The following is a 115,343-nucleotide window of genomic DNA, read 5'->3' as shown; positions in this document are numbered from 1 at the left end:
AACCATTCTTGTTGCTGACGACGATTCTGCGATCCGTACCGTTCTCAATCAGGCTCTGTCCCGTGCAGGGTATACTGTTCGGCTGACGTCCAACGCCACCACGTTGTGGCGCTGGGTGAGTTCGGGCGAAGGGGATCTGGTGATCTCCGATGTGGTGATGCCGGATGAGAACGCGTTTGATGTGCTGCCGCGCATCCGCAAGCTGCGTCCGGAATTGCCTGTGATCATCATGAGTGCGCAAAACACCTTCATGACGGCGATTAAGGCCTCTGAGCAAGGGGCCTATGAGTATCTGCCCAAGCCGTTTGATCTGAAAGAGCTGACGGGTATTGTGGGCCGTGCGCTCGCTGAGCCTAAAGGCCGGCAGTTTGATATGAGCGGCGAGGGGAATGACAATATTCCACTTGTGGGTCGTTCTCCTGCCATGCAGGAAATCTACCGCGTGCTTGCCCGCTTGATGCAGACTGATCTGACCGTGATGATCAACGGTGAAAGTGGCACTGGTAAAGAGGTTGTTGCGCGGGCGCTGCATGATTATGGCAAACGCCGGAATGGTCCGTTTGTTGCGGTCAACATGGCGGCGATCCCAAAGGATTTGATTGAATCTGAGCTGTTTGGGCATGAGAAGGGCTCGTTTACTGGCGCTCAGGCGCGTTCTTCTGGTCGGTTTGAGCAGGCTGATGGTGGTACGCTGCTGCTGGATGAAATCGGTGATATGCCGATGGAAGCGCAGACCCGTTTGCTGCGTGTGTTACAGCAGGGCGAGTATACATCTGTAGGTGGTCGTACGCCGATCCAGACAGATGTGCGGATTATTGCGGCGACGAACAAAGACCTGCGTCAGCTGATCAATCAGGGGCTGTTCCGTGAAGATTTGTATTTCCGTCTGAATGTTGTGCCAATTCGCCTTCCGCCTTTGCGGGAACGGACTGAGGATATTCCTGATCTTGTGCGCCACTTCTTCTCTATTGCAGAGAGCGAAGGTTTGCCTGCCAAGCAGATTGAGGTGGCAGCGCTTGATAAGCTGCGCCGTTATCGCTGGCCGGGCAACGTACGTGAGTTGGAAAACCTTGTGCGCCGTCTGGCCGCGCTCTATCCGCAGGATGACATAACCGCCAGTTTGATCGATCTGGAACTTTCTCAGCCTTCTACGGCTGTGAATGACATGGATGCGCCGTCTGTTCAGGATCTGGGTGGGTCTGTGGAGCGGTATCTGGGCGATTACTTCGGCGGGTTTGGTGAAGACCTACCGCCTCCGGGCCTTTATCACCGTATCCTGCGTGAGGTGGAGTATCCTTTGATCAGCGCAGTGCTGGCGGCCACCCGTGGCAACCAGATCAAGGCTGCTGAACTTTTAGGTGTGAACCGCAACACCTTGCGCAAGAAAATCCGCGATCTGGACGTTCAGGTAATCCGCAGCTCCAGATAATCGATTTTTATCGAGTGAAGCTTTCAAAATGGCGCGATCTCTTGCGCCATTTTGCGTTTAATGGGGTGAAGGTGCGTTTGAGTTGTGCACTGCATGCTTATTTTGACCTGTGGACTTTTCGGTTTTCCCCATCAAGAGTGTGACTAATAAAACCCATTGTCGCATTTTGGCAACAATTCGTGCTAATAGTCTGTTTCCAATATTAATAAAGTTATCGCAGGTGCGCAGGTTCGCGTTTCATGATTTTCAAATCAAAAGCAGAAGAACATACTCCAAAGCTTGATGCGAAAGGCCGCAAGTCTCGCATGTTTGGCCTTTCCGTGGTGTTGCTGGCGCTGTGTTCCATCGGGGTTTCCTTTCTGGTGCTGATGGGCGTGACGCCTATCGTTCCTTCTGAAACGGTTGTTTACATTGCGCTTGGCTTTAACGGCGCACTGGTGTTCCTGCTTATCGGCTTGATCATCTTTGAGCTTGTGAAACTGTTGCAGGCGCGGCGCCGTGGGCGTGCAGCGGCCCGGCTGCATGTGCGCATTGTGACTATGTTCTCGCTGGTGGCTGCACTGCCTGCGTTTATTGTTGCTGTGGTGGCAACGATTACGCTGGATCAGGGGCTTGATCGCTGGTTTGAGACAAGAACGCGCAATATCATCACCAACGCCCAGTCGGTTGCGGCCGCTTATGTTCAGGAGCACGGAAACTCGCTGCGGTCCACGCTGATTGGCATGGCCAGTGATGTGGATCTGAACCGTAACTCTTATTTTTATGACCCCACTCGGTTTGACCGCTTTTTTGAGACCCAGACCTGGGTTCGCGGATTGCTGGGGGCATATGTTCTGAAAAATGATGGCACCGTCGTGATGCGTGTGTTGCGCGACCCTAAGGTGGAGCCTTTGCTGCCGCCGCAAGTGGCGATGAACCAGGCTAAGGATGGGGCTCCGGTTTTGATTGCACCGGGCGTTTCCAACCTTGTGGGCGGCGTGATTAAGCTGTCCGCTTTTGATGATCTTTATCTTTATGTGACCCGTGCGCTTGATCCTCGGGTGGTTGAATATCAGCGTCTGGCGGAAGCTGGTGTCAATGAATATGCGGAGCTGGAACAGCGACGCTTTGGTGTTCAACTGGCGTTTGCCCTTGTTTACGTGGGTGTGGCGCTTGTACTGCTGCTCTCCTCCATCTGGGTGGGCTTTGGGTTTGCCAACCAGCTTGTGTTGCCGATCCGTAACCTTATTGGCGCTGCAGATCAGGTTTCCAAAGGCAATTATTATGTTGAGGTTGAAGCTGCGAAGGCGAGCGGTGACCTTGAGAGCCTTGGGCGGACCTTCAACAATATGACGGGTCAGTTGCGTGGGCAAAGGGATGCGCTGCTGGCTGCAAATGACCAGATTGACCGCCGCCGCGGCTTCAGTGAAGCCGTGCTATCTGGGGTGTCCTCTGGCGTAATCGGGATTGATGATGAGGGTGATGTGACCATGGTCAATCGCTCAGCAACACGTCTTCTCAGTCAGGATGAAAACGAGCTTCTGGAAAAACCGATCTACGACAATCTTCCAGAGGTGCAAGAGGTTGTGTCTAAGGCGCTTGAAGAAAGCTCCAGTGGCTCGCAGGTGGCACAGGTTGCCATTATGCGTAAGGGGCGTGAGCGCACTGTGAATGTGCGTGTGACGACTGAGGAAGCGACCCGTTCTGAGCATGGTTTTGTGGTGACGCTGGACGACATCACGGACCTTGTTGCAGCTCAACGTAACTCGGCCTGGGCGGATGTTGCCCGCCGTATTGCGCATGAGATTAAGAACCCGCTGACACCGATCCAGCTTTCTGCTGAGCGTATCCGTCGCCGCTATGGCAAGCGTATTGAAGATGATGACCGTAAGGTGTTTGACCAGTGCGTGGATACGATCATTCGTCAGGTGGGGGATATTGGCCGTATGGTTGATGAATTCTCCTCGTTTGCGCGTATGCCAAAACCAAAGATGGAAGAGGCCGATCTGCGCTCCGTGGTGCGCGAGTCCACCTTTATGGTGTCTGTTGCCAATTCTCAGGTTCATTTTGAAACCGATGTGCCGGATGAGGCTGTACGGGCAACATTTGACAGTCGTCTGGTTGGGCAGGCTGTTGGTAATGTGATCAAGAATGCGTCGGAAGCTGTTGAGGCTTATCTGGCGAGCGAAGAAAATCCGGAGCAAGGCAATGTTCTGGTGAAACTTTATAGGGAAGGTCCGGTTCTCACAATTGATGTGATTGATAACGGGATTGGCCTTCCAACTGAGCACCGCACGCGGCTTTTGGAGCCGTATATGACGACCCGTGAAAAGGGCACCGGCCTTGGGCTCGCGATTGTGCGGAAAATTATGGAAGATCATGGGGGTGGAATTGAACTGCTCGATGCGCCATCTGTTGCCGAGGGTGGACATGGCGCCATGGTTCGGCTGACTTTACGAAGTTTTGATGTTCCTTCCTTCACTGAAAATGTAACGTAAGAATGGTGGTGATAAGCCGTGGCAAGTGACATTCTGATTGTTGATGATGAAGCAGATATTCGTGAGCTGATCGCCGGAATTTTGGAGGATGACGGCTACAATACCCGTACCGCTGGCAACAGTGATGCGGCGTTGGCTGCGATTGCGGACCGTCGTCCGTCTCTGATTATTCTTGATATCTGGCTCATGGGCAGCAAGCTTGACGGGCTTGAGGTGCTTGAGGTGATCAAGAAAGAAAACCCTGACCTGCCTGTTGTGATTATTTCTGGTCACGGCAACGTAGAGACAGCGGTTTCTGCGATCAAAAAAGGCGCCTACGATTACATTGAGAAGCCGTTTAAGGCAGACAAGCTGGTTCTGATCACCGAGCGTGCGCTGGAAGCTTCTTCCATGAAGCGCGAGATCAAGGAACTGAAGCAGCGTGCTGGCGACGTTTCCAATCTGGTGGGCAGTTCGTCCTCCATTAACAACCTGCGCATGACGATTGAGCGTATTTGTCTGACCAACAGCCGTGTGATGATCACCGGGCCGTCTGGTTCTGGCAAGGAGACCGTTGCGCGGACGATCCACGAGGCTTCTCCACGCTCCAAATCGCCGTTTGTGGTGCTTTCTGCGGCGAACATTACACCGGAGCGGATGGAAGAGGAGCTCTTCGGCATTGAAGAGACTGACTCCACACCGCGCAAGGTGGGCGCGCTTGAAGAGGCGCATGGCGGGACCATCTATCTGGATGAGATTGCCGATATGCCGCTGGAGACGCAGAATAAAATTCTGCGTGTGTTGGTGGATCAGACCTTTACCCGTCTGGGTGGCCACAACAAAGTGAAGGTGGATGTGCGTCTCTTGTCTTCCAGTGGCTACAATCTGGAAAACCGGATTGCGGAAGGTTTGTTCCGTGAGGACCTTTATCACCGTCTGGCTGTTGTGCCGCTGCGTGTGCCTGCGCTTGAAGAGCGGCGTGAGGATATTCCTCAGCTGATCCATTTCTTCATGAAGCAGATTTCCAACTCCACCGGCCTGCCAATGCGCCGGATTGGTGAGGATGCGATGGCCGTGCTGCAAACGCATGACTGGCCGGGGAACCTGCGCCAGCTGCGCAACAATGTTGAACGTTTGATGATCCTGACACGGGCTGATTCAGAAGCTGTGATTACAGCGGATCTTCTGCCTGCTGAGGTGGCGTCGACTGTGCCGAGCATGCCGGGGTCTTCTGGTGGTGAAGAGTTGATGTCCTTGCCACTTCGTGAAGCGCGGGAACAGTTTGAACGTGAATATCTGCAAGCACAGGTTAAGCGTTTTGGCGGTAATATCTCGCGTACCTCTGAATATATTGGTATGGAACGGTCAGCATTGCACCGAAAGCTCAAGTCTCTTGGTCTCACCTGATCGGTGAGCTTTGAGGTGGAGCAAAGGACTGAATTATGAAGGTTGTAATTTGTGGCGCCGGACAGGTTGGGTACGGCATTGCCGAAAAACTTGCAGCGGAGCAGAACGACGTTTCTGTGATTGATACCAGCCCGCAGCTGGTTCATGCCATTCGTGATACACTGGATGTGCGCGGCTTTATTGGCCATGGCGCTCATCCGGATGTGCTGGCGCAGGCTGGTGCTGATCAGGCTGACATGATTATTGCCGTGACCTTGTATGATGAGATCAACATGGTTGCGTGTCAGGTCGCGCACTCTTTGTTTAACGTGCCGATCAAGGTTTCGCGTGTGCGTGCGCAAAGCTATTTGCAATCCCATTACCGCAATCTGTTTTCGCGCGATAACATGCCGATCGACGTGATCATTTCTCCTGAAATCGAAGTGGGTGAGATGATCCTGCGGCGCTTGTCGCTGCCAGGTGCCATGGAAACGGTGCGTTTTGCAGATGATAATATGATCATTGTCGGGATCGACTGTGGTGGTGATTGTCCGGTGCTGGATACGCCACTGCGCCAGTTGACCGAGTTGTTCCCGGATCTGTCAGCCGTGGTTGTTGGTATCGCGCGTGAAGGCAAGGTCTTTGTTCCGCACAGCTCTGATATGATGCGGGAAGGGGATTTGGTTTATGTGTGCTGTGAGCGCGGTCAGGTGCGTCGTACACTGAGTATCTTCGGTCATGAAGAACCTGAGGCCAAGCGTGTTCTTATCGCTGGTGGTGGTAATATTGGTGCTTACGTTGCTCGCCGTCTTGAGGAAAAGCAAAGCAGAACCAAAGTAAAAATTATCGAGCATTCGCGTGATCGCGCTATTCGCATTGCAGATGAACTGCGCAGAACTGTGGTGTTGCATGGTAGTGCGCTGGATCAGGTGATGTTGCAGGAAGCAGATGTCGAAGATTCCGACATGATGGTGGCGCTGACCAATGAGGATGAGGTGAACATCCTGTCCTGCGTCATGGCTAAGAAAATGGGCTGTGAGCGGAACCTTTCCCTGCTGAACAACACCAGTTATCCAGCTTTTGCGCATGCTTTGGGCATTGATGCCTTTGTGAACCCGCGTCAGGTGACGATTTCCAAGATTTTGCAGCATGTGCGCCGTGGCCGTATTCGGGCAGTTCATGCGCTGCAAAACGGTGCTGCTGAGGTGATTGAAGCTGAGGCGCTGGATACTTCGCCGCTCGTTGGTCGTCCCCTACGTGAAGTTGAGCTTGCTGAAGGCATTCGCATCGGTGGAATCTTGCGTGATGGCAAGGTGGTGACACCGTGCGGCGATGAGCGTATCCAGGCCCATGACCGCGTTGTGATTTTTGCTATTGCAGACAAGGTGCGTCAGGTGGAGCAGATGTTCCGCGTGTCACTGGAGTTCTTCTAGAGCCAGTTTTGCTACATGGTTCCGGCGCTCTTGTATGAAAGTGCCGGAACATCAATCCGTTAAGCCTGAAACGCGAGTGTTCGCGACTGGCCAGCAGAGGTGTCGTGGCCTTTGTTCATTTCTTCCCGTCTATAAACCTGTGATTTTAAGTATTTCTGGCTTAAACGCCCGGATAGCAGGTTGGTTTTATCTTCCCAAAACGGAAGCTCAGGTTTTCTCAGTGATCCCACCCGGAAATATCTAGTTTTATCTGCTGTTAGCCACTTGATAGTATTCAGTAAATGCCCTTAGATGTAACCTGTTGAATGTTCCTGAACAGGAGAGGCTGATGAGCCGTGTTGCCTACGTAAATGGACAATATGTGCCACATTCTCATGCAGCCGTGCATGTGGAAGACCGGGGTTACCAGTTCTCTGATGGCGTTTATGAGGTGTGTGAGGTCTGGAGAGGCCAGATTGTGGACATGAGCGCCCATCTGGACCGGCTGGATCGGTCGCTGAGTGAGTTGCAGATTTCCGCCCCTATGTCACGTGGGGCCTTGACGCGGGTGATGAAGGAAGTGATTTCGCTCAACCGGGTGAAGAACGGCTTGATCTACATGCAGGTTACGCGCGGCGTGGCTCCGCGCGACCATTATTTCCCGCCAGCTAACACTCCACCGTCTATTGTGATGACTGCAAAATCGGTGCCGTCACACAAAATGGACCAAATTGCGACCAAGGGTGTTGGGGTTATTACGGTAGAAGAGAATCGTTGGGATCGGGTCGATATCAAGACTGTTGGTCTTTTGCCTAATGTCCTTGCTAAACAAAAGGCTAAGGAGTCTGGTGCCCGCGAAGCATGGTTTGTGGATAAAAAAGGCCTGATAACTGAAGGCGGTTCAACCAATGCTTGGATAATTCTAAAGAACGGCACTTTGGTGACGCGACCTGCTACCCACGGAATCTTAAAAGGAATTACCAGAGCGGGCGTTCTAAAACTGGCGGAAATGAAAGGCTTTTCCGTAGAAGAACGCGGTTTCTCTCTGGAAGAGGCAAAAAGTGCGCAAGAGGCATTTTTAACAAGTGCATCGGGGCTTGTCATGCCTGTCGTGAAAGTAAATGGAACAATTTTGGGTGATGGTAAGCCCGGTCCAATCGTTCAAGACTTAAGAAAATCATTCCATGAAGCGTCAGAGTTGATTAAACTGACGGTTGCCGGGGGTTAAGTGCCTCCGGTGTTTGCTGAAGGGAACTTAGGAAAGACGGCGCACCTTATTAGTGTTGGGGCATCTCTCTTGTGTTTGTGAGTGTCACTTGGCCGTTTCGAGGATGGGAACAGTAAATGGTGGATGCCGCGGCCGTGTCCACTGAGAACAGGAAAAAAATAGTTATGGCTGACCGCGCTCAAAATCTTCAAGATACATTTTTAAATCATGTCAGGAAGCAGAAGACGCCACTGACAATCTTTTTGATCAATGGTGTAAAACTGCAGGGTGTAGTTACTTGGTTCGATAATTTCTGCGTATTATTGCGTCGTGACGGGCACTCCCAGCTCGTTTACAAGCACGCTATCTCAACAATCATGCCAAATAGCCCTATACAGCTGTTCGAACCAGCTGAAGAAGAAGGCGAAAAAGCAGGAGGCTGATGAAGCCCCAATCTAAAAAAGAGGCCGGTCTGAACCGCAAGCAACGCGATGCGAATGTTGAGGCCGGCGAAGACGAAGTGACCCGGGGAACCCGGTCACTCGTCATCGTACCGATTATTCAAAGTAGAGCTCTGGCGAGAGGGAAAGGTGCTCCTGAGCGCCCCTTTGGTGCCGAGCGCAGCCCACAAGCCAGACTGGAAGAAGCTGTTGGACTAGCAGCTGCAATCGAGTTGGAGATTGTCTCCTCAAGTCTGGTTCGATTGGCAAATGTAAAACCGGGAAGTCTGTTCGGCTCAGGCAAGGTGGAAGAGATCCGCTTGCGAATTGATGTCGAAGAGATTGAGCTGGTTGTTGTTGATCATCCGCTCACCCCAATCCAGCAAAGAAATCTGGAACGAGACTGGAACACCAAGGTTATTGACCGGACAGGTCTTATTCTGGAGATTTTTGGTGAACGTGCGCAGACCAAGGAAGGTCGCCTGCAGGTCGAGCTTGCTCACCTGAGTTGGCAGAAATCCCGTCTGGTGCGGTCCTGGACTCACCTTGAGCGTCAGCGCGGCGGTCTTGGTTTTGTTGGTGGCCCGGGTGAGACCCAGATTGAGGCCGACAGGCGTATCATTCAGGATCGTATCACGCTGCTGAAAGGGCATCTGGAGCAGGTTCAGCGCACCCGTAAGCTTCACCGCAAAGCACGTAAGAAAGTGCCGCATCCGGTCATCGCTTTTGTTGGCTACACCAATGCGGGCAAATCTACGCTGTTTAACCGCATGACCAATGCGGAGGTGTTTGCCAAGGATCTGCTGTTTGCGACGCTTGATCCTACGCTTCGCCGTTTGAAGCTGCCGCATGGCCGTGAGGTCATTCTGTCAGACACGGTTGGCTTCATTTCCGAGTTGCCGCACAATCTGGTGGCTGCTTTCAGGGCGACGCTGGAAGAGGTTATTCAGGCTGATATTGTGCTTCATGTGCGCGATATTGCTCATGAAGACACCAAGGCGCAGTCTCAGGATGTGAATGAAACGCTTGAGATGCTTGGTCTTAAAGTGTCTGAGAGTGATCGTGTCATTGAGGTCTATAACAAGATCGACATGCTGGACGAGGCACATCGCGCCAAGTTGCTGGAAAGTAACTCGGTTGATGAGGGGCCGGTTGCGGTTTCTGCTCTGAGTGGTGATGGGATCGAAGATCTGATTGCCCGCATCGAGACGCGTCTGGCTGAGCAGCTGGATACCGTGACGATGGTTCTGCCGCACAGCGATGGGCAGGGGCATGCATAACCGTATCAGAACTGCGAGATCCTTTCGCGCGACGATACAGAGGACGGCATTCGCTTGTCTGTTCGCGTCCCTGATGCGCATCGATCTCGCGTCCGGGAGCGTTTCGCGAAATACTTCGTGACCGGGCTGGAGCTGGCTGAAGAGCCGACTTCAGAAGATGGTGATGAGGATGACGACAGTGGTTACTCACCAATCTGATTGCCTCTGAGAGACGAATGAAAACAAGAAAGCCCTGCTCATGCGAGTGGGGCTTTTTTGTTGGTGGGCTGGGATATGCCGTAGGCATCCGCGTTATGCGCGGTCTTCCAGCCTTTCTGCTTGTGAGGGATTTGAAGGAGTATTGTTTGGTGTAGCGTTGCTGGTTGTTGTTTTGGCCGTTAGTCTGGTTATGTCATGACCTGCGCAGCCAATTCACATTTAAAGCTTACACCTCAACTGATCGCTGAGATTGATCGGTATTTGCTTGTCAGAACCGAGATCCGAAAGGCTGATCTGTGTTTGCTGTTTGGGTCTCACAGAAGTGCTGAGGCGCGGGTTCAGGTCACGGTGCAATTGTGGTGTGATGGGCTTGTTGGGCGAGTTCTGATTACTGGTGGTGAGTACACAGCGTCAGGGCAACTTGAGGCGCATGAGATGTGTGAGGCACTTGTCGCTGACGGTGTGCCAAGGCACCACATGATTTTGGAGGCCAGCGCGACGAATACGGGTGAGAATGTAGCGTTCTCAATTGAGCGTTTGAAGGAGCTTGGGCTTTTTGAGGCCATTGGCTCCGTGATTGCCGTTGGTAGTGTGAGCGCGTCCCGTCGCTATTTGATGACGTTGGAGCGGCATTGGCCGGGGGTAATCAAGATGATTGCGCCTGCAAACAAGTATCCGGTGGACGTGGCTGACTGGTCTGCTCATCCAGAGTTTGTGGCTGAGGTTTTGGAGGAGTGGGGCAAGATACAGCCGTATCTTAAGGTTGGATACCTGTGCGAGCTGAATCCAGAGACATGCCCTTTGATTGAATGAATGGACTGAGTTTCAGGCGAACATGGTGTCTGCTCGCCCGATGATATTCTTCAGCTTGCCGGATCAAACTTCTTGGCTGCTTGCCAATGGGCTTCCATCTCGTCGAGGGAGAGGTCTTTGAGCGGGCGTTGTTCGGCTGTTGCTGCGTCTTCTATGTGGGCGAAGCGGCGGCGGAACTTGGCATTGGTGCGTTTGAGGGCGGCTTCTGGCTGGATTTCCAGATGACGAGCGAGGTTGGCGATGGCGAACAGCACGTCGCCGAGTTCGTCTTCGATTTTTCTGCGGTCTGGCGTGTTGGCTGTGACTTCAATGGTGAGTTCTTCCACTTCCTCTTTGATCTTGTCGAGGACGGGCTCTGCTGCGCCCCAGTCAAACCCAACTTTTGAGGCGCGGTGCTGGAGTTTTTCGGCTTCTGTCAGAGCTGGGAATGCGGATGGCACTTCATCCAGAAAGCGTGGCATCTGATCAATGAGGCCCATTGCGGCGCGTTGTTGTTTGCGCTCCTGCTTTTCCTCTTCCTTGATGCGGTCCCATGTGCCTTTCGGGAAGCCCGCTGCTTTTTGCTCGTCATCTCCGAATACATGCGGGTGGCGGCGGATCATCTTTTTGGTGATGGCTTCAACCACGTCGCCAAAGGCGAAGGCGTCTTCTTCTTCGGCCATGCGAGAATGGTAAATGACCTGAAGAAGCAGGTCTCCAAGTTCTTCTTTCAGGTCACTCAGGTCTTCACGCTCGATTGCATCGGCAACTTCATAAGCCTCTTCGATGGTGTAGGGCGAAATGGTTTTGAAGTTCTGCTCCAGATCCCAAGGGCAGCCGGTCTCAGGTGTTCTGAGGGCTTTCATGATTTCGATGAGGCGGGAAATGTCGCGGGAAGGTAGCATGGGAGTCCTGATGCATGAGAGCTTTTGTAATTCGGGCGGCACATTATCAGCCTCGTGGTTTCATGGCGAGGGGCTTTGTTGTGCATGCTGGGATATGTGGTGAATTGCCGTTCAGGAACTGGTTAAAGTTAATAAGGGTTAACTTTAGAGTGCGCGTGTAAGTTACTTATAACGTTGCGGTATATAAAAAGAGGCGCCGGGGCGCCTCTTTGAAATTCCATGCTGAAACAGGAACTTAATCCAGATTCTTAAGGACGTCGCGTAGTGTGCCAACCAGTACGTCGATCTCGCCTTCTGAGATGACGAGTGGTGGGGACATTGCGATTGTGTCGCCTGTGGTGCGGATGAGAATGTTCTTCTCATAAGCTTTTAGGAAGGCGGTGAATGCACGCTTGGTCGGCTCACCTGCAATCGGCTCCAGCTCGATCGCGCCAATCAGGCCGATGTTGCGAATATCGATCACATTCGGGCAATCACGCAGGGAGTGAAGTGCGTCCTGCCAGTACTGTGCCATCTTGGCGCCGCGTGTGAGCAGCTCCTCTTCAGCGTAGACATCCAGCGTTGCCAGAGCAGCTGCACAGGCAAGTGGATGAGCTGAGTAGGTGTAGCCGTGGAACAGCTCGATCAGATGCTCAGGTCCGGTCATGAATGCGTCATAGACCTTGGAGCTGGCAAACACCGCACCCATTGGCACAACGCCGCTGGTGAGGCCTTTGGCTGTGGTGACGAGGTCCGGAATGACGTCAAAGTAGTCGACACCGAACGGAGTGCCCAGACGGCCAAAGCCGGTGATGACTTCGTCGAAGATCAGCAGGATGCCATGCTCGTCACAGATGTCGCGCAGGCGCTTCAGGTAGCCTTCTGGTGGAAGTATCACGCCAGCTGAGCCCGCGACTGGTTCCACAATCACTGCTGCAATGGTGGATGGGTCGTGGAGCTGGATGAGACGCATGAGATCTTCAGCGTACTCAATGCCGTTCTTCGGCACGCCCTTGCTGAACTCATTGCCTGCAATGCCATGGGTGTGACGTATATGATCAACACCAGCGAGCATCGCACCAAACTGCTTGCGGTTGGCAACCATGCCGCCAACAGAAATGCCGCCGAAGTTGACACCGTGATAGCCGCGTTCACGCCCAATCAGGCGGGTCCGTGAGCCTTCTCCCTTGGCCTTGTGGTAGGCCAAGGCCATTTTGAGGGCGGTTTCAACGCTCTCAGAACCGGAGTTGGTGTAGAACACGTGGTTCAACGGGTCTGGCATGAGAGCTGCTAGACGGGCCGCGAGCTCGAACGACTTTGGATGTGCCATCTGGAAGGCTGGTGCGTAATCCAGCTCGGCGACCTGCTTCTGCACAGCTTCGACGATCTTCTGGCGTCCGTGGCCAGCGTTGCAGCACCACAAGCCTGCTGTACCGTCCAGAATCTGACGGCCATCGGCGGCGGTGTAATGCATGTCCTTGGCCTTCACGAGAAGGCGTGGATCTTTCTTGAACTGCCGGTTTGCCGTGAATGGCATCCAGTAAGCATCAAGGTTGTTTGTAGTCAGGCCGGTGATCTCTTGGATCTCGTCCCGCGCCAATATGTTAGTCTCTGTCATTTCCCCTCCAGTAACGCTTGAGACGAATATTGTTTGTTCGGCTGAGCGCCTTAATTATTTTACCCTCTGGCAGGATATGGATTCGAGACTAGGTAGAAGAACTGACTAAATCAAGCGATATCAAACATATACGTGCATTATACGTTCGCCTATACCTGCGGTGGAGCGTAGCTTTGTTGCGTAAAACTTTGCAAATCTGAGGGGCTGGTATTATAGCGTGCACTGTTGCTTTATTGGTTGTTTTTTGACCAAAGAGTAAAATTTCTTATTTCAATCAATGCTATGCATGCGTGGTGTAACAGGCGGGCCAGATGAGCGAGCGCAAAAAAATAAAGGTGAATGAGCGCTACTCAATTGAGGAACGCGACATCAAAGAAGACTTCATCAGGGCGTCCGGACCGGGCGGTCAAAACGTGAATAAAGTGTCTTCTGCCGTGCAATTACGATTCAATCTGGATGGAAATGCGACTCTCCCGGATGACTTAAAGACTCGTTTGCGCAAGATCGCGGGCTCACGTTTGACGCTGAAGGGGGAAGTTGTTTTGACAGCTGATCGCTTCCGTACGCAGGAGCGCAACAGAGAAGATGCGTTGGAGCGGTTGCTGGAACTTATTCGCAAGGCGGCTTATGTTCCCAAGACGCGCAAAGCCACACGGCCAACGCTGGCCTCCAAGCGCCGACGAATGGAAGGGAAGAAGCAGCGCGGCAACATCAAGAAGCTGCGTAGTTCTAAGAACTATGACTGATTTGGAGGGTTGGCTCTTTCAACAAGGCCAATCACTCATGGCCTAGGAGCGTGAAGCTGTGCCTGTCATTTCCCATAGGATTCAATCAAGATAACAGTGTCTCCAAACTGCCTGACAAAAATACAAAGCGATATTTATCAAGCACTGTAAGTCTTCATCATGCTTTTTGATTTAGAACTTTTAAGCAAAACAACTTGTTTGCTTTAGGTGGAGGCATGTCACGATGATGAATATTAATTTCAATTCAGACGATGAAGACAATCCAATACATGCTGCGCTCAAAAAGTTCTTGATCGACTGCCAAGTGCAGGATCTTAAAGAGGCAGGCAAGACCGAAGAAGCTGAGCAGCTTGCTTTAAAAAATGTAGAGCAGGATTTAAGTGCTATCGAGCAAGAGCAGTTGGCATCTGGATCAAATGATGAGAATTACACACCCGAAACAGTGCCTGAGCAGTGCGTGAGCAAGACTTTTGACAGTTATGCAGACAACTTTGATCAGCACCTGACTAAACAGCTCAACTATGCGGTTCCTCAGATTATTCAGGAAATGGTTAGCAAGTTCACAGAGGGTAGATTTGATCGCCTTTTGGATTTGGGGTGCGGTACTGGATTATGTGCTGAGGCAATCGGCGATCTTGCGCTGCATAAGACTGGAGTGGACCTCTCTGAAGGTATGCTTGATAAGGCTGATCAGAAAGAGCTTTATGATGATCTTTACCTGAATGACTTAACTGAGTTCCTGCAGAATGACTGGGAAGAATGCTGGGACTTAATCATCTCAGGTGATACGTTTATTTATCTTGGCGCACTGGAGGAAGCTGTTGCTGGCCTTGCGAAGAATGTGGAGCTTAATGGCAAGGTAATCTTCACAACAGAAACAGCCGCAGATGAGGTTTTTTCAGAAAAACCATATGTGATGAACAATCGCGGAAGATTTGCCCATTCAGCTGAGTATCTACGCAAGGTGCTGGCGGACAATGGCTTTACGCTGATTGAACTTGATGAAATCACGCCGCGCTATGAGGATGGAAGCCCCGTTCTGGGGCTTGTGGTTGTTGCGCAGTATAACGGCAAGTGAACTCAGAGAGCGCTTGATCTGAGTTTGCCCGATAAAGCCGCTCAGCTACGGTGGCCTGCTGCAGGCGTTTGATAAGCTCATACGCCAAGTATCTACTTTGCCTAGTCTTCCTCTTCCAGAACGCGTAGGGCGGCGTCTATGGCCAATGTGTAGCCGTGAGCGCCCAGGCCACAGATCATGCCTTTTGCGACCTTGGAGATATAGGAGGTGTGGCGGAACTCTTCTCGCTGATGGATGTTTGAGAGGTGGAGTTCGATCACAGGGCGTTCCACGCTGGCGATTGCATCCATGATAGCAATTGACGTGTGGGTGTATGCGCCTGCATTGAGCACGATTGCGGTCCGTGTCTGACGGGTCTCGTGAATCCAGTCGATCAGCTCGCCTTCATGGTTGGACTGCTTGCATTCTAGGTCTACACCCAGCTGTTTTGCGTGGGCGCGGCACTGATCTTCAATCTCTGCAAGCGTGGTGGAGCCATAAACTTCTGGCTGGCGCATTCCAAGCAGGTTCAGGTTCGGTCCGTTGAGGATGAGGATCTTCTTCATGAAAGCTCTCTGAAGTTGTGCGGTGATCAAGTCTCACCTTAATGGCTTGAAAGCAGCTGATACGCAAGGTCTTTGCTGTTGAGGCCGAGTGTTGACTTCAGTTCGTCCTTAAGGATCTGGACGGCCATGTCTGGTGTCAGATCTGTGTCGGGCAGGTTGGACACGTCATAAAGATTGAAGGCCAGTGACATGAGTTTCCATGCAACAAGTTCAGCGGGCAGGGTAAGGGTGTACTCGCCAGACCGGACACCTTCCTTGAGGTTGTTGCAGATCCATTCATGGCTTTTGTTGGTTTCTTCAGCGTAGACACGCGCAAACTCTGGGTCTCTGTTGGCTTCATCTGCCGCGCTGATCCATATGCTGGTCTCCGCTTTTTCCTGAGGAGTTGCATTGAAGCTGATGAGACGGAGCAGGGCTTGCGTCGGTGGAAGATCTTTTGAGACCGAGATGCAATTGTCGCCGTTTTTTTGAGACAGGTAGCGCAGGGCTTCGCACTTTAAATCTGTGAGTGATTTAAAGTGGTGGTGAAGAATGCCGGTTGCGGCTCCAAGTTGCTTGGCGATTGCCCGGGTGGTGATGCCAGCAAACCCATTTTCCTTCACAACATCCAGTGTTGCCAGAATGATTGCTTTGCGGCGTTCTTCCTTCGCCAGATAGGCCATGTAGCGTTCCAGATTATCTCTTTAAATTGGTCAATCTTGACATAGCACGAAATTGAGCGTATGTCCAAGTTGATCAATCGTTCAAATTCAAATTCTTCTCAATTTTGATCGGAAATGCGGGAGGGCGCTCTCGAAGGCAAAAGGGAAAGCATGTCAGTGGCAATGGCAAACGAGCAGATGACCAAGGGACATCCGGCGAAAGAGTTTTTCCGGTTTGCGGTTCCTGCTGTGCTTGGCATGATTTCCATTGCTTCTGCCAGTATTGTTGATGGCATCTTTGTCGGAAACTTTGTTGGCGCGACGGCTTTGGCTGCGATTAGCCTGATCACGCCTATGTTTGCACTCTACTTTGGCGTGGTGGTGATGCTGACCGTTGGTGCTGCCGTGATGGCTGGCAAGTTCATCGGTGAGAAACGAGAAAGAGATGCCTCCAACATCTTTATGAAGGCGCTGATCAGCGTCTTGGCCTTTTCCGTGGTGTTTGCGGCATTGCTGCTTATCTTTACGCCAACAGCTGCACGGATGCTTGGTGCAAACACGGAGACTGCTGAGATGGTGGAGACGTATATCTTCACCGTTGCCTGGTTCTTTCCCGGTTTGAGCCTTGCGGTCGCACTGTCTCACTTTGTCCGCGTTGACGGACGTCCCAACTTTTCCCTTGCAGGGATGGTGATGATCACCGTGGTCAACATTGTGCTGGATGCCTGGATGATCGGGTATCTGGGATGGGGCGTTTGGGGTGCTGCGTTGGCAACGGGGCTGGCCAGTCAGGCTGGTATGTTGTTTCTGCTTTTGCATTTTGCCAATAAAAGCGCAAAGTTGCGGTTTTTGCGTCCTATTGGGTCTTGGCGGGTAATGTACACGGCTGCCTATAATGGCTTGTCTGAGTTCATCAATGAGAGCTCCGGTGGTATAGTCGTGTTCCTGTTCAACTGGATCCTGATTACTGAAATTGGTGCGCAAGGCGTGGCTGCTTTCACCATTGTGAACTATCTGTTCTTCAGCGGTATCATGGTGTTTTATGGTGTGGGTGAGGGGCTTGGGCCTCTGGTGAGTGTCAATTTTGGTGCACGAAAACCGCGGCGGATTTATCAGTTTTTGTCGCTTGGGGTCGGGACCAATTTTGTTGTTGGCTTGCTGTTGGCGTGCCTTTTGATTTTCCAACCCATGTTGCTGGCAAGTGCCTTTGTTGGAGATGCAGATCAGTCGACAGTAGAGCTGACGATTGAGATCATTGGTGTGATCTGGCCTGTCTTCCTGTTCAACGGGGTTAACATCGCGTTTTCCGGCTATTTTACAGGTATGCATTGTGCGACCCAGTCGGCACTGATTGCTGTGTCCCGGTCACTGGTTATGCCGCTGCTGCTGATCGTTGTCCTGTGGTTTGTGATTGGCCCGATGAGCGTGTTTTATGCTCTGCCTGTGGCTGAAGCGCTGACACTGGTCATGACGCTTTTGATGTTTTCGCAGAAAAAGCCGCACTGGATACTTCGCCAGACACGGCGTACGGCTTCGGGCGTGCTCTAGGTCGTTCAGATTTTACTGAGTGAGTCTTTCGGTGACTAAGTAACTTTCACGTAAGCTGCACGGGGTTTTGCGTAGTTGGGTGTGGCTCCGTCTAATTTTATTGCCGGAATTTGTAGTAAAATATCTCAACTGTCTTTTGTGCGGGTGTCTCCGATCACAATCTGGAGATATTTCATAGTTTTTTATGGACAAGTACTTTGACGTAGGCAATGTGGTGCCTGTGCAAAATGTCACGCGTAGTTTTGCGTGTCTATGGACGGTCAATCGAACAACAGAGCTACAGCCCGGAGGCTGTAAAATGAGCCACATCTTTCCTAGAAATACCCGTGTAACACTACCAACAGCTGCTAAAGGCGACGGGTGCTACCTCATTGATTCCACTGGTAAGAGATACCTTGACGCCTGTGGGGGCGCCGCGGTTTCCTGCCTTGGTCACTCTAATGAACAAGTGATCGACGCGATTAAGGACCAGCTGGATAAGTTTTCCTTCGCTCACACTGGCTTTTTTGGCAGTGAGCCGGCGGAAGAGCTTGCCGATAAACTGGTGGCCCAAGCTCCTGAAGGCATTGACCGTGTCTATCTGGTTTCAGGTGGATCGGAGGCAATGGAGTCTGCTGTTAAACTTGTACGGCAGTACTTTGTTGAAAAGGGAGAAAACCAACGCTCGCATATGATTGCGCGTTGGCAGAGCTATCACGGAAATACGCTGGGAGCGCTTTCTGCTGGTGGCAACAAGTGGCGCCGTGAAATGTTCGGCCCATTATTGATCGAAATGTCTCATATCGATCCTTGTTACGCCTATCGCTATAAGGAAGAGAGTGAAACGCTCGAAGAATACGGGCAGCGTTCCGCCAACCTTCTTGAAGAAGAGATTTTGCGTGTTGGACCGGAGAAGGTCGCTGCGTTCTTTGCTGAGCCTGTTGTTGGTGCAACCATGGGCGCGGTGCCGGCTGTTAAGGGCTACCTGAAACGTATCCGCGAGATCTGTGACAAATACGGCATCCTGCTTGTGCTGGATGAAGTGATGTGTGGCATGGGCCGCACCGGTCATATTTTCGCATGCAACGAAGATGGGGTTCGCCCGGATATTGTTGCTATCGCGAAGGGGATTGGTGCTGGTTATCAGCCACTTGGTGCAATGCTCTGTTCTAAAGAGATCTATGACACCATCGCGACGGGTTCTGGCTTCTTCCAGCATGGTCATACCTACATGGGGCATTCTCTGGCTGCTGCTGCTGGTGCTGCTGTGATGGACCAGTTGACGGCTCCAGGCCGTATGGAGCATGTGCGCACCATGGGTGAGAAGCTTTCTGCTGCGCTGCATGATGAGTTTGGTCAGCACCCATATGTGGCTGACATTCGTGGCCGTGGTCTGTTCCGTGCTCTTGAGCTGGTGAAGGATCGGGATACGAAAGAGCCGCTTGATCCGTCCTTAAAGCTTCATGCGAAAGTGAAGCAGAATGCCATGAAGGCTGGTCTGATGTGTTACCCGATGGGTGGTACGGTTGATGGTAAAACGGGGGATCACATTCTTCTTGCTCCTCCATTCATCATTGATGACAGTCATATCACTGAGATCGTCGAGAAGCTAAGCCTTGCAATGAAAGAGAGTTTCACGCAGGCCGGAGTTTCTATCTGATGACAAAGCGGCTCATCATGAGCGCGCCGAATGGTGCGCGTCGTGGCAAAGCGGATCATCCGCAGCTGCCGGTGACGATTGAAGACGTCGTTGCCTGCGCGGTGAGCGTGGAAGCGGAGGGCGCTGATGCCCTCCATGCCCATGTGCGCGGTGCAGAGGGACAGCATGTTCTGGATGCTGGCCTCTACAAGGAGCTTATCCTTGAAGTGACGGCCAAGTGCCCTGAGCTGGTTGTTCAGATCACCACTGAAGCTGTTGGTCGGTACAGTGCGCAGGAACAGTATGATGTTGTTGCCGCTGTGGAGCCTGAGGCTGTTTCTGTTGCTATGCGTGAAATGGCGCCAGAGGGCGGTGATATGGATCTGGCGCGCCGGTTCTACTTTGAGGCTCAGGAAGCTGGCCGTGCGGTTCAGCATATCCTGTATGCGCCGGAAGATGTTGCTCGTCTTGATCTGCTGATGGGTGAGGGCGTTGTTCCGGCCGGGTATGGCAGCCAGCTTTATGTGCTTGGCCGTTATGCTAAGGATCAGGAGAGCGATCCGCGTGACTTGCTTGGTTTCCTTAGCGCCCGCGATGCTGCAGCTCATATCGCGCAGGACAACCCGTTCATGCTTTGCGCCTTTGGGCGGGCTGAGACGGCGTGTGGTGCTTTGGCGTTTGGTCATGGTGGACATGCGCGGATCGGCTTTGAGAACAGCTTGTGGCACGGTACTGGCAAGCTTGCCAGGGACAATGCGGAGCGTATTCAGGTGGTCTCTCATATCCGCAGTGAAATGGGATATGAAGGTGCTGTTTCCAAGGATGACGTACTGAGAGTGCTTGGAAAACCGCAGTAAAGTGGGATTTCGAGACCAAGAATTCAAAAGGCTGCTATCACACCGATAGCAGCCTTTTTGTTATTTGCAGTCTTTGCTGTGTTCTTCGATCAGGTCTTCGCGGTGGTCTGGGTCGGCTTCCAGAATGGCGGAGATCTTGCCGGAGCCGTAGCCCAGGGCGTAGATGGCTTCCTGCTTCTTCATGCCTTTGGCATAGGCCATGGCTGTGATGACGCCTCTGGCGATGTCCTGCTTGCTGCTCTGGTTCGTCAAGCCGTAGAGGTAGTAGCAGATGATATGTTTTTCGTTTTTCCTGGCGAATTTTTCCGCTCTGCTTTGATTAAAGCCTGCATCTGCAACTGATGCGCTTGCGGTGAGCATAGCCAGCCCACCGAGGATAACTCGTTTTTTCATGAAAAAGCCCCCATGTTTTCGAGGGCTAGTCTGGGAAGGTATTGTGGCGACTTTTTCCTGAAAATCAGGAGAACCTATGTAATCGACAGGTATCTTTGGGGCGCCTGTGGCCTAAGCATGGCAGATGTTCAGTGTACGTCCAATCCGTACTTGCGGAAGGTTTCTTTGGCAGCTTCCGTTTCTTCGGCTGATGGCTCGCGGGTGTCTTTGAGCTGGTAGGATTTGCCCATGGACTGCCATTTGTGTTCGCCCATTTTGTGGAAGGGCAGTACATCAACGCGCTTTACGTTGCCAAGCTCGGAGACGAACTTTGCGACGCCTTCAACGTTTTCAGGGGCGTCTGTGAGGCCGGGTACCAGCACGAAGCGGATCCAGACGTCTTTTTCCATCTTTTCCAGACGCTTTGCGAACTCAAGGGTTGGGCCAACTTCAACACCGGTGACCTTTTTGTAGGTTTCCGGTACCCAGGACTTGATGTCGAGCAGGTAGAGGTCTGCCATGTCGATGGTTTCGTCATCAAGGTTGGCGTGCAAGTAGCCGGATGTATCCACGGTGGTGTGAACGCCCATCTGGTTACAGCCCCAAAGAAGCGTTTTGAGGAACTCTTTTTGTGCCATAGGTTCACCGCCACTCACGGTCAGGCCGCCGCCACCAGTTTCAAAATAGGTGCGGTAGGTGGAGATGTCCTTCAAAAGCTCATAGGCGGAGGATTGTTTGCCGGCTTTCAGCTTTAGAGTGTCCGGGTTGTGGCAGTACAGGCAGCGCAGCGGACAGCCAGAGGTGAACACAATGTAGCGCAGGCCCGGACCGTCTACCGTTCCGCCTGTTTCTACTGAGTGAACATAGCCCATGGTGTCTTGCATGGCTGGCATCCTTTATCATTGTTTGCGAACGGCCTGTTTTTGATAGGGAGTGAGGATTTTTCCTCTAGCCGCTTCTGCTTTTTATAATGCTTTAAAAGTAAGGTCTTTGACCTTGTTTTTAAAGATGAAATCGTGCAACGCAGCCATTCATTTTAGGTGCATGTGCGCTCCTGTCGCATGAGATTGGCTCTTTTGTCGCAATAAACAAGGCGCGGGACTGAGCCCCGCGCCTTGTTTTGGAATTTGAGAGGCCAGCGCTGTTAACGCTGACCGTTGGCCCAGTGCTGTTAGCGCTGACCGTGGAATGTACGGTTGATCACATCCATCTGCTGTTCACGGGTCAGCTTGATGAAGTTCACTGCGTAACCGGAGACACGAACGGTGAGCTGTGGGTACAGTTCAGGATGTTCCATTGCATCTTCCAAGGTCTTGCGATCGAACACGTTCACGTTGATGTGGTGACCCATGTCATGCATGTAACCGTCGAGCAGGTGGGACAGGTTGTCGATCCGTTCAGCTTCATCCTTGCCCAGTGCGCCCGGGATGATGGAGAAGGTGTAAGAGATACCGTCCTGGCTGTCTTCGTAAGGAAGTTTGCAGAGAGACTTCATAGAAGCCACTGCGCCCTTCTGGTCACGGCCATGCATTGGGTTTGCACCCGGTGCAAATGGTTCGCCTGCTTTACGTCCATCCGGAGTAGAGCCAGTCTTCTTACCGTACACCACGTTGGATGTGATGGTCAGAACAGACTGTGTCGGTGTCGCATTGCGGTACATTGGCTGATTGCGGATTTTGCCCATGAATTTCTTCATGATGTCTTCTGCAATCACATCAACGCTGTCTTCGTTGTTACCGAAGCAAGGGAAATCACCCTCAATTTCGTAATCAACTGCGAGACCTTCGTCGTTACGGATGATGTTGACCTTCGCGTTTTTGATTGCGGAGATACTGTCAGCAACAACGGACAGGCCAGCAATACCACATGCCATGGTGCGCAGGATGTCGCGGTCATGCAGCGCCATTTCAACACGCTCGTAGTTGTACTTGTCGTGGCTGAAGTGGATGCAGTTCAATGCCTGAACGTAAACCTTTGCAATCCAGTCGAGCATCTGGTCGTAAAGTGGTTCCAGCTCATCCCATTCCAGCACACCGCCGGTGATTGGGTGTGCTTTTGGACCAACCTGTTTGCCAGTTTTCTCGTCGATGCCGCCGTTGATTGCGTAAAGCATTGCTTTTGCAAGGTTGGCACGGGCGCCGAAGAACTGCATCTGCTTGCCAATGCGCATTGCAGATACACAGCAAGCGATACCGTAGTCATCACCCCAGTAACGACGCATCAGGTCATCATTTTCGTACTGAACAGAAGAAGTCTCGATGGAGATCTTTGAGCAGTAGTCTTTGAAGCCCTTAGGCATATGCTCGGACCACAGAACGGTCAGGTTTGGTTCTGGTGCAGGGCCGAGGTTCACAAGGGTCTGCAGAACACGGAAGGAGCTTTTGGTGACCAGTGTGCGGCCATCGACGCCCATGCCACCGATGGATTCAGTTACCCATACCGGATCGCCAGAGAACAGCGCGTTGTAATCTGGAGTACGCATGAAGCGAACCATACGGAGCTTCATGACGAAGTGATCCATCAGTTCTTGTGCTTCATCTTCCGTGATGATGCCTTTGTCCAGATCGCGCTGGATGTAAACGTCAAGGAAGGTGGTTGTGCGGCCCAGAGACATGGCTGCACCGTTCTGCTCTTTGATCGCAGCAAGGTAGCCGAGGTAAAGCCACTGAATAGCTTCTTGAGCGTTTTCTGCAGGGCGGCTGATGTCGCAGCCGTGTGCAGCGCCCATTTCCTTCAGTTCAGCGAGGGAGCGGTACTGTTCTGAGATTTCTTCACGAAGGCGTAGTGTTTCTTCATTCAGGACGTTGCCGTCCAGGGAAGCATGCTGTGCTTTCTTGTCTTCCATCAGCTTGTCGATGCCGTACAGCGCAACGCGGCGGTAATCGCCGATGATGCGGCCACGGCCATAAGCATCTGGAAGGCCGGTTACGATGCCAGCGGAACGAGCGCGGCGAATTTCCGGAGTGTAGAGATCGAACACACCGTCATTGTGTGTTTTGCGGTGCTTAGAGAAGACCTCAGCGGTTTTTTCTGAGAGTTTGTAACCATTGCTCTCCAGAGCGGCGGCTGCCATTTTCAGGCCGCCGTAAGGCATCAAAGCGCGCTTCAATGGGGCATCGGTCTGCAAACCAACGATCTTTTCGAGATCTTTGTTGATGTAGCCTGGTGCGTGAGAAACGATAGAAGAAACAACTTCAGTGTCAGCGTCGAGAACGCCTTTCTTGTTTTCTTCTTTCATCAACTCAAGAACGTTGTCCCAGAGTTTGGTTGTTGCAGCGGTTGGGCCAGCAAGGAAGTCGTCAGCACCTTCATAAGGGGTGTAGTTGAGCTGAATGAAATTGCGCACGTCAATTTCTTTGTTCCAGTCACCCTTTTTGAAACCTGCGTAAGCCTTGGGTCCGTCGTCTTTCAGAAAAGGAAGAGTGTCGGCGGTAGCTTTATCGATGTTCTGGTGAACGCCCATTTTTAGGTCCTTCATCATTTGAGCAATTTAGCGTGGTGCTACAAGTAAATTCCAAAGGCTTGCAGAGAGTTACGCTTCCTTGCGTCCAGTGCTTGTTGACATTGACTGTACGCTTCAAGTGGGGCTGCATCTTGATTTATGTCAATTCCGAAATGGCTGGCAGACCTGCAAAAAATGCAAGGCAGAATTATACAAATGCATACATTTTGGATATTGGGCAGCCAATTGTGGGTAGTGATATAACTCGCTCAAGTTGTGTGCGTTGCGAAGAGGTCTGGAATGGTTCTAGTCCTATGAATTTACTCAGGAAATTACATGTTTAGAGGCGCGAATTTTGTGCGTTTGCGAAACAGTGCAACAGGGCGCCCGCATTTTCACTTAGTCGCGCTCTAAGTACATTATAGTAAGTATAATGTAGGTAGGTCAATTTTGCATAGCTGATATGCGATGTTTGAAATATTAGTGGTGGGCGTGGAAAATCGACTTTTGCGGTTCATGGCAGCACCTGGAGGTGGCCAAAAAGACTCAATTTCACCACAAATCTTGATTGGTAAACGGTGATATCCACGGGAGATTCAGAGTGCCGCAATTGGAAAAAACTTTTGCCAATCAATTTCCTAGTGCGACAATCTGTAGGGCTCAATGAGAAGTGACCGATATAATTGATGGAACGGGTTGACCTACCACCTGTTACAGCGCGGCCACCACTCTCCTTCATGGTCTCCGTCGATCATATGGTACCCCTCATAGGCGGCGACAGTCATGCAAGAATGGTTGGGCAGAACACGGAGCTGTGATCCCAGAGGGTACAGCTCGAAGGGAAGAGGGCTTCCGTCTCTGGTGGTGATGTAGCCATGCTCCTGGCTGACACCTTGCACGTAGAGCAGCGGGTCGATGTGTCCGTCTGCATCGCTTAGCAGGCCGAAACCGCAGTCATTGCTTTGGTTTGCGCAGGAGCGGTCTTTGGAGAGTGCCAATCCGCCAGCGTCGACGACGATGCGGTTGAGGTGTGGGGCATGGCTGATGATGCTGGTGAGTACAGTTGCGGCCACATCTTCCATCGCGCACATGCCAAGGTTGGCCTGAAACACATCCTGAAACACGTAAACCCCTGCGCGGACATCAGAAACATCGTCAAATGATGTGCCAAAGAGGGCTGTTGGCGTGGAGCCGATGCTGACGTGTGGGCAGGGTAGGCCTGCTTCCAGAATGGCGTCTTTAACGGCAAGTGTTGCTGTGCGCTCCTGTTCCGCAGCGGCTTCCAGTTCCTGCTTGCCGTTTGCTGCATAACTCACACCGCCGCCGTGGGCCATAACGCCGGCGAACTCCACGTTAGATGCGTTTGCAAGTATTCTGGCGACATCTACAGCGCGCTGTTGATCTGCCTGCACGCCGGTGCGATGACCGTCCACATCGACCTCCAGATAGACGCGGAGCTTTGGGCCATCCAGCGTCATGGTAGCAAGGTGTTTTGCCATCTCGGTACTGTCCAGACAGATGGACATTTGAGCGCCTGCGCGGTTGAGGTGCATGATGCGTTCCATCTTCTGCGGGATGATGGAGACAGCATAGAGGATATCTTGAAGGCCAAAGGAGGAAAAGTACTCAGCTTCCTTCAGCGTGGAGACGGTCCAGCGGTCTGCGCCGTGCTCTTGCAGTATCCGGGCGACATCGATGGATTTGGCTGTCTTGAGGTGCGGGCGCAGCGGAACGCTGATCTGTTTGAACCTGTCTGCCATGCCTTTGATGTTTCGGCGCATTGCGGTTTCATCAAGCAAAAGGCAAGGGGTTTGAAGGTCTTCAAGCATTCAGCGGCTCCGCAGTCCAGTGTGTTCCTCGTAAAAATGCCTAGCAGATCTGAGACGGAATAAACAGTAGGTGCTGCCGGTTTTGTATGGGGCCTCTCTTTTCTCACAATTTCAGCTTCTTAGGCGGTCTGTCGAGCCTAAGGTACCGGCTGGGCTGAAGGTGCTGCAAAGCGAGTATTTGCGGCAATCACCTCAACTTCTTGATGATTAACACACTGATTTTCAAGAGGAGGCAGGTAGGCAAGTCTGACTGGCGGTTGTTTATGACTTGAGGAGACTGGCTTATGAATGCGGAGAAAGTCCTGAGTATTTTAAATCCCGAACTGAAGAAGAAGCTTGCTGATAAATATGATGCTGCGGTGCCCGGTATGTCTGAAAGTGTGGTGGACTGGGCCTACGACAAGCATTATGGCCGGGAAGGGGTTGACCTGAAGACCCGGCAGTTGTGCAGCATTGCGGCTTTGACAGCGATGGGTGGGCATACAGGGCCACAACTGGTCATGAATATTGAGCACACACTGAACTCAGGAGCACGCCCCTCCGAGATCCTTGAGATTATCTGGCAAATGGCGGTCTATGCAGGCGTTCCCGCCGCCCTGAACGGCCTGAACACAGCAATCGCGTATTTTGAAGAGAAGGGGCTGGATCCGCGGTCTTGAAGGAATTTCCTCAACCTCTCATCTGGAGTGCGAACCTGACGTCCGCACTCCATTTGTCTTTGTAGGCTTTTACTAGTTCTTCGCGGGGCGGGATGGGCCTTCGCGTTCGGAGGATTGGGCCCAGAGGTTGATGTTGGCTTCTGTGGCGTACTGATCGATGGCGGTCAGTTCTTCCTCTGTGAACTCCAGATTGTTGATGGTGGCTGCGCAGTCGATCACCTGCTCCTTGCGGCTTGCGCCGATCAGAGCTGAGGTGACGCGGCCTTTGCGCAAGACCCAAGCCAGAGCCATCTGGGCCAGTGTCTGCCCACGGTTCTCGGCGATCTCGTTGAGGGAACGAATGTGGGTCAGCGTGGTCTCGTTGAGGAAGCTTTCCTGGAAGGAGCCGACGTGTTTGCCCGCGCGGCTGTCTTGTGGGACGCCGCCCAGGTATTTGTTGGTCAACATGCCTTGCGCCAGAGGGGAAAAGACGATGGAGCCGATGCCTTCTTCTTCCAGCGTGTCGAGCAGGCCGTCCTCTTCCACCCAGCGGTTGAGCATGGAATAGCTTGGCTGGTGGATCAGGCATGGGGTGCCCAGTTCCTTCAGGATCTTCGCTGCTTCCCTGGTGCGCTTGGAGTTGTAAGAGGAGATACCAACATAAAGCGCTTTGCCCTGACGAACGATTTGGTCGAGGGCCATCATGGTCTCTTCCAGTGGTGTGTCCGGATCGAAGCGGTGGGAATAAAAGATGTCGACGTAGTCCAGCCCCATGCGCTTCAAAGACTGATCGCAGCTGGCCATGAGGTACTTGCGGCTGCCCCATTCGCCATAAGGTCCCGGCCACATGTCATAGCCCGCCTTGGAAGAGATGACGAGCTCGTCGCGGTATCCGGCAAAGTCGGTGCGCAGGATCTCACCAAAGGCGGTTTCTGCACTGCCTGGAGGCGGGCCGTAGTTGTTGGCAAGGTCGAAGTGGGTGATGCCCAGATCGAACGCTGTGCGGCACATTTCGCGTTTGGTTTGATGTGGGGTGGTTTCACCGAAGTTGTGCCAGAGACCGAGGGAAATGGCAGGTAGCTTGAGGCCACTCTTCCCGCAGCGGTTGTACTTCATGGTGTCATAGCGATTTTCAGCTGGTTGCCAAGCCATCAGATGTCCTCCCAGACTTCTGTTTATTTGTTTTGGATGGAAAAAATAAGGAGGGCTGGTGGCGCGGTCGCCACCAGAATTTTTGGAGGGTACGCTCAAAACGAGCGTGGTATTTAAGCGGAGAGTTCGACCCAGACCGGGACGTGGTCTGATGGTTTTTCCCAGCCGCGGACGTGTTTGTCGATGCCAACGCCCTGCATGATGCGGGCGGCTTCCGGTGAGAGCAGCAGGTGGTCGATGCGGATGCCGTTGTCGCGTTGCCATGCGCCCGCCTGATAATCCCAGAACGTATAGGTTCCGGCAGTGCTGTTGGTGGCGCGGACGGCTTCGGTGAAGCCGAGGTTGAGCAGGGCGCGGAAACGCTGGCGGCTTTCCGGACGGAAGAGAGCATCACCAACCCAAGCCTCTGGCTTCTTTGCGTCTTCCGGCTCAGGAATGACGTTGTAATCGCCAACCAGCAGGAAGGCTTCTTCCTTTTCCAGCTGCTTAACGGCATGCTTGTGAAGGCGATCCATCCAGCGCAGTTTATACGGGAACTTATCGGTCTCTACCGGGTTGCCGTTTGGCAGGTAGAGGCAGCCCACGCGGATTGGTTCGTTGTCGCCGGCGATAACGGCCTCGATATAACGGGCTTGCTCGTCTTCGTCTTCACCCGGCAGGCGGCGGTTAACCTCCTCAAACGGGCGTTTGGAGAGGATTGCGACGCCGTTGAAGCCTTTTTGGCCGTGGGTTTCCAGATTGTATCCCAGCTCCTCAAACGGAGCGCGTGGGAAATTCTCATCAACCGATTTAATTTCCTGAAAACAAGCGACATCCGGCTGTTCTTCTTCGAGCCATTTGAGAACCGTTTCTAACCGCGCTTTGACGCCATTAATGTTCCAGCTTGCGATTTTCATCGGGTTTCCCTTCGAGAAAGCAGTGAGGTCAGAGCTCTGCGCATCAATGCATTTGCAGCAGTCGCTCTGGCTGCTTGGTCTATATGTGTCTTGATTTGTTCTAGCACGGTGTCTGAGGAGGGCAAGGCAGGCAGGGCAAGTGTGTGTGGATGAGGCCTTGTCGGGCGCTATCGGGTAATCTTGAGGCTGCTTTACTTGGCTTTCTGATCCAAAAGCCTTTTGAGGTACTCAAGGATAAAGGCCAGCGCAATGAGTTGCCCGCCGATTGCAAATGAACTCACAAGGACGGATGCCTGGGTCACAAACTGATCAGCGGTGTAAGCAAAGACGCCAAAATGCCAGTTCGCTATGATTGATGTTGCGATCTGCAGCACGCCAACACTCAGGAGCGCATAAACAACCAATTTGTGAGCGTTTTGAAAGGACAGCATGAGGCTTCTCTGAGGGTGTTTGCGTGGAAGGGAACAAGTTCTACGCGGAACGAGGATAACTTGTTTGCGTTGCTATGTGCGTTGGTTTGAAAGGAATGCGGGAAAACTGCGTTCTTATGGGGCGGGGCTTTGAGGCTTGTAGGGCGTGGTTGCTTTGGGATGCATTCACGCCCGCTTTTTAACTTATTCCCCTGATGTGCGACTGGCTTATCTTAGATGGAGAAGCTTGTGCCGCATCCACAGCCGGCGGCGGCCTGAGGATTTGAGATCTGGAAGGACTGGCCTATGAGATCTGTTACGAAATCAATTTGCGAGCCTGCCATATATTGCAGGGAGATGCTGTCGATGAGAACCGTTGCGCCGAGTTTGGCGAGGACGAGGTCGTCATCTTCCTGTTCTTTTACGATGTCATACTTGTATTGAAAACCGGAGCAGCCGCCACCTTCGACAGAAATGCGGAGCATGCTGCCATTGGTTTCTGTTTCCAGTATCTGGGCTACGCGTTTTGCGGCCTTGTCGGTCAAGCCGACGGTATTTTCAGGGGTCTGGGTCATAAGCTCAGTCTTGTTTCGGCTTGTATGCTTTCTTTGCCTTATAATTTAGGTGGTCTCCATGGTAATTTCCATAGTATTTTATTGCTAAATTACATTTGGCTTGGGAAAGCGGTTGTTTACAGGGCTTTTACATCTGTTATGTCATTGCTGTGATACGAAAATCGCAGGGAATGACCTGGGCATTTTCTGATTGTAAGGGGCGGGGGATAAAGAATGGTCAAGACGTTAGGATACGGTGCTCAGCCGCGGGCGGAGTATGCTGTTGATCCGGAAGTCAGCCGTGGCCGACTTTTTCCAGAACCGGAAAGCCCGACACGCACGCCGTTTCAGCGTGATCGAGATCGTATTATTCATAGTGCTGCCTTCCGCCGCCTTAAGCACAAGACGCAGGTCTTTGTGTACCATGAGGGCGATCACTTCCGCACACGCCTGACGCACACTATTGAGGTCTCCCAGATTGCGCGCTCGCTGGCGCGTGCGCTGCGGCTGGATGAGGATCTGGCCGAGTGTCTGGCGCTGGCGCATGATCTTGGACACACTCCGTTTGGGCATGAGGGCGAGGACGTGATGCATGAATGCATGGCGGACTATGGCGGGTTTGACCACAACGCCCAGTCTCTGCGCATTGTGACGGATCTTGAGCGCCGGTATGCGGAGTTTGATGGCCTCAATCTGGCGTGGGAAACGCTGGAAGGGCTTGTGAAGCACAATGGGCCGCTGACGGATCGATCCGGTGCGCCTTGTGGCAAGCTTGAAGGCAGACATCTGCCGTTTGCTGTGAGCGAATATGCCAAGCATCAGGATTTGCTGCTGTGGTCGTGGCCGAGTGCAGAGGCGCAGGTGGCAGCGATTGCAGATGATATTGCTTATGACGCGCATGATCTGGATGACGGACTGCGGGCCGGGTTGCTTAGCTTTGAGGCCATGAAAGAGGTGCCGTATCTGAAGCGTATTTTAGACGAGGTGGATGGGAAATATCCCGGTCTTGAGGATGCGCGGCGTATTCATGAGATTGGACGTAGATGTATCACCGGCATGGTGGAGGACGTGATTGCGGAGAGTATTTCGCGAATTAATCAGGTTTCTCCCAAGAAATGCGGGGATATTCGTGATGCAAATGGTCCTGTTATTGCCTTTTCAACTGAAATGGCGCGAGAAGAGCGCGAGTTGAAAGAGTTTTTGTTTGCCAATCTGTACCGACACGAAAGTGTTCTGGCGGTTCGCAGGAAGGTTGCCAAAGTGGTGCGGGATTTGTTCCATGCCTACTTTAAGGCACCGGAAAGAATGCCAGAACCATGGGGTACGGGACTGAAAGGCGAGGGTGATGATGTGAAGGCCCGCAGGGTTTGTGACTTCATTGCAGGCATGACGGACCGTTATGCCATAGACGAACACCGACGATTATTTGACGATACCCCGGAACTGGGGTAATGCGCCAATTCAAACACTATTAATTCATGGAGTTTATGTGGGGCTGCGGCTTTGCAAAACCCTGTGAGCTGTCAAACTAGGCTATTAAAAATGAACATCTTTGCAGACTTCGCCGAAAGGGTAAACAGTGTAGTCAAGGGTCTCGACCTTGCTGCTGACGCGCCGGAGCTGGATCTGCGACGAGTGACTGTTGAACCTCCTCGGGATGCTGCTCATGGCGATCTGGCGACCAATGCTGCCATGGTGCTGGCTAAACAGCTGAAGATGAAGCCGCGTGATCTTGCCGAAAAGATTGCAGAAGGCCTGCGCGCCGACAGTGAAGTTGATGCTGTTGATATTGCCGGACCTGGCTTCATCAACATCCGCGTAAACAAAGCTATTTGGGAACGTGTGCTGGCAGATGTTGTTGCCAAGGGCAATGCGTTTGGTAGTGGCAGCCGTGGTGCCGGTTTGAAGGTGAACGTGGAGTATGTATCCGCGAACCCGACCGGACCGATGCATGTGGGCCATACACGCGGTGCTGTTGTGGGTGATGCGCTGGCGAGCCTGTTGCAGTTTGCCGGTTATGATGTGACCCGTGAATACGTGATCAACGATGCTGGCTCCCAGATTGATACGCTGGCGAAGTCCGCCTTTCTGCGTTACCGCGAAGCACTGGGTGAAGACATTGGGCAGATCCCTGAGGGCTATTATCCGGGCGAATACCTTATTCCAGTCGGCAAGGCGCTGGCAGAGGAATATGGTGAGCGCCTGAAGGAGATCGGCGAGGGCGAGCGCCATGCTATGCTCAAGGGCTATGCCGTTGACAAGATGATGGATCTTATCCGTGAAGACCTGAGTGCTTTGAACGTGAAGCACGACGTGTTCTTTTCTGAAAAGACCATGCACGGTCAGGGGAATGCCATTGATCTGACGCTCGATGCACTGCGTCAGCGCGATCTGGTTTACACTGGCACTTTGCCGCCACCAAAAGGCGAAGTGCCTGATGACTGGGAAGACCGTGAGCAGACCCTGTTCCGCTCCTCCAACTACGGTGATGACAGTGACCGTGCGCTGGTGAAATCTGATGGTAGCTACACCTACTTTGCCGCTGACGTTGCTTACATGCGCGACAAAATTGAGCGCGGGTTCAAAGAGATCATCTTTGTGCTTGGTGCGGACCATGGCGGCTATGTGAAGCGTCTGGAAGCGATCGGCAATGCGATCTCCGGCGGTGATGTGGATGTGATTGTGCGTCTGTGTCAGCTCGTGAAGCTGTTTAAGGGCGGCGCTGAGTTCAAAATGTCCAAGCGCTCTGGTAATTTCATCACCCTTCGCGATGTGGTTGATGAAGTGGGCGTAGATGCGGTACGCTTTATGATGCTCTATCGTAAGAACGATGCGCAGCTGGATTTCGATTTTGACAAGGTGAAAGAGCAGTCAAAAGACAATCCAGTGTTTTATGTTCAGTACGGTCACGCTCGGTGTCATTCTGTGCTGCGTCAGGCTGCTGGAGAGCTGGATTGGTTCTCAAATACTGCTGAAGAGTTGCAGTCTGCAGATTTTGCACAACTTGAAGATGAGGGTGAACTTGCACTGATCGCGAAGATGGCTCAATGGCCTCGAATTGTAGACGGAGCCTCAGAAAATCACGAGCCGCATCGCATCGCGTTCTATCTTTATGAGCTGGCCAATGCGCTTCACAGCCACTGGTCTCGAGGCAAGGAAAAGCCGCAATTACGCTTTATTAATGATAAAACGCCAGAATTAACCAAAGCTCGACTCGCGTTAGTTTACGCAGTTTCACAGGTAATAGCTTCTGGCCTCAATGTTTTGGGTGTCACAGCACCAAATGAAATGCGCTAGCGCCTGAGCATAGTTGATAGAGTACTGGAGGTTCGCGGTGGGGATTGCGAGCCTCTTATTTAAGGGAAAACACCGCTGCAATGACCAATCGCTCCAAGTATCCGGGTCCGGGTGAGGTTTCTGCTAGGCAAACGGCAGGCGATGAACCGCAACAGTGGGCAGGCGATCAAGATCCGCTCGTAGAACTTGCCAGAATTGTCGGGGAGAGCGCTGCTCAGTACCGTCCTAGTTCTCGCGTAGAAAGCGAAGTCTCTGACCGTCCGCTGTTTCCAAAGACTGACGAGCGCAGTGTAACTGCCGATCATGCTCCACAGCATGGCTCTCAGGACGCCACGTTGGCCGATGATTATTCAGTGGGTGCAGCTGAAGTGAATGAGCCTGCATCAACTCAAGATTCATTTGCGGCTCTGGATGCTGTTTTTGCATCTCCAAAAACCTCCGCGTCACCTGCACATGCTGATCCGTTTGCGGATTTGAGCGCTGCTGCGTTGTCTGCTGGTGCGCCGAGTGAGGCTGTTGACTATGTCAGCGATCTTCCACCGGTTCCAAAAGCGGCGGCTGTGCCTGAAGCAAAGCCAGTTCCTGCTCCTGCACCTGTGCGCCAGTCTGTGACTGCTGCTGATGTGACTGCAGAGCCGGAAATGGATGATATTCTTTCGCGCGATCTTGAAGAGAGCCTTGTTGCCTCTCTCAATCAGTCTCAGGTGGAGCGTGAGCAGACGTCTCGTCCTCAACGGTCCGTGAGCCGTGCGACACCGACGCTGGATGCTGTTGGCGCACGGGATGTGCGCCCTGAGCAGACTTTGCGTGAGCGCCTTGAACGCCGCACAGTGGATGCTCCACGTGTGGTTGAAACACCGCGCGTTGCTGAGCCTGCTGCGCCTGTACAAAATGTGGCGTCTGCTTCGCCGAGAGCTCTGGATGAGCTTTCCCAGAGTGATTATGACAGCTGGCGCGCCGAGCGTGCTGCTGAGCGTGCAACTGCGGCAGCAGCTGCCAAGCCTGTTCAGCCTGCACCGGCACCAACGCCTGCGATTGAAGAAGCTCCTGCCGCGCCTCAATTGCGTGGCACGCATGATGATGTGGCACCTGCTGCTGACCCTGTTTCATTTGAACCTGATATGACAGCGTTTGCGATGGACACCGGTGCTGAGCTTGAGGGTGAGCACATCAGCGCTCCTGAAGTGTCTGCACAGGAAACTGTTATTCCTGCCAAGCATCTTGAAGAAGCTTTGTTGGCTGAGTTCAGTCTTGACGAGGAAGCGCAGCCAAGCGTTGTTGCTGAACCTGTTGCGCCTCAGCCTGTGCGAAATGTTGCGCAGGAGATTGAGGCGAGCGTTGATGACATCTTTGCAGATGAAATTGCGCAGGAGCCGCAGCCAGAACCAGAGCCGGAGGTTGAAATCGGCCCTGAAGTGGCTGCAGAGCTGAATGAATTTGAGCGCATGAGTGCCGGTTTTGAACAGGTTGCTCAGGAAATCGATCCATTTGCCGTTGAAGGTGATGATGCATGGCAGCTGGACGAAAGCGTTGCCAACGATACGTCTTTGGATGAAATGTCCTGGCCTGCTGCTGCTGAAAAGCTGGCGCAGACAGAAGCTGCTCATCAAGAGGCGATGAATGCAGCGAAAAAGCCTGGTGAAGAGCAGTCTCCTCCTCCTGGTGGATATGATCTTGATGCTGTGGCGCAGGCTATGCGCAAAGAAGACCCGAGCCTTGATGGCGGCGTTCTTCCGCAAGCTGTGCCACGCGTTTCTGTTGATGTTCCGATTGAGGCAGAAGAGAACCGCAGTGGCGGTATGCGCAAAGGCCTGATGGCTGCTTCGCTCATTGGCGGTATTGTTGTGGTTGGCGGTGCCGGTCTGTTCCTGTTCGACTTCGGTGGAACAGGCGGAGATGCAACTCCACCACCGATTATTCGAGCTGATGCCTCTCCAATGAAGGAGGTTCCATCTCCTTCTGCGCAGCCTAAGAACGACACAGCAAAAGTCTTTTCTCCGGAGGAAGCGTCTCAGCCAGTCACTGGCGAGAAGATGATTCAGCGTGAAGATGCAGCTGTTACACCATTGCCGCCAGCATCCAGCGAAACGGATACTGCAAAGTCCAGCGTGTTTGATGTGAACCCGACGAAGAAGGTGCGGACCGTTATTGTTCGTCCTGACGGGACCATCGTTCAGCGGGCTGGTACGGAAGCCAATGTGTCTGCACAGCCTCGTGTTGTCACAAGCAGCACTGTGCGCAACAGCAATTCGCAGAATACGGGTAGCACCACACCAGCGGCAACGTCTGGGCAGTGGGACCCACTTCCGGGTGAAACCCAAAGTGCAAACCAGCAGACTGCTGCTGTACCAACAACCACCAGCTTGCAGGATGCGTTTGCGAATGCTCCGGTGGCAACGCGGACCGAGACGCGTAATACGCTTCTGGGTGTGAGTGTTGTACCGCAGTCCAAGCCGTTTGTTGTGGCGTCTGCCAATACAGGCAGCGGTACTGTTCGCTCCAACACACTGACGCCGCTGCAGCCGCAGCCGACGTCTCGTGCCAGCAACGCACCGCTGAACCTGACTGGCAACCAGAACACGCAAACAGCTGCTGTAAACCCACAGGCAATTGCTCCAACTCCGACACCTACCGAAGGTGTTGTTGGTGAGATTCCAGGTGGGACTTACATTGTGCAGGTGGCTTCTGTGCGCACTGTTGAGGATGCTCGTGGTCAGATCCGCCGCTACAACAGCCGCTATCCAAACCTGATGGCTTTGGTGACACCGGTGATTACGCGTGCTGATCTTGGCGACAAAGGCATTTACTACCGCATTCAGGTGCCGTTTGATGGTCCGACCAGTGCAAACACCTTCTGCGGTGAATTTAAATCTGCTGGTGGCGACTGTTACGTTCGCCGCAACTAAATACGCTTTCCCTTTTCAGGGACTACGCTTTGGAGCTTGACGCCGTACCAGCGTCAAGCTACCAGCTTTACTCATGTTTTTAAAATCGTTCATTTCCGGATGCCTTGGACCTGAGCTCAGCGCTGAGGACAAAGCCTTTTTTCGCGACCAACAGCCGTTTGGTCTGATCCTTTTTGCTAGAAACATGGAAACGCCGGCGCAGATCCGCCGACTTTGCGCTGATTTTCGCGAGGCTGTTGGCCGTGCGGATGCGCCTGTTTTCATTGATCAGGAAGGCGGGCGTGTGCAGCGCTTTGGTGCGCCGCATGTGCCAGTCTATCCAGCGGCAGGGACCATTGGGCGGCTTTATGCGCAGGACGTTGAGGCGGCGAAACGAGCTGCTTATTTGCATGCCTTGCTGATTGGCTTGGATCTGCGTGATCTTGGGTTGAACGCCAACTGTATTCCGTGTCTTGATATGCCCATTGAAGGTGCGAGCAACATTATTGGTCTGCGGGCCTACGGGTCTGATGCGGCGCTTGTGAGTGATCTGGGCCGCGCTGCTATGGATGGCTGTCTTGCTGCTGGTGTGATGCCGGTTATGAAGCATATGCCGGGTCATGGCCGAGCGCTGGTTGATAGTCATCTTTCCTTGCCTGAAGTGACAAGCCCTCTTGAGGAGCTTGAAGCGCGGGACCTTTTGCCGTTCAAATCCTTGCGGGATTGCCCGATGGGGATGACCGCTCACATCGTCTTTAAAGAGATTGATGGAGATCATCCTGTTACGCAATCTTCCTATGCTATTCAGAAGGTTATCCGGGAAGCGATTGGTTTTGATGGCGTCCTGATCAGTGATGACATCTCCATGAAAGCGCTTGGTGATGATCTGAAGAGCCGGGTTGAGAAAATTGTTGCGGCGGGGTGTGATCTTGTTCTGCATTGCAATGGTGAGCTGGATGAGATGAAGGTGGTTGCTTCTGCTGTGCCGGAGATAGATGGAAAACGCGCTGAGCGCATCGAGGCGGCTATGCAGCGAAATACCCAAGTGTTTGATGGGGATGAAACGGCACTGCGCGCGGAGTTTGATGAGCTGTGTGCGAAAGTTTGAGAGGGTGTCTTTTTACCGGAGTGCGAGACATGCTCTTCGGGGATACGCTTTAAAGGGATTGATGTTTGAGCGACGTTGAGGCCACAGAGCAGATAGAGGAAGCGTTGGCAGGCGCGGCGGCTGTGGAGCAGCCCGCGACTGGCGACCCGAACCTGCTTGTGGATGTGGACGGGTTTGAAGGTCCGCTTGATGTCTTGCTCACACTGGCCCGCAGCCAGAAGGTTGATATCACCAAGATCTCCATTCTCGCGCTGACAGAGCCGTATCTTGAGTTTGTAAAGGAAGCGCGCCGGTTGCGGCTGGAGCTGGCTGCAGATTATCTGGTGATGGCGGCGTGGTTGGCTTATCTGAAATCCCGTTTGCTTATTCCGCAGCAAAAAGACAGCGATGAGCCGACGGGTGAAGAGCTGGCAGCGGCGCTGGCGTTTCGTCTGCAACGATTAGAAGCTATGCGGGATGCTTCTGCAAAGCTGATGAACCGGTCGCGTCTGGGACGGGATTTGTTTGCGCGTGGTGCTCCTGAAACGGTGTCGGTGGAACGGCGCAGTGTCTGGACTGCCACGCTTTATGATTTGCTGATGGCGTATGCCTCTCAGCGCCAGCGCCACTCGGTGACGTCCGTGCATGTGAAACGGCGTGAGGTTTGGTCGCTTCAGGATGCGCGCGATATTCTGACCCGTCTTGTGGGGCAGGTCGCAGTATGGACGCCGATTGAGCGATTTTTGACGGCTTATCTGGAAGACCCGCAGGAGCGGGCGACGGCTATGGCTTCTGCGTTTTCGGCCAGTCTGGAGCTGGTGCGTGAAGGCGTGATCGATATTCAGCAGTCCGGGCCCTTCGAGACGATCTATGTGCGTGCCTCACAGCGGACGCCGGAAGAGATTGGTGCGGGTGAGCCTGCTGAAGAGCTTCAGGAAAAAGAGGTTGAGTTGTCATGAGTAAAACGCCAGACCTGCTCGACACAGTCTCACAAGATGAGGCGATTGAAGTTGCGGATGCCGGGGAGCTTTTAGAAACGGAGCGCATGGTTGAAGCTTTGATCTTTGCCAGTGCGGAGCCTCTCAGTTTTACCGAGCTGACAAAGCGTATTCCCGGTGATCGGGATATTCGCGGCGCACTCAATCGCTTACGTGCTCATTATCGCAAGCGTGGCGTGCAGCTGCGGTCTGCCGAGGACCGGTGGTCGTTCCGTACTGCTGAAGATCTGTCGTTTATTTTGCACCGGGAAGCGGTTGAGCAGCGGCGCTTGTCGCGAGCTGCACTGGAAACATTAGCTATTATTGCCTTTCACCAACCTGTGACCCGCGCAGAGATTGAAGATATTCGCGGCGTTTCTACATCTAAGGGCACGCTTGATGTGCTGCTGGAAACGGGTTGGGTGCGCATGCGTGGTCGACGCAGAACACCAGGGCGTCCTGTAACTTATGGAACGAGCTTTGATTTTCTTGATCATTTTGGTCTTGAGAACATCAAGGATTTGCCGGGACTGGAAGAGCTGAAAGGGGCAGGGCTGCTTGATAGTGCGATCCCTGCCAGCTTCCATGTGCCAGCACCGGATGACAGTATTGATCTGACAGAAGATGAAGATCCTCTGGAAGAAAGTGAAATGTTTGCAACTGGCGCACTTGAAGAAGACGCCGGAGAAAAATAAACACATGCAAGGGGCGCGATGTTGTGTTCGCCGCCTTGCAAGTTTTATGAGGGACGAATGGAGCCAGGGAAGGTTGCAGCATCAGAACGGCTGGTGTTTGACAATATCTACCATCATTATGGGGACTTACCTGCGGTTCGCGGTGTTTCGCTTTCATTGAAAAGCGGAGAAGTGCTGTGTTTGCTAGGGCATTCTGGTTGCGGAAAGACAACGGTGCTGCGTATTGCAGCTGGTGTTGTGCGCCAGCAGCAGGGAAGCGTCCGGATCAATGGTTCTGTGGTTGCTGATGAGCGGACTTTTCTGCCGCCGGAAAAGCGCGGTGTGGGGCTTATGTTCCAGGACTATGCGCTGTTTCCGCATCTAACGATTCTTGAGAATGTGAAGTTTGGTCTTTCCGACCTTTCTTCTGAAGTGGCCGAGCGCCGTGCGCGTGATGCGCTGCACATGGTTGGACTTGGTCAGTATCTGGATGATTATCCGCATGGATTGTCTGGAGGTGAGCAGCAACGTGCTGCGCTGGCGCGTGCAATGGCACCGCGGCCTCATACACTGTTGATGGATGAGCCATTTTCAGGACTGGACAGTCGCTTGCGTGATGATGTGCGCACGCAGACGCTGGATATGATCAAAATGCAAGGCGCGACAGCGGTTGTGGTGACCCATGATCCTGAAGAAGCCTTGCGCGTGGGCGACCGGATTGCGCTGATGCGTAATGGGGAGGTGGTACAGCTGGCGACGCCAGAGGATATCTACTTCCGCCCCAATAGTTTGTTTGCCGCTAAATTCTTTTCCGATCTCAATGAGATACCCGGAAAAGTTGTTGGTGGCCGTGTGGTCACGCCTATCGGGAATTTTTCCTCTAATGGCCTTGAAGAAGGGGCTCATGCGACCTTATGTGTAAGACCACATCACTTAAAGGTATGCCATGGTGAGGGACAGTTCAAAGGCAGAGTAATTTCTCGCGCAATGGCAGGTGAGACAGATCTTCTGGACGTACAAGTTGATGGAATTGAGCGTCTTCTACGTATTCGTACGAGGGATGTATTACAATTCTACCCAGAAAATGTCATAGACTTGTGTATAAATGCAGAGAATGTTTTGGTTTTTGGGCGAGAGACGTCAGTAAATCATAGTGGGTAATTCTTCTGGATACTACCTATTAGTATCTGGGGGATGTAGTGTCTCTCAAAACACAGTTCAGGGTTCTTAAGGAGTTTGGTTGATGGGCTCAATTGGTATTTGGCAAATTGTCATCATCGCGGTTGTCGTAGTTCTGCTGTTTGGTCGCGGAAAGATTTCCGAGCTGATGGGCGATGTTGCAAAGGGCATCAACAGCTTCAAAAAGGGGCTGAATGATGATGCTGCGGAAGCAAAAGAAAAAGAAGAAGATCCTAAAGTGATCGACCATGCGCCGGGTGACACCGTGAATGCGCAGGAAAAAACTGAAGACACCGCGAAAAAGGACTAAGTCTCCTTTAAGGTAGTCTGTGTAAATTACCTAGGGAAAGTCGGCGTTTTCTGGCTTAGAGTTTGTGATCTACGCCTTTCCCTAGTGAATGTGCCGTTTGCGGCACGACATGTCTATGATGAGAGCCTGGCAACGGGCTGTCATTGAGACACTAACGAAACGGCTTCTTTATGTTCGATATCGCATGGACAGAGCTGCTGCTTGTTGCTGTGGTTGCCATTTTGGTGGTTGGCCCCAAAGAACTGCCGGGCATGTTGCGCACAATCGGGCGCACAATCGGCAGTGTGCGGCGTATGGCTGGCGAGTTTCAGTCTAGTTTGAATGACGCTGTCAAAGAAGCAGAGAAGCAGACCGGCATTGATGAAATGCGGAAGCAGGCTGATGCCGCACAAAACTTCAATCCACTTGATGACTTGAAAAAGACATTGGCGGACGAGAAGAAAAAGCTTCAGGACAGCATGAAAACTGCGGAGAGCGATGTGAAAAGCTCGCTGAACGGTGAGGGCTCTTCGGAGAGCAAGCCGGACAGTGCGCCAGAAGCTGCGCCTGTGAAAGCAGAGGTTCCGACGCAGAAAGTTGTTTCTTCAGCTGAGCTGGCTTCCACGCAAAAAGCAAAAGAAAGTGCCGCAAGCACTCCTTCCAGCAAAGATGAAAGCTAGGGCGGCTATTTTATGAGTGATAACGAAATTGAAGATTCGCGTGCGCCACTGATTGAGCACCTGATCGAATTGCGTTCCCGCCTGATGAAGTCGGTGATTGCGATCGCTATTGCCTTTGCGGTTTGCTTTTACTTCTCAAATGACATCTTCAACTTCCTGATTGAGCCGTTTTCGGCAGCGGCCGGGGAAAGCATTGAAGTCAAGCTGATCTACACCGCACCGCACGAATGGTTCTTCACCCAGATGAAGCTGGCTTTGTTTGGAGCGCTGTTTATTGCCTTCCCGGTTCTTGCTAGTCAGATCTACATGTTTATGGCGCCCGGGCTTTATAAGCACGAGCGCAGTGCCTTTATTCCGTATCTGGTTGCGACGCCTATTTTGTTCGTGATTGGCGGGTCGCTGGTTTATTACCTTGTGCTGCCAATGGCGATGGGCTTCTTCCTTGCCATGCAGCAGATGGGCATGGACGGGCAAGCGTCCATTGAGATGCTTCCGCGTGTGAGTGAGTACCTGAGCTTCGTGATGGTTCTGATCTTCGCGTTCGGTCTGGTTTTTCAGCTTCCGGTTGTTTTGACGCTTATGGGACGCGCGGGTCTTGTGACCTCTGAGTCTTTGAAGGGTAAGCGGAAATATGCCGTTGTTGCTGCGTTTGCAGCTGCGGCAATTTTAACACCTCCTGATCCGATTTCGCAGATCGGTCTTGCACTTCCTACTCTGCTTCTCTACGAAGTCTCCATCTATTGTGTAAGGCTCGTCGAGAAGAAACGTAAAGAGAAGGAAGCGGAAGAAGAGGCCTAGTCTCACTTCCATCCTGATTTACGAGTTTCCCGGCGGGTTATTTGAAGGCAAACCTGCCGGGGTTACTAAGTTATGCTTGATATCAAGTGGATTCGTGAAAATCAGGAGAGCTTTGATACAGCTCTCGCTAAACGCGGCCAAGAGCCACGTGCTGCACTGCTCGTTGAACTGGACGATGCGCGCCGTTCCCACACCACCAAGCTTCAGGAGGCGCAGCAGCGCCGTAACTCCGCATCCAAAGAAATCGGCATGGCCATGGGCCAGGGCGACAAGGAAAAAGCAGAGGCCCTGAAGGCTGAAGTTGCCGAAATTAAAAGCTTTATCCAGAACGGCGAAGAGGAACAGCGCAAGCTGAACGCTGCGCTTGAGGATGCTTTGGCTGTTATCCCCAATATTCCTCATGAGGATGTTCCGCTTGGCGCGGATGAGGCTGACAACGTTTTGCTGCACACGCATGGCGAAAAGCCGCGTAACAACTTTGAGCAGAAAGAACATTACGAGCTGGGTGAGCAACTTGGCGGCATGGACTTTGAAACCGCTGCTAAAATGTCTGGCTCCCGTTTTGTATTGCTGAAAGGTCAGATTGCGCGTCTGGAGCGTGCGATTGGTCAATTCATGATTGATCTGCACACGCAGGAAAACGGCTACACCGAAGTTTCTCCACCACTGTTGGTGCGTGATAATGCGCTTTACGGTACGAGTCAGCTGCCGAAGTTTGCTGAAGACCTGTTCCGTACGACAAATGATCACTGGCTTATTCCGACAGCAGAAGTTCCGCTGACGAATGTGGTTGCTGGCGAGACGCTTGCTGAGGCAGACCTGCCTCTGCGTATGACTGCTCTGACCTATTGTTTCCGCTCTGAAGCTGGATCTGCTGGTCGTGATACGGCTGGTATGCTGCGTCAGCATCAGTTCCAGAAGTGTGAGCTTGTTTCTATTACGGATGAGAACAGCTCTCTGGAAGAGTTGGAGCGGATGCGTGAGTCTGCTGAAAAGGTTCTGAAGCTGCTTGGCTTGCACTACCGTGTTGTCACACTGTGTGTTGGTGATATGGGCTTTGGTGCTCGTAAAACCTACGATATTGAAGTTTGGCTGCCAGGTCAGGATGCTTACCGCGAGATCTCTTCCTGTTCTGTTTGTGGTGACTTCCAGGGCCGCCGCATGAATGCACGCTACCGCGTGGAAGGCGAGAAGGCTCTGAAATTCGTTCATACTCTGAACGGCTCCGGCCTTGCTGTTGGGCGCTGTCTGATTGCGGTGATGGAAAACTATCAGAATGCAGACGGAACAATTACGGTTCCTGAGGTTCTTCGCCCGTACATGAATGGCCTTGAAGTCATTGGCGCTTAACAATTGATGTAAGCGTATTTTCAGCAGAAGGGCGGTAGCGTTCTTCTGCTGCACTGCGCGACTTATATGAGGAATTGCTGCGATATGCGTATCTTACTAACCAACGATGACGGGATCCACGCTGAGGGTCTTGAGGTTTTGGAGCGCATTGCGCGGCAGATTTCAGATGATGTTTGGGTTGTTGCACCAGAAACTGATCAGAGCGGCGTGGCGCACTCCCTGTCTTTGAATGATCCTTTACGCGTCCGCGAAATTGACAGTCGTCACTTCGCGGTTCGCGGTACTCCAACTGACTGTGTGATCATGGCGGTTCGTTCCATCATGGATACACCACCTGATCTGGTTCTTTCCGGTATCAACCGGGGTGCGAACATTGCAGATGATGTGACGTATTCCGGCACCATTGCTGCGGCTATGGAAGGCACTTTGATGGGCGTTCGTTCCATTGCGCTGTCTCAGGCATATGCTTTTGGGTCTGAGTTCGGTCCGAGCTACGACACGGCTGAAGCGCATGCCGTTGGTGTGATCCGCAGCCTGCTGGAATTCAATCTGCCATCTGACACGCTGCTGAACGTGAACTTCCCGAAAGACGCGCCTGACATGGTTAAAGGTGTTAAGGTTGTGCGTCAGGGCAAGCGCGATGCGGGTTCGCTCTACATTGAAAGCCGCAAGGATGGCCGTGGTAATCCATATCACTGGCTTGCTTTCCAAAATCGTGTACCAAGTGCGCGTGAAGGGACTGACATCAATGCTTTGAAAGAGGGCTATATTTCGGTCACGCCTTTGCATCTGAACCTGACAGCTGATGAGTTGATGGGGCAGTTGGAAAAGACACTCGAAAAGTCCTGATTTGATGTGAGCCTGCCGAGGCCCTTCGGGTTCACGTCAGGTTCTTAGGTTATATGTGCGTTTCCTTCAAAGGGCAGAGGTGGCCTTTGAAGGTGCGCTCTTTTGAACTTGCTGGCCCGCCAGCGGGTTTTGCACTGCAGATAGACGGAGTGTTTTAAAATGGAAGACAGTCTGTTTGCTGATGAAGATGGTCGCTTTGATGAGAACCTTGCCAAGCAAGCGGCATGGGTGATGAAGCTGCGATCTGAGGGCGTGCGGAACCTTGAGGTTCTGGGGGCTCTTGAAGCTATCCCTCGTAGAATATTTCTGTCAGCCAGTCAGCAATTTCTGGCCTTCGAAGATCGTGCATTTCCAATTGATTGCGGGCAGATGAGTACACAGCCATCCTTGATTGGGAAGGTTGCTGATTTTCTGCAAATGAAGCCGGATCATTCCCTGCTGGAGATTGGCAGTGGATCCGGGTATCAGTGCGCGGTTCTTTCTAAAATCTGTGATCGCATCGTCTCGCTGGAGCGCTACCGGACACTGGCTGATCTGGCGCGTGAGCGACTTCGGTCCTGCAAGATCAGCAATGTCGACGTGATTCATGCAGATGGTCTTGTGGCGCCTGTTGATGAAGAGGACGATGGCGGCCCGTTTGATCGCATTATTTTAAATGGTGCGCTGGACCGTGTGCCGGGCTTCTTGTTCGACCGCCTTGCGCCAGGAGGGCGTTTGTTGGCGCCAATCAAGCATGAAAGCGGTATTTGCCGCCTGTTTCAGTATGATAAAGGTGGCCGCGGTCTTGATGAGACTGACCTTGGTGGTTTCCGCTATCTTTCTCTCACACCGGGAATAGCTGCGAAACTGTAGGGGAATGAGGCTTTAATTAAGTCTTTATCAACTCTGTTGTCAGTAAACTTACGCCAGTTAGCCTTTTATTTGTATTGGGTAGGGCGGATATGCAGTTTCATTCCCGTGAGAAAGCCAGATTGCGGCGCGGTGTAGCCTTGTTTTTGCTGTCAGCAGGTCTTGCTGGTTGTAGTGGCAATGTGGACCGGTTTGGCAAGTCTGAATATGTTGATGAACCAACGTCTCCGGCTCGAACTGCCGTTGTGGTGACGCCCGGACTTCCATCATCAAGCACGAAATCTGTTGTTCAGCGCGGTGTCTTGTTGCCTGCGCCAACATCAAGTAATGCTCCTATTGTGACCGGATCTGCGCAATCGCGCGGGTATCCGCAGCAGACATGGCAGCCGACATTTTCTAAACAGCCTGTTGCGGTGAGCCAGCGCACGCGCGCGAGCGCTCGGGTTCCTGCAGCACTTGCCAAAGCGCCGAATGATGGCACGCTTGGGTGGACAGCTGTTGGTGGCCGCGTTGTCACGCTGAAAGCCAACGAGAATGTTGATAGTCTTGCCTGGCAATACCGTGTGCCGGCGAACGAAATTCTTCATGCCAATCGCGTGACTGTGAGTTCTGCGCTGCAGCCAGGTGATTCCGTTGTTATTCCGGTGAAGATGGTTCGTAAACCGAACCGCTTGCCGAAAGCCAGCGCTCGTGTGTTGCCGTCCAATAGCCAGCAGCCTCAGACGACAGCCTCCATTCCTTCGCAGTATGTTGCGCCTTTGAATGCCAATGGCTCTGCTTCCAGGCAGTCTCGTGATGTGTTTGCGACCAAGATTGCGGCTGCGTTGCTTCCTCCGGGCAATGTGGGAGAACGATCGCGTCCTGTTTACAGTGATGCGCCTCCAGCAGCTTATCCGGTGCAAAGGCGTGCACCAGCAGCAGCTGTGCCTGCGTCTTCGCTTCAGCCAATTCAGCAGTCTGCACCTTCTCAGGTCTATCGTGCACAGCAACAGCCAACGACCTATCGCAGTCAGTCTTTGACACCGATTGTTGCTCCGCAGTCTGCGACTGCGCAGCCATCTTACGGTTTGCCTGTTACGGGGCAGGCAGCGCGCAGCGTTGCTCCTCTGCGCGTTTCAGCTGTGCCAAAGAGCAAGCCTAGGGCTTCTGTTGCACAGCGTCCGGCCTCAGTTGCCAGTGTTACAGCGACACAAGCTGTGCCGAAGCCAAAGAGAATCGCTTTGGCAGGGTTGAGCCAGCAACGCGTGACCGCTCCGGTTGCGACACAGCGCACGCTTGCCAATTCTCTTGCACCGACCCCAGTTCACACCGCAAGTGTTCAGAAGCCGCAAAAACCGATTGTTCCGGTTATCTCTGAAGCTGAGACGGATGTTGTCCGCTTGCAGCCGACAGAAGTTTCCAAGCCAGCGCCTGTGCAGCCAGTTGCGACAGCGAAGGCTCCAAAGGTTGCTGTGGCAGATGAAGCGACGTTCCGCTGGCCGGTGCGTGGGCGGATTATCTCTGACTTTGGCGTGAAGCCGGGTGGGTCTAAAAACGACGGCATTAATCTGGCTGTTCCATCAGGGACGGACATTAAAGCTGCGGAAGACGGAACCATCGTTTACGCCGGTAATGAGCTGAAAGGCTTTGGAAATCTGGTGCTGATCCGCCATGATAATGGCTGGGTTTCAGCTTATGCGCACAACAAAGAGCTGAAGGTGCGTCGTGGTGATGCTGTACGCCGTGGTCAGACAATTGCCATGGCTGGTGCTACCGGGTCCGTGACACAGCCTCAGCTGCATTTTGAGCTGCGTAAGGATAACAAGCCGGTAGATCCTATGAACCATCTACCGCGTTCCTAATAAAAAGGGGGAGGGTTCTTCTTGGAACTCTTTTCATAGGTAGAGCACGCCGCGTTGATGACCTTCACGCGGCGTGCTTTTTTATGAGCGCTTTTGCTTGTCAGGACAGCGTTTGGCTGAGGCGGCCTGCCAGATCCTGAATAAATTGCCATGCGACACGACCAGAACGCGCGCCGCGCGTGGTGGACCATTCCAGCGCCTGTGCGCGGAGCTGCTCCTGCTCGACCTTTAAGCCAAAATGCTCTGTGTAGCCGTAGATCATATCCAGATACTCATCCTGAGAGCATTTGTGGAAGCCGATCCAAAGGCCGAATCGATCAGAAAGTGAAACCTTCTCTTCCACCGCTTCGCTTGCATGGATCGCGGTTGACCGCTCGTTCTCCATCATATCGCGCGGCAGAAGGTGTCTGCGGTTGGATGTGGCGTAAAACAGGACATTTGCTGGTCGACCTTCAATACCGCCGTCCAGAGCTGCTTTCAGGCTCTTGTAGCTGGTGTCGTCGCCATCAAAGGAGAGGTCGTCGCAAAAGATGATGAAGTTGTAAGGCTTGCCGCACAGCTCGTTCATCAGCGTGGGGAGGGCTTCGATGTCTTCGCGGTGAATCTCGATGAGAACAAGCTTGCGGATGTCTGAAGAGCCTGTGTGTGCTGCATTGATCGCTGCATGAGCAGATTTCACCAAAGACGACTTGCCCATACCTCTGGCGCCCCACAACAGCACGTTATTGGCCGGAAAACCTTCTGCGAACCTATTTGTATTCTCCATCAGCATTTTCTTGGAGTGATCGACGCCTTTGAGCAGGCTAATATCAACCCGATTGACTTTGGGTACAGGTGCAAGCTCAAACGGGGAAGGGTGGAATACAAAGGCATCGGCTTCGTCGAAATTGACAGTAACCGGAGGCTTGGGAAGGGAGCTGGCCAACAGGGCGACAATCTCGTCCAGCTTGGATGTAAGAAGGGCGACTTCAGAGGTATTTTCTTTAGTTGTCATGTGTATCTACGTGATTAACTCAGGTGCGCTGGCATAGGCTTTACGCATAATGCACTAGGTGAAAAATTGTCTCAGCGGCGGTTCTGCTATTTGATCTGCGGCCAAGTATCCCTATTTACAGCTGTATCATGTCCAATACTCTTGGGGAAAGTCCCAGTTAGCATGTCAATGCCTTGAAAAGGTTGGAGTGGACTGTATAGTCCAGCGCAAAATCCTTGTTCTTTCGGGCCAAGGTCAATTTTGGAGGGGTTTACCTCGCCAATTGTTTAATTATCGCCATCAGGTTCCTCGGGAATTTGTGGTAAGGAGAAACTAATGTTTATTACCCCTGCCTATGCACAGGCCGCAGGCGGCGTGCCAGACGTTGTAATGTCTATTGTGCCGTTCGTCCTGATCTTCGTGATCATGTGGTTCCTGATCATTCGCCCTCAGCGCCAGAAAATGAAATCTCATCAGGAAATGGTGAGCAATCTGCGTCGCGGCGACACCGTTGTGACCTCTGGTGGTCTGATTGGTAAAGTTGCTAAGATCGTTGATGATGCTGAACTGCAGGTGGACATTGCTGAAGGTACGCGTGTGCGTATTGCTCGTGCCATGATCCAGGAAGTTCGCTCCAAAGGTGAACCTGTTAAGGACGGCGAATAATCGCGCCTTGATACCTGTAGTTTCAGACCGCTTTCCTGTTTCGGCAATCGCCGCAGTGAGAGCGGTCTGCCTATTCTAGGACCGGGCATATACTCATGCTTCATTTCGCGCGTTGGAAAATCGCCCTGATTATCGTCGTGGTGCTGGGCGGTATCTTTACAACATTGCCGAACTTCTTCCCGGCAAGTACCGTTCAATCCTGGCCGGATTTTATGCCTAAGCGCCAGATTGTTCTCGGTCTTGACCTTCAGGGCGGTGCTTATCTGCTCTATGAGGTTGATAAGGAAGATTACAAAGAAAAACAGTTCCGTCAGCTGGTTGGAAATATCCGCCGGGCCCTGCGCGAGAACCCACGTATCGGCTACACCGGTCTGGGTATTCAGGGAGACGGCGTTCAGGTTCGTATTCGTGATAATGCACGCTTCGATGAGGCTGAACAGCGCCTTGTAGAACTGGTAAACCCGCTTAACTCCGGCGTTTTCGGTGGTGCAGCGGTTAACGAATTTGTTCTTGAACCTCAAGGTGACGGCCTGTTCCGCATGGCTTTCTCCGAGGAAGGTCTGGACATGCGCCTCGCTTCCGTTGTGAGGCAGTCCATTGAGGTTATCCGTCGCCGTGTTGATGAACTCGGCACGACTGAGCCTTCCATTCAGCGTCAGGGCACTGACCGAATCCTTGTTGAAGCGCCGGGTGAATCCAACCCTCAGCGTCTGAAGGATATCATTGGTGCAACCGCGCAGCTAACGTTCCATCTTGTTAGTCAGGAAATGAGTGCGTCACAGGCACTTCAAGGCCGTCCGCCAGCAGGCACGATGGTTGTTGAGGGTTCTGATGGCCAGCCATACCTGTTGGATGAAAACCCGTTGCTGACGGGTGAAGAGCTGCAGGATGCTTCTGTTGCGTTTGACCAGCAGACAAACGAGCCTGTTGTGAACTTCCGCTTCAACACTGCCGGTGCCCGCGTCTTTGCGGATGTGACCCGCGCAAATGTTGGTCGTCCCTTCGCGATTGTGCTGGATGACGAAGTGATCACCGCTCCGGTTATCCGCCAGCCAATTACAGGTGGTTCTGGTCAGATTTCCGGCAGCTTCACTGTTGATGGTGCGAATGACCTTGCTGTTCTGCTGCGTGCTGGTGCGCTTCCTGCGCGTCTGGATGTGGTTGAAGAGCGTTCAGTTGGTCCGGGCCTTGGTCAGGATTCCATTGATAGCGGTAAAGTTGCTTCCATCGTTGCAGCGGCAGCGGTGGTGATCTTCATGCTGCTGGCTTACGGCCAGTTCGGGATCATCGCGAACCTTGCGCTCGCTTCCAACGTGTTCCTGATCTTTGGTGTGCTCACCACGCTTCAGGCAACGCTGACCCTTCCGGGTATTGCGGGTGTTGTTTTGACAATTGGTATGGCGGTTGATGCCAACGTGCTGATTTATGAGCGCATTCGTGAAGAGGCACGCGCTGGTCGTTCCGCTATTGGTTCGATTGATGCGGGCTTTAAGCGTGCGCTTGGCACCATTTTGGATGCAAACATCACAACGCTGATTGTGGCTGTGATCCTGTTCTTCATCGGTTCCGGTCCTGTTAAAGGGTTCGCCGTAACGCTGATGATCGGGATCTTCACCACAGTGTTCTCTGCGTTTACTATCTCTCGTTTCCTCATCTCTGTATGGGTGAAGCGTAAGCGTCCATCCAAACTGCCAATCTAACTCGGAGCATGACCCTATGAAACTTCTTAGACTTGTTCCGGAGCAGACCAACTTCCGCTTTATGCATTGGCGGGTGTTGAGTTTTCCGTTTTCTGGAATTACGGCAGTTCTTTCCATTGTGCTGTTCCTGACAATCGGCCTGAATTACGGCATCGATTTTAAGGGCGGGACGCTGATCGAGCTGCAGTCCACAAGCGGTCCTGCGAACCTTTCTGAAATTCGCCGGACCCTTGGTGGTCTTGATCTGGGTGATGTGCAGGTGCAGGAGTTCGGTAGTCCTACCGAAGTTCTGATCCGCATTGAATCTCAGGGTGAAGGTGAAAGCGCTCAGCAGGATGTGGTTGAGAGTGTCCGTGGTGCCTTTACCGATGGATATGAATTCCGCAGAACTGAAGTGGTTGGACCTCGAGTCTCCGGTGAGCTTGCTTATGCAGGAACGCTGGCGGTCGGGTCTGCCTTGCTGATGATCATGTTTTACATCTGGTTCCGCTTTGAATGGCAGTTCGCAGTTGGCGCGATCATCACCACCTTCAATGATATCCTGCTGACGGTTGGATTGTTTGCGGTGTTGCAGCTGGACTTTACGCTGTCCAGTATTGCGGCGGTGCTGACGATTATCGGTTACTCACTCAACGATACGGTGGTTGTTTATGACCGTATTCGTGAGAACCTGCGTCGTTACAAGCGTCTTTCTCTGGAAGAGCTGCTTGATAAGTCCATCAACGAGACCCTGTCCCGTACAACAATGACATCCGTGACCACTTTGCTCGCGCTGTTTGCATTGTACTTCCTGGGCGGTGAAGTGATCCAGTCCTTCGTGCTGGCGATGATCTTCGGTATCGTGATCGGGACTTACTCTTCTATCTTCCTTGCCTCTCCGTTGCTGATGCTCATGAAGCTTCGCACCAGCGTGTTTGACAAGAAAGACGATGAAACATCTCCTGCAAAATCTGCTTAACTAGCGGAAACAGCTAATGTTTTAGATGGGGCTGACTACAATTGTGGTCAGCCCCATTTTCTATTGGACATTCTTTCGCGTGTAATTAAACAGAGGCTATCAATTTGCGCGTACACTGGGCGAAAATAGCCATTGGAGGACACTATGGGAAAACGTGGAGAGCCTTTGGAAGTGCGGGATGCGCATTATCCAAGCATGGTTCAAATCGACGCCTACGGAAATGGCGGCTTTCGATTTGCCGATATGTCTCATCGTGGATCGCTGATGTGTGTGCCATCTGGTGTTTATGGTTGGGCGCCAACCAGCTTTGATGAAGTTACGGATGAGGCACTGGCGCAAATCCTTGCAGAGTCTGACGATATTGAAGTGCTGTTGATTGGTGCTGGTGACGAGCTGAAGCCATTTCCGGAGTCTCGTAAGGGGCCGTTTCGTGAGAAGGGCATCATGGTCGATAGCATGTCCACTGGTGCTGCTGTGCGCACATACAATGTGCTTCTTGGTGAAGACCGAGCTGTGGCAGCCGTGTTTATTGCAGTTGAAGACGTTTAAAAGAAGCGTGGAACCCAGCTATGAGCCAGGCCTATGACCACTGTAATGATTTCGTAAAACGCTTCTCCTACGAGCGTTACCTGAGCACATTGTATGCTCCGATCATTGCGCGTCCGAGTTTGATTGCCCTTTACGCCTTTGCCTGTGAGATTGCGCGTATCCGAGAACTGGTCAATGAGCCGATGCCCGGAGAAATTCGCCTGCAATGGTGGCATGATGCGCTGAGTGGAACTGATCATGGCGATGTGATGCACAACCCGGTTGCGCAGGCGATCATTGAGACGATTGAGCATCATAAGCTACCAAGAGAGCCGTTCCTCAACCTGATTTCTGCGCGCCGGTTTGACCTTTATTCCGATCCAATGCCAACCATCAATGATCTGGAGGGGTATTGCGGGGAGACCAGCTCTACAGTGGTTTTGCTGGCCTCTATGATATTGAGCGGAAAACCAGCTGATCGCCAGCTTTCTGATGCCAGTGGGCATGGAGGGGTGGCTTATGCTCTCTCTGGCTTGATGCAGACGCTCGCGTGGCAGGCCTCGCGGCACCAGCAGTTCCTTCCCAAAGATGTGATGGAACGACACGGTGTGGATGCCAATGCCTTGCGAGGGAACCGTTCAAATGATGCTGTCTGGGCGGCTTTTGAAGAAATGGTGGAGCTGAGCAAAAAGCATCTCGATGATTGTGAGAGTGCGTTGGAAGGGATTGATCCGTCAGTGCTGCCAGCGTTCTTGCCTGTGTTTCAGGTGGAGTTGTTTTTCAACGAGGCAGACAAAGACAGTTTTGAGCCGCTGCAGGTTTGCGGTGGGGCGCCGCATATGCGCCGTGTCTGGCATATGTGGCGGACATCTCGTCGCCTCACCAAACTTTCGCGGAAATAGAAAAAGGCCGGAGTTTCCGGCCTTTCCTGTCTCTAATAGCATGCTGCATGCGCGTTAGACGTTCGCGACCCATGCTTTAAAGTCATCCAGACCACGCTTGGCCATAACCTGCTTTTTAAGGCGGGTCTTTTCTTTCCCGCGCAGGCGCTTGCCTTCCGGATGCTTCGGCATTTCGTCCAGGGGAGGCAGGAGGCCGAAGTTGATGTTCATTGGCTGGAAGGAACGCGGGCCGGAGCCATCTTCGCGATCGATGTGACCACCCGTGATATGGTTGACGATTGCACCGCATGCAGTTGTGACTGGCGGAGGTGCGATGTCGGTTCCAAGTGCCTGATGAGCTGCAAACAGACCTGTCAAACATCCAACAGCGGTGGATTCCACATAACCTTCACAGCCGGTGATCTGACCTGCGAAACGCACGTGTGGCAGAGCTTTGAGGCGCATTTGATCATCGAGAAGACGCGGTGAATTGAGGAAGGTGTTGCGATGCAGGCCGCCGAGGCGGGCAAACTGAGCTTCTTCCAGACCCGGGATCATGCGAAGAATTTCTGCCTGAGCGCCGTACTTCAGTTTGGTCTGAAAACCAACCATGTTGTAAAGCGTGCCAAGGGCATTGTCCTGACGCAGCTGCACCACAGCGTAGGCCTTGATGTCTGGCTGATGGGCATTGGTCAGGCCCATTGGTTTCATTGGGCCGTGGCGCAGAGTTTCGCGGCCACGTTCTGCCATCACTTCAATTGGAAGGCAGCCATCAAAGTAAGGCGTGTTTTCTTCCCATTCCTTAAAAGAGGTCTTTTCGCCGCCGATCAGTGCATCGATAAAGGCTTCGTATTGCTCTTTATCCATTGGGCAGTTGATGTAATCTTTACCTGTCCCGCCCGGGCCGACTTTGTCGTAGCGAGACTGAAACCATGCCTTGTCCATATTGATGGATTCAGTGTGGATGATCGGTGCAATCGCATCAAAAAAGGCGAGGGAGTCTTCGCCGGTTGCTTGCAGGATCTGCTCGGAAAGAGCTGGAGATGTGAGCGGGCCGGTTGCAAGAATAAACTGACCGCTTTCTGCTGATGGAATTTCAGTCACTTCTTCGCGGAGGATCTCTACGTTCTCGTGGCCTTCCAGCGCGGCTTGTACAGCTTGGGAAAATCCATCGCGGTCCACGGCCAGTGCGCCGCCAGCAGGCACTTTGTTGGCATCTGCGCATCTCATGATCAGGGAGCCAGCGGCACGCAGCTCAGCATGAAGCAGGCCAACGGCATTGTTTTCAGCATCGTCAGAACGGAATGAGTTGGAGCACACCAGTTCTGCAAGGCCATCTGTTTTGTGTGCATCGGTCTCACGTGTCGGGCGCATTTCGTGCAGAACGACCTTCAGGCCTTTTTCTGCGATCTGCCATGCTGCTTCGGAGCCTGCCAGGCCGCCGCCAACCACGTGTATGGGCTGCTTCGTCATTTCCTATCCAATCGACTGGGCTTCTGTTGCGCCAAAGCGTCTGATGAAGCCTAAGTGTTTATTGCTTGCGAATTGCTTAGCCTCTGAACTTGCTCAGTTCAATCATTTAGGCCATCAATCTTCCATGGTTGTGCAAAGTGATTCACAAAAACACATGTATTTTTCAAATAAGAAACTGAAGAAAATTTCTCAGGCCTTCGTGATTGCAGTTGGCGCAATTGGGCTAACTGCGTGCATGAGTCAAATTAATAGAAAGCCAAGTACCTGGTATACTCAGATGGGTGGCATCGAAAACAAAGGTGACACACTGTACATCTGTCATGGTTTCGGCTGCGAATATCGCACGGCTGTGACGTTTAGCCAGAAAGACAAACAGCGATTACGCACGATTTTGAAGCGAGGGCATCGAAGCCCTGAGGCAGAACGCGCTGCAATTTCCAAAGCGGTGCAGTGGCAAGAAAATCGTGTTGGGCCTGTGGTTGGGTCATCCAATGATATTGGTGGGCTGGATATGGGTAATGGCAACGTTAAAGGGCAGATGGATTGCATTGACGAGGCGACCAACACGACAAGCCTGCTGGTTTATGCGGGTTCTCAGGGTTGGCTCAAATACCACCGTGCGGCGCGGCCTGCCTCTCGTGGTTTCTTCCTTGATGGTAAGTATCCGCATGCTTCAGCTGTTGTGGTGGATACAACGACTGAAATTCCATGGGTGGTAGACAGCTGGCGCCTGAGTAATGGCAAGCCGCCGGATATTCTGCATATGACTAAGTGGCTGAATATGACCAGCGCTGATTTGGAAAACCCATCAGGCAGGTGATCTGGTGATGAGAGTTGCGCAGTGATGTGCGTAAAGCAGTGATGATTTGGAGAGCGTATCAGCGAGGCTGGTGCGCTTTTCTTTTGTGTGATTGCTTTACTGAGGACGATAGGCAGTTTTGAGGAAAATAGGCCCTTAAAACAGCTAACGCCCGTCGATGGGAGGAACGACGGGCGAAGCTAGTAAACAGAGAACTGGGAGGAAATCTCTGTTTAGAACCATCAAGCAGCTTGGGAGGAGGTGCTGCCTGAGGATTGTATGTTAGGCTGCCGAGGTTTAATTGGGAGGAGTTCCTCAGCGGCCTTGAGTTGGTTTATACAAAAGACTTTCCAATTGTGCATCACATCATTTCGCATGTCCGATATGCAAAAAATGCATGGCATTATGGCAAATGATGGCGCTACCATTCTTCAAAACGACATAAATGCTAAAATTAACGATTGTGCAGTGCGGTAATTTTGTGATTTGCGGCACAAATCTGCATACCTGAAGGGCTGGGAGTGCTGTTTTTAGGCAGTTGGTGCTGAAAACTTAATCATATCTCAATGTGTCGCCGGCTTTGGGTGGGGTTTGCAGAGGCTCGGCGCCAGTTGGTATTTTGTGTTGTTTTCGCGGAAAGAGACTGTTGGGGTGGTGGTCTTTGCAAAAAAATGACCGGGACAGAGCCCGGTCATTTGGTTTTTATTCTGCGGCGTCCAGCTTGTTGGCGCTTCGCCTTTCAAACAATTCCTTGAGGAAGTGTCCCGTATAGCTCTCTGGTACCTCTGCCACATCCTCTGGGCGGCCGGTTGCGACGATGGTTCCGCCGCCGTCCCCGCCTTCAGGGCCAAGGTCAAGGATCCAGTCTGCGGTTCTGATCACTTCCAGATTGTGTTCGATCACGAGGACTGTGTTGCCCTGATCGACCAGCTCATGAAGGACATCGAGCAGCTTGGCGACATCGTGGAAATGGAGACCGGTTGTTGGTTCGTCCAGAATATAGAGCGTACGGCCAGTTGAGCGTTTGGAAAGTTCCTTTGCCAGTTTCACACGTTGTGCTTCACCGCCGGACAATGTGGTCGCCTGCTGGCCGACCTTGATGTAGCCGAGGCCCACACGGGCGAGGGTTTCCATTTTGTCGCGGATGGATGGCACGGCAGAGAAGAAGCTTGCTGCTTCTTCAACGGTCATGTCCAGTACATCTGCAATGGATTTGCCCTTGAACTGAACTTCCAGTGTCTCGCGATTGTAGCGCTTGCCCTTACAAACATCACAGGTGACATACACATCAGGTAGGAAGTGCATCTCGATCTTGATAACACCGTCACCCTGACAGGCTTCGCAGCGTCCGCCTTTTACGTTGAAGGAGAAGCGGCCTGGCGCGTAGCCGCGCGTTTTCGCTTCCGGCATGCCTGCAAACCACTCCCGGATTGGAGTGAAGGCGCCTGTGTAGGTTGCCGGGTTGGAACGCGGCGTTCTGCCAATAGGGGACTGATCAATGTCGATGACTTTGTCCAGACGCTCCAGGCCTTCAATCCGGTCATGCGGAGCAGGGTTGTCGCGTGCGCCATTGAGGCGACGAGCGGTTGCCTTGTAGACAGTATCGATCAGGAATGTGGATTTGCCGCCACCAGATACGCCGGTTACGCAGGTAAATGTGCCAAGCGGGATGGTTGCATTCACGTCTTTGAGGTTGTTGCCGCGTGCGCCGAACACCTTGATCTGACGGTTCTTGTCAATCTTGCGCGGCTCATCTGGTTGCGGAATGCTCATTTTGCCGGAAAGATACTTGCCGGTGAGGGAGGCCGGATTGGCCATCACTTCATCTGGAGTGCCTTTGGCAACAACCTGTCCGCCGTGGATGCCTGCGCCCGGACCCACATCTACCACGTAATCCGCGGTGAGGACGGCATCTTCGTCGTGTTCTACCACAATGACTGTGTTGCCCAGGTTGCGCAGGTGTTTCAGGGTTTCCAGAAGGCGGGCATTGTCGCGCTGATGCAGGCCGATTGATGGTTCATCCAGAACGTAAAGCACACCGGTCAGGCCGGAACCGATCTGGGAGGCCAGGCGAATACGTTGGCTCTCACCACCAGACAAGGTTCCGGAAGAGCGGTCCATGGAAAGGTATTCCAGACCAACATCGTTGAGGAACTTCAAGCGCTCACGGATTTCCTTGAGGATGCGATATGCGATTTCGTTTTGTTTATCGGAGAGCTTTTCATCAATGCTGGAGAACCAGTCATGTGCGGTTTTGATGGAAAGGGCTGTGATCTCGCCTATATGGCGATCTGCTATTTTGACGCAAAGAGCCTCAGGCTTGAGGCGGTAGCCTTTACAAGCATCGCAAGCATGGTCGGATTGGTAGCGTGAGAGCTCATCGCGCACCATCTGAGAATCTGTTTCACGCCAGCGCCGCTCGATGTTGCCGACAACGCCTTCGAATGGCTTTTCGGTTTTGTAAGAGCGGGTGCCGTCATCATAAACAAACTGCACTTTTGTGTTGCCGGTTCCGAATAGCACCGCATTGCGGAAGTCTTCCGGAAGGTCTTTCCAGGCTTTGGTCATTGGCTGCTTATGATGCTTGGCCAATGCTTCCAGTGTTTGCGTGTAATAAGGAGAGGTTGAGCCGGTTTTTGACCATGGCAGGATCGCGCCGCCTCGAAGGGACAGGGTTTGGTCCGGTACAACGAGTTCGGCTTCAAACGCCAGTTTTGTGCCGAGACCATCGCAAGTCGGGCATGCGCCAAACGGGTTGTTGAACGAGAACAGACGCGGTTCAATCTCCGGGATGGTGAAGCCGGAGACCGGGCAAGCGAACTTTTCAGAGAAAATGAGCTGCTTTGCTTTGCCTTTTTCATCCTGCTGATCTGCAAACTCAACAGTAGCGAGGCCTTCAGCCAGCTCTAGTGCGGTTTCCAGAGAATCTGCCAGGCGGCCAGCCATATCTTCGCGCACAACGATACGGTCAACAACGACATCAATATCGTGTTTGAACTTCTTATCCAGAGCGGGCGCATCGGCGATTTCATAATACTCGCCGTCAACTTTTACGCGCTGGAAGCCCTTTTTCATGAGCTCAGCGAGTTCTTTTCTATACTCACCTTTGCGGCCACGCACGATTGGTGCCAGCAGGTAAAGGCGGGTTCCTTCTTCTAATGTCAGAATACGGTCTACCATTTGGGAGACGGTCTGACTTTCAATTGGAAGGCCCGTTGCCGGAGAGTATGGAATGCCTACGCGCGCGAACAGAAGGCGCATGTAGTCATAGATTTCTGTGACTGTGCCGACTGTGGAACGTGGGTTTTTGGAGGTTGTTTTCTGTTCAATGGAGATTGCAGGTGACAGGCCGTCGATCTGATCTACGTCCGGTTTCTGCATCATTTCAAGGAACTGGCGGGCGTAAGCGCTCAGGCTTTCAACGTAGCGGCGCTGCCCTTCAGCGTAAATCGTATCGAAGGCAAGAGAGGATTTGCCTGAGCCGGACAGGCCTGTCATGACGATCAGGCTGTCTCGTGGAAGATCCAGGTCCACATTCTTCAAGTTATGTTCGCGAGCGCCACGTACAGTGATCTGCTTCATAAGGTCTGCGCGCGCGGGAGTATTTTGTGTGTCATGTGTTGGCGACTTCGCCATGGAACTGTCCTTTATCACGGATACCGAGTTCGCATATAAAAAGCAAAACAGGTCTGGGCGCGATCCTCAAAATGCAGGAGAATGAGCGCTGGAAATCAGGTGGAACATAAACGGAACAATTTTAAGGAGCAAGCCTTTTTGAGTTTGCTCTCGTAAATTTGTCTTTTAGAAAAATTGAGAGTTGAACTTGGCAGTTTTGCAAGGCATTGTATCGGAACAAAAATAGAACGAGCAGAGAGCCTTGCTTGCGGGCGCCTGATATTCCGACTGAAAGCCTAGGAAATGTGGACAACCACCGCGGGTTTGAGAAAGTCTGTTTGAATTGTAGAGCGCGGAGCATAGGTTACTTGCCAACTTAACTCGCTTAAACTTTGGGTGGGTTCAGACTTAGGAGTAATTCAATGGCCGGTAGCGTCAATAAAGTCATTTTGGTTGGAAATTTGGGCGCAGATCCGGAAATTCGCCGTACGCAGGACGGTCGTCCGATCGTCAACTTGCGTATCGCTACTTCGGAGAGCTGGCGTGACCGTAACAGCGGCGAGCGCCGTGAGCGGACCGAATGGCACCGTGTTGTTGTGTTTAATGAAGGTCTTGCAAAGGTTGCCGAGCAATTCCTGCGCAAAGGCTCCAAGGTTTACATCGAAGGTCAGTTGCAAACTCGCAAATGGCAGGACCAGAGCGGCCAGGATAAATACTCCACCGAGATTGTTCTGCAGGGCTTCAACTCTACGCTGACTATGCTTGATGGTCGCGGCGAAGGCGGTGGTGCAGGCGGCCAGGGTGGCCAGTCCGGAGGCTTCGGCGGCAGCGGCGGCGGTGGCGGCGGATACGACCAGGGCGGTGGCTTTGGTGGTGGTGGCTCCAGCAATCAGGGCGGCGGCTTCGGCGGTGGCGGCGGTGGTGGCCAAGCACCATCTGGCGGCTTCGGCGGTGGAATGGACGACGAAATTCCGTTCTAAGCCAAGCATGTAATTCAAGATGGCCCGGAGTGAGCGCAGGTTCACTACCGGGCTTTTTTGTGTTCCGGCGTGAGGTCCTGATCAGAGGGTGATGCGGGTAAGGGTCTTACCTTGCGACTTTACTCGGGCTTAAATGGATTGGTTGCAGCTATGGGGATTGGAGAGCTTGTTTGCAGAGATGTGTCGTCAGTGCTTGCTCTCAAAATAATAGAGAAACAGCGCATAAAGATGCGATGCTAGCAAAACAAATAAATTAAAGGAGAGAATTGGTACGCCCAAGGGGAATCGAACCCCTGTTTCCGCCGTGAAAGGGCGGCGTCCTAACCGCTAGACGATGGGCGCACACTACAGCATTTGCGCAATGTGGCGCGCTGTGAGGAGGCTTATAAGTTTTCAGTAGGATATTGTCTAGTGCTTAAAATTTTATAATTCAAACAATCCACAAATATGGATTTGGTCTATTCTTTTCTTAATTATTGTTAGATTTCAGCGCCTCAATTGAAATTGAGGCGCTGAAATACTTGTGCTGAAATTACCAGCTGCCGGTGTTGCCCATGGAGAGCCATGGCTCAGCTGGTTCAAGGCTTTCACCTTTTTGCAAAAGCTCAATGGAAATTCCATCTGGAGAAACAATGAATGCCATACGGCCGTCGCGTGGTGGTCGGTTGATTGTGATCCCAGAGGCTTGAAGCTTTTCGCAGGTCTCATAGATATTGTCGACTTCATAAGCGAGGTGGCCGAAGTTGCGACCTCCGGCGTACTCTTCCGGATCCCAGTTGTATGTTAGCTCGAGTGCTGGTGCGGAAGATGCGCTGAAGCTTTCTTTGTCTTCAGGCGCAGCCAGGAAGACAAGCGTGAAGCGGCCAGCTTCGCTTTCGTGACGGCGAACTTCTTCCAGCCCAAAGATACTGCAATAAAACTTTAGGGATTCATCAAGATCTTTAACGCGGACCATGGTGTGTAGATAACGCATGTCGAACTCTTTCTTTTATGGGATTGGCTCTATGAAGTGGGAACCAGCAGAGGTTGAAGTTGGCCGAAGCTAGCGCGAAAAAAGCTAGGAGGGAAGGGTGCCTAGTATTTCTGAATTCTGAATATGCAAGGTATGCTCCGCAATAGTGTGTATCTGATGACAAGCGGAGACTTTGAAAGTAACGCGGGGATTCATGGGATAAAATCTTCAGTAGTGTTAGCTATACCCCCTCCAAACTTCAGGTAAATGGTGTTGATAGGACAACACTAACCAAATCAATGGGGGATCATTTAGCTCTTTGTTAATTTTTTACCTTTTTGCCGTCGGGCGTAATGATATTCTTTTTGTGGAATCAAGTGGTGTTCGGTTTTGATCGAGCGTTACATTTCAGATGCGGCAAATTTCGGGGCATTCATCATGGTGGTAAAAACGGCGCCTCAGTTAGGCTCTGTCGAGGACCTGGTTGACGATACAGCCTTAGATGTTCTTCAAGTGGCAGGAACAATCAAGTGGTTTGATATTGGTAAAGGCTATGGTTTTGTAGAGCCGGAAGACGATCTGCCTGACGTCTTGTTGCATGTTACATGCTTGCGCAGGGACGGCTATCAGACGGCGTATGAAGGCGCGCGTGTTGTTTGCGAGGTGCTTAATCGTCCGCGCGGATTGCAGGCGATGCGCATTCTTTCCATGGATGAGAGTTATGCGGTTCATCCTTCTCAGCTGCCACCGTCTCGGACGCACGTGCAGGTGACGCCAGAGGGTAGCTTTATCGACGCGGAAGTAAAATGGTTTAACCGGGTCAAGGGCTTTGGTTTCCTGACGCGCGGCGAAGGCACGGAAGATATCTTCATTCATATGGAAACGCTACGTCGTTTCGGTATTACTGAGTTGCGGCCTGGGCAAAAGGTGCAGGTGCGCTTTGGTGATGGGCCGAAAGGCAAGATGGCTGCGGAAGTTCGGCCTGTCGGGAGTGGTACTCACATTCCGGCATCGCACTGACGAGAGTCTTACCATTTTCAGATCACATTCCTGAGATTTGCTAGTTTTAAGCCCTTGGTGACTTGCCAAGGGTTTTTCTTTGGCTCAAAGCTAAAGAAAACGAGGTTTAGGGCTATATGACGGTTCTTCGAATTGCTTTCATTTTTGTTTTGCTGGGTATGACATCGACGGTTGCTGCGGGTATGAGAACTGAAATTCTTGAAGTGCGTAGTGTCAATGGAACGCATGAGTTCCAAGTTCAGGTCGCTGAAACGCCTGATGACAGGGCTCAAGGCTTGATGGGCCGAACGGATCTGACAGCTGATCAGGGGATGCTGTTCATTTTCCCGCAGTCGGGTCTTCAGTACTTTTGGATGAAGAATACGCCGACTTCGCTCGATATCATTTTCATCGGGTCTGATTATAAAGTTAAAAGTATTGCTGCGAACACAGTGCCGTACTCGGAAGAGATTATCCCTTCCGGTTTGCCTGCTCAATATGTTTTAGAGGTGGTGGCTGGGCGCGCGGCTGAATTGGGTATTCAGCCCGGAGATCGTGTTATCCGTATCCCATAGATGAAGCGTTTAGTGCTTCGCAGAAAAGTGTGCCGACTGAGGAGTCAGCCGGCGCAATAGCGTCTAAAGACTGTTTTTGAATTGGAGCTTTTTCTCCCAATCCAGCGCATGCTTTACGATTGTTGGCAGATCATCAAAGCGAGGCTTCCATTCCAGATTGCTCATGATTCTGAAGTTGTCTGCGACAACTTTTGGAGAGTCGCCAGCACGGCGCGGCTCTTTTTTCACCTCAAAATTAACGTCTGATACGGCTTTCACAGCGTCGATGACCTGAAGGACTGAGTAGCCGTCACCGTAGCCTGCGTTCATGATAATGCTATCTCCGCCATCGCGCAGGCGTTTTAGGGCGAGGTAATGTGCGCTTGCGAGGTCGGAAACGTGGATGTAATCGCGCACTCCAGTCCCATCTGGTGTGTCGAAATCATCGCCAAAAATGCCGAGATGGGTACGCTTACCGAGGGCAGCTTCGCAGGCCACTTTGATCAGATGTGTCGCATTCTTGGTGGACTGGCCAGTGCGACCTTCCGGATCAGCGCCTGCCACATTAAAATAGCGTAGAGCCGTGTATTTGAACTCGTGGGCGGCGGCCGTATCGCGCAGCATAAGTTCTGTCATCAACTTTGAGGTGCCGTAAGGGCTTAAGGGGGTTAGAGGGGTGTCTTCAGAAACTGGAATAACTTCTGGATCACCATAAACCGCTGCGGTTGATGAGAAGATGAAATGCTTGATGCCACTCTTCACACAGGCTTCAATTAATGCGCGTGAGGCTGCTGTGTTATTCTCATAATATTTCAATGGGTTAGAGACGGATTCTGGGACGATAATTGAGCCCGCGAAGTGAATGACCGCAGAGATGTCGTGGTTGCGGAAGATTGTCTGGAGCAGATCAAGGTCTGTGATTTCGCCTTCGTAAAGCTTGGTGCTCTGCGGGATGGCCCAATCGAAGCCCGTGGACAGATTGTCTATGACGACAAAATCCTCTCCTGCGTCGTGAAGACACCACGTCATGTGGCTTCCAATATATCCGCAGCCGCCTGTTACAAGTATGGTCATTGTCTGCTCCAAAATTCTTAGTATGTAAGCTTCTTAAGGGTCTAATTTGTGAGTCACTAGGCGGACAAATTACTCGCCCTCAAGAATCTGATGATCGCGTGCAGCCTGAACCTCAAGGAATACGCGTCCGATCAATGGTTGTGCCCGTTTGATCGTGTCTTCCAGTGAGAAGATGACTTCTTCAACTGCGCCTGCTGTCAGAGCGTCTTCGAAATCCAGCGAGGCTGCGAGAAGGACGTCATTTGGGCCCAGGTGCAGGGTGCGAATTTCATTCACGCCTTTTACGGCTGCTGGTGCCTGTAGAATTTCGCGGACGGAGGCAACAAGTTCGTCAGAAGCGCTTTCGCCGATGAGGAGGCCTTTGGTTTCCAGTGCCAGAACAAAGGCCGTGCCTGCGAGGATTAGGCCAATTACGACAGATGCTGCTCCATCCAGCCATGCGATGCCAAAAGCTTGAGCTCCGTAGATGCCGACAAGTGCTACGAGCAGGCCGAGCATTGCGGCTGTATCTTCGAAAAGCACTGTGAAAACTGTTGGGTCTTTGCTGTCGCGTACGGCGGCAAGGAAAGGGCGTTTGCCTTTGGTTTTTTTGAACTCTTTGTAGGCGACCATCCAGGCCCAGCCTTCAAAAATGATTGCGAGTCCAAGAACGATATAAGCGATCAGGGCAGATTCAATCGGGTGAGGATTGAGGATTTTCTGAATGCCTTCGTAGAGCGAAATACCTGCGCCGACCGCGAAAATCATGATGGCGACGACAAATGCCCAGAAGTAAATTTCTGAGCCATATCCGAACGGGTGTTTTTCATCTGCAGGTTTTTCAGCGCGCTTCATGCCAAGCAGCAGGAGGCCCTGGTTCCCTGTGTCAACGAGCGAGTGAATGCCTTCGGACAGCATTGCGGCAGACCCGGTATAGGCTGCGGCAGCAAATTTGGTGATTGAAATGAGTGTGTTGCCAGCAAGGGCGGCGAAAATCACTTTTTTTGAGCCGTGGGCAGCCATTCGAATCCTCCGTAAAATACAAGGGTGACTTTACGAAGGGGATTTGGGACTGCAAGCTTTAACTCATTTGGAGAGAAGAGCGCCCACAAGAGGTATGGGCGCTCGCCTGAATTATGAATGCATCTCGATTAACGAGAAGATGCCGTCTGCAACGAACTGAACGGACAGCGCGGCAAGGATCACACCAAAAAGACGGGTGATGATGAGCTGAACTGTGGAGCCGAGCAGTTTATCGATGCGCGCTGCCAGTAGAAACACAAAGAAGCTGAGTGCAAGCACAGAAAGGAGGACTGCGATCAGGCTCATCTGGCCTGCGAAACCCGGCGCCTGCCCGGCGAGTAGGATGATTGCAGAGATAGTTGCCGGACCTGCAATGAGCGGAATAGCCAGTGGGAACACAGCTGTCTGAGACAGGTCTTCCTGTTCGACAACCTTTTCCGCACTTTCAGCTTTACGCTTTTGGCGATGTTCGAACACCATCTCAGTTGCAATGATGAAGAGTAGAAGGCCGCCTGCAACCTTAAATGCAGCTTGAGAGATGCCGAGAACTTCCAGAAGCTGGCGTCCGGCAAAGAAAAATGCCAGAAGCGTGATGCCAGAAATGATCACGGCTTTAATCGCGATCTGACGGCGCTCAACACTGCTTGCCCCGGCGGTTACTGCCAGAAAAATCGGCGCCAGGCCAATCGGGTCAATGGTGACAAACAGCATGGCAAATGCATTGATGAGGAACTCAATGAGCATTGCGCTTTACCTTGTGTGTGATGTTAGCCCAACTTTGGGCGTTTTACCCGCATTTCTGCGGTTCTTGAGAGGGCGCTAACAGACAATGTTGTATTTGGCAAGAGTTTGATAGGATTTTGCACTGCCTGCGTATGGCTTAGTATTTTTATGAGGAAGAGCGAGGCTTTTGAGCAACGAAACTGCGTAGAAAGGCTAATAACCAGTGGTCGGTGGGGCCGTGGGGTAAGGTAGTTGTTATTAGGTGCCTTTTCAGGGCTTGTGGCGTTTGGTTCTGCGGTTTGAATCGGGTATAAAGACTGGGAATTCTGACTTAAAATTGATGAGAATAATCCTTGGCAGATCAGGACTTAAGTACACCACCAGGTGGCCTACCCAGCGACATTCGGCCCGTCTCTATCACAGATGAAATGAAGCGCAGCTATCTCGATTACGCCATGAGCGTGATTGTGAGCCGTGCGCTTCCCGATGTTCGTGATGGTTTGAAGCCGGTTCACCGCCGTATTCTGTATTCTATGCATGAAAACGGATACGAGTGGAACAAGCCCTACCGTAAATCAGCCCGCGTCGTTGGTGACGTTATGGGTAAATATCACCCACATGGTGATAGTGCGATTTATGATGCTCTTGTTCGTATGGCGCAAAATTTCTCCATGCGCCTGCCGCTCATTAATGGGCAGGGCAACTTTGGCTCGGTTGATGGTGACCGTGCTGCAGCGATGCGTTATACAGAGTGTCGCCTCGAAAAAGTTGCTCAGACACAGCTTTCCGATATCGACAAAGATACCGTGAACTTCAACGAGAACTACGATGGTTCCGAGACGGAACCTGAAGTTCTCCCAGCACGCTACCCGAATCTGCTGGTAAACGGTGCTGGTGGTATCGCAGTTGGTATGGCGACCAATATTCCGCCGCATAACATGGGTGAAGTGATTGATGGCACGATCGCAATGATCGAGCGCCCTGAAATCACTCTGCCAGAGTTGATGGAGATTATCCCGGGTCCGGACTTCCCGACCGGTGGTATTATTCTTGGCCGTGCTGGCATCAAATCAGCCTATGAGACCGGACGTGGTTCCGTTCTTATGCGCAGCCGGGTTGAGACGGAAGAAATTCGCTCAGGCCGTATGGCATTGATTGTCACTGAAATCCCTTATCAGGTGAACAAATCCTCTATGATCGAAAAGATCGCAGAGCTTGTTCGTGAAAAGCGGATTGAGGGCATCTCTGACATTCGCGACGAATCAGATCGTCGTGGCATGCGCGTTGTTATTGAGCTGAAGCGTGATGCGGTTCCTGATGTTATCCTGAACCAGCTCTATCGTTACTCTCAGCTTCAACAGAGCTTTGGCTGTAACGTGGTGGCTCTGAATGGTGGCCGTCCTGAGCAGCTTGCTCTGCAGGATATGCTGAAAGCGTTCATTGCTTTCCGTGAAGAGGTTATTGGTCGACGGACCCGGTTCCTTCTGAACAAAGCGCGTGATCGTGCTCATGTTCTCGTAGGTTTGGCTGTTGCGACTGCCAACATTGATGATGTTATTCATCTTATTCGCACAGCACCTGATCCTGCGACTGCGCGCCGTCAGCTGATGGAGCGTAACTGGCCAGCGAAAGACATCGAGCCGCTGATCCAGCTGATTGATGATCCACGCTACGCTATTCAGGAAGATGGTACGTTCAAGCTTTCTGAAGATCAGGCTCGCGCCATTCTGGATCTGCGCTTGCAGCGTCTGACTGCTCTGGGCCGTGACGAGATTGGCGATGAACTCGACAAGCTGGCGACGGAGATCAAGGACTATCTTGATATTCTACGTAGCCGTGAGCGTATTCTTCAGATTGTTCGTACCGAGCTTGAAGAAGTACGTGATGAGTTTGCGACGCCGCGCCGGACAGAAATTACTGATGGTGGCGGAGATCTGGATGATGAAGATCTGATCCAGCGTGAAGATATGGTCGTGACCGTATCTCATACCGGCTACATCAAACGCGTTCCTCTGGACACTTATCGTGCGCAGCGTCGTGGCGGTAAGGGCCGGTCTGGCATGCGGACGAAAGACGAAGATTTTGTAACCCGTCTGTTCGTTGCCAATACGCATACGCCGGTTCTGTTCTTCTCTTCACGCGGTATCGCTTATAAGATGAAAGTCTGGCGCCTGCCTCTGGCCAGCCCTCAGGCACGTGGTAATGCTTTGGTCAATATGCTTCCTCTGGAGCAGGGTGAACGCATCACATCTATTCTGCCGCTTCCTGAAAATGAGGAAACATGGGCAGAGCTGGACGTGATGTTTGCGACCAAGCGTGGAACCATCCGCCGGAACAAGCTTTCAGACTTCGCTCAGATCAATAAAAACGGCAAGATCGCCATGAAGTTGGAAGAGGGCGATGGCATCGTCAACGTTATGACTTCAACGGAAGACGATGATGTTCTGCTGACGACCTCGTCGGGTATGTGTATTCGCTTCCCGGCAACGGATGTTCGTGTGTTCTCTGGCCGTAACTCCGTTGGTGTTCGTGGGATCAACCTTGCTGAGAGTGATCACGTCATCTCCATGACGATCCTCGGTCACTTTGAGTGCGATTCAGAAGAGCGGACGGCTTATCTGAAGCTTTCCCGTGCTATGCGCGGTGAGGAAGCAGAAGAGAATGTGTCCTTTGAGGATGCGGGCATCTCCGAAGAACGCTTTAAAGAGATGGACGAGAGTGAAGAAGTCATTCTTACTGTTTCTGAAAAGGGTTATGGCAAGCGCACCAGCTCGTATGAGTACCGCACTACCGGTCGTGGTGGTAAGGGTATCGCGGCGATGACGGTGAATGATCGTAATGGCCGCCTGGTTGCGTCTTTCCGTAGTGAGGACAGTGACGAGATTATGCTGGTGACCGATGGTGGTCAGCTGATCCGTTGCCCGGTTAACGGCATCCGCATTGCAGGTCGTTCGACACAAGGTGTGACCGTGTTCAATACCTCTGCTGAAGAGCAAGTTGTTGCAGTGGAGCGTATTAGCGAAGCTGATGATGACGAGAATGTTGAAGCTGAAGACGCTGTTGAGGTTGGTACAGACACCGGAGGGGCAGACGCAGAGAGCGCTGCTCCGGCACCTGAGGGTGACGGTGGTGAAGCGCCAAGCACTGAGTAAGTGATGTAGATTCTAGAAAAAAGGCGGGGCATGTGCTCCGCCTTTTTTGTTTCTGGTTATTTTATTCTGGGAGAGCGAATTACACTTTTGTGAGTGATATAGATTTGAAGGCTTTCATTGTGCTTTTCTAGAAGCACGTCTTGGGTAGATCCAACTATCGATCCAATTCTGCATGATCTGTCCTAAATGGTATGGCCTAATTGTCAGAAATAGCTTGAAACGCATGGGTAAAATGGGTTCAATCTCGCCAAAGCCCAAAAGGTAAGTGTCATTTATGATGCTTATGGGGAGAGGCATTTGTGACGCGAGAGATTATATGAAGCGCATTGCACTTTATCCGGGGTCTTTTGATCCTATGACACACGGTCATCTGGATATTCTGGAGCAATCATTGGTTTTGGCTGATGAGGTGATTGTAGCTATTGGTATTCAGGCTTCCAAGGCTCCATTGTTTTCCTTTGAAGAACGTGTGGAGTTGATCCGCCTTGCTTGTGAAGAGCAGTTTGGTGCAGAAAATGCTGCTCGTATTCGTGCAGTCTCCTTTACTGGGCTGGTAGTGGATGCAGCGCGAGAGCATGGCTCTAATATTCTGGTGCGCGGACTTCGAGACTCGACTGATCTCAATTATGAAATGCAGATGGCTGGAATGAATGGGGCGATGGCACCTGACATCAAGACCGTATTTTTTCCAAGCTCACCAGTGATGCGCCCCATTACGGCTACACTGGTGCGCCAGATTGCAAAGATGGGGGGAGATTACAGTTCGTTTGTCCCCAAGTGTGTTGAGGCTGCGCTTAAAAAGCGCTTTGAGATTGCTTAAAAACAACGCAACAGAAAAGACTGCCTATTTGATAGGGTTAGACTTTTTTAGCGCGTCGCGTTTATGTGCAATCACATAACACCCGCTAAATTTTGTTTTGTGTGCGTATCTCTTTTCGAAAGCCAATTGGGAATTTGGGAGGTACGCCTTGGCTAAGACAAGGACAGAAATCTTGCTACGTATCCTGACAGCATGTGCGATGGTTGTAGGCGCATTTATGATGCCATTCACCGCCAGCGCGAAAGATCTTGAAAACACGATTTATCTGGACCTGAAAGACGGACGCGTTGAAATTGCGCTGCGTCCTGATCTTGCACCTGAGCATGTGAAGCGTATTAAACAGCTTACACGTGAAGGCTTTTATGATGGCATCGTATTCCATCGTGTGATTGATGGCTTCATGGCGCAGACTGGCGACCCAACCGGCACAGGCATGGGCGGCTCTGAAATGCCTGACCTGAAAGCTGAGTTCTCCAAGGCTCCGTTCAAGCGCGGTACTCTTGGCATGGCGCGGTCCCGCAGCCCGAACAGTGCGAACTCTCAGTTCTTTATCATGTTCAATGATGGGTCCTGGCTTGATGGTCAGTACACCGTATTTGGTGACGTGGTTTCCGGAATGGACGCTGTAGACAAGATCAAACGCGGCGAACCTGTTCGTAACCCTGATAAGATCATCAAAATGCAGGTTGCGGCAGACGCCAAGTAGAGGCTATGTCTGCACTCAGACTTATTCTAAGATAAAGGACAGTCCCGTGGCTGATATCAAAGATCCAGAAAACACACTGCTGCTGGAAACCACTCAGGGCAACGTTGTTATTGAACTGCGTCCTGACCTGGCACCTAACCACGTTGCTCGTATTAAAGAGCTCGCACGTGAAGGCTTTTACGACGGCATCGTGTTCCACCGTGTGATTGACGGCTTCATGGCTCAGACCGGCTGCCCTCAGGGCACAGGTACTGGCGGCTCCGGCAAAAAGCTGAAAGCTGAGTTCAACGATGCGAAACACGTTCGCGGCACTTGCTCCATGGCTCGCTCTATGGATCCAAACTCCGGTGACAGCCAATTCTTCATCTGCTTCGGCGATGCATCCTGGCTCGACGGCCAGTACACCGCATGGGGTCAGGTTGTTGAAGGTATGGACAACGTTGACAAGATCAAACGTGGTGAGCCTGTTTCCAACCCAGATAAGATCGTATCTTTGAAGGTTGCTGCAGACGCTTAATGGCGAACGCACTGCGAATTATAAAAGGCTCGGCATTTTGCCGGGCCTTTTTGTTAGGGCCATGCAAATGGACGCAGCGCTTTTCTAAACAGGTTGACCTAAATTGCGTCAGGGGGTATCTCCCTCTGGCTTCAATCGTTTGACTGCGGGACAGGTGACAGCAAAGCCTGCAGAGAACAAACGGATTTGGCAATAATTCCAATAAGACAGCACGGAGATGGCGACCACATACTGTGCGGCGCTGAGTTGCTGTTTTGTAAAGCTGGATACCCTATGCTGGTTGATGATTTTGATTTTGATCTGCCGCCGGAAAACATTGCGCTCCGCCCGGCAGTTCCGCGTGATAGTTCACGATTGTTGGTGGTGCGCCCCGATGGTGAGCAACTGCTGACAGATGATCAGGTGCTGTCTCTGCCTGATCTTTTAGAGCCGGGTGATGCGCTTGTCTTTAATGATACAAAAGTCATTCCGGCACAGCTGCTTGGCTTCCGCTCACGTGATGGCGTGACGGCAAAAGTTGGTGTGACATTGCACCAGCGGGCCAGTGCCAAGGAATGGCGTGCATTTGTTCGCCCTGCTAAAAAACTGAAAGTTGGTGATACTGTTCGTTTTGCTTTTGACGAGGAGAGCAAGGATACAGCAGAGCTTTCTGCTGTTGTGACTGAGAAGTCTGAGGCTGGCGATATTCTGTTCGAGTTTGACCGCTCTGCCGGTGAGCTGGATGCTGCGATTGCGCAGGTGGGGCACATTCCGCTGCCGCCTTACATTGCCGCCAAGCGTGCTGAAGACGATCAGGACCGCAAAGATTATCAAACCATCTACGCAAAGTATGAGGGTGCTGTTGCTGCACCCACTGCTGGCTTGCATTTTACAGATCAGTTGTTTGCTGCACTTGAAAAGCGCGGTATTGAGAAGCACTTTGTGACGCTTCATGTGGGCGCTGGAACGTTTTTGCCAGTCAAAGCCGACAAGACTGAAGACCATAAGATGCACTTTGAGTATGGCGAGATCAGCAATGAGACCGCAGCTGCGCTCAATGCTGTACGTGCTCGCGACAACAAGATTGTTTCTGTTGGCACAACATCCCTGCGCATTCTGGAAAGTTCAGTATCTGAGGATGGCGTGATCAACCCGATTTCTCAAAGCACCGACATTTTTATTACGCCGGGCTATCAGTTTAAAGCCATTGATGCGCTGATGACGAACTTCCATTTGCCGCGCTCTACGCTGTTCATGCTTGTGAGCGCATTGAGTGGCATGGATGAAATGCGCGCTGCTTATGAGCATGCGATCAGCACTGGCTACCGTTTTTACAGTTATGGAGACAGCTCGCTGCTGTTCAAAAAGGCTTCAAAATGACCGAAACATCTCGTGAAACACAGCAGGGCACCAAGCCGTTTTCCTTCAAGCTGCTGAAAACAGATGGCATGGCGCGCCGCGGTGAAATTACAACGCCGCACGGCAAGGTTCATACGCCTGCGTTTATGCCGGTTGGTACACAGGCGACTGTAAAGGCTATGTATCCGCAGCAGGTGCGTGATCTGGGGGCGGATGTTGTTCTCGGTAACACATACCATTTGATGCTGCGCCCGACTGCTGAGCGGATTGCCAAACTTGGTGGCCTGCATAAATTTATGGGATGGGATCACACGATCCTGACAGACTCTGGTGGGTTCCAGGTAATGTCCTTGTCTGGTCTTCGCAAGATGACAGAAGAAGGTGTAACCTTCTCGTCTCATCATGATGGGTCAAAGCATTTCATGAGCCCGGAGCGCTCTGTTGAAATTCAGGGCCTGCTTGGTTCTGATATCCAGATGCAGCTTGATGAGTGTATTGCTCTTCCTGCTGAGCGGGATGAAGTTGAGCGTGCCATGCAATTGTCTTTGCGTTGGGCTGAACGCTCCCGTGCTCAGTTTGAGAAGATGGGCGGCCCAGAAAAGGGGCAGGGCCTTTACGGTATTGTTCAGGGCGGTGACGTGCCGGATCTACGTGTTGAATCTGCTCAGCGGCTTGGTGAGCTTCCGATGGAAGGTTATTCCGTTGGTGGTCTGGCCGTTGGTGAGCCTCAGGCCGTCATGCTGAAGATGCTGGAGATCACGACGCCTGCGATGCCAAAGGACAAGCCGCGTTATCTGATGGGTGTTGGCACACCAGAAGATATTCTGGAAAGTGTCGCGCGTGGTATTGATCAGTTTGACTGTGTGATGCCAACCCGTGCTGGCCGTCATGGATTGGCCTATACCCGATTTGGTAAGGTAAACCTGAAGAATGCGCGCCATTCTGAAGACCCGCGCCCGTTGGATGAGCAATCCAACTGTGAAGCAACTTCCAAATACTCCCGCGCTTACCTGCACCATCTGGTGCGTGTGAATGAAGGTCTGGCTGCGATGCTGTTGACCTGGAACAACCTTGCTTACTACCAGTACCTGATGCAGGGCATCCGTGATGCGATTGATGAAGGTCGGTTTGAAGAGTTCCGCCAGCAGACCAAAGAAGACTGGGCACGTGGCGACATGGCGCCTTATGTTTGGTCATAGGGTTCAGCGAACATAAAAACTACGAAGGCTTGGGTGTGAGAATGCCCAAGCCTTTTCTATAGGCGCCATAGAAGCACATGCTCTGGTGTCTTCTCTCTTTCCAAGAGACCATGAAGATCGGCAACAAAGACTTTTTCTGCACTTAAATACCGCTCCATCACATGCCAGGGTTCTTCGTTCTCGAAGAAAGCGTGATGGGGGACTGCCAAAATAACTGCATCACAGTCACCCGGTGGAGTTTCCTGATAGAGTTCAACGCCAAAGTGCTCTTTCGTGTGTTCCGGATCGGCTAAAGGGTCGACAGCGAAGATATGGGCACCGAAGCGTTCCAACTCTCTAATCAAGTCGATTACTTTGGAATTTCGCGTGTCAGGCACGTCTGCCTTGTATGTGATGCCTAAAATGGCAATGCGAGGTGGCATAGGGCGTGCAAGTTTTACGCAGCCTTGAATGACTTCTGTTGCAATGAACTTGCTCATACTTTCATTGGTTCCTCGTCCTGCAAGGATGACTTGCGGGGAGAAACCAAGCTGGTGTGCTTTATCTGTCAGGTAGTAAGGGTCAACGCCGATACAGTGTCCGCCGACCAAACCGGGATGAAATGGCAGGAAGTTCCATTTGGTTGAAGCACCTTCCAGAACATCGCGAGTATCGATATCCATGGCATGAAACAGCATGGAGAGCTCATTCATGAGCGCTATGTTCAAATCACGTTGTGTATTTTCAATGACCTTTGCAGCTTCAGCGACTTTAATGGATGAGGCTTTGTAAACACCTGCTTTGACAATCTTTCCGTATAGCTCGGCCAGTGTTTCAAGTGCATCCTCTGAACTGGCTGAAACGATTTTGAGCAGATTAGAAAGCGTGTGCTTTTTGTCGCCGGGATTGATCCGCTCGGGTGAGTATCCAATCTGGAAATCCTTCTGAAATCGCAGGCCGGACTCTCGTTGCAAAAGGGGGATCGCGATCTCTTCGGTGGCGCCGGGATAAACTGTAGATTCGAACACTACGATGTCGTTGGGCTTCATGAAGGCCCCAACGATTTTTGAGGCTTTTTTTATTGGGCCGAGATCAGGGCGTTTGGAGATGTTTATTGGAGTGGGGACAGCAACAATGTGGATCCGCGCCTGTCTGATATCAGGCGCGGAATACGTGAGCGTTAGGTTTTTGGAAGAAAGAGCCGTCTTGCTGACAGAGGCAGTTCTATCATTTCCCTCGAGAAGTTCTTGGACCCGGTGACGATCTATATCGTAACCAATGGTTTTGATACCTGCATGCGCCAGCGCGCAAGCAACAGGCAAGCCTACATAGCCAAGCCCGACAACTGAGACGATTTCTTCCATAAAATGGCACCTTGGGATGTCCTACACATTGTAGTAATCCCGATACCATTTGACGAAGTTTGCAACCCCTGCCTTTACGGAGGTTTGCGGTTTGAAGCCCGTTGTCTCAATCAGATCCGTAACATCAGCGAAGGTGGCTGCAACGTCTCCAGGCTGGAATGGTAAGAACTCTTTCTTTGCGGTCATGCCCAGCGCGTCTTCGATGGCGGCAAGATAGTCCATTAGCTGAACCGGATCGCTGTTGCCGATGTTGAAGACCTGATACGGTGCGCTGGAGGTCGCTGGATCAGCTGCTTTTCCATCCCAATCATCCGTACGTTTGGGCGGAAGGTTTGCAACCCGCACAATACCTTCCACAATATCATCCACGTATGTGAAATCACGGATCATATTGCCGTGGTTGAACAGCGGTACAGGTTTACCCTCTAATATGGCCTTGGTGAATTTGAACAGAGCCATGTCCGGGCGCCCCCAAGGACCGTAAACGGTAAAGAACCGCAAGCCTGTACAAGGGATGTCAAAGAGGTGGGCATAGGAATGGGCCATTGCCTCATTGGCTTTTTTGGTGGCTGCATAGAATGAAACCGGATGATTGCCGCCACGGTGCGTTGATAATGGCATTGTTTCATCCAGCCCGTAGACAGAACTGGTGGACGCGTAGACCAGATGCTTTACACCATGAGCGCGCGCGCCTTCCAGTATGGATAAAAAGCCAGTGACGTTGGCATCGACATAAGATTGAGGGCTTTCCAGCGAGTAGCGCACGCCTGCCTGAGCAGCAAGGTGAATGACCTTTGACGGTGCATGTTGCTTGAAGATGCGCATGACAGCTTCGGCATCTTCAAGCCTGATCCGTTCCTCTGTGAAATGGTTAGAGGATGTGAGGCGTTTCAGTCGCTCTTCCTTCAGCGTCACATCATAGTAGTCTGTGACACAATCCAGGCCGATGACATGATAGCCATCTTGTAACAGACGGAGGGCTACAGCGTTGCCGATAAAGCCGGCAGTGCCTGTTACAAGTACTTTTTCCATTTCACGTTTCCCGATACTCAGCTGGTTTTTACAAGAAGCTTGTCCAACATTGGGCGTAGCTGTGCAGCCAGCTCCGAATCATCCAATGCGTAAGCGACATTTGCCGACAAGAACCCTGAGCGAGAACCACAGTCATAAGTTTCTCCACGGAATTCGACGCCGTGGAAGTCCTGCTGACCCATCAGTGTGAGCATGGCATCGGTGAGCTGAATCTCACCACCAGCACCGGTGCTCTGGTTTTCGAGAAGTCCAAAAATCTCTGGCTGCAGGATATAACGGCCATTGATGTAGAGGTTTGACGGTGCAGTCCCTTCTGCTGGCTTTTCAACCATACCAGTGATGGAGAACGTGTCGTCAGCGCGTGGAGCATCCCGCTCGATAATGCCGTATTTGTGTGTTTGATCCCACGGCACTTCCTCAACTGAGATGATGTTGCCGCCATGGTTCTCATAGGCCTCTACCATTTGTGAGAGGCAGCCTTTTGGCGCTTTCATCAGCATGTCTGGCAGCAAAATAGCGAAAGGTTCATTGCCGATGATGTCGCGTGCACACCAGATCGCATGCCCCAGGCCGAGAGGTTCCTGCTGACGGGTGAAACTGGTTGTACCTGCGGAAGGACGGATCTTTTCAAGAAGTTCCAACGCATGGTCTTTGTTTCTGCGACGCAGAGTTTCTTCCAGCTCGTAAGCAATATCGAAGTGATCTTCGATCACCTGCTTGTTTCTGCCTGTTACAAATACGATGTGCTCAATCCCGGCAGCGCGAGCTTCATCAACCACGTATTGGATGATAGGCCGATCCAGAATGGTCAGCATTTCTTTTGGAACGGCTTTTGTTGCAGGAAGGAAGCGGGTGCCCAGACCTGCAACCGGGAGAACAGCTTTTCGTATCGCACGTGTCATATATTTGAATTCCTTAGGTCAAGGAGATCGAAACAGTCATTTTCTTAGCACTTATCTGCAGCGAATTAGGCTCGTCAATGGTACCAAATGAATTTGTCCTAGGACATAATGCTTCGATTGCCCGAAATTTGAATTACTCATTCTTTAGAGATGTTCATTCGCAGTCAATTATCGCGAAATTGTGAAGCTCTCTTGTTTCTCCAGAACATGCTGTTCTAAAAGTTACTTCCGAATGAACAAGATGCAATCAGAGGTATAATTGTGATTGAAGGTTTTAAGCTTGCGGCATTGGAAGCCGGACAACGAATTCTGGGGATTTATGGAGAGGACGTTCAGTCTAAAAAAAAGGGAGACGGGTCACCGGTCACGGTTGCTGATCAGCTGGCGGAGGAGATAATTCTGAAACATCTAGCTGTTTTGTGTCCTCATATACCAGTCATCGCTGAAGAATCTATGGAGGCCGGGGTCATGCCTGAAACTGGTTCTTGTTTCATTCTTGTTGACCCACTTGATGGTACGAAGGAATTCATCAACAGGAACGGAGAGTTCACTGTCAATATTGCTTTGATTGAGAAAGGCAAACCGACAAAAGGAGTTATTTATGCCCCTGCAACTGGTGAGTTATTTTGGGGAGAAGATAACAAAGGTGCCTTTCGTGCTGATGCAAAAGGTCTTGAGTGCGGTGATGAATCTCAAATGAGTTGTAAGGCGGTTTCTGACGAACTGTTAGTTCTGGCAAGTCGTTCGCATCGCTGTGAGAAAACCAATACCCTCATTTCAAAGCTAGAGAACTCTTCAATTATAGCCGCGGGTTCTTCTTTGAAATTTTGTCGGCTTGCGGAGGGTAAGGCAGATTTCTATCCACGCATGGGGCCAACGATGGAGTGGGACACAGCTGCTGGACAGGCAATTTTGTGTGCAGCTGGGGGAAGCGTTATAGTGGAAGGTGGAGAGCCACTTGAATATGGCAAGCTGGAAACGCCTCAAGGCAAGCCTTTCGCAAATCCTTGCTTCCTTGCGGTCGCAGACGAAAAAATTATTTCCCATTATGGCTTAAGGTCGGGTTGGTAAGCTTCGGCGCATCAATGTTCAACCGTTAAACTCTGGCTCAAGACTTAACGACACGTCCTTTGGAGACCGTGATGGGCATTGATAGCCAGTCGCATTTGCGACGACTAGAAAACGAGAGCATTCATATTATTCGCGAGGTAGCGGCAGAGTTTGACAACCCTGTGATGCTTTACTCCATTGGTAAAGACAGCGCGGTGATGCTGCACCTTGCTCTTAAAGCCTTCTATCCTTCCAAGCCTCCATTTCCTCTACTGCACGTGGATACCACGTGGAAGTTTCAGGAGATGATCACTTTCCGTGATTACACGGTAGATAAATATGGACTGGATCTGATCGTTCACACGAACGAAGAGGGCGTCAAAAACAACATCAATCCATTTGATCACGGCAGCTCCAATTATACGCACATCATGAAAACGGAAGCGCTGAAAGAAGCGCTTACGCAATACAAGTTTGATGCAGCTTTCGGTGGTGCGCGGCGTGATGAAGAAAAATCGCGCGCAAAAGAACGCGTTTTTTCGTTCCGTTCTGCGAGCCATGGTTGGGATCCTAAGAACCAGCGCCCGGAACTGTGGTCACTTTATAACGGTCGGATCGCCAAGGGTGAATCTATTCGCGCATTCCCGCTCTCCAATTGGACTGAGCTGGACATCTGGCAGTACATTCTGGCTGAAGGCATCGAAATTGTACCTCTCTACTTCTCTGCCAAGCGACCCGTGGTTGAGCGGGATGGCACTTTGTTGATGTTGGATGATGATCGCTTTCGTTTGGAACCAGGTGAGAAAGTTGAGCAACGGGATGTTCGTTTCAGAACTCTTGGATGTTATCCGCTGACAGGGGCTGTGGAATCCACAGCTGATACTCTTGAAGATATTGTGAGTGAGATGCTCATTGCACGGACTTCTGAACGTAGTGGTCGCCTGATTGATCATGACAGCTCCGGCTCAATGGAAAAGAAGAAGCGTGAGGGGTATTTTTAAATGAATAAGATCGCGCCAGTGGCAGAAGCATTTGATCTGTCCACCTATATCAACTCACAAGAGTCCAAAAGTTTCCTGCGGTTTTTGACTTGCGGCAGTGTCGATGATGGAAAGTCCACGCTTATTGGTCGCTTGCTCTATGACACCAAGCTGATTTTTGAGGATCAGCTGGCAGCGCTTGAGAAAGATAGCCGCAAGCACGGAACTGTTGCAGACGAAATTGATCTTGCACTGCTCGTGGATGGCCTTGAGGCTGAGCGGGAGCAGGGGATCACAATTGATGTTGCTTACCGCTTTTTCTCGACTGAAAAACGGAAGTTTATTGTTGCTGATACACCTGGGCATGAACAGTATACGCGGAACATGGCGACCGGGGCGTCAACGGCAGATCTTGCAATTTTGCTGGTTGATGCGCGCAATGGACTGCTAACGCAGACACGTCGCCATGCGTTTATTGCCTCATTGTTGGGCGTGCGTCATGTGGTTCTGGCGGTCAACAAGATTGATCTCGTTGACTATGATCAAAAGCGGTTTGAAGAAATCAAGGCGGATTTTGAGAGCTTTTCATCTGGTTTTGATTTCGACAGTAGTGAAGTCATTCCGCTTTCTGCGCGTTTTGGTGACAATGTAACCACCAATAGCGAGAAACTCAGTTGGTTTACTGGCCCGACTTTGCTTGAACACCTTGAAAATGTTGAACTTGGTGAAGAGCACAGCGAAGCAGCGTTCCGTTTTCCAGTTCAGTGGGTGAACCGTCCAAATCTGGATTTTCGCGGATATAGTGGTACCGTTCGTGGTGGTTCTGTCAATGTCGGTGATGAAGTTGTCGTTGCCCAGTCTGGCAAAACCAGTCGCGTTGAAAAGATTGTCACCATGGATGGTGATCAGCTGCGAGCTGATGATGGTCAATCGGTTACTCTGACATTGGCTGATGAGATCGATATTTCTCGTGGCGATGTTCTGGCGCCAGCGCACTCACGACCTGATGTAAGTGACCAGTTTGCCGCTCATCTGATCTGGATGTCTGAAAATGCAATGCTGCCGGGGCGTCCATACCTTTTGAAGTGTGGTACTAAAACCATCGGGGCAAGTGTTACTGAGATCAAACACAAGGTAGATGTGAACACGTTTGATCATCATGCGGCAAAGCAGCTGGCTCTTAATGAAATCGCGTTCTGTAATTTGGCGCTTTCTGAAGCAATTGCGTTCGACCCGTATGAAGCAAACCGGGATACTGGCAGCTTTATTCTTATCGACAGAATGACGAATGAGACTGTTGCTGCTGGTCTGATCTGGTTTGGACTGCGACGGGCAACTAACGTCCATCGTCAAGCCCTGGATGTGAACAAGAAAGCGCGTGGTGGTCTTAAAGGACAGAAGCCTGCCGTTCTCTGGTTTACAGGGCTTTCAGGTTCCGGGAAGTCGACCATCGCGAATGCGGTGGAACAGAAGCTACTGAGCCTTGGGCGGCATACCTATCTGCTTGATGGCGATAATGTTCGTCATGGTCTGAATAAAGATCTTGGATTTACCGATGCTGATCGCGTTGAAAACATCCGCCGAGTTGCTGAGATATCCAGGCTCTTTGTGGACGCAGGGTTGATCACACTGGTTTCCTTTATCTCGCCATTTAAGGCTGAACGTCAGCTTGCTCGTGATTTGCTGGATACGGATGAGTTCTTTGAAATCTTTGTCGATACAACTCTGGAAGAGTGTGAAACACGTGACCCTAAGGGACTTTATGCCAAGGCCCGGAAAGGTGAGATTTCCAACTTTACCGGGATAGATAGTGCTTATGAAGCCCCTGAGGCTCCGGAACTGCATTTGAAAACTGCAGGGCGCACTGTTGAGGCTCTGGCTGATGAGATCGTCGACCGCTTGCTTAAAGATGGCTATATTGGCTCGGACAATACCTGGGTCATCTAAAGCACCAGTAGGTTTTTGAAATTTGAAGCCGGGGACGAGAGTTCCCGGTTTTCAGTTTCAAGTGAGCGTTTTATCAGCCAGGGTTTATGCCAATCTTTCCGAATTGCTCTAAGATTTTTTTACCAAGGTGAGACCTCGTAATTTTTCGCAGGGTCGATATCAGGTAGTTTCTCGCTGCGTTTGTGCTGTTATGGCAAAACAGTTGGAGGAATAAATGCCAAAGGCTCTCAAAAAATATAAGAATATCAAAGAGTTCTTGAGTGGTGTGTCTGCTTTTCAGAAAGAAATGGAAAAGAAACATAAGCTCCCGGCTAAAGATGTCGCTAAATACGGCAAGTTGACGAATGATAAAGCGGCTGTCGAAAAGGCCTACATGAAACTCGTCGAGGATGAACCGAAGCTAAAGAAAATTTCCGCTGATATTGAAACAGGTCAGAAAGCCCTCAAATCTCTTGCGAAAGCGCAGGACGACTATATCAAGGCACATAATTTGGTGGAACAAATCACCAAGGGAATGAAAACTTTGGAAGCTGAAGCCGGTGGAGACAAGAAAAAGCTCATTGGCGTTGAAAAGTATCAAAAACTTCGCCAGCATTTAGATACCGCTAACAAAGGTTATGATGCCGCTGAAAAGAAGATTGCTCAGGTGACCGCGCTCCAAAAGCAAGTTGAGCGGTTTCAGGATACCTATGAGAAAGAGCGCGACAAAATAGCAAAGAATTATGGGGTTACCTTAACAACAGATGCGAAGAGTTTGATTGTTCTTATGGGGAAGACTGCCGAAATGTCTATGGTTATTGGATGACGCTGTTTTAACCTAGTGGATGGTTCGCGTGGCTACACTGTTTCTGATGGTTCGCTTTTGTGTTGGCGCTGTTATGTTTCATTTAAGCTCAGTGTGGGTGGCAACGTATAGATTGGCCGGTTGCCACTCTCTTCAATGCAATATGAAGCATCAATGAGCTCATCAAAGAATGTGTTTTGAACCACAGGCTTTGGCTGCTGAAAAGGTAGCCATCCAAGTTGAAGCGTAGCACTCATCTACTCACTGATGAGATGCATTCTATGTACTGCGTGCTTTGGATGACGCTGTTTTAACCTAGTTGCTAGATATGCATTGGACCAAGTAAGGCGGTGATTGGTGCTCCCCTATGAGTCTTAAGTTTAGCGTTCACAGACTTGGAGGATCGACTGCAAGATCTGCGTATGTCAAAGGTCTCTGTGGAACGCATCGCATCGTTCCTCCTCTTGTAATTTGGAGCCAAAGCGCCTAATCAACTTTTGGATTATATTCACGCCTTTAAGGAGATCTCTTCGTGTCTCAACCAAATTCAGAAGTTTCAGTTGGAAACGCTGTCTTTTCAAATGATAAGCCGTTTTCTCTTATTGCTGGACCATGCCAGATGGAGAGCCGCGCACACGCTATGGAAATGGCTCAGGCTGTCAAAGAAATTGCAGAAGAGCTGAACATAGGTTTGGTTTTCAAAGCGAGCTACGACAAGGCGAACCGGACCAGCCTCTCTGCCAGTCGCGGTATGGGCATGGCCAAAGGTCTGGAGGTTTTTGCGGAAATCAAAGAAACCTACGGCTTGCCAGTGATTACGGATGTGCATGAGCCAAACCATTGTGCGCCAGTTAGTGAAGTTTGCGATATTTTGCAGATTCCAGCTTATCTGTGCCGCCAAACTGACCTTCTTGTTGCTGCTGCGAAAACCGGTAGAGCGCTGAATGTGAAGAAGGGACAGTTTCTCGCGCCCTGGGACATGAAAAACGTCATGACCAAAGTGGTTGAGAGTGGCAACTCCAATGTAATGCTGTGCGAGCGTGGCGCAACATTTGGCTACAACACACTTGTTTCAGACATGCGCGCTCTGCCGATTATGGCGGACATGGGTGCTCCGGTGGTGTTTGATGCAACTCACTCTGTACAGCAGCCTGGCGGCCTTGGTGGTACATCTGGTGGGCAGCGCGAGTTTGTTGCAACACTGGCACGTGCTGCTGTTGCCGTTGGTATTGCAGGCCTGTTTGTGGAGACACATGACGATCCTGACAACACCACGTCATCTGATGGTCCGAATATGATTCCTCTAAACCGACTCAAAGACTTGCTGCTGTGGCTGCAAGAGTTTGACCGGATCGCGAAAAACGGAAGTTTTACGCTTTAGATATTTCACGGCACCTAAGGAAAGTGACAAAATACTGCGTTTTTACGTAGAGGTGCGACAAAATACATTCGTTTATTCCCAAGGATTTACAGAAGGGTACGGTCTCTTCTCTTCCTTGGGGGCAGTACCTCGGGTAAAAGCTCTTAGAGCCAAAATTCCACACTCTACAAGTACATTGGAGTACTCTTAGATGACTGCTATCATCGACATTATTGGTCGCGAAATCCTTGACAGCCGCGGCAACCCAACTGTTGAAGTTGATGTGCTTTTGGAAGACGGCTCCTTCGGTCGGGCTGCAGTTCCGTCCGGCGCCTCCACTGGCGCATTTGAAGCTGTTGAACGCCGCGATGGCGGTGAGCGTTACCTTGGCAAGGGTGTCGAGGACGCTGTAGAAGCTGTAAACGGTGAGATCTTTGATGCTGTGGGCGGTATGGACGCTGAAGACCAGATCAAAGTTGATCGTGCTATGATCGAACTTGACGGTACCGAAAACAAAGGCCGTCTTGGTGCAAACGCTATTTTGGGCGTTTCTCTTGCTGTTGCGAAAGCTGCTGCTGAAGCGGCTGCGATGCCACTTTACCGCTATGTGGGCGGTTTTGGTGCACGCACGCTGCCAGTTCCGATGATGAACATCATCAACGGTGGTGAGCATGCTGACAATCCAATCGATTTCCAGGAATTCATGATCATGCCAGTGGGCGCAAGCTCTCTGCGTGAGTCTGTTCGTATGGGTTGTGAAATCTTCCATACGCTCAAAAAAGGTCTTTCCGCTGCTGGCCACAACACCAATGTGGGGGATGAAGGCGGTTTTGCTCCTGGTATCGGTTCTACTGATGAAGCGATCGGTTTCGTTCTGAATGCTATTGAGAAAGCTGGTTACACCCCTGGTGACGACGTGATGCTTGCATTTGATGCAGCTTCCACCGAGTTCTACAAGGATGGCAAGTATAACCTGAAGGGCGAAGGCAAAATCCTTGGTTCTGATGAAATGGTTCGCTACCTTGAAGATCTGGTGAGCAAGTACCCAGTATTCTCCATCGAAGACGGTATGGCTGAAGAAGATTGGGATGGCTGGAAGTCTTTGACCCAAGCGATCGGCAATAAGTGTCAGCTGGTAGGTGACGATCTGTTCGTGACCAACTCCGAGCGTCTTGCTCGCGGCATCAAAAACGACACTGCAAACTCCATCCTCGTGAAAGTGAACCAGATCGGCTCTCTGACTGAGACCATGGAAGCTGTCGATATGGCGCACCGTGCAAGCTACACTTCTGTCATGTCTCACCGTTCAGGTGAAACCGAAGACAACACCATTGCTGACCTGGCAGTTGCATTCAACTGTGGCCAGATCAAAACAGGTTCTTTGTCCCGTTCTGACCGTATGGCTAAGTACAACCAGCTTATCCGTATCGAAGAAGAACTGGGCCTCCAAGGCGTGTTTGCTGGTCGTTCTATCCTGCGCGGATAAGACCTTCAGCATTTGCTTGAAATTAAGAAAGCCGGTCCATTTGGGCCGGCTTTTTTGCTTTCTACATCCTGATGAAAATGCCGTACAAAAAGGTTCCGACTTTGAATATGAACCACCCTGCAAATAGATAACCCCACATATACGGGACGGCTAGGAATCCCCATGCCGCCATCAGACCGAGATCATACAAAGAGTGCCCAATATCAATCCCATAAATGATGCAGGGGCTTATACCTTTCGATGAAAATGAACAGTCAGTGCTCGAACTAATCACGAAGAGCGCTGCAATACTTGCAAGCCAAATGGCAATGGGAGTTATTAGCAGCGCGATGAAAGTCCTAAGGCTCATGCATGTAAGATTATACCTGCAAGCAAAACAGAGCCACTATTGAAATCCAGCAGTTGAATATGTGGCTTTGTTGTTGCGCTTGGAATTTATCTTCAGCAGCTCGTTGAGCGCATAAAGACGCGGCTACTTCTTTTAATCGCCAGTTTTTGTTTCCTCGGCGTGGCGGATTGCTGCTGCGAGTGTTTCGGGATTTTCTGCTCCTGCCACTGCAAAGCGGCCATCTATGATGAAGAAGGGAACGCCTGTTACGCCAATTTCATGAGCACGGACCACATCTGCTTCAACTTCTTTTACGTCCTGATCCGTGTTCAATAGATCAGAAACCAGCTTACTGTTGAGGCCTGCGCGTTCGGCGGCGTTGGTCAGGACTTGTTTATCGGTCAGGTCAGCGCCTTCTGTGAAGTAAAGCTTGAACAGCTCTTCGACCATCGCGTCCTGCATGCCTTCAGAACGGGCCCAGCGGATCAACCGGTGACTGTCGATTGTGTTTGGGGATTTCGTGATTGCCTCAAACTTGAAGTCAATTTCTTCTGCTGCACCGGCATTGCTTACCTGAGCGTAGATCTCTTTTGCCCGTTCAGCTCCGCCAAACTTGTCTTCCAGATATTTTTTGCGATCCTTGCCTTCTTTGGGAAGGGTCGCATCAAGTTGGTAGGGGTGCCATTGAACTTTTACGGTGCTGTCTGGTAGCAGCATCAAGGCTTTCTCCAGTCGGCGTTTGCCGATGAAGCACCATGGGCACATGACATCGGAGATAACATCAATGACAATCGGGGCAGTAGTAGACATCTGTATTCTCAGTTATGGGTTTGTCGCGTTAGCTCTACAATCTATCAGGAATATCCGATAGTTTTCCATGAAAACTCTCACAGTTTCGTGAGGAGGTGGAAGAGCTTATCCGTTGCCCAAGCCTGTGGTGCGTACCATGACGAGCACGCGGTTGGAGAGCTGTTCCATGCCTTTTTTGCTGCGCAGAACGGCGACAGGTCCACGGCCTTCAATGTTAGCAACAAAATCTTCATCACGGCAAACGGCCATAGCTATGGAAAGGACAGTTCCGCTCCAGTACATTTGATGCTGCGCAAATGCCTGGGGGTTGCTGCCAGTGAAACGTTCTATGAGTTCAAGAAGATTGAGTTCGTAGATGGATTCACCACGGCGTTTCGTGGATTCTTCCAAGAGTTTCAGGTAGTTGAGATATTTTTGCTCGGAAAGGAAATCATCATTATCCTGACGCGCAAGCCATTGGCTGGAAACAGTCAGGATTGCATCGGTCAAACGCTGGCGTCTGCCTGCGCGCAAGGCGCTGATGATATGACCCGTGAGCGCTTTGTCTGAGACCTCACCGAGCAGGACATCAGTTGCACCTGCTGAATAGAGGAGGTGTGCGGATTCTTCGTCAACGCTATGGGCAAGTATGGGCAGGTTGAAATAGCGCGGGTCAGCTCGCAGGCGCTCAATCTCTTCGCAAGCTTGCCATGCGGGCATGTCGATCAAGACAGCTTCAAATCGGCGCGCTGTCAGATAATCTTCCGTCATATCGGAGGAGAAACCGCTGACGATTTCTACAGGCATATCCAACAGAGCTTGTGTGCGTCCAAAGTGCTTGCCAAACCCGGCAACGAGTAGTCCCGCAGATTTTAGTGGGCCAAATTCGATCTTATACTCTGGCAATGGACCAAATAGGCCACGGCGCAGGCGCGCTTCCTCAGCTCTGTTGGCAAGACGCCTCAAACCGGCAATGCGTGGCAGCAATACATCTGGTGGTATTGCATCACTCACAGTTGCGCTTGGCTTTAAATCCAGCGGAACAGGCGCACTGCCACTTGTAATAATAAGAAGTGGAACTTCGACACCGGGGCCTTTTCGGAATTGCCTAATGGTTTGCGTGAGTTCATCAAGCTCAGGAGGGTTATCTTCCTGCCATGGCAAAAGAATGCATATGGGAAGAACGTTTGCACCCTGTAGCTCGTCGATAAGCTGTGCGCTGGTTCGAACTGCGACCAGACGATCGGATAGCACGGTCAAAGGCTCCAACATATCAAAGACATGATTTTGCACCGGTGCGATCAGCAGGATTTTGCCCCAACTGGAATCGTGCGTTTCAGTCTCTAATGGTTGGCTATGATCGGCCATTCATCCTCTCAGGCAACCGCTTCCACCGGTTTTGGCTGGGAGCGTCTGGTCAATTTCTGTCGGTCTACAGTACCACCTTCTGTCATTGGCAATGCGCGGAGTGACAGAATTCTATGTGGCATCATTGTCAGGCTGACGCGTGATGCGTCGAGGTAGGCGTAAAAGGCTTCCACATCAACGAGAAGGCCTTCTGACGGTACCACCGCGACCATAAGGCGTGCACCCATTAATTCATCTTCTACCAGAAAAGCAGCCGCTTCTTTTACCCCCGAGAATTCACTGTATATTTCGTCGAGACGTTCCAGCTCCAGCAAACCGGGCGCTTTTTGACCGGGCGTTCCAAAGCCATGAATTGCTCCAGTAACGTCATGTACGCCAACAGGGATTTGAGTAATCAGCCCATGTTCATTTTGCTCGTTGCTGAAGAATGTCAGATGAGATTCGTTGGTCGGCCAATCTGCGTCCGGGACCATCGCACCCTTGAGTTTGAGGTGGTATCCGGGCGCTGTTGTCGAAGCTCCCTGTGAATTTTCCTCATTTATTTCAACGGGATCAATATTAATAAGGCACGGGCCGTGGGTGGATGTGCTTGGGGCAAACTGGTTGCCCGGAATGAGGGGGACAGGCTCCTCAGAGGTTCCTCGCAAATGTGCCACCAGTGCATATTCATCCAACACATGGAGGTCTGTTACGATGCCTTTAGCTTTGTATTTGGCAGGCGTTGGAGAGGTGATTGCCCATGTGGCAACGGTGTTTGTTTTCCAGCCTTCCAAGGCCCCATCAATGTGAGAAGCAAGCGGTCCAGGGGTTAAAATATAATTTGCCTCAATAGAGCGTGCGTGATCCGTTAATGTGGATAAAGCATGTGGATGATGGAGATGCAGCGTCCCTTCGCTCAGTAGCCACGGGACCAAACCGGCGCCAATTCCGGTAATTCCGCACAAAATATACGGCAGCAAAATCCGTGCACCTGGCTCCAGTCTTGTCTCAAGAAACGGCATGAGGCCTGTGGAGACCCAGTGGTTATGACTGCGTGGGATTGGGCTGATTTCAGATCCAGAGTGAACCCAGGTGAGTGTGGCAACATGATTGGCAGGTGCGCCGTCCCGTTCTACCACCGGCTCCGGGAAGGAATCCCCACTCTCAGCCAGCATGGGTGCCATATCGATGAGGCCGTCGGGAATGTCGCTGCCGAGGCCAAAAACGAAACGCAGAGAGAAAAAGTCAGCGGCAGCGTCGCGCGCTTCTTCGCCTAGCATGCGGGTTTCAACGCGATCTGCTGTGATCAGTGCTTTGGCATCTACTGTGCTGAGTGCGCGTAAAATCTCAGAGTGGCGCCAGTGCAGCGGGAAGGGGGAAACAATCAGGCCAGCGCGCAGAGCTCCAAGAATGCAAAGAACATTATCGACTGTATTGGGAGATTGGAGGCCCAAAATGTGGTCGGGTTCCATCCCTACAGCTGCGAAGAAGCCAGCAATTCTGCTGATTTCCTGCTCTGCTTCGGCATAGGTCAGGTGGCGTGGCTTGCCGCCTGTCCATGTTTCTCTGTCGGGTGCATCGACCAATGCCAAGCGGTTTGGATGTTTTTGCGCAGCACGCCGGAACAGCATATCAAGAGTGATATTGCCCCAAACTCCAGTTGTGCTGTGGTTTGCAATGGCATCGGTATTTGACAGTATCATTTAAGGTAAGTCCGCTAAGCGACTGAGAAATTAGAGATTCGACAAGTTGGTTAATAGACACTTTTGTTGAGTAGGCTGCCTTCATCAAGAACGCAGCCTAATTTTTATGTGTTTATCTACTCTTTAGGCGCATCCCACCAGTTGTCGAACTGCATGCCGTAAAGCGGTGATTTGGCGGGATGCTCAACGGTTGTCCATCGTGCAACCCACTCAGCAGGGGCGTGATAGAGTGGAATTGCGTAAAAGCCCGAGATCAGAACACGGTCAAATGCGCGGACTGCGGCTACAAACTCCTCACGGGTACGGGCCGCGACCATGGCATCGATCAATGCATCGATTACAGGTTCTTTTGCGCCAACGATGTTTCTGGAGCTCTTGGTGTCTGCTGCCTGAGATGACCAGCGCGCATATTGCTCACCACCGGGAGAAAGGGAAGCAAACCAAGTGTTGAAGAGGGCATCAAACCCAAAAGATGCGCGGCGTTCTTCGAACTGGGCGGCGTCGACGGTTCGCACTGAGATTTCGATACCCAGAAGTTTGGCTGTGCGCTGCAATGCAAGCGCGACTTTCTCTTCGTCCTGAACGCGAACAAGAATTTCAAAGTTGAGCTGCTCGCCGGATTTTGTGTTGATTAGTTTGCCTTGATCAAGTTTATAGCCAGCCTGTTTGAATAGGCTCAGTGCGTCGAGTAGTACCTTGCGGTCACGCCCTGACCCATCAGCCTCGGATGGGCGCCATGTTCCTGCCAAAACTTCGTCTGTGACCACATTCGGGTATGGTTCAAGAAGTTTCTTTTCCAACTCGTTAGCCGGGCGTCCAATGGAGGAAAGTTCAGAGTTGTCCCAATATCCGTCTGTACGTTTGTACAGTCCGTTGAAGAGGGTTCTGTTGATCCATTGGAAATCTAACAGCATGCCAAGAGCTTGACGGACGCGTTTGTCAGAGAACTGGGGGTGACGGGTGTTGAACGCAATGCCGGTCATGCTCGGTGGCGTGCCACGTTCAAATACGTCTTTGACAACCTTGCCTTCTTCAAACGCAGGAAAGTCACCCGCATTCTCCCAAAGGCTTGGATTGCCATAGATGAGCGCTTCCGTGTCACCTTTGCGGAACGCTTCCTGCAAGGCGTTATAATCTCTGAAGTAATCAACGGTCACTTCATTGAAGTTATCGAAGCCGATTTTCTGTGGCAGATCTTTTGCCCAATAATCGTCGCGGCGTGTGTAGGTGGTGCGTCTACCAGGGTCGATTTCAGAGAAAATGTAAGGGCCGGTTCCGATTGGCGGTGTCAGCGTGGTGTTGCCGAATGTTTCGGGATCAGTCGTGCGGCTGTTGAAAATAGGGGCCAGAGCAATGAGCAGTGGAAGCTCGCGGTCGCTGCCATCTTTAAAATGCAGTTTTACGGAATGTGCCCCCGTCTTTTCGAACTTGACGACTTTACCATACCAACGCGCATAAGGCGGGCGGCCATGGTCGCGGATGGTTTCAAGAGAAAAGATAATATCTTCAACGGTTAACGGGTCACCGTTGGAGAATTTTGCTGCAGGGTTCAGGCGAAATTCGATCCAGTTTCGCTCGTCCGGCATGCGCACAGCTTCAGCAAGGTGTGTATATAATGTGAATGCTTCGTCATTGGTGCGAAGAAGGAGGCTCTCCAGAATGAAAGAACCCATCTGACGTTCCTTCATGCCGCGTGCGGATGTCCATGCCCCTTTGAGAGCAAAGGAATTAAGACTATCAAATGTACCTTGAACGCCGAGAGAAAGACGACCGCCTTTAGGAGCTTCCGGGTTTGCATAGGGCAGGTGAGTATAATCTGCTGGCAGCGCAGGTTTCCCATGCATTGCAATGCCATGGCTCCAAGGAACGGTATCCTGAGCCAGTGCAGTTGAACAAGCTAATGTTGCCATACCGGAAATGACAACAAGCCCTTTCGTAAAATTGTTTATTCCATTCACATAGGATCGGAATTTAGTCATTAGAATTTCTCCTAGGGCGTCCGCAGAAACTAGCAATAATACGATTCTGAGGAAATTTCAGCCTACGAGGCTTTGGAAAAGGACAGTAACCACCCCAATCTATAGGTGGAAAAATGGTTCCGAGGCGTTTAAAGAGTACATAAGTAGCATTTAACAGAAGCGTTGCCTTTTTTTCAGCTCTGTTCTGAGTATGCTTGGCGCCGAACAAGCAGTCAAAACACTGTTGAACTTAAAAAATGGTTGCTGCGTAATTGCCGGAGGCATCGTTTTGCACCGGATCAAACTTTGAGGAAATTTGGGATGGCCGTTAATTTTAAGGGCGTTCTGACTGGTGGGATTATTGCAGCAATGGCCGCTGTTGGCTTTGCAGGCACCAGTGTTGCACAGAATGCACAGGCAGACGATGCTTGGGTGAAAGTTTGTAACACTGATCCAAAATCCAAGAAAGAATTTTGCCTTATCACACAAGAACTGCGCACGGACACAGGCCAGTTCCTAGCTCAAGCTGTTGTGCGTGAAGTGACCGGCGAAAGCCGCAAGCTGCTGCATCTTGCTGTTCCTCCAGGAATGCTGATTCAGCCTGGTCTTCGTGTACAGGTTGATGGTGGCAAACAGTCTGAAGCTAAATATACAATTTGTTTTCCAAACGCTTGTATTGCCGAGATGGTTATTGATGACACCTTCATCGGTGGCCTGAAAAAAGGTGGCAAGCTGATCATTACTACGTTGAACCAGCAGGGTAAGGCACGTCCATTCGACCTTACTTTGAAAGGGTTCACCCGTATTTATGATGGTGAAGCTATTAAGCCTGAAGAACTCCAGGCAAAGCAGGAGCGCCTGCAGTCTGAACTTCAGAAACGTGCTGAAGCCGCTCGTCAGAAGCTGATTGAGCAGCAGCGTCAAGCAAACCAGTAATTTGGTTTTTGCTTTAAGAAATAAAAAACCCGAAGGAGTTTTCCTTCGGGTTTTTTATTGATTTGATGACTTTGAAAAGATGCGGTTTCCATGAAGAGAATTCAGGAACCATCTTTAATGAATTTCCACATCCTTGACGATGTAGTCTCCATCGGTGGTCTCATCAAAAAACTCATCGACCTGCGGGTGTCTCACAGGTTCGCCACTGTCGTCTTTTTCCAGATTCTGCTCCGAGACATAAGCAATGTATTCACTCTCAGCGTTTTCAGCGAGAAGGTGATAAAAAGGCTGGTCCTTGCTTGGGCGTGCTTCTTCGGGAATTGACTCCCACCACTCTTCTGTATTGTCGAATGTGGGATCAACGTCGAAGACTATGCCACGGAACGGGTACAGGCGGTGACGTACGACCTGTCCAATTCTGAATTTCGCGGTTCTAATTGTCTCCATAATCCACCAAGCTTTCGAAGATACTGTATCTTGTCAGGGCGCCTTAAAGGTCATGCCATGCGCTTATTGTCAAGCTATATAGCGCAGCAAAGAGGCGAGAGGCAGCACAAACCGATCAAAATGTGACGTTTGGGGATGAATAGCTCCTCACATTTCATTGATATGCACATCCGCATGGTTGAAGAGTGGCGCCGACCACTCTTCAGGATTGATTATTGGAAAGATTCTGCCAAATCCGGGTCTTTTGAGATGACCAGATCAGCCAGATCACAGATCACCTTGGCCTGTTTCCAGGTTGCATCATCCTGCATTTTCCCATCCAGCATGACTGCGCCGGTTCCATCCGGCATTGCTTCCAGAATCCTGCGAGCAAATTTCACTTCATCTGGCTCTGGTGAGAAGACTGATTTTGCAATGCCAATCTGGCTTGGGTGCAATGTCCAGGTTCCAAGACAGCCCATGAGGAATGAGTTGCGGAACTGGGCTTCACATGCGGCTGGGTCGCTGAAATCTCCGAAAGGTCCGTAGAAGGGTTTAATGCCTGCAGCAAGGCATGCATCTACCATTTTGGCTACAGTATAGTGCCATAAGTCTTGCTGGTAGCGTGTACGCGGTGCGTCGCCGTCGGCATCTGCGAGCACCTGATAGTCAGGATGGCCACCGCCAACGCGAGTTGTCTTCATGCCGCGGGAGGCCGCGAGATCTGCTGGGCCGAGGCTCATGCCATGCATGCGCGGACTGGCTGTGGCGATGGCTTCTACGTTGTTGACGCCTTCAGCCGTTTCCAAAATAGCGTGGATCTGGATCGGTTTTGTCACACCTGCCTTGGCTTCGAGCTGAGCGAGTAGTTGATCCAGATAGTGAGTGTCCCATGGGCCATTCACTTTTGGCAGCATAATCACATCAAGCTTGTTGCCGCAGCGGGTCACGATTTCGGTAATATCATCCAGAACCCATGGGCTTTCCAGTGAGTTGATGCGCGTCCAGAGCTTTGTGGTGCCAAAGTCATTGTCGTTGGCCATCTGGATGAAGCCTTCGCGGGCATTGAGCTTTTCGTCGGCTGGGATCGCATCCTCCAGATTGCCGAGAATTACATCTACTTGTGAGATTATCTGCGGGATCTTTGCACGCATCTTTTCGATATGCGGCGGCACGAAGTGGATCATGCGCTCCAGTGCGACAGGCGGCTCAGCAAACGGTGTTGGGGCACCAATGGCCAGAGGCTTATAATAGGAACGATAGGTTTTCATCTGGCTAGCTCCCTCCCGAGCCGAAATTGAAATTCAGAGGGGAGTATACAGAATATTGTGCGGTGCAAAATCAGCTCTTTGGGCTAAGTCCTGAAGCGGTCAGTCTTTAGTTAGAACTGATTGTAGGGCTTTAGCTTTTGCCGGAGCGTGTCTTAAATCTAAACCAGCTCCAGCATTTGTGAGATACACCGTGGGGGAGCGGGCTAAATCCACTTCTTCATGATCCACATCCATTGGGATGGTTCTTCGCGGATCCATTCTTCGAACTGATCGTGTACTGCCTGCGTTGTGGTGATGGCATCCTGTACACGGTCTTTGGTGCGAGCTACTGGAATTTCTTTGGCAATGATGTCGAAGCGGGAGCCTTTTTTGCGGCGAGCAACCACAGCGATGAGACGCTTGTTCATGGTGCGGGCAAGCGCGGCTGGAATGTGCGTTGCTGCTGACGGTTGCGTGAAGAACTCAATTTTGACACCGCGATGGTCGCGTACGTCTGCGACGAAGGCAACGGAGCCCTTTTTACGCAGGATTGAAATGATCTTTGTGCCGGTGTCGTGGCCTTTGCAAAACAGGCCAAGCTTATAGAGGAAATTGCGTTTTTCGACCAAATACCCTTCCGAGTAAGGGTTCTTCAGTTTTTGATAGACACCTGCGAGCGGGAGACCAAGTTCCTCGGCTTTGTCGGAGACAACCTCCCAGTTGCCGGAGTGCATGGTTACAAGAACGGCGCCTTCACCAACCGAGGGTTCAAAGACCTCTGGATTTACGTAGGTGACGCGGCTCGGATCCTTGTGGATTTTGGAAAGTAAAACGGTTTCAGCAGAGACACGACCAAGGTTTCCCCACATATCCCTGATAATTTTATCCGCTTCATTGAGCGTCATTTCCGGATAGGCGGCCATGATGTGCGCTTTGGCACGGGCATGCCTATGGGTCATGGGGGCGATCAGACGCCACATGTTTCCCATGAAAGCGGAGGACCAATCCAGCGGCATAGAGCGCAGAATTCCGCCGATAAATCTTAGAGCCAGCCATTCAGCACGAAAGCTGAGCTTCTCGCGACGTGTCAGTGGGCGACGGGATTTTTTAGCTTTCATATTGGCCTTTGGGCGGATGGAGCTTTCCAGTTCCGTTTACTCGCATACTATAGTGTCGTAGTTGCCGGTATGCCAACCTCTGTAGAATGGCTATATACGCTCAACTCGGACATGGTGATTAGCCAATCAGCATTTCAAAAGCAACTCATTCTCCAGTTGGATGCGGAGAACACTAAAAAATTGCATGGGGAAATGGTTTAGATGCTCAATGTTGTTAATTTGGCAATGCCATTTTTCTTGCTCATCTTCCTGGGGTTTGTTTCTGGTCGCGGTGCGAAACTCTCACGAGAGGGTTTGTCATGGATGAACTTTTTCGTGATCTATCTGGCTCTGCCTGCGCTGTTCTTTCAGTTGCTCTCTGAAACGCCGCTGGAAGAACTTGCCACCTTTGACTTTGTCGCAGCGACCACATTTTCCACCTTCGCCATGTTTGTGCTGGCTTATGCTTTTGCGCGCTTCATATTGCGCGGCAGTATCGGTGAGGCGACTGTGCAGGCACTGGTTGGTTCCTATTCCAACATTGGTTACATGGGGCCGGGCGTTACGCTTGCTGTTCTTGGGGCAGGGGCGGCGGTGCCGACAGCTTTGATCCTGTGTTTTGATACAATCTTGTTGTTCATTCTCGTTCCCATGATGATGTCGATTGGCGGGGCGCGGAACATTAAGTTTGGGCCTTTGGCCTTTGAGATTTTCAAGAAGATCATCACTCACCCGTTTATTCTTGCGGTGTTTGCGGGAATTCTGGCTGCTGCAATTGAGTTCAAGCCACCTGTTGCACTCGACCAGACCATCTCGTTTTTGCGACAAGCTGCGGCACCTTGTGCATTGTTTGCCATGGGGGTGACGATTGCCTTGCAGCCAAGCCGGAGAACGGCGAAGGAACTGCCGGTCCTGTTGCTTATCAAGCTGGTGGTGCACCCAATCCTTGTATTTGTGCTGCTGGAGTGGATTGGTGGCTTTGACAGTCTGTGGGTCTCAACAGCTGTTCTCATGGCGGCATTGCCGCCAGCTGCGAATGTTTATGTGCTAGCTCAGCACTACTCGAGTTATGTCGAGCGCGCGTCTACAGCCGTGCTTTATGGAACGTTGGCCTCTGTTATTACGTTGCCAACGCTCATTTATCTCATTCAATCAGGAATCCTGGTGCCCTAATTGTCCTGCGCGCGCATAAGTGTTGGCAGGTTCCAGGACGGGGCAATGCCTTCGCGCATCAAAAGGCGGCGTACGAGTGGGATTCTGGAGGCTGTGTAGAGCCCCAGACTCCGAAGCATCTGAACAGGCAAGGCATCCGTCAGTAAAGACCTGTTGAGCAAATCTACGGCGGTTGTGCGGCTGATGACATCTGCTTTGCGGCTGCGATCATACTTCTGCAGCAGCTCAGCAGACCCCATATCTGCCTTGGTGTGCTTTGCGTTGGCCAGCAGTTCTGTCGCAACGGCTACATCGCGCAGAGACAGATTGAGACCCTGGGCCCCGATTGGCGGAAAGGCGTGCGCTGCCTCACCCATAAGCAGTGAGCGATTGCCACTCATGTGAACGGCTGTCAGGCCGGAGAGTGGGTAGACCTGCCTTGGGCTTGCCAGTTTAAGTGAACCCAGAACGAACTTGCTGAGTTTTTCCAGTTCGGCTTCGAGGGCTTCGTCCTTATAGTTGTTCAGCTCTTCGGCGCGTTCTGGCGTTTCCACATAAACAAGGGAAGAGGTCTTACCTGGCAGCGGGACCATGGTGAATGGGCCAGTGTTGCGGTGGAACTCGGTAGAGATGTTGTAATGCGGCAGGTCGTGTTTGAGATTGAGAACGAGTGCCGCTTGCGGGTACTTCCAGTTTTTTGTCTCTATGCCAGCGGAGCGGCGAACCACAGAATTTCGTCCATCTGCGCCGATGACGACATGACAGCTGATGTCTGGCGTATTGCTTAGTTCAATGGTGGCTTTGTGGTCGTTGCTGGCGACGTTTTTGATCGTGTCTTCGACAAGCTCAATGAGCTCGTTGTTGTTCACAAGATCAAACAGCACCCGGTTCAAATCCTTGTTGAGGATGTTGTAACCGAAGGCAGGCAGGTCCAGTTCCGAGGCGGAGAATGTGGTTTCCGGTGCGCGCAAAAGGCGATCTGTGCCGTCGATCAAGCGCATCTTTTCCAGCGGTGTAAACGCTGAACGTAAGTCTTTCCAGATGCCGATATTATCGAGAAACTGGCGGGAGGCATCCATCAGGGCGGTGGTGCGGGCGTCATTGAGGTTGACTGGTGGGCCGATCAGCACAGTTTCCAGTCCATTGCCGGCAAGGGCAAGGGCGGCGATCATGCCAGCCGGGCCAGTGCCGATTACAGCGCAATCGTAGCTCTTTTCCTGCGACGGCGTGAGGTCGTTGTTTTTGCCTTTGGTGCTGTCTGCTGCAAGATTGGCTGCCATTTTTTCGTTCCGCATTTTGTTTGCGTTCTATTACCCAAGTATCTAGGGGATAAAACCTATCGGTTTCAAGGTGCCGCACGCGGATAGTCCCCTAGTGAAAGCGGAGAGGTCTGGTTGCGCCAGCTTCATCATGTCGCAGGTTCCAGTTTAGATTTGAACTAAATCAATGTCGCATTGGGACTATTACTGGTCTATTAGAGAAGCTGCATAAATTGCGCCGGTTCCGGAACCGCAGAGTTTCGGCCTGTCCTGATTGATTTTGAGGTTGGTTATGTCAGTTACCAGTCCGAAGACGGATTTACAGTTGTCCTATCGGCTCCCGTACATTGTGCTGGGTGGTGCTGTGGTTTTGGGCTGGGTTTATCTGGCTGCCATGGTTATCGACATGATCTCTCGCATGGATATGGGCGAGATGGGCCCGGGCATGGAATTGTTCAATCAGTTCAACATGTTCCAAGGCCTGCCGGAACATGTGCGTGTTCAGCTTGCCTCGCTGTGTTTGCCATTGGCTCAGGAAGCGTTTGGGATGCCAGCGCTGGTGAATATGGGCCTTTACGACTATTTTCTGCTGTTTGTGATGTGGTTCATGATGGTTCTCGCCATGATGTTGCCGACTGCTATGCCGATGCTACAGACCTATCATGAAGCGCGTGGTGGCAAGGCTATTTATGTGGTGGCTGGCGGGTATCTGGCTATCTGGGTTGCATTTTCCGTTGTCGCGACTGTTGCTCAGGGCGTGCTGCATGAGCTGGGTGTGATGAGCCCGATGATGATGCCGGTGTTTTCTACACTGACGATTACAACTGTCATTGCAGCCGCGATCTATCAATTTACGCCTGCCAAGCAGGCTTGTCTTGACCGGTGCCGGACGCCTAATGTTGCATTGGCTCTGCATTCCGGTGAGCAAAAGCAAAGTGCCTTCCAGTTTGGAATTGAGCAAGGTTTGTACTGTTTGGGGTGCTGTTGGGCACTCATGGTGCTTATGTTTGCAGTGGGAATCATGAATATTATTTGGATCGCGCTGCTTGGTCTCATAATGACACTTGAAAAAAAGAGCAAAACACCGTTTACAAGCTATGGAATAGGTATCGCACTTCTGCTATGGGGCGGTGCAAACATCTATTTCGCTCGGGCGGACTTACCTCTTATTGAAGTTTTGGGCGATAGATTGTTCTAAGTGGTACCTTCACTTAAAGAATAACAAAGGACCCAAAGTTGACCGGTCAGACCAACTCCCGGCTGTTCCTCATTCACATCCTCACCGCATTGGGGGCCCCCATTGCGTTGCTTGCGCTTGTCGCTGGAGCGAACGGCAATCTGCCTATGATGTTTTTCTGGCTCTGGGTGGCACTTGTTGTCGACGGGCTGGATGGTCCTTTAGCACGTAAATATGACATTCAGAATCGCTTGCCGCGCTGGAGCGGCGTTATTCTGGATTTAGTGATTGATTACGCGACCTACGTTTTCCTGCCTGCTTTCGCGCTATACCAAAGCGGCCTTCTCTCAGAGTTCTGGGGACTTTTGTCTGGTGCTGTCATTGTGTTTACCGGCGCGATCTACTTCGCTGACGGCAACATGAAGACTGAAAGCGGTGGCTTTCTTGGATTCCCTGGTGTCTGGAATATGGTGATTGTTGTGCTGGTTGCACTGCAGTCTCCACCATGGATCATCATTGGCATGGTGGTGCTGTGTTCTGTGCTGACGTTTGCTCCTGTCGAGTTCGTCCACCCGGTGCGCACCGTCAAGTGGCGGCCGCTGACCCTGGGCATTCTCATTGTGTGGAGTGCTGCACTTGCGGTTGCACTTTATCAGGATTTTATTATCGATAACTGGTTGTTTGCGCTGATCACGGCAACGAGCCTTTATCTGTTTTGCGTTGGGGCTGTTCATCAGCTGTTTCGTAAGATGTGATTCTCGATAAGTGAGTTTTTTAAAAGCCCGGCCAATTGGTCGGGCTTTTTGCTTTGATGCTTGCATTTCTCAGAGTGGAGCATGGTTTTCCCAAAGGTGCTTGCAAGTTAGCGGCATTCTGTCCAAACTCCGCCTCCAGCTTTTGTAAGGGAAAATCCATATGGTCTTTGCTGTTCGCGTTGAAAAAACTGGTGATCCGTCCGTTCTGACACACGTGGATGTGGACCTGCCTGATCCGGGGCATGGAGAAGTTCGGATCAGGCACACTGCGATCGGGCTCAACTTTATTGATACCTATTTTCGCTCTGGCCTTTATCCGGCACCAAATGGTGTCCCGTTTATTCCTGGCAATGAGGGGGCAGGGATTGTTGTTGCGCTTGGGCAAGGCGTGACCGGGCTCGCTCTTGGGGACCGTGTGGCATATGCAGGACCGCTGGGGGCTTACAGTGAAGAGCGTAATATTCCCGCCAGCGTGCTTGTGAAGATCCCCGAAGGTGTGAGTGATGAGCAAGCGGCGGCTTTAATGTTGAAAGGCATGACCGCACGCTACCTGCTGCGCGAGACCTACAACGTGGGAGCGGATACGACTTTGCTTTACCACGCAGCGGCAGGCGGTGTAGGGCTTATCGTTGGTCAATGGGCGTCGGCCCTTGGTGCAAGGGTGATCGGGACAGTCAGCTCGGAAGAAAAAGCGCGGCTGGCTCAGGCCAATGGTTATGAGTATGTGATCAATTACAAGAGTGAGGACTGGGTAGCGCGGGTGCGTCAGATCACTGATGGGCGTGGCTGTGATGTGGTTTATGACAGTGTGGGCAAGGATACTTATCCTGCATCGCTGGATTGCCTTCGTCCACGTGGGCTTTGGTGCTCTTTTGGACAATCGTCCGGGCCGCTCCCTGAGTTCAACATGGCCATCTTGTCTCAGAAAGGCTCATTGTTTGCGACGCGGCCGACGCTGTTCAATTACATTGCGGAGCGCTGGGAGCTGGAAGAGACGGCTGGGGACCTGTTTGCTGCTGTGGCTGACGGGACAATTAATATTCAGATCAACCAGCGTTACAGCCTGAAGGACATTGCGCAGGCGCACTGCGATCTGGAGGGGCGTAAAACCACCGGTGCAACAGTGATTATCCTCTAAATACGTTTGAGGGATTGGGAGGATTGATGGATCGGTCGCGGTATCTTTACGGCCCAGCGCTTCGCTATTTCGCAGCGGCTGCGGAAGAGAACTCCATTCGGGCGGCGGCGCGCAAACTCAATGTGGCGTCCTCTGCGGTGAACCGGCAAATTCTTACGCTGGAAAAGCAGCTTGGAATGGAGCTGTTTGAGCGCGTGGGGCGCACGATCCGTCTGTCTTCATCAGGTGAAATTCTACTGGCACATATTCGGCGGACTCTGTCTGATCTGGAAGCGACCGGTGCGGAACTGGATGCGCTTAAGGGTCTTCGTCGTGGTGTGGTTTCCATTGCAACAGTTGAAAGTGTGACCGAGGCGCTGTTGCCTGAGGTGATTGCGCAGTTCCACAAGGATTACAGCGGCATTCATGTGGATGTGCAGGTGATGGGGGCTGAGCGGGTTGCGCAGGCCGTTGAGAAGGCTGAAGTGGATGTAGGGTTCACATTTGAACCACCGGATACCGATGCGCTTAACATCACCTACAAGAAGGCATTGGAGATTGGGGCGATCATGGCTCCGACGCATCCGCTTGCTGACGAAGAAAAGTTGAGCCTTGCACAGTGCTTTGAGTATCCGGTTGCCATGCCAGCGCGCGGGATCTCTATTCGTGCCCGGCTGGACGTGGCGCTCTCTCACAGTTCCATTGGTGGGCAAAGTAGTGTGGAAGCGAACTCTCTGCGGTTTATGAAGCACTTGGTGCGCTCAGGTGAAATGGTGGCGTTTCAGACGGTCATTGGGTTGGAGGAGGAGCTGGCGAGCAAGCGGCTGCTTTTCAAGCCCCTTATTGATGAGCAGCTGACACGCGGCCATTTTTGCGTCATCACCTCGTCTTTGCGTGGGCTTGCACTGGCGCCAGCAATTTTTCTTGAGCAAGCGGAGGCAAGATTGGAGAAGATTCTGCCTAAAGTTGATGCCTAAATGGCATCATGTATGACACTTTTTTGTTCTTTTGTTATCATAAATAGTCGTGCACTCTGTAGTTTCACTTAGATTCTGGCATCTATTGCAGTTGCCATTTGAAAGACGAGGCAACTATGGGGCGATTGACCACCCACGTTTTGGACAGTGCTCAAGGAAAACCTGCAGCAGGGCTACGGGTTGAGCTGGTTCGTGTCGATGGGGACAGCTTCTCCAAAATCGGTGTATTCTCGACCAACAATGACGGGCGTGTGGATGGGCCGTTGCTGGAAGGTGAGAGCCTGACTGCAGGCACTTATGAACTGCGGTTCCATGCTGGTGACTATTTGCGGGCTGAGGGTATTTCTCTTCCAGAACCTGCGTTTCTTGATGTGGTGCCGATCCGCTTTGGTATTGCGGATGTGAGCAGCCACTATCATGTGCCGCTGCTGCTTTCTCCCTTTGGTTACACCACCTACAGGGGGAGCTGATTTGATGCGCACGGCAATCCGCTTCCTTCGTAAAGGCCAGATCGTCGAATTGGATCGTTTTGAGCCGACAACCACTTTGCTGGACTATCTGCGTCTGAGTGAACGCTCAACGGGCACCAAAGAAGGCTGTGGTGAAGGGGATTGCGGTGCCTGCACCATTGCGCTTGGGCGTTTGCGTGACGGCAAACTCATTTATGAGCCCGTGAACAGCTGTATTCTATTGCTCGGCCAGATTGATGGCTGTGAGCTTGTGACGGTTGAAGATCTGGAAGGGCCTGACGGATTACACCCTGTCCAAAAAGCGCTTGTAGAGCTTCATGGATCACAATGCGGTTTCTGCACGCCCGGTTTCGTGATGAACCTGTTTACACTTTATCATGCGAATACACCGGGTCTGTCACGGCAGGATGTGAACACCTGGATAGCGGGCAATCTGTGCCGCTGTACCGGATACCGACCAATTGTTGATGCAGCTCTGGAAGCGTGTCGTGATGGCTTGAATGACGTTTTTGCTGCGCGTGCAATGGAGACAGAGAGTAAACTTGCAGCTCTTCAGGATGCGCAGGATATTCATGTGGGCGATGATGAGCGGTTCTTCTTTGCTCCGAGCAACTTTCAGCGCTTGCTGGAGACCTATGGTGAGCATCCGGACGCCACGCTTATTTCTGGCTCTACAGATGTTGGGCTTTGGGTCACTAAGCATCTGCGCGACCTGCCGAAGGTTATTTTTCTTGGGCGCGTGAATGGTCTGAGCACTTGCTATGAGGATGAACAGGGTATCCGGCTTGGTGCTGGTGCGTCTTATGCGGTCGCTAATCCGTTTCTGAAGTCTATTGATCCTGATCTAGAGGTGGTGATCAGCCGGATTGGTTCAAAGCAGGTGCGGGCATCGGGGACCGTTGGCGGGAACATAGCAAATGGATCGCCTATCGGGGATATGCCCCCGATGCTGATTGCTCTTGGGGCGGAAATTGAGCTGCAGAGCAATCGTGGGCGGCGTACCTTGCCTCTGGAGAGTTTCTTCATTGACTATGGCAAGCAAGATATTGCTGAGAACGAAGTGCTGACGTCGATCAGTGTGCCTCGTTTGAGCGCAAATGAGCAATTCCGGGCCTACAAGATCACCAAGCGCTTTGATCAGGATATCTCTGCAGTGATGGCTGCGTTCTGTCTGACGGTGAAAGACGGTGTTGTGGAGCGTGCGCGCATGGCGTTTGGTGGTGTTGCGGGCATTCCAAAACGTGCAAGTAGCGCTGAAGCGGTTCTGGTTGGTGCGTCGTTGGAAGATCGAGGCAGTTGGCAGGATGCGTTGAATGCGATTGAGAGTGAATTCGTTCCACTGACTGACATGCGAGCCTCCAGCACCTATCGGCGTGATATTGTGCGAGGGCTTTTAGAAAAAGCCTTACTGGAGATATCTGCTTCATCCTCGCAAAAAACGCGTGTCCACGGGCAACGTGAACTGGTTGAGGGAGGCGCTCATGTCAGCTGATCTTCTTGAAAAGACAGAGGCAGGCACCTCGACCTCTCAGGTCGTGGGAAAATCCTACAAGCATGACAGTGCAGAAAAGCATGTGTCTGGAACTGCAACATATATTGATGACATGATTGAGCCGTACGGCACGCTTCATGTGGCGCCGGGGTATGCGTTTCATGAAGCGTGTGGCCGTCTGACGACAATCGATCTGAGTGCTGTCAGAGCAGCCCCCGGTGTTGTTGCAGTGCTGGAAGCTGCGGATATTCCCGGTGTGAATGATTGCTCTCCTGCCATGGGAGATGATCCGGTCTTTGTATCAGATCGCATCGCATTCCATGGGCAGCTGGTGTTTCTTGTGGTGGCTGAGAGCCGTTTACAGGCGCGCAAGGCTGTTCAACTGGCACGAATTGAGGTTGAGGCTGAAACGCCGCTGGTGAGCGTTGCTGATGCTCTCAAAGCCGAACAGAAGGTTTTGCCGGACTATGAGTTTCGCCGTGGGGCACCGGAAGCCACTATGGAACGGTCCGCGCACACGGTTAAGAGCAGTTTTGCGCTGGGTGGGCAGGAGCACTTCTATCTTGAAGGGCAGATGGCCTTTGCTGTTCCCGGTGAAGATGGCGATATGCTTGTGCATTCCTCCACGCAGCATCCAGCTGAGGTTCAGCATACCGTTGCTAAAGTGTTGGGTGTTGATGAGGCCGCGGTGACCGTTGAAGTGCGCCGGATGGGGGGTGCATTTGGCGGTAAGGAATCTCAGGCCAACCAATGGGCTGCACTGGCGGCTTTAGCTGCAAACGCTACTGGTCGTCCATGCAAATGTCGGCTGGACCGTGATGACGATATGATTCTGACCGGGAAACGCCACGACTTTCTGGTTGATGTGGAAGCGGGATGTGATGCATCCGGCAAGATTGAAGCGGTTCAAATCAATCTGAATTCGCGCTGCGGACACTCTGCCGATCTGTCGCTTGGTATCAATGATCGCGCGATGTTCCATGCGGATAACAGCTATTTCTATCCAGATGTTCTCATCTGTTCTAAGAGGCTGAAAACAAATACGGTTTCTAATACAGCTTTCCGTGGTTTTGGAGGCCCGCAAGGGATGTTCGCGGCGGAGCGGTTGATGGATGCGATTGCGATCAAGATGGGGCAAGACCCACTTGATGTACGTAAGGCAAACTTCTATCGCGAGGGTGAGAACACCACGCCTTATGGGCAGTCGGTTGATGAACACGACGTGCTGGCCGCGCTGGTGGATGAGCTGGAGGAAAGCTCCGAGTATCGCGCGCGTCGTAAAGCTATAGACGCGTTTAATGCTGAGAACGTGATCCTGAAGAAAGGGATCGCGTTGACGCCGGTGAAGTTTGGTATTTCGTTCACGCTGACCCATCTTAACCAAGCAGGTGCACTGGTGCATCTTTATCGCGATGGTTCTGTGCACCTGAACCATGGCGGCACAGAAATGGGGCAGGGCCTCTATCAGAAGGTTGCGCAGATTGCAGCGACTGAGATGGGGGTTCGCCTTGAGAAGGTAAAGATTACCGCGACCAACACCTCCAAGGTGGCAAATACGTCACCGACAGCCGCCTCGTCCGGTACGGATTTGAACGGTATGGCTGCTGCGATTGCTTGTCGTGAGATTGTTGGACGTCTGAAAACCTTTGTGGCGCAGCACTTCGAGGTGTCTGAAGAAGATATCGAGCTGGTTGATGACCAGATGTTGATTTGCGGGAAGCAGAAGCTTTCCATCAAAGAGCTGGCTCAGCTTGCTTACGAACACCGGATTCATCTTTCTTCTTCAGGATTTTACAAAACGCCGAAGATCATCTGGGATCGTGAGCGGGTAAAGGGACGTCCATTCCTTTATTTCTCCTATGGGGCCTCCTGCTCTGAAGTGGTGATTGATACGTTGACCGGTGAAATGAAAGTTGAACGGGTTGATGTGCTTCATGATGTTGGCAAATCGCTCAATCCGGCACTGGATATTGGCCAGATTGAAGGTGGCTTTGTGCAGGGTATGGGCTGGTTGACCACGGAAGAGTTGTGGTTTGATGATGCTGGCCGACTGCGGACACATGCTCCGTCTACCTACAAGATTCCGACTGCCACGGATGTGCCTGAGATTTTTAATGTGGCGCTTTATGAGAGTGACGGGAACCCTGAGCCAACGATCTATCGTTCCAAGGCTGTTGGGGAACCGCCTTTGATGCTGCCAATCTCTGTTTTTTGCGCGATTAATGATGCGGTTGCGAGTCTGAACAAGGGTGTTTTGCCGACACTGGATGCACCTGCAACGCCTGAAGCGATTTTGAAAGCTGTTAAAGCGATCAAGGTCGGAGAGGAGGGCTGATGCGGGTTTGGGGTGAAGTTTTGTCTGCTCTTGATGCTGCTGGCCAATGCGTGCTGGTGAGCATTTTGGATGTTGCTGGATCATCCCCCCGCGAGGTTGGCGCACGCATGGTGGTGCGACCGGATATGTCGTTTAAGGGAACCATCGGTGGTGGCCGTCTTGAGTACGATGTTTTGCATGAAGCTGTTTCATTGATGGGAAATGGTGGGGCGGCCTTCCAGACGCGCTCATACGCGCTTGGACCGGACCTTGGGCAGTGCTGCGGTGGGCGGGTTGAAATCGCATTTGAGCAATTTCACCTCAATTATCGCGGTCGTGCACAAGATTTTTCCACACAAGAAGGGGTGGGGATTTTTTCAACGACTGCAAATACTTGCAGTTCCGGCCCCCTTGAAAGGCACGTATTACCCCCTGCAATGTGCAGTGCAGATTCCGCAGAAATTGTTTTAAATCAAGGCAAACTGACGGAGAGGTTCGGGGAGGATAGGCCTCACCTGTATCTGTTTGGTGCAGGGCATGTTGGCAAGGCTTTGATGCTTGCGATGGCCCCTTTGGGCTTTCAGATCAGTTGGATTGATGAACGGCGTGAAATTTTTCCTAAATATGTACCTTCCAATATCCGCTGCATTCATCTAAATGAGCCTCAAGTCGTCGTAAAGAACCTTGAGCCGGGAAACTATGTCATCGTAATGACCCATGATCACAAGCGTGATCATGCTATAGTAGATGCCGCTGTTCGTAGAACCGATCTGGCATTTATTGGATTGATAGGCAGTGCAACAAAGCGCGCGCGAACACTTAAACGGTTCAAAGACTCCGGAATATCGGAGGCGCAAAGCAAACAGCTTGTTTGTCCGGTCGGAATTACTGAGATTAAAAGCAAAAAACCGTCTGATATTGCAATTTCCATTGCTGCTCAACTTCTAGTGGTGAAAGAGCAGCAAATGAGCAATGCTCAGGGAGGTTTTCGTTTTGCTTCTTAGGTTCAGGGAGAACATCTTGATCTAATTTTGCTTGGGGGAACGGGTAACACGATGGAAAACGAGCAGAGGTCTGACCCGGTGACAGGGGGCGAGGATCTCATAGAAGCCAAGGGTATTACCAAGCGATTTGGTGACATTCTAGCGAACGACAATGTCGATCTCGTCATTAAGCAGGGTGAAATTCATGCTTTGCTGGGCGAAAACGGAGCGGGTAAGTCCACGCTCGTAAAAATTCTCTACGGCGCTCTTGAACCGGGTGCGGGAGAGATCCTCTGGAAGGGAAAACGGGTTTCAATCTCGAACCCTGCGGCTGCCCGCAAACTGGGCGTTGGCATGGTGTTCCAGCACTTCTCCTTGTTTGAAGCGTTGAGTGTGGTTGAAAACATCGCGCTGGCCTTGCCTAAAGGCGAAAAAATCGAGGCACTTTCCAGACGTATTACTGAGGTTTCCCAAAAGTATGGCCTGCCTCTGGATCCTGCAGCACTGGTTGCGGATCTGCCGGTTGGCATCCGTCAGCGTATCGAAATCGTGCGTTGCCTTTTGCAGAACCCCAGTCTCATCATCATGGATGAGCCTACGTCTGTATTGACCCCGCAAGAAGCGGATCAGCTTTTCATCACCTTGCAGCGCCTCGCCTCCGAAGGGTGTGCGATCCTTTACATCTCTCATCGTCTGGAAGAGGTAAAGAAGATCTGTCACAACGCCACGATCATGCGTCATGGCCGTGTGGTGGGTGGGTGTGATCCTGCTGAGGAAACACCGGCCAGCCTTGCCCGTATGATGGTAGGTGGTGATGTGCACGACATTTCGGCTGGTGCAATTGAGGCACAGCCGGGTGATGTGATGCTCAAGCTGCGCAATCTGTCTATTCCGTCGGATGGTGCGTTTGGCATTGAGCTGAAGGACGTCAATCTGGACTTGCGCGGCGGCGAGATTGTTGCTGTTGCCGGGATTGCAGCGAACGGCCAGAGCGAGTTGTTTGATGCGATCTCTGGCGAGACGCAGGTCAAAGATGCATATGCGGTTGAAATTTGCGGTGTGCCGGTTGGCAAGCGCAAGATCAATGACCGGCGTTTGCTGGGCTCTGCCTTTGTGCCTGAAGAGCGCTTGGGTCATGGTGCGGTGCCGGGCTTTGTGCTTTCTGACAATATTTTACTGACGCGCTATAAAACTGAGCCGTCATTGATCAAGCACGGCATGCTTAACCAGAAGCTTGCAACTGAAATGGAAAAGCGCATCACCGTTTCCTACGATGTGCGTATGTCTCATGATAATCCTGAGGCGCGCTCGCTTTCTGGCGGTAACCTGCAGAAGTTTGTGGTTGGCCGTGAGCTGGACCGTGTTCCGAAAGTGCTGGTGATTAATCAGCCGACATGGGGCGTTGATGCAGGCGCTGCGGCTTTGATCCGTCAGGCGATCATTGATCTGGCCCGAGGTGGTTCTGCTGTTATGGTGATTTCCCAGGATCTTGATGAGATCTACGAGCTTTCTGACCGGATTGCGGTGATCTCTCGTGGTGAGCTTTCTGTCGCTGAACCAGCTTCTGAAATGACGCGTGAGAAGATCGGTCTTTTGATGGCGGGTATGGGTGAGGGCAAGTCTGCTTCCCCTGCAGCAAAAGCGGGAGAGACCCATGCGCATTGAACTTGAAAAACGGGCTGAGCACTCTCAGCTGATGAGCGTTGTTTCGCCGCTGATTGCGATTGGGCTTACGCTTGTGTGTGGCTCTATTTTGTTTGTCAGCATGGGTTACAACCCGATTGATGCGCTTTATGCCTATTTCATCGAGCCCCTGACAACCAGCTGGTCTATTGAAGAGCTGCTGGTGAAAGCTGGTCCGCTGGTGCTGATCGCGGTTGGCCTGTCTGTCTGTTTCCTGTCCAACTCGTGGAATATTGGTGCAGAAGGCCAGTTCACCATGGGTGCGCTGGCTGGGTCTATCATTCCGGTGCTGTTTTACGACTTTACCAGCCCGCTGGCCCTGCCATTGATGGTGCTGATGGGCATTTTGGGCGGTATGGCGTGGGCGTCTATTCCGGCGTTCCTGAAGGTGCGGTTTGGGACCAATGAGATTCTGACCAGCCTGATGCTGGTTTACATCGCGCAGTACATTCTCGACTTTCTTGTCCGTGGTCCATGGCGTGATCCGGAAGGTTTCAACTTCCCGGAAAGCCGGATTTTTGATGCGGCACACGTGCTGCCGAAAATCGGTGAAGGACGTCTGCATATTGGCATGATCTTCGCCATTCTGGCTGTTCTGGTGGTTTGGTGGATGCTGTCTCGCACGCTCAAAGGTTTTGAGATCAAAGTGATGGGTGAGACACCGCGTGCTGGCCGTTTTGCTGGGTTTTCCAGCAATGGGGTTGTCTGGTTTGGTTTCCTCGTTTCCGGTGGTTTGGCTGGTCTGGCTGGTATGGCGGAAGTCTCCGGTTCTATTGAACAGCTGACGCCTGTTATTTCTCCTGGCTATGGGTTTACCGCGATTATCGTAGCGTTCCTTGGTCGTTTGAATCCTGTTGGAATTCTGTTTGCCGGGTTGTTGCTTGGGCTTTCCTACATCGGCGGCGAGTCTGCTCAGGTCAGCCTTGGTTTGACTGATAAGGTGACGCGTGTGTTTCAGGGCATGCTGCTGTTCTTTGTGCTCGCCTGTGACACGCTCATTCTTTACAGATTCAAGATTGCTTCCAGTGTGAAAAACATGAAGGAGGCAGGCAATGTCTGATCTTTCCATGATTGAGGCTGTACTTCTGACCATCATCACCGCGTCTACGCCGCTGTTGCTTGCTGCTATTGGTGAGCTTGTGGTGGAGCGTTCAGGTGTGCTCAACCTTGGTGTTGAGGGGATGATGATTGTCGGCGCTGTGATGGGTTTTGCAGCGACACAGGCGACTGGCTCTCCTTACATCGGCATTGTGGCGGCCATGATCTCCGGCGTTGCCATGAGCCTGTTGTTTGGCTTCCTGACGCTTAATTTGATGGCTAATCAGGTGGCGACAGGCCTTGCACTGACTATACTGGGGCTTGGCCTTTCCGGTATGGTTGGAGAAGCTTTCATCGGTCAACCGGGTATCAGCCTGAAACCGATTGCTATTCCAGTGTTGTCGGGCATTCCATTTATTGGGCCGCTGCTCTTTAATCAGGACATTCTGGTTTACGCTTCTTATGGTCTTGTGATTGCGGTTTACTTTGTGTTGTTCAGGTCCCGTACGGGGCTGATCATCCGTGCGGTTGGTGACAATCACGGCTCAGCGCATTCGCTTGGATACTCCGTCATTCAGGTGCGTTATCTGGCTGTGATGTTTGGCGGGGCGTGTTCTGGCCTTGCTGGCGCTTACCTGTCACTCATTTACACCCCGCAGTGGGTTGAGGGCATGACAGCGGGCCGAGGCTGGATTGCGCTGGCTCTGGTGGTGTTTGCAAGCTGGCGCCCAGCGCGTGTGCTGATTGGGGCTTATCTGTTTGGCGCTGTTTCCATTTTGCAGTTCCACGCGCAGGCCGCTGGTATTGGTTTGCCGACGCAGTTGATGTCTGCGCTGCCGTATCTGGCAACTATCATTGTGCTGATTATGATCTCGCGTAATAAGACACTTGCCAAGGTGAATACACCTGCATGTCTTGGTAAGCCCTTTGTGCCTGATCGCTAATAAGAACCTGATTTGACCGACGCGCTCATAGTAGACGTTGGTCAAATTGTAAATATTTCGACCTTCGTATACATGGTGGGTCGGAGATATGGATAACAGAGATTTAAATCTCTGAGTGAATATGAACTTATTCACGGCTGCACAACTTGCGGATTTCTGCACGCGCACGAATAAACGATCGCAATTATTTGCGAGCGAAAACAAAGCAGAAAAACAACTTGTGGGCGCACAAATGCGCAGAACGGCCTTCGGGTTTGTTCCTATCGTGTTTGCTTGGCGCCGTCGTTCATCTGGTTCTCAATGGTGTGTTCCGCCGCGCTTATTAGGGTGTTGCGTGGCAGGAATGCAGGTTAACCTATAAAGGGGAGCGCACAATGCGCACTATCTTCAAGCTTGCTGCAACTGCTGCAGTTGCACTTGGTCTTTCCGCAGGGGCTTCAAATGCTGCTGATCCACTGAAAGTGGGTTTCATCTATGTTGGTCCAGTTTCTGACCATGGCTGGTCTTACCAGCACGATCAGGGCCGTCAGGCGATTGAAAAGCACTTTGGCGACAAAGTTGAAACCACTTACATCGAAAGCGTGCCGGAAGGTGCGGATGCTGAGCGCGCGATTGAGCGTCTGGCTCGCTCCGGTCACGAGCTGATCTTTACAACGTCCTTTGGTTACATGAACCCAACCTTGAAGGTTGCGCGCAAGTTTCCGAAAGTGAAGTTTGAGCATGCAACGGGCTACAAGCAGGCGAAGAACGTTTCTTCTTACGGCGCTCGCTTCTACGAAGGTCGTTATGTGCTTGGTCAGATCGCTGCAAAGGTCTCCAAATCCGGCACTGCTGGTTACATCGGGTCTTTCCCGATCCCTGAAGTTGTGCGTGGCATCAACTCCTTCATGCTGGGTGCACAGTCTGTGAACCCGGACTTCAAGATCAAGACCATCTGGGTGAACTCCTGGTATGATCCGGGCCGTGAAGCTGATGCTGCAAAAGCCCTGATCGATCAGGGCGTTGACATCATGGTTCAGCACACTGACTCCCCAGCGCCTCTGCAGGTTGCTGAAGAGCGTGGCATCATGGGCTTTGGTCAGGCATCTGACATGATCAAGTTTGCGCCTAAGGCACAAGCAACTGCGATCATCGACGACTGGTCCGCTTACTACATTGCCCGCGTACAGGCAGTGATGGACGGCAACTGGAAGGGTCAGGACACCTGGGGCGGTCTGGATGTCGACATGGTTCACATGGCGCCGTTCACCAACATCCCGCAGGATGTTGCAGAAGAAGCTGCCAAAACTCTTGCTGCGATCAAGTCTGGTGAACTGAAGCCATTTACCGGCCCAATCACCAAACAGGACGGCTCTGAGTTCCTGAAAGCTGGTGTAAGCGCTGAAGATGGTGCACTGCTTTCCATGAACTTCTACGTTAAAGGCATCGACGACCAACTGCCTGAATAAGCCTCAAGCTTGTTTTCGGAGAGCGCCACTTTTTTTCACGGTGCTCTCCGCTGATTTCAGCAGTGGGGGTTTTCTCCCGCTGCCCACTCATTTCAATTGAACTTAAAAGAACAAGACAATGACAGCCACTTTCCTTAGTGAATGGCTCAATCTGCTTTTCCGCTGGTTTCACTTGATTGTGGGCGTGGGCTGGATTGGGACCTCTTTTTATTTCATCGCTCTCGACCTTTCCTTGCGCAAACGGGAAGGGCAGGCAGAGGGCATTTTTGGCAGCGCCTGGGAAGTCCACGGCGGCGGTTTCTACCATGTTGAGAAATTCATGGTGGCACCGAAAGAGCTGCCGAAAGACCTGATGTGGTACAAGTGGGATGCTTATCTCACCTGGGTATCCGGCTTTGCTCTTTTGAGCGTTCAGTACTATTTCAATGCAACAGTTTATCTCATTGACCCAGAGGTCATGAAGCTTTTGCCTGTTGAGGCTGTTGCGATTTCCATCGCGTCCCTTGGGCTGGGCTGGATCATTTATGATCGCCTGTGCCGCTCTGCCATTGGCAAGAACACACCTTTACTGGCTGCGTGCCTGCTGGTGATCATTCTTGGCGCGACCTATGGGTATTCGCAGGTCTTTTCAGGACGCGGGGTTCTCATTCACGTTGGTGCGCTGATTGGTACGTTTATGGCCTTCAACGTGTTTATGGTGATTATCCCGAACCAGAAAAAGATTACCGCAGACCTGCTGGCAGGGCGTAAACCTGATGCCGCGCTTGGCCTGATTGGCAAGCAGCGCTCGGTTCACAACAATTACCTGACATTGCCGGTTCTTTTGATGATGGTGTCCAACCATTATCCGTTGCTGACGGGGCATAGCCAGCCTGTGCTGGTTGTTGCGCTGATCCTGGTGATGGGCGGTATGGTGCGCCACTTCATCAATCGTCATGATGCGCATGACAACTTTGCCAATTTCTGGTGGGCCTTGCCTACGGCAGCCGTCAGTCTGTTTGTAGCTCTCATTGTGACACAGCCTGCCAAGATTGGTGGTGGACATGGTCCGATCCCAGACAGTGATGTGCTGGAAATTGCGCAGACCCATTGTGCAGCCTGCCATAGTGCGACACCAACCAATGAAGCCTTTAGTGAAGCGCCTAAAAACATTGAGCTGGACAGCATTGCTGATCTGCAACGCTATGACAGCCTGATCATGGCGCAGGCGGTGCGGTCCTCTGCCATGCCACTTGGCAATGAGACAGGCATGACCAAAGAAGAGCGCGAGATTCTTGGCGCCTGGTTGCAGGGGCATTGAGGCCATGGTGACTTATTCTCTGGATGAAGTGAACAGGTTTTCGCTGAACACCTTTGTCGAAGTGTTTGGCGGGGTTGCCGAGCACACTCCCTGGGTTGCAGCTGTTGCCCAGCGAGATGCACCTTTTGCCTCTCGTGATGCGCTGATTGAGGCGTTTGCTAACGCTCTGCAACATGCGGATGAAGAGGCGCAGCTGGCGTTAATCCGTGCACACCCCGACCTTGCAGGCAAAGCGGCGCGTGCCGGTGAAATGGCTGATGCCTCTGTGAATGAACAGTCCGCCGCTGGACTGGACCAGCTGAGTGATGCGGAATATGAGCAGTTCACCCAGCTTAACGGCACCTACAAATCCAACTATGGCTTCCCCTTCATATTTGCGGTGAAAGGGGCAACCAAGCATCAGATACTGGAGGCCTTCCAGCTTCGCTTGCAAAACAGCGCGAAAGATGAGTTCGCGGAGGCTTTGCGACAGATCTGCCGGATATTCAGCTTCCGACTGGAGGATCTGGTTGTAGATGAACAGAGTGCTTGCAGTTCCTGATCCTTGCCGGAAAGTGCTTACTACAGTTACGTAAGGGGCAATAATCCACTGGAACATGAGGGGCCGCATGACAAGATGCTTGCAACCATCACTGTTATCTATTGGATTAATGCTACTGTAAAATTCAAGGGGAGCATTCATGAAGGCCGCGATTGAAAACCGGTTTGCGGAGCAGGTAGACTTCCTGCGCGAATTGGTCAAGGTGCCAAGCGACAACCCGCCAGGGGATACAGAGCACCACGCGTTGCGGACTGCTGAGCTGCTTGAAGGCCTTGGCTTTACCGTTGAAAAACACCCTGTTCCAGAACCATTTGTGCGCCAGAACGGCATGGTCTCTGTGACCAATCTGATCATTCGTGAAACGTTTGGCGACGGGTTCGGACCAGTGATTGCTCTAAATGCACACGGTGATGTTGTTCCTCCGGGGGAAGGCTGGACTAAAGACCCTTATGGCGCCGAGATTGACGATGGTGCTTTGTATGGGCGCGGAGCTGCGGTTTCCAAAGGAGATTTTGCCACCTACGCTTTTGCGTTGCTGGCTCTTCGTGAGTATGCGGATGAGCTGGAAGGCTCCGTGGAACTGCATTTGACGTATGATGAGGAAGCTGGTGGGTTTGTTGGGCCGAAGTGGCTGTTGGAACAAGAACTGACCAAGCCGGACTATGCGATCTCAGCAGGCTTTTCTTATGCAGCGACAACGGCTCACAACGGCTGTTTGCATATGGAAGTGATCTTCCGTGGCCGTCAGGCGCATGCTGCAATGCCAGAGAGTGGCGCGGATGCCCTGCAAGCTGCAACGCCTGTTCTCACAGCGCTTTATGAGGAACGCGAAAGGCTCAAGTCCATTCAGAGTGAACAGGATGGCATTGGATCACCTCAGATCACTGTGGGCCTGATCTCAGGTGGCATCAACACCAACGTTGTGCCAGAGCGTGTTTCGCTGCGCGTTGACCGGCGTTTGATCCCCGAAGAAAATGGCGAACAGGTGGAAGAGCAGCTGATTGAGCTGATTGAAGCTTTGGTACCGGAAGATTGCGGTGTTGAGGTGGAGTGTCGGCGCATTATGATTGCTGAGCCGCTGCGCGAGTTACCGGGTGCAAAAAAGCTGGTGGAAGCGTTAAAATGGCCTGCCAAAGAGGTTTTGGGCATTGAGCTGAAAAGCACGGGCGCTCCGCTTTACACCGATGCCCGCCATTATGCTGAGGCCGGTATTCCAACAGTGCTTTATGGTGCAGGACCGCGGTCCATTCTGGAAGCCAATGCCCATGGGGCGGATGAGCATCTGCAGCTGTCGGATCTCAAGGCAGTTACGATTATTGTGGCGGATGCCTTGAAAACACTTCTTCGATAGATTGTGAGAAGCCCGGATGTTCCGGGCTTTTTTGCTAGCTCACGCGGCCAGACAAAGCGGTGAAAATACCTGCGCCCAGAAGGCCAGTGCCGCCGACCTTATTGAGGCGCTTGAGTGTGCTTGGTCCGTTGACGACTTTGCGCAATCCGCCCGCCATGGATACCCAGAACACTGTGTTTATGCCACCAAGCGTAACAAAAGTGAGGCCCAGAATGAAAAACTGGGTCAGCACGGGCTGGGTGTGGTCAACAAACTGAGGCAGGAATGCCACGAAGAACAGCATGCCCTTTGGGTTGAAGGTGGTGACCAGCAGGGTGTCTCTGAAGATCTGCAGTGCCGGAACATGTGGCATCTCAACTTGTGTGGATGGGCCGGAATTGCTGCGCCACATCTTAATGCCAATGTAAATCAGATAGGCTGCGCCGATGTATTTCATGATCTGGAAAAGCATGGCGGAGGTTGCCAGCAGGGCTCCAAGGCCAGCAAGAGCTGCTGTAATTGCAAACAGGTCCCCTAGCATCACTCCGGTGACGGAGGCAACTGCGGCGCGCTTGCCCTGACTGAGGCTGTAGCTGATGACCATCAGGACGGTTGGGCCGGGAATGATCAGTAGTAGGATACTTGCCGCGGCAAACGCGATCCATGCTTCAAACGCCATGATGTTCTCCGGAAAGGCCTGATCGATCATGAACAGGTGATGAGTTGAAATGCTTTGAGCTGATCTCTCAAAGTGTGCAGCAGATGAGAAGCTTACCCATGTAGATGCTGTTTGGGTAGAGGCAGGCCTTTGAGAAATACTGGAGAGACTTTGAGTTCTTGCCACTGTCTGTGAGTTTTATGGAAACTTTCCTGACAGTGCGATGAAGAGCCCGGCACTCAGCAGACCGGTTCCCCCGATCCTGTTGAGACGTTTTGCGCATTTGCCTCCGGTGAGCATGGCACTGCAACTGCCTGCCATGGAGGTCCAGAACATCGTGTTGATGCCACCAAGGAGCACGAAGGTTGCTCCCAGCAGTATGAACTGCGGAATGACTGGAATCGTGTCATCTACAAATTGCGGGAGAAACGCGACGAAGAACAGCATGTCTTTTGGGTTGAAGGCTGAGACCAGAAACGTATCTCTGAATATTTGCAGGCGGGTCGTTGCCACAATCTCCATTTGGTCTTTGAGGACAGATTTCCTGCGCCACATGCTGACGCCCAGATAAATGAGGTAGGTCGCGCCCGCATATTGCAGGATGTCATAGAGCAGCGCGGAGGTTGAGATGACGGCGCCGAGCCCGGCCAATGCGACCGAGATCAGTAAGATACTCCCCAAACTAACGCCAAGGGCTGAGGCGACAACCGCCCTCAGGCCCTGGCTGATACCATAACTGGAGACCATAAGGACTGTTGGTCCGGGGATGATGAGTAAGATGGTGCAGGCAAGGACGTAAGTCAGCCAAACCTCGATGGCCATGGCTTTTCTCCTGAAACGATGTGTTGCACAGGAGAGGTAGGGGCGAATTGTGACCAAAATTCTGCGGGTGTGATGACGAAATACAACAATGGAAACAATTATTTACGCCTCACATTTTGTTGCAGGAGGCAATGGTGCTTGATGAAAGTTTGAGCGATTGCATGCTGTTGCTCGCATGAGAGCTCAGCTTGGTGAGAATTGTTTGACCCAGACCGTCAGGTTTCCGGAAGTTTCAAAGCCCGTTTGTTTGGCGCTATGCAGAGTTTCACCTCGTGCATAGCCGACTATAGGTGCTGATGGTTGCCATGCCTGCAACAGGCACGCCATTTGCTGGAGGTCTTGTAGGGACAGTGTGCCTGCAAAGATGTTGGAGAGGCCGATTGAGCTGCCAGACCAATTGCCGATGAAGCCCTTGGTGTACTTTCCCGCTTCAGCATAGCCCCAAAAGGCAATGTTCGGGTTCGTGAGAAGTGCAGGTGGAAACATGCTGCGGTCTGTCTGATTGCCGCTTGTCTTCCATGCTGCCTCCCAGTGCTCCAGCTGCCGGGCGGTCTTTATCTGCTCCCAGCCTGCCGTGTCTGCTTTGACGATTTCAGTCAGATAAAACCAGCTGGCATCGAACAGTTTTTTGAAACCAAATTGTTCCAGTGGAAGGTCAGCAAAACTGTCTTTGACATAAACATCAACGGTTGCAGTACGCGTGAGGTCATTGACGAGTTCAGGATTTATTGCCGGGAGGCAGGTCACGATGCTGGAGTAAAACGGAAGGGGCGGCACAGTGGTGTGAAACAGCTCCTTGGAGCGCTCATAGGGAATGCCATGGGCTTCAAACATATGCTGATAAAGATACGCATTGTTTTCAGCGGCTTCCAACTGCCATGCGGCTTTGCTCATGATAGCTGGTTTCACGTGTCATCCATCTTTTACACAAGAGAGCATCATAGGAGAATGTGGTGTGGGATCAATAGCCAGCGGCTGCGTATGGACCTCCGCCCTGACGGTAGACGAGCAGGGTGCGGGTGTAGGAGAGGGCCTCGGTGCCGGTTTGATCGTGGGCGACGGTTTTTACGGTCAAAATGCCTTGATCTGGTCTGGAACGGCTTTCTCGCTTTGACAGGACTTCGCTTTCCACTTTGAAGCGATCATCCGCATAGAAATGACGAGACAATTTTGTATCGGTCCACCCCAGATTGGCAACCACACGGCCAAAGGTGGTTGTGGTGGCGGCGGTGACCAGCGAGAGGACGTGCAGTTCTGATGCTGGTAGACGGTCTCTGCCGTAGACCTCCCGCGCGAACTCATGATCACGGTAAAGTGGGTGCCATTGCATGGTCTGGACGGCGTGGCGGAGCATGGAGGAGGAGTGGAGTGTG

99 protein-coding genes, 1 tRNA gene and 1 pseudogene (2 of these 101 cut by a window edge) are annotated in these 115,343 nt (G+C 51.8%); 66 read left to right on the top strand and 35 right to left on the bottom strand.

Translation table 11 applies throughout. The annotated features are described in order from the left end of the window. The 8 genes and pseudogenes from ntrC to PsAD13_RS16840 form a co-directional block, all read left to right on the top strand. On the top strand, positions 1 to 1,429 hold the 3' portion of the coding sequence (gene ntrC, locus PsAD13_RS16875) for a nitrogen regulation protein NR(I) (protein ID WP_057466218.1). 11 nt of this gene lie to the left of the window's left edge; only the last 1,429 of its 1,440 coding nucleotides appear in the window; its start codon lies off the left edge, out of view; its stop codon occupies positions 1,427 to 1,429. A 239-nt stretch (positions 1,430 to 1,668) separates the two neighbouring features. Then, the gene (locus PsAD13_RS16870) at positions 1,669 to 3,906 is read left to right on the top strand and encodes a PAS domain-containing sensor histidine kinase (protein ID WP_063318892.1); all 2,238 of its coding nucleotides are present in this window, start codon (positions 1,669 to 1,671) and stop codon (positions 3,904 to 3,906) included. An 18-nt stretch (positions 3,907 to 3,924) separates the two neighbouring features. Next, positions 3,925 to 5,292, top strand: a complete 1,368-nt coding sequence (locus PsAD13_RS16865; protein ID WP_063288837.1) for a sigma-54 dependent transcriptional regulator — start codon at positions 3,925 to 3,927, stop codon at positions 5,290 to 5,292. Between the two features lie 35 nt (positions 5,293 to 5,327). Beyond that, positions 5,328 to 6,704, top strand: a complete 1,377-nt coding sequence (gene trkA / locus PsAD13_RS16860) for a Trk system potassium transporter TrkA (RefSeq protein ID WP_057466224.1) — start codon at positions 5,328 to 5,330, stop codon at positions 6,702 to 6,704. 328 nt (positions 6,705 to 7,032) lie between these two features. Next, on the top strand, positions 7,033 to 7,911 hold the full coding sequence (locus PsAD13_RS16855) for a D-amino-acid transaminase (protein WP_063318891.1): 879 nt from the start codon (positions 7,033 to 7,035) through the stop codon (positions 7,909 to 7,911). A 164-nt stretch (positions 7,912 to 8,075) separates the two neighbouring features. Then, complete coding sequence (gene hfq / locus PsAD13_RS16850) at positions 8,076 to 8,333, top strand: RNA chaperone Hfq (RefSeq protein WP_008546823.1); 258 nt, start codon at positions 8,076 to 8,078, stop codon at positions 8,331 to 8,333. Next, a pseudogene (hflX, locus tag PsAD13_RS16845) lies at positions 8,333 to 9,808 on the top strand (GTPase HflX). Before hfq ends, hflX begins: the two are co-directional and overlap by 1 nt. 195 nt (positions 9,809 to 10,003) lie before the next feature. Then, a complete protein-coding gene (locus PsAD13_RS16840) occupies positions 10,004 to 10,621 on the top strand; it encodes a YdcF family protein (RefSeq protein ID WP_063288834.1) in 618 nt (205 codons plus the stop codon). 50 nt (positions 10,622 to 10,671) lie between these two features. Here PsAD13_RS16840 and mazG read toward each other — a convergent pair whose 3' ends face one another. Continuing rightward, a complete protein-coding gene (gene mazG, locus PsAD13_RS16835) occupies positions 10,672 to 11,505 on the bottom strand; it encodes a nucleoside triphosphate pyrophosphohydrolase (protein WP_063318890.1) in 834 nt (277 codons plus the stop codon). Between the two features lie 235 nt (positions 11,506 to 11,740). After that, positions 11,741 to 13,102 carry an aspartate aminotransferase family protein gene (locus PsAD13_RS16830; protein ID WP_063318889.1) on the bottom strand — a complete coding sequence of 454 codons (1,362 nt, stop codon included), beginning with the start codon at positions 13,100 to 13,102 and terminating at the stop codon, positions 11,741 to 11,743. A 311-nt stretch (positions 13,103 to 13,413) separates the two neighbouring features. Between PsAD13_RS16830 and arfB the strand changes: the two genes are divergently transcribed. Both arfB and PsAD13_RS16820 read left to right on the top strand, forming a co-directional pair. After that, entirely contained in the window at positions 13,414 to 13,848 is a 435-nt protein-coding gene (arfB, locus tag PsAD13_RS16825) for an alternative ribosome rescue aminoacyl-tRNA hydrolase ArfB (protein WP_057466233.1), read from the top strand. Positions 13,849 to 14,071: 223 nt separating this feature from the next. After that, positions 14,072 to 14,926: a methyltransferase domain-containing protein gene (locus PsAD13_RS16820; protein ID WP_063318888.1), complete on the top strand. Its 855-nt coding sequence runs from the start codon at positions 14,072 to 14,074 to the stop codon at positions 14,924 to 14,926. 101 nt (positions 14,927 to 15,027) lie between these two features. On the opposite strand, the gene aroQ is transcribed toward PsAD13_RS16820, so the two are convergent. Together aroQ and PsAD13_RS16810 are read right to left on the bottom strand one after the other, a co-directional pair. Continuing rightward, positions 15,028 to 15,471 carry a type II 3-dehydroquinate dehydratase gene (gene aroQ, locus PsAD13_RS16815; protein ID WP_063318887.1) on the bottom strand — a complete coding sequence of 148 codons (444 nt, stop codon included), beginning with the start codon at positions 15,469 to 15,471 and terminating at the stop codon, positions 15,028 to 15,030. Positions 15,472 to 15,509: 38 nt separating this feature from the next. Beyond that, the gene (locus PsAD13_RS16810; RefSeq protein WP_063318886.1) at positions 15,510 to 16,133 is read right to left on the bottom strand and encodes a TetR family transcriptional regulator C-terminal domain-containing protein; all 624 of its coding nucleotides are present in this window, start codon (positions 16,131 to 16,133) and stop codon (positions 15,510 to 15,512) included. 150 nt (positions 16,134 to 16,283) lie between these two features. Here PsAD13_RS16810 and PsAD13_RS16805 point away from each other — a divergent pair, with 150 nt between their 5' ends. From PsAD13_RS16805 to PsAD13_RS16795, 3 genes are all read left to right on the top strand, one after another. Next, entirely contained in the window at positions 16,284 to 17,660 is a 1,377-nt protein-coding gene (locus PsAD13_RS16805; protein WP_063318885.1) for an MATE family efflux transporter, read from the top strand. Positions 17,661 to 17,958: 298 nt separating this feature from the next. Next, positions 17,959 to 19,299 (top strand): aspartate aminotransferase family protein, encoded by a 1,341-nt coding sequence (locus tag PsAD13_RS16800; protein WP_063318884.1) that lies wholly within the window; start codon positions 17,959 to 17,961, stop codon positions 19,297 to 19,299. Continuing rightward, a complete protein-coding gene (locus tag PsAD13_RS16795; RefSeq protein ID WP_063318883.1) occupies positions 19,299 to 20,135 on the top strand; it encodes a 3-keto-5-aminohexanoate cleavage protein in 837 nt (278 codons plus the stop codon). The genes PsAD13_RS16800 and PsAD13_RS16795 overlap by 1 nt, the downstream gene beginning before the upstream one ends. A gap of 60 nt (positions 20,136 to 20,195) precedes the next feature. Here PsAD13_RS16795 and PsAD13_RS16790 read toward each other — a convergent pair whose 3' ends face one another. From PsAD13_RS16790 to PsAD13_RS16775, 4 genes are all read right to left on the bottom strand, one after another. Continuing rightward, positions 20,196 to 20,528 (bottom strand): hypothetical protein, encoded by a 333-nt coding sequence (locus tag PsAD13_RS16790; protein ID WP_057466239.1) that lies wholly within the window; start codon positions 20,526 to 20,528, stop codon positions 20,196 to 20,198. A gap of 128 nt (positions 20,529 to 20,656) precedes the next feature. Next, on the bottom strand, positions 20,657 to 21,391 hold the full coding sequence (pflA, locus tag PsAD13_RS16785) for a pyruvate formate-lyase-activating protein (RefSeq protein ID WP_057466240.1): 735 nt from the start codon (positions 21,389 to 21,391) through the stop codon (positions 20,657 to 20,659). A gap of 287 nt (positions 21,392 to 21,678) precedes the next feature. After that, on the bottom strand, positions 21,679 to 23,970 hold the full coding sequence (gene pflB, locus PsAD13_RS16780; RefSeq protein WP_208986687.1) for a formate C-acetyltransferase: 2,292 nt from the start codon (positions 23,968 to 23,970) through the stop codon (positions 21,679 to 21,681). 680 nt (positions 23,971 to 24,650) lie between these two features. After that, the gene (locus PsAD13_RS16775) at positions 24,651 to 25,778 is read right to left on the bottom strand and encodes an alanine racemase (RefSeq protein WP_063318882.1); all 1,128 of its coding nucleotides are present in this window, start codon (positions 25,776 to 25,778) and stop codon (positions 24,651 to 24,653) included. A gap of 284 nt (positions 25,779 to 26,062) precedes the next feature. Between PsAD13_RS16775 and PsAD13_RS16770 the strand changes: the two genes are divergently transcribed. Beyond that, entirely contained in the window at positions 26,063 to 26,437 is a 375-nt protein-coding gene (locus tag PsAD13_RS16770) for a carboxymuconolactone decarboxylase family protein (RefSeq protein WP_063290858.1), read from the top strand. Between the two features lie 72 nt (positions 26,438 to 26,509). On the opposite strand, the gene mgrA is transcribed toward PsAD13_RS16770, so the two are convergent. From mgrA to erpA, 4 genes are all read right to left on the bottom strand, one after another. Further along, positions 26,510 to 27,568 (bottom strand): L-glyceraldehyde 3-phosphate reductase, encoded by a 1,059-nt coding sequence (gene mgrA, locus PsAD13_RS16765; protein WP_063307534.1) that lies wholly within the window; start codon positions 27,566 to 27,568, stop codon positions 26,510 to 26,512. 113 nt (positions 27,569 to 27,681) lie between these two features. Beyond that, positions 27,682 to 28,464: an exodeoxyribonuclease III gene (xth, locus tag PsAD13_RS16760; protein WP_063318881.1), complete on the bottom strand. Its 783-nt coding sequence runs from the start codon at positions 28,462 to 28,464 to the stop codon at positions 27,682 to 27,684. 191 nt (positions 28,465 to 28,655) lie between these two features. Next, the gene (locus tag PsAD13_RS16755) at positions 28,656 to 28,895 is read right to left on the bottom strand and encodes a hypothetical protein (RefSeq protein ID WP_063296962.1); all 240 of its coding nucleotides are present in this window, start codon (positions 28,893 to 28,895) and stop codon (positions 28,656 to 28,658) included. Positions 28,896 to 29,107: 212 nt separating this feature from the next. After that, the gene (gene erpA, locus PsAD13_RS16750) at positions 29,108 to 29,449 is read right to left on the bottom strand and encodes an iron-sulfur cluster insertion protein ErpA (protein WP_063318880.1); all 342 of its coding nucleotides are present in this window, start codon (positions 29,447 to 29,449) and stop codon (positions 29,108 to 29,110) included. Between the two features lie 213 nt (positions 29,450 to 29,662). On the opposite strand from erpA, the gene PsAD13_RS16745 reads away from it, so the two are divergent. The 14 genes from PsAD13_RS16745 (at position 29,663) to PsAD13_RS16680 (ending at position 46,183) form a co-directional block, all read left to right on the top strand. After that, entirely contained in the window at positions 29,663 to 30,880 is a 1,218-nt protein-coding gene (locus PsAD13_RS16745) for a deoxyguanosinetriphosphate triphosphohydrolase (RefSeq protein WP_063318879.1), read from the top strand. Positions 30,881 to 30,970: 90 nt separating this feature from the next. Continuing rightward, on the top strand, positions 30,971 to 32,725 hold the full coding sequence (gene argS, locus PsAD13_RS16740; protein WP_063318878.1) for an arginine--tRNA ligase: 1,755 nt from the start codon (positions 30,971 to 30,973) through the stop codon (positions 32,723 to 32,725). Between the two features lie 80 nt (positions 32,726 to 32,805). Then, complete coding sequence (locus tag PsAD13_RS16735) at positions 32,806 to 35,631, top strand: SPOR domain-containing protein (RefSeq protein ID WP_063318877.1); 2,826 nt, start codon at positions 32,806 to 32,808, stop codon at positions 35,629 to 35,631. A 73-nt stretch (positions 35,632 to 35,704) separates the two neighbouring features. After that, complete coding sequence (nagZ, locus tag PsAD13_RS16730) at positions 35,705 to 36,718, top strand: beta-N-acetylhexosaminidase (protein ID WP_057466247.1); 1,014 nt, start codon at positions 35,705 to 35,707, stop codon at positions 36,716 to 36,718. Between the two features lie 65 nt (positions 36,719 to 36,783). Beyond that, positions 36,784 to 37,656 carry a ScpA family protein gene (locus PsAD13_RS16725; RefSeq protein WP_063318876.1) on the top strand — a complete coding sequence of 291 codons (873 nt, stop codon included), beginning with the start codon at positions 36,784 to 36,786 and terminating at the stop codon, positions 37,654 to 37,656. Beyond that, positions 37,653 to 38,369, top strand: a complete 717-nt coding sequence (scpB, locus tag PsAD13_RS16720) for an SMC-Scp complex subunit ScpB (RefSeq protein WP_057466248.1) — start codon at positions 37,653 to 37,655, stop codon at positions 38,367 to 38,369. The genes PsAD13_RS16725 and scpB overlap by 4 nt, the downstream gene beginning before the upstream one ends. A gap of 57 nt (positions 38,370 to 38,426) precedes the next feature. Further along, positions 38,427 to 39,509, top strand: a complete 1,083-nt coding sequence (locus tag PsAD13_RS16715) for an ABC transporter ATP-binding protein (protein WP_057466249.1) — start codon at positions 38,427 to 38,429, stop codon at positions 39,507 to 39,509. An 82-nt stretch (positions 39,510 to 39,591) separates the two neighbouring features. Then, positions 39,592 to 39,837 (top strand): twin-arginine translocase TatA/TatE family subunit, encoded by a 246-nt coding sequence (locus tag PsAD13_RS16710; protein ID WP_057466250.1) that lies wholly within the window; start codon positions 39,592 to 39,594, stop codon positions 39,835 to 39,837. 170 nt (positions 39,838 to 40,007) lie between these two features. Beyond that, complete coding sequence (gene tatB, locus PsAD13_RS16705) at positions 40,008 to 40,496, top strand: Sec-independent protein translocase protein TatB (protein ID WP_057466251.1); 489 nt, start codon at positions 40,008 to 40,010, stop codon at positions 40,494 to 40,496. 12 nt (positions 40,497 to 40,508) lie between these two features. Beyond that, positions 40,509 to 41,294: a twin-arginine translocase subunit TatC gene (tatC, locus tag PsAD13_RS16700; protein ID WP_057466252.1), complete on the top strand. Its 786-nt coding sequence runs from the start codon at positions 40,509 to 40,511 to the stop codon at positions 41,292 to 41,294. 72 nt (positions 41,295 to 41,366) lie between these two features. Next, complete coding sequence (serS, locus tag PsAD13_RS16695) at positions 41,367 to 42,644, top strand: serine--tRNA ligase (protein WP_063296953.1); 1,278 nt, start codon at positions 41,367 to 41,369, stop codon at positions 42,642 to 42,644. Positions 42,645 to 42,728: 84 nt separating this feature from the next. Beyond that, on the top strand, positions 42,729 to 43,493 hold the full coding sequence (gene surE, locus PsAD13_RS16690) for a 5'/3'-nucleotidase SurE (RefSeq protein ID WP_057466254.1): 765 nt from the start codon (positions 42,729 to 42,731) through the stop codon (positions 43,491 to 43,493). Between the two features lie 159 nt (positions 43,494 to 43,652). After that, positions 43,653 to 44,345, top strand: coding sequence for an rRNA adenine N-6-methyltransferase family protein (locus tag PsAD13_RS16685; protein ID WP_063318875.1), 693 nt, complete (start codon positions 43,653 to 43,655; stop codon positions 44,343 to 44,345). 89 nt (positions 44,346 to 44,434) lie between these two features. Further along, a complete protein-coding gene (locus PsAD13_RS16680) occupies positions 44,435 to 46,183 on the top strand; it encodes a M23 family metallopeptidase (RefSeq protein ID WP_063318874.1) in 1,749 nt (582 codons plus the stop codon). Positions 46,184 to 46,283: 100 nt separating this feature from the next. Here PsAD13_RS16680 and PsAD13_RS16675 read toward each other — a convergent pair whose 3' ends face one another. Further along, a complete protein-coding gene (locus PsAD13_RS16675) occupies positions 46,284 to 47,177 on the bottom strand; it encodes an ATP-binding protein (RefSeq protein WP_063318873.1) in 894 nt (297 codons plus the stop codon). Between the two features lie 315 nt (positions 47,178 to 47,492). Here PsAD13_RS16675 and yajC point away from each other — a divergent pair, with 315 nt between their 5' ends. The 5 genes from yajC (at position 47,493) to PsAD13_RS16650 (ending at position 51,910) form a co-directional block, all read left to right on the top strand. After that, a complete protein-coding gene (gene yajC / locus PsAD13_RS16670; RefSeq protein WP_057466258.1) occupies positions 47,493 to 47,822 on the top strand; it encodes a preprotein translocase subunit YajC in 330 nt (109 codons plus the stop codon). A gap of 95 nt (positions 47,823 to 47,917) precedes the next feature. After that, positions 47,918 to 49,522 (top strand): protein translocase subunit SecD, encoded by a 1,605-nt coding sequence (secD, locus tag PsAD13_RS28385; RefSeq protein WP_063318872.1) that lies wholly within the window; start codon positions 47,918 to 47,920, stop codon positions 49,520 to 49,522. Positions 49,523 to 49,538: 16 nt separating this feature from the next. Continuing rightward, complete coding sequence (gene secF, locus PsAD13_RS28380; protein WP_057466260.1) at positions 49,539 to 50,480, top strand: protein translocase subunit SecF; 942 nt, start codon at positions 49,539 to 49,541, stop codon at positions 50,478 to 50,480. A 144-nt stretch (positions 50,481 to 50,624) separates the two neighbouring features. Continuing rightward, positions 50,625 to 51,029 carry an Mth938-like domain-containing protein gene (locus tag PsAD13_RS16655; RefSeq protein WP_057466261.1) on the top strand — a complete coding sequence of 135 codons (405 nt, stop codon included), beginning with the start codon at positions 50,625 to 50,627 and terminating at the stop codon, positions 51,027 to 51,029. Between the two features lie 20 nt (positions 51,030 to 51,049). Next, positions 51,050 to 51,910: a phytoene/squalene synthase family protein gene (locus PsAD13_RS16650; protein WP_063290844.1), complete on the top strand. Its 861-nt coding sequence runs from the start codon at positions 51,050 to 51,052 to the stop codon at positions 51,908 to 51,910. Positions 51,911 to 51,964: 54 nt separating this feature from the next. Here the strand turns inward: PsAD13_RS16650 and trmFO are convergent, their stop codons facing one another. Next, a complete protein-coding gene (trmFO, locus tag PsAD13_RS16645; protein ID WP_084404741.1) occupies positions 51,965 to 53,362 on the bottom strand; it encodes a methylenetetrahydrofolate--tRNA-(uracil(54)-C(5))-methyltransferase (FADH(2)-oxidizing) TrmFO in 1,398 nt (465 codons plus the stop codon). A gap of 277 nt (positions 53,363 to 53,639) precedes the next feature. On the opposite strand from trmFO, the gene PsAD13_RS16640 reads away from it, so the two are divergent. Then, positions 53,640 to 54,182 (top strand): hypothetical protein, encoded by a 543-nt coding sequence (locus PsAD13_RS16640; protein ID WP_063304051.1) that lies wholly within the window; start codon positions 53,640 to 53,642, stop codon positions 54,180 to 54,182. A 681-nt stretch (positions 54,183 to 54,863) separates the two neighbouring features. On the opposite strand, the gene uvrA is transcribed toward PsAD13_RS16640, so the two are convergent. Then, the gene (gene uvrA / locus PsAD13_RS16630; protein WP_063304008.1) at positions 54,864 to 57,797 is read right to left on the bottom strand and encodes an excinuclease ABC subunit UvrA; all 2,934 of its coding nucleotides are present in this window, start codon (positions 57,795 to 57,797) and stop codon (positions 54,864 to 54,866) included. 401 nt (positions 57,798 to 58,198) lie between these two features. Here uvrA and PsAD13_RS16625 point away from each other — a divergent pair, with 401 nt between their 5' ends. Beyond that, complete coding sequence (locus tag PsAD13_RS16625; RefSeq protein ID WP_063304007.1) at positions 58,199 to 58,756, top strand: single-stranded DNA-binding protein; 558 nt, start codon at positions 58,199 to 58,201, stop codon at positions 58,754 to 58,756. Between the two features lie 267 nt (positions 58,757 to 59,023). Here the strand turns inward: PsAD13_RS16625 and PsAD13_RS16620 are convergent. Both PsAD13_RS16620 and gloA read right to left on the bottom strand, forming a co-directional pair. Next, positions 59,024 to 59,098 (bottom strand) — tRNA-Glu (locus tag PsAD13_RS16620). Between the two features lie 190 nt (positions 59,099 to 59,288). After that, a complete protein-coding gene (gene gloA, locus PsAD13_RS16615; protein ID WP_063304006.1) occupies positions 59,289 to 59,729 on the bottom strand; it encodes a lactoylglutathione lyase in 441 nt (146 codons plus the stop codon). Between the two features lie 417 nt (positions 59,730 to 60,146). Between gloA and PsAD13_RS16610 the strand changes: the two genes are divergently transcribed. Both PsAD13_RS16610 and PsAD13_RS16605 read left to right on the top strand, forming a co-directional pair. Next, complete coding sequence (locus PsAD13_RS16610; RefSeq protein ID WP_057466310.1) at positions 60,147 to 60,728, top strand: cold-shock protein; 582 nt, start codon at positions 60,147 to 60,149, stop codon at positions 60,726 to 60,728. A 116-nt stretch (positions 60,729 to 60,844) separates the two neighbouring features. Further along, positions 60,845 to 61,282, top strand: a complete 438-nt coding sequence (locus PsAD13_RS16605) for a DUF192 domain-containing protein (RefSeq protein ID WP_208980782.1) — start codon at positions 60,845 to 60,847, stop codon at positions 61,280 to 61,282. A gap of 63 nt (positions 61,283 to 61,345) precedes the next feature. Here the strand turns inward: PsAD13_RS16605 and galE are convergent, their stop codons facing one another. From galE to PsAD13_RS16590, 3 genes are all read right to left on the bottom strand, one after another. After that, the gene (gene galE, locus PsAD13_RS16600) at positions 61,346 to 62,335 is read right to left on the bottom strand and encodes a UDP-glucose 4-epimerase GalE (RefSeq protein WP_084404740.1); all 990 of its coding nucleotides are present in this window, start codon (positions 62,333 to 62,335) and stop codon (positions 61,346 to 61,348) included. Between the two features lie 69 nt (positions 62,336 to 62,404). After that, positions 62,405 to 63,337, bottom strand: coding sequence for a cation diffusion facilitator family transporter (locus PsAD13_RS16595; RefSeq protein WP_063318870.1), 933 nt, complete (start codon positions 63,335 to 63,337; stop codon positions 62,405 to 62,407). Between the two features lie 111 nt (positions 63,338 to 63,448). Continuing rightward, a complete protein-coding gene (locus PsAD13_RS16590; protein ID WP_063311241.1) occupies positions 63,449 to 64,081 on the bottom strand; it encodes a MarC family protein in 633 nt (210 codons plus the stop codon). Between the two features lie 332 nt (positions 64,082 to 64,413). On the opposite strand from PsAD13_RS16590, the gene gyrA reads away from it, so the two are divergent. The 6 genes from gyrA to tgt all read left to right on the top strand — a co-directional run bounded on the left by gyrA (position 64,414) and on the right by tgt (position 71,792). Beyond that, entirely contained in the window at positions 64,414 to 67,212 is a 2,799-nt protein-coding gene (gene gyrA / locus PsAD13_RS16585) for a DNA gyrase subunit A (protein WP_063318869.1), read from the top strand. Between the two features lie 316 nt (positions 67,213 to 67,528). Continuing rightward, entirely contained in the window at positions 67,529 to 68,032 is a 504-nt protein-coding gene (gene coaD / locus PsAD13_RS16580) for a pantetheine-phosphate adenylyltransferase (protein ID WP_063318868.1), read from the top strand. Positions 68,033 to 68,231: 199 nt separating this feature from the next. Continuing rightward, positions 68,232 to 68,738 carry a peptidylprolyl isomerase gene (locus PsAD13_RS16575; protein ID WP_063288896.1) on the top strand — a complete coding sequence of 169 codons (507 nt, stop codon included), beginning with the start codon at positions 68,232 to 68,234 and terminating at the stop codon, positions 68,736 to 68,738. A gap of 55 nt (positions 68,739 to 68,793) precedes the next feature. Further along, positions 68,794 to 69,255 (top strand): peptidylprolyl isomerase, encoded by a 462-nt coding sequence (locus PsAD13_RS16570; RefSeq protein WP_093521872.1) that lies wholly within the window; start codon positions 68,794 to 68,796, stop codon positions 69,253 to 69,255. 273 nt (positions 69,256 to 69,528) lie between these two features. After that, positions 69,529 to 70,614, top strand: coding sequence for a tRNA preQ1(34) S-adenosylmethionine ribosyltransferase-isomerase QueA (queA, locus tag PsAD13_RS16565; protein ID WP_063318867.1), 1,086 nt, complete (start codon positions 69,529 to 69,531; stop codon positions 70,612 to 70,614). Continuing rightward, a complete protein-coding gene (gene tgt / locus PsAD13_RS16560; protein ID WP_063318866.1) occupies positions 70,611 to 71,792 on the top strand; it encodes a tRNA guanosine(34) transglycosylase Tgt in 1,182 nt (393 codons plus the stop codon). The genes queA and tgt overlap by 4 nt, the downstream gene beginning before the upstream one ends. 56 nt (positions 71,793 to 71,848) lie before the next feature. On the opposite strand, the gene PsAD13_RS16555 is transcribed toward tgt, so the two are convergent. The 3 genes from PsAD13_RS16555 to galU are packed head-to-tail and all read right to left on the bottom strand — an operon-like array spanning position 71,849 to position 75,069. Further along, positions 71,849 to 73,135, bottom strand: coding sequence for a nucleotide sugar dehydrogenase (locus tag PsAD13_RS16555; protein WP_063318865.1), 1,287 nt, complete (start codon positions 73,133 to 73,135; stop codon positions 71,849 to 71,851). A gap of 21 nt (positions 73,136 to 73,156) precedes the next feature. Further along, positions 73,157 to 74,167, bottom strand: coding sequence for an NAD-dependent epimerase (locus tag PsAD13_RS16550; RefSeq protein WP_063311234.1), 1,011 nt, complete (start codon positions 74,165 to 74,167; stop codon positions 73,157 to 73,159). 17 nt (positions 74,168 to 74,184) lie between these two features. Then, on the bottom strand, positions 74,185 to 75,069 hold the full coding sequence (galU, locus tag PsAD13_RS16545) for a UTP--glucose-1-phosphate uridylyltransferase GalU (protein WP_063318864.1): 885 nt from the start codon (positions 75,067 to 75,069) through the stop codon (positions 74,185 to 74,187). Positions 75,070 to 75,330: 261 nt separating this feature from the next. On the opposite strand from galU, the gene cysQ reads away from it, so the two are divergent. From cysQ to eno, 6 genes are all read left to right on the top strand, one after another. Further along, positions 75,331 to 76,140: a 3'(2'),5'-bisphosphate nucleotidase CysQ gene (cysQ, locus tag PsAD13_RS16540; RefSeq protein WP_063318863.1), complete on the top strand. Its 810-nt coding sequence runs from the start codon at positions 75,331 to 75,333 to the stop codon at positions 76,138 to 76,140. Between the two features lie 71 nt (positions 76,141 to 76,211). Further along, positions 76,212 to 77,120 carry a sulfate adenylyltransferase subunit CysD gene (gene cysD, locus PsAD13_RS16535; protein WP_057466276.1) on the top strand — a complete coding sequence of 303 codons (909 nt, stop codon included), beginning with the start codon at positions 76,212 to 76,214 and terminating at the stop codon, positions 77,118 to 77,120. Continuing rightward, a complete protein-coding gene (cysN, locus tag PsAD13_RS16530) occupies positions 77,121 to 79,046 on the top strand; it encodes a sulfate adenylyltransferase subunit CysN (protein WP_063300579.1) in 1,926 nt (641 codons plus the stop codon). Between the two features lie 214 nt (positions 79,047 to 79,260). After that, positions 79,261 to 79,851, top strand: a complete 591-nt coding sequence (locus PsAD13_RS16525; protein ID WP_063318862.1) for a hypothetical protein — start codon at positions 79,261 to 79,263, stop codon at positions 79,849 to 79,851. Positions 79,852 to 80,362: 511 nt separating this feature from the next. Next, positions 80,363 to 81,211: a 3-deoxy-8-phosphooctulonate synthase gene (gene kdsA / locus PsAD13_RS16520; RefSeq protein WP_057466280.1), complete on the top strand. Its 849-nt coding sequence runs from the start codon at positions 80,363 to 80,365 to the stop codon at positions 81,209 to 81,211. Between the two features lie 190 nt (positions 81,212 to 81,401). Continuing rightward, a complete protein-coding gene (gene eno, locus PsAD13_RS16515; RefSeq protein ID WP_057466281.1) occupies positions 81,402 to 82,676 on the top strand; it encodes a phosphopyruvate hydratase in 1,275 nt (424 codons plus the stop codon). 481 nt (positions 82,677 to 83,157) lie between these two features. Here eno and PsAD13_RS16505 read toward each other — a convergent pair whose 3' ends face one another. The 4 genes from PsAD13_RS16505 to PsAD13_RS16490 form a co-directional block, all read right to left on the bottom strand. Further along, positions 83,158 to 83,814, bottom strand: a complete 657-nt coding sequence (locus tag PsAD13_RS16505; protein ID WP_057466283.1) for a DsbA family oxidoreductase — start codon at positions 83,812 to 83,814, stop codon at positions 83,158 to 83,160. Between the two features lie 105 nt (positions 83,815 to 83,919). After that, positions 83,920 to 85,161, bottom strand: a complete 1,242-nt coding sequence (locus PsAD13_RS16500; protein WP_063318860.1) for a hypothetical protein — start codon at positions 85,159 to 85,161, stop codon at positions 83,920 to 83,922. 8 nt (positions 85,162 to 85,169) lie between these two features. Then, entirely contained in the window at positions 85,170 to 86,843 is a 1,674-nt protein-coding gene (locus PsAD13_RS16495) for a class I adenylate-forming enzyme family protein (protein WP_063318859.1), read from the bottom strand. Between the two features lie 116 nt (positions 86,844 to 86,959). Continuing rightward, positions 86,960 to 88,822, bottom strand: coding sequence for an extracellular solute-binding protein (locus PsAD13_RS16490; protein WP_063318858.1), 1,863 nt, complete (start codon positions 88,820 to 88,822; stop codon positions 86,960 to 86,962). Between the two features lie 300 nt (positions 88,823 to 89,122). Between PsAD13_RS16490 and PsAD13_RS16485 the strand changes: the two genes are divergently transcribed. Then, positions 89,123 to 89,737, top strand: coding sequence for an invasion associated locus B family protein (locus tag PsAD13_RS16485; RefSeq protein ID WP_057466286.1), 615 nt, complete (start codon positions 89,123 to 89,125; stop codon positions 89,735 to 89,737). A 114-nt stretch (positions 89,738 to 89,851) separates the two neighbouring features. On the opposite strand, the gene hspQ is transcribed toward PsAD13_RS16485, so the two are convergent. The 3 genes from hspQ to PsAD13_RS16470 all read right to left on the bottom strand — a co-directional run bounded on the left by hspQ (position 89,852) and on the right by PsAD13_RS16470 (position 92,531). Further along, the gene (hspQ, locus tag PsAD13_RS16480; protein ID WP_057466287.1) at positions 89,852 to 90,184 is read right to left on the bottom strand and encodes a heat shock protein HspQ; all 333 of its coding nucleotides are present in this window, start codon (positions 90,182 to 90,184) and stop codon (positions 89,852 to 89,854) included. 212 nt (positions 90,185 to 90,396) lie between these two features. Next, positions 90,397 to 91,434, bottom strand: coding sequence for a CoA ester lyase (locus PsAD13_RS16475; protein ID WP_063318857.1), 1,038 nt, complete (start codon positions 91,432 to 91,434; stop codon positions 90,397 to 90,399). A 203-nt stretch (positions 91,435 to 91,637) separates the two neighbouring features. Further along, positions 91,638 to 92,531 (bottom strand): lipid A biosynthesis acyltransferase, encoded by an 894-nt coding sequence (locus tag PsAD13_RS16470; protein WP_063318856.1) that lies wholly within the window; start codon positions 92,529 to 92,531, stop codon positions 91,638 to 91,640. 201 nt (positions 92,532 to 92,732) lie between these two features. Between PsAD13_RS16470 and PsAD13_RS16465 the strand changes: the two genes are divergently transcribed. Beyond that, complete coding sequence (locus PsAD13_RS16465; RefSeq protein ID WP_063290825.1) at positions 92,733 to 93,683, top strand: AEC family transporter; 951 nt, start codon at positions 92,733 to 92,735, stop codon at positions 93,681 to 93,683. Here the strand turns inward: PsAD13_RS16465 and PsAD13_RS16460 are convergent. After that, the gene (locus PsAD13_RS16460) at positions 93,680 to 94,942 is read right to left on the bottom strand and encodes a UbiH/UbiF family hydroxylase (RefSeq protein ID WP_063318855.1); all 1,263 of its coding nucleotides are present in this window, start codon (positions 94,940 to 94,942) and stop codon (positions 93,680 to 93,682) included. The genes PsAD13_RS16465 and PsAD13_RS16460 overlap by 4 nt on opposite strands. A gap of 271 nt (positions 94,943 to 95,213) precedes the next feature. Between PsAD13_RS16460 and PsAD13_RS16455 the strand changes: the two genes are divergently transcribed. The 15 genes from PsAD13_RS16455 (at position 95,214) to PsAD13_RS16385 (ending at position 112,511) form a co-directional block, all read left to right on the top strand. After that, positions 95,214 to 96,119 (top strand): DUF2182 domain-containing protein, encoded by a 906-nt coding sequence (locus tag PsAD13_RS16455; protein ID WP_063311220.1) that lies wholly within the window; start codon positions 95,214 to 95,216, stop codon positions 96,117 to 96,119. Positions 96,120 to 96,157: 38 nt separating this feature from the next. Next, the gene (locus tag PsAD13_RS16450; RefSeq protein ID WP_063296918.1) at positions 96,158 to 96,853 is read left to right on the top strand and encodes a CDP-alcohol phosphatidyltransferase family protein; all 696 of its coding nucleotides are present in this window, start codon (positions 96,158 to 96,160) and stop codon (positions 96,851 to 96,853) included. A gap of 160 nt (positions 96,854 to 97,013) precedes the next feature. Next, positions 97,014 to 97,991: a quinone oxidoreductase gene (locus tag PsAD13_RS16445; RefSeq protein ID WP_063318854.1), complete on the top strand. Its 978-nt coding sequence runs from the start codon at positions 97,014 to 97,016 to the stop codon at positions 97,989 to 97,991. Between the two features lie 26 nt (positions 97,992 to 98,017). Beyond that, entirely contained in the window at positions 98,018 to 98,947 is a 930-nt protein-coding gene (locus PsAD13_RS16440; RefSeq protein ID WP_063318853.1) for a LysR family transcriptional regulator, read from the top strand. Between the two features lie 116 nt (positions 98,948 to 99,063). Then, positions 99,064 to 99,417, top strand: coding sequence for a hydroxyisourate hydrolase (gene uraH, locus PsAD13_RS16435; protein WP_063318852.1), 354 nt, complete (start codon positions 99,064 to 99,066; stop codon positions 99,415 to 99,417). 4 nt (positions 99,418 to 99,421) lie between these two features. Then, positions 99,422 to 100,909 (top strand): xanthine dehydrogenase small subunit, encoded by a 1,488-nt coding sequence (gene xdhA / locus PsAD13_RS16430; RefSeq protein WP_063318851.1) that lies wholly within the window; start codon positions 99,422 to 99,424, stop codon positions 100,907 to 100,909. Beyond that, positions 100,899 to 103,244 (top strand): xanthine dehydrogenase molybdopterin binding subunit, encoded by a 2,346-nt coding sequence (xdhB, locus tag PsAD13_RS16425; protein WP_063318850.1) that lies wholly within the window; start codon positions 100,899 to 100,901, stop codon positions 103,242 to 103,244. Before xdhA ends, xdhB begins: the two co-directional genes overlap by 11 nt. Beyond that, a complete protein-coding gene (gene xdhC / locus PsAD13_RS16420; RefSeq protein WP_063318849.1) occupies positions 103,244 to 104,227 on the top strand; it encodes a xanthine dehydrogenase accessory protein XdhC in 984 nt (327 codons plus the stop codon). The genes xdhB and xdhC overlap by 1 nt, the downstream gene beginning before the upstream one ends. 51 nt (positions 104,228 to 104,278) lie before the next feature. After that, positions 104,279 to 105,871 (top strand): ABC transporter ATP-binding protein, encoded by a 1,593-nt coding sequence (locus PsAD13_RS16415; RefSeq protein ID WP_208986686.1) that lies wholly within the window; start codon positions 104,279 to 104,281, stop codon positions 105,869 to 105,871. Continuing rightward, on the top strand, positions 105,861 to 106,949 hold the full coding sequence (locus PsAD13_RS16410; RefSeq protein WP_063318848.1) for an ABC transporter permease: 1,089 nt from the start codon (positions 105,861 to 105,863) through the stop codon (positions 106,947 to 106,949). The genes PsAD13_RS16415 and PsAD13_RS16410 overlap by 11 nt, the downstream gene beginning before the upstream one ends. Then, positions 106,942 to 107,871, top strand: a complete 930-nt coding sequence (locus PsAD13_RS16405) for an ABC transporter permease (protein WP_084404738.1) — start codon at positions 106,942 to 106,944, stop codon at positions 107,869 to 107,871. The genes PsAD13_RS16410 and PsAD13_RS16405 overlap by 8 nt, the downstream gene beginning before the upstream one ends. A 374-nt stretch (positions 107,872 to 108,245) precedes the next feature. After that, complete coding sequence (locus PsAD13_RS16400) at positions 108,246 to 109,319, top strand: BMP family ABC transporter substrate-binding protein (protein ID WP_063303976.1); 1,074 nt, start codon at positions 108,246 to 108,248, stop codon at positions 109,317 to 109,319. Positions 109,320 to 109,437: 118 nt separating this feature from the next. Next, positions 109,438 to 110,619, top strand: coding sequence for a urate hydroxylase PuuD (locus PsAD13_RS16395; RefSeq protein WP_057466299.1), 1,182 nt, complete (start codon positions 109,438 to 109,440; stop codon positions 110,617 to 110,619). 4 nt (positions 110,620 to 110,623) lie between these two features. Then, positions 110,624 to 111,160 (top strand): 2-oxo-4-hydroxy-4-carboxy-5-ureidoimidazoline decarboxylase, encoded by a 537-nt coding sequence (gene uraD / locus PsAD13_RS16390; protein ID WP_063318847.1) that lies wholly within the window; start codon positions 110,624 to 110,626, stop codon positions 111,158 to 111,160. Positions 111,161 to 111,299: 139 nt separating this feature from the next. Continuing rightward, positions 111,300 to 112,511, top strand: coding sequence for an ArgE/DapE family deacylase (locus tag PsAD13_RS16385; RefSeq protein ID WP_063318846.1), 1,212 nt, complete (start codon positions 111,300 to 111,302; stop codon positions 112,509 to 112,511). A 34-nt stretch (positions 112,512 to 112,545) separates the two neighbouring features. Here PsAD13_RS16385 and PsAD13_RS16380 read toward each other — a convergent pair whose 3' ends face one another. The 4 genes from PsAD13_RS16380 to PsAD13_RS16365 form a co-directional block, all read right to left on the bottom strand. Further along, complete coding sequence (locus PsAD13_RS16380; protein ID WP_063318935.1) at positions 112,546 to 113,169, bottom strand: LysE family translocator; 624 nt, start codon at positions 113,167 to 113,169, stop codon at positions 112,546 to 112,548. Between the two features lie 177 nt (positions 113,170 to 113,346). After that, positions 113,347 to 113,970, bottom strand: coding sequence for a LysE family translocator (locus PsAD13_RS16375; RefSeq protein WP_063318845.1), 624 nt, complete (start codon positions 113,968 to 113,970; stop codon positions 113,347 to 113,349). Positions 113,971 to 114,153: 183 nt separating this feature from the next. Continuing rightward, complete coding sequence (locus PsAD13_RS16370; RefSeq protein ID WP_208986685.1) at positions 114,154 to 114,879, bottom strand: hypothetical protein; 726 nt, start codon at positions 114,877 to 114,879, stop codon at positions 114,154 to 114,156. 52 nt (positions 114,880 to 114,931) lie between these two features. Continuing rightward, positions 114,932 to 115,343: the 3' end of a MaoC family dehydratase gene (locus tag PsAD13_RS16365; protein ID WP_063318843.1), read on the bottom strand. The gene runs 632 nt beyond the window's last position; 412 of the gene's 1,044 nt are visible here — the last part of the coding sequence; its start codon lies beyond the right edge, outside the window; its stop codon occupies positions 114,932 to 114,934.

The sequence above is a fragment of the Pseudovibrio sp. Ad13 genome, from assembly GCF_001623225.1.
Classification (GTDB): domain Bacteria; phylum Pseudomonadota; class Alphaproteobacteria; order Rhizobiales; family Stappiaceae; genus Pseudovibrio.
Note: the sequence above shows the minus strand (reverse complement) of the source record. Positions and strands in the feature narration are given on the sequence as shown.

Excerpts from the sequence above, each read along its gene's own strand:
- PsAD13_RS16870 (WP_063318892.1), top strand. The coding sequence starts at position 1,669 with ATGATTTTCAAATCAAAAGCAGAAGAACATACTCCAAAGCTTGATGCG.
- trkA (WP_057466224.1), top strand. The coding sequence starts at position 5,328 with ATGAAGGTTGTAATTTGTGGCGCCGGACAGGTTGGGTACGGCATTGCC.
- PsAD13_RS16855 (WP_063318891.1), top strand. The coding sequence starts at position 7,033 with ATGAGCCGTGTTGCCTACGTAAATGGACAATATGTGCCACATTCTCAT.
- hfq (WP_008546823.1), top strand. The coding sequence starts at position 8,076 with ATGGCTGACCGCGCTCAAAATCTTCAAGATACATTTTTAAATCATGTC.
- PsAD13_RS16840 (WP_063288834.1), top strand. The coding sequence starts at position 10,004 with ATGACCTGCGCAGCCAATTCACATTTAAAGCTTACACCTCAACTGATC.
- mazG (WP_063318890.1), bottom strand. The coding sequence starts at position 11,505 with ATGCTACCTTCCCGCGACATTTCCCGCCTCATCGAAATCATGAAAGCC.
- PsAD13_RS16830 (WP_063318889.1), bottom strand. The coding sequence starts at position 13,102 with ATGACAGAGACTAACATATTGGCGCGGGACGAGATCCAAGAGATCACC.
- arfB (WP_057466233.1), top strand. The coding sequence starts at position 13,414 with ATGAGCGAGCGCAAAAAAATAAAGGTGAATGAGCGCTACTCAATTGAG.
- PsAD13_RS16820 (WP_063318888.1), top strand. The coding sequence starts at position 14,072 with ATGATGAATATTAATTTCAATTCAGACGATGAAGACAATCCAATACAT.
- aroQ (WP_063318887.1), bottom strand. The coding sequence starts at position 15,471 with ATGAAGAAGATCCTCATCCTCAACGGACCGAACCTGAACCTGCTTGGA.
- PsAD13_RS16810 (WP_063318886.1), bottom strand. The coding sequence starts at position 16,133 with ATGGCCTATCTGGCGAAGGAAGAACGCCGCAAAGCAATCATTCTGGCA.
- PsAD13_RS16805 (WP_063318885.1), top strand. The coding sequence starts at position 16,284 with ATGTCAGTGGCAATGGCAAACGAGCAGATGACCAAGGGACATCCGGCG.
- PsAD13_RS16800 (WP_063318884.1), top strand. The coding sequence starts at position 17,959 with ATGAGCCACATCTTTCCTAGAAATACCCGTGTAACACTACCAACAGCT.
- PsAD13_RS16795 (WP_063318883.1), top strand. The coding sequence starts at position 19,299 with ATGACAAAGCGGCTCATCATGAGCGCGCCGAATGGTGCGCGTCGTGGC.
- PsAD13_RS16790 (WP_057466239.1), bottom strand. The coding sequence starts at position 20,528 with ATGAAAAAACGAGTTATCCTCGGTGGGCTGGCTATGCTCACCGCAAGC.
- pflA (WP_057466240.1), bottom strand. The coding sequence starts at position 21,391 with ATGCAAGACACCATGGGCTATGTTCACTCAGTAGAAACAGGCGGAACG.
- pflB (WP_208986687.1), bottom strand. The coding sequence starts at position 23,970 with ATGGGCGTTCACCAGAACATCGATAAAGCTACCGCCGACACTCTTCCT.
- PsAD13_RS16775 (WP_063318882.1), bottom strand. The coding sequence starts at position 25,778 with ATGCTTGAAGACCTTCAAACCCCTTGCCTTTTGCTTGATGAAACCGCA.
- PsAD13_RS16770 (WP_063290858.1), top strand. The coding sequence starts at position 26,063 with ATGAATGCGGAGAAAGTCCTGAGTATTTTAAATCCCGAACTGAAGAAG.
- mgrA (WP_063307534.1), bottom strand. The coding sequence starts at position 27,568 with ATGGCTTGGCAACCAGCTGAAAATCGCTATGACACCATGAAGTACAAC.
- xth (WP_063318881.1), bottom strand. The coding sequence starts at position 28,464 with ATGAAAATCGCAAGCTGGAACATTAATGGCGTCAAAGCGCGGTTAGAA.
- PsAD13_RS16755 (WP_063296962.1), bottom strand. The coding sequence starts at position 28,895 with ATGCTGTCCTTTCAAAACGCTCACAAATTGGTTGTTTATGCGCTCCTG.
- erpA (WP_063318880.1), bottom strand. The coding sequence starts at position 29,449 with ATGACCCAGACCCCTGAAAATACCGTCGGCTTGACCGACAAGGCCGCA.
- PsAD13_RS16745 (WP_063318879.1), top strand. The coding sequence starts at position 29,663 with ATGGTCAAGACGTTAGGATACGGTGCTCAGCCGCGGGCGGAGTATGCT.
- argS (WP_063318878.1), top strand. The coding sequence starts at position 30,971 with ATGAACATCTTTGCAGACTTCGCCGAAAGGGTAAACAGTGTAGTCAAG.
- PsAD13_RS16735 (WP_063318877.1), top strand. The coding sequence starts at position 32,806 with ATGACCAATCGCTCCAAGTATCCGGGTCCGGGTGAGGTTTCTGCTAGG.
- nagZ (WP_057466247.1), top strand. The coding sequence starts at position 35,705 with ATGTTTTTAAAATCGTTCATTTCCGGATGCCTTGGACCTGAGCTCAGC.
- scpB (WP_057466248.1), top strand. The coding sequence starts at position 37,653 with ATGAGTAAAACGCCAGACCTGCTCGACACAGTCTCACAAGATGAGGCG.
- PsAD13_RS16715 (WP_057466249.1), top strand. The coding sequence starts at position 38,427 with ATGGAGCCAGGGAAGGTTGCAGCATCAGAACGGCTGGTGTTTGACAAT.
- PsAD13_RS16710 (WP_057466250.1), top strand. The coding sequence starts at position 39,592 with ATGGGCTCAATTGGTATTTGGCAAATTGTCATCATCGCGGTTGTCGTA.
- tatB (WP_057466251.1), top strand. The coding sequence starts at position 40,008 with ATGTTCGATATCGCATGGACAGAGCTGCTGCTTGTTGCTGTGGTTGCC.
- tatC (WP_057466252.1), top strand. The coding sequence starts at position 40,509 with ATGAGTGATAACGAAATTGAAGATTCGCGTGCGCCACTGATTGAGCAC.
- serS (WP_063296953.1), top strand. The coding sequence starts at position 41,367 with ATGCTTGATATCAAGTGGATTCGTGAAAATCAGGAGAGCTTTGATACA.
- surE (WP_057466254.1), top strand. The coding sequence starts at position 42,729 with ATGCGTATCTTACTAACCAACGATGACGGGATCCACGCTGAGGGTCTT.
- PsAD13_RS16685 (WP_063318875.1), top strand. The coding sequence starts at position 43,653 with ATGGAAGACAGTCTGTTTGCTGATGAAGATGGTCGCTTTGATGAGAAC.
- PsAD13_RS16680 (WP_063318874.1), top strand. The coding sequence starts at position 44,435 with ATGCAGTTTCATTCCCGTGAGAAAGCCAGATTGCGGCGCGGTGTAGCC.
- PsAD13_RS16675 (WP_063318873.1), bottom strand. The coding sequence starts at position 47,177 with ATGACAACTAAAGAAAATACCTCTGAAGTCGCCCTTCTTACATCCAAG.
- yajC (WP_057466258.1), top strand. The coding sequence starts at position 47,493 with ATGTTTATTACCCCTGCCTATGCACAGGCCGCAGGCGGCGTGCCAGAC.
- secD (WP_063318872.1), top strand. The coding sequence starts at position 47,918 with ATGCTTCATTTCGCGCGTTGGAAAATCGCCCTGATTATCGTCGTGGTG.
- secF (WP_057466260.1), top strand. The coding sequence starts at position 49,539 with ATGAAACTTCTTAGACTTGTTCCGGAGCAGACCAACTTCCGCTTTATG.
- PsAD13_RS16655 (WP_057466261.1), top strand. The coding sequence starts at position 50,625 with ATGGGAAAACGTGGAGAGCCTTTGGAAGTGCGGGATGCGCATTATCCA.
- PsAD13_RS16650 (WP_063290844.1), top strand. The coding sequence starts at position 51,050 with ATGAGCCAGGCCTATGACCACTGTAATGATTTCGTAAAACGCTTCTCC.
- trmFO (WP_084404741.1), bottom strand. The coding sequence starts at position 53,362 with ATGACGAAGCAGCCCATACACGTGGTTGGCGGCGGCCTGGCAGGCTCC.
- PsAD13_RS16640 (WP_063304051.1), top strand. The coding sequence starts at position 53,640 with ATGGGTGGCATCGAAAACAAAGGTGACACACTGTACATCTGTCATGGT.
- uvrA (WP_063304008.1), bottom strand. The coding sequence starts at position 57,797 with ATGGCGAAGTCGCCAACACATGACACACAAAATACTCCCGCGCGCGCA.
- PsAD13_RS16625 (WP_063304007.1), top strand. The coding sequence starts at position 58,199 with ATGGCCGGTAGCGTCAATAAAGTCATTTTGGTTGGAAATTTGGGCGCA.
- gloA (WP_063304006.1), bottom strand. The coding sequence starts at position 59,729 with ATGCGTTATCTACACACCATGGTCCGCGTTAAAGATCTTGATGAATCC.
- PsAD13_RS16610 (WP_057466310.1), top strand. The coding sequence starts at position 60,147 with ATGGTGGTAAAAACGGCGCCTCAGTTAGGCTCTGTCGAGGACCTGGTT.
- PsAD13_RS16605 (WP_208980782.1), top strand. The coding sequence starts at position 60,845 with ATGACGGTTCTTCGAATTGCTTTCATTTTTGTTTTGCTGGGTATGACA.
- galE (WP_084404740.1), bottom strand. The coding sequence starts at position 62,335 with ATGACCATACTTGTAACAGGCGGCTGCGGATATATTGGAAGCCACATG.
- PsAD13_RS16595 (WP_063318870.1), bottom strand. The coding sequence starts at position 63,337 with ATGGCTGCCCACGGCTCAAAAAAAGTGATTTTCGCCGCCCTTGCTGGC.
- PsAD13_RS16590 (WP_063311241.1), bottom strand. The coding sequence starts at position 64,081 with ATGCTCATTGAGTTCCTCATCAATGCATTTGCCATGCTGTTTGTCACC.
- coaD (WP_063318868.1), top strand. The coding sequence starts at position 67,529 with ATGAAGCGCATTGCACTTTATCCGGGGTCTTTTGATCCTATGACACAC.
- PsAD13_RS16575 (WP_063288896.1), top strand. The coding sequence starts at position 68,232 with ATGGTTGTAGGCGCATTTATGATGCCATTCACCGCCAGCGCGAAAGAT.
- queA (WP_063318867.1), top strand. The coding sequence starts at position 69,529 with ATGCTGGTTGATGATTTTGATTTTGATCTGCCGCCGGAAAACATTGCG.
- tgt (WP_063318866.1), top strand. The coding sequence starts at position 70,611 with ATGACCGAAACATCTCGTGAAACACAGCAGGGCACCAAGCCGTTTTCC.
- PsAD13_RS16555 (WP_063318865.1), bottom strand. The coding sequence starts at position 73,135 with ATGGAAGAAATCGTCTCAGTTGTCGGGCTTGGCTATGTAGGCTTGCCT.
- PsAD13_RS16550 (WP_063311234.1), bottom strand. The coding sequence starts at position 74,167 with ATGGAAAAAGTACTTGTAACAGGCACTGCCGGCTTTATCGGCAACGCT.
- galU (WP_063318864.1), bottom strand. The coding sequence starts at position 75,069 with ATGACACGTGCGATACGAAAAGCTGTTCTCCCGGTTGCAGGTCTGGGC.
- cysD (WP_057466276.1), top strand. The coding sequence starts at position 76,212 with ATGGGCATTGATAGCCAGTCGCATTTGCGACGACTAGAAAACGAGAGC.
- cysN (WP_063300579.1), top strand. The coding sequence starts at position 77,121 with ATGAATAAGATCGCGCCAGTGGCAGAAGCATTTGATCTGTCCACCTAT.
- PsAD13_RS16525 (WP_063318862.1), top strand. The coding sequence starts at position 79,261 with ATGCCAAAGGCTCTCAAAAAATATAAGAATATCAAAGAGTTCTTGAGT.
- eno (WP_057466281.1), top strand. The coding sequence starts at position 81,402 with ATGACTGCTATCATCGACATTATTGGTCGCGAAATCCTTGACAGCCGC.
- PsAD13_RS16505 (WP_057466283.1), bottom strand. The coding sequence starts at position 83,814 with ATGTCTACTACTGCCCCGATTGTCATTGATGTTATCTCCGATGTCATG.
- PsAD13_RS16500 (WP_063318860.1), bottom strand. The coding sequence starts at position 85,161 with ATGGCCGATCATAGCCAACCATTAGAGACTGAAACGCACGATTCCAGT.
- PsAD13_RS16495 (WP_063318859.1), bottom strand. The coding sequence starts at position 86,843 with ATGATACTGTCAAATACCGATGCCATTGCAAACCACAGCACAACTGGA.
- PsAD13_RS16490 (WP_063318858.1), bottom strand. The coding sequence starts at position 88,822 with ATGACTAAATTCCGATCCTATGTGAATGGAATAAACAATTTTACGAAA.
- PsAD13_RS16485 (WP_057466286.1), top strand. The coding sequence starts at position 89,123 with ATGGCCGTTAATTTTAAGGGCGTTCTGACTGGTGGGATTATTGCAGCA.
- hspQ (WP_057466287.1), bottom strand. The coding sequence starts at position 90,184 with ATGGAGACAATTAGAACCGCGAAATTCAGAATTGGACAGGTCGTACGT.
- PsAD13_RS16475 (WP_063318857.1), bottom strand. The coding sequence starts at position 91,434 with ATGAAAACCTATCGTTCCTATTATAAGCCTCTGGCCATTGGTGCCCCA.
- PsAD13_RS16470 (WP_063318856.1), bottom strand. The coding sequence starts at position 92,531 with ATGAAAGCTAAAAAATCCCGTCGCCCACTGACACGTCGCGAGAAGCTC.
- PsAD13_RS16465 (WP_063290825.1), top strand. The coding sequence starts at position 92,733 with ATGCTCAATGTTGTTAATTTGGCAATGCCATTTTTCTTGCTCATCTTC.
- PsAD13_RS16460 (WP_063318855.1), bottom strand. The coding sequence starts at position 94,942 with ATGGCAGCCAATCTTGCAGCAGACAGCACCAAAGGCAAAAACAACGAC.
- PsAD13_RS16455 (WP_063311220.1), top strand. The coding sequence starts at position 95,214 with ATGTCAGTTACCAGTCCGAAGACGGATTTACAGTTGTCCTATCGGCTC.
- PsAD13_RS16445 (WP_063318854.1), top strand. The coding sequence starts at position 97,014 with ATGGTCTTTGCTGTTCGCGTTGAAAAAACTGGTGATCCGTCCGTTCTG.
- PsAD13_RS16440 (WP_063318853.1), top strand. The coding sequence starts at position 98,018 with ATGGATCGGTCGCGGTATCTTTACGGCCCAGCGCTTCGCTATTTCGCA.
- uraH (WP_063318852.1), top strand. The coding sequence starts at position 99,064 with ATGGGGCGATTGACCACCCACGTTTTGGACAGTGCTCAAGGAAAACCT.
- xdhA (WP_063318851.1), top strand. The coding sequence starts at position 99,422 with ATGCGCACGGCAATCCGCTTCCTTCGTAAAGGCCAGATCGTCGAATTG.
- xdhB (WP_063318850.1), top strand. The coding sequence starts at position 100,899 with ATGTCAGCTGATCTTCTTGAAAAGACAGAGGCAGGCACCTCGACCTCT.
- xdhC (WP_063318849.1), top strand. The coding sequence starts at position 103,244 with ATGCGGGTTTGGGGTGAAGTTTTGTCTGCTCTTGATGCTGCTGGCCAA.
- PsAD13_RS16415 (WP_208986686.1), top strand. The coding sequence starts at position 104,279 with ATGGAAAACGAGCAGAGGTCTGACCCGGTGACAGGGGGCGAGGATCTC.
- PsAD13_RS16410 (WP_063318848.1), top strand. The coding sequence starts at position 105,861 with ATGCGCATTGAACTTGAAAAACGGGCTGAGCACTCTCAGCTGATGAGC.
- PsAD13_RS16405 (WP_084404738.1), top strand. The coding sequence starts at position 106,942 with ATGTCTGATCTTTCCATGATTGAGGCTGTACTTCTGACCATCATCACC.
- PsAD13_RS16400 (WP_063303976.1), top strand. The coding sequence starts at position 108,246 with ATGCGCACTATCTTCAAGCTTGCTGCAACTGCTGCAGTTGCACTTGGT.
- PsAD13_RS16395 (WP_057466299.1), top strand. The coding sequence starts at position 109,438 with ATGACAGCCACTTTCCTTAGTGAATGGCTCAATCTGCTTTTCCGCTGG.
- uraD (WP_063318847.1), top strand. The coding sequence starts at position 110,624 with ATGGTGACTTATTCTCTGGATGAAGTGAACAGGTTTTCGCTGAACACC.
- PsAD13_RS16385 (WP_063318846.1), top strand. The coding sequence starts at position 111,300 with ATGAAGGCCGCGATTGAAAACCGGTTTGCGGAGCAGGTAGACTTCCTG.
- PsAD13_RS16380 (WP_063318935.1), bottom strand. The coding sequence starts at position 113,169 with ATGGCGTTTGAAGCATGGATCGCGTTTGCCGCGGCAAGTATCCTACTA.
- PsAD13_RS16375 (WP_063318845.1), bottom strand. The coding sequence starts at position 113,970 with ATGGCCATCGAGGTTTGGCTGACTTACGTCCTTGCCTGCACCATCTTA.